114 protein-coding genes, 1 pseudogene and 1 riboswitch (1 of these 116 running past the window's edge) are annotated in these 115343 nt (G+C 39.6%); of the genes and pseudogenes, 92 read left to right on the top strand and 23 right to left on the bottom strand.

Going from position 1 to position 115343, the window contains the following annotated elements; genetic code table 11:
• From phnG to J2Y03_RS25770, 20 genes are all read left to right on the top strand, one after another.
• Positions 1–270 carry the 3' portion of a phosphonate C-P lyase system protein PhnG gene (gene phnG, locus J2Y03_RS25865; protein ID WP_310199827.1) on the top strand. The gene continues 156 nt to the left of window position 1, outside the view, so 270 of the gene's 426 nt are visible here — the last part of the coding sequence; its start codon lies beyond the left edge, outside the window; its stop codon occupies positions 268–270.
• A gap of 16 nt (positions 271–286) precedes the next feature.
• The gene (gene phnH / locus J2Y03_RS25860) at positions 287–892 is read left to right on the top strand and encodes a phosphonate C-P lyase system protein PhnH (protein ID WP_310199825.1); all 606 of its coding nucleotides are present in this window, start codon (positions 287–289) and stop codon (positions 890–892) included.
• A complete protein-coding gene (locus J2Y03_RS25855) occupies positions 892–2016 on the top strand; it encodes a carbon-phosphorus lyase complex subunit PhnI (protein ID WP_310199823.1) in 1125 nt (374 codons plus the stop codon). Before phnH ends, J2Y03_RS25855 begins: the two co-directional genes overlap by 1 nt.
• Positions 2016–2870 (top strand): alpha-D-ribose 1-methylphosphonate 5-phosphate C-P-lyase PhnJ, encoded by an 855-nt coding sequence (locus tag J2Y03_RS25850; protein ID WP_310199821.1) that lies wholly within the window; start codon positions 2016–2018, stop codon positions 2868–2870. The genes J2Y03_RS25855 and J2Y03_RS25850 overlap by 1 nt, the downstream gene beginning before the upstream one ends.
• Positions 2871–3710 (top strand): ATP-binding cassette domain-containing protein, encoded by an 840-nt coding sequence (locus tag J2Y03_RS25845; protein ID WP_310199819.1) that lies wholly within the window; start codon positions 2871–2873, stop codon positions 3708–3710.
• A 222-nt stretch (positions 3711–3932) separates the two neighbouring features.
• On the top strand, positions 3933–5108 hold the full coding sequence (gene phnM, locus J2Y03_RS25840) for a phosphonate metabolism protein PhnM (protein ID WP_132094985.1): 1176 nt from the start codon (positions 3933–3935) through the stop codon (positions 5106–5108).
• Between the two features lie 65 nt (positions 5109–5173).
• Positions 5174–5893 (top strand): phosphonate C-P lyase system protein PhnL, encoded by a 720-nt coding sequence (locus tag J2Y03_RS25835; RefSeq protein ID WP_310199817.1) that lies wholly within the window; start codon positions 5174–5176, stop codon positions 5891–5893.
• Positions 5894–5984: 91 nt separating this feature from the next.
• A complete protein-coding gene (gene phnD / locus J2Y03_RS25830; RefSeq protein ID WP_310199816.1) occupies positions 5985–7022 on the top strand; it encodes a phosphate/phosphite/phosphonate ABC transporter substrate-binding protein in 1038 nt (345 codons plus the stop codon).
• Between the two features lie 216 nt (positions 7023–7238).
• Complete coding sequence (gene phnC, locus J2Y03_RS25825; protein WP_310199814.1) at positions 7239–8027, top strand: phosphonate ABC transporter ATP-binding protein; 789 nt, start codon at positions 7239–7241, stop codon at positions 8025–8027.
• Positions 8017–8802: a PhnE/PtxC family ABC transporter permease gene (locus tag J2Y03_RS25820; protein WP_310199812.1), complete on the top strand. Its 786-nt coding sequence runs from the start codon at positions 8017–8019 to the stop codon at positions 8800–8802. Before phnC ends, J2Y03_RS25820 begins: the two co-directional genes overlap by 11 nt.
• Positions 8802–9662, top strand: coding sequence for a PhnE/PtxC family ABC transporter permease (locus J2Y03_RS25815; RefSeq protein ID WP_310199810.1), 861 nt, complete (start codon positions 8802–8804; stop codon positions 9660–9662). The genes J2Y03_RS25820 and J2Y03_RS25815 overlap by 1 nt, the downstream gene beginning before the upstream one ends.
• 205 nt (positions 9663–9867) lie before the next feature.
• Complete coding sequence (locus J2Y03_RS25810; RefSeq protein WP_034675444.1) at positions 9868–10170, top strand: urease subunit gamma; 303 nt, start codon at positions 9868–9870, stop codon at positions 10168–10170.
• A 22-nt stretch (positions 10171–10192) separates the two neighbouring features.
• On the top strand, positions 10193–10522 hold the full coding sequence (locus J2Y03_RS25805; protein ID WP_310199808.1) for an urease subunit beta: 330 nt from the start codon (positions 10193–10195) through the stop codon (positions 10520–10522).
• On the top strand, positions 10519–12231 hold the full coding sequence (gene ureC / locus J2Y03_RS25800; protein ID WP_310199806.1) for an urease subunit alpha: 1713 nt from the start codon (positions 10519–10521) through the stop codon (positions 12229–12231). Before J2Y03_RS25805 ends, ureC begins: the two co-directional genes overlap by 4 nt.
• An 11-nt stretch (positions 12232–12242) precedes the next feature.
• Positions 12243–12698, top strand: coding sequence for an urease accessory protein UreE (gene ureE, locus J2Y03_RS25795; RefSeq protein WP_132094999.1), 456 nt, complete (start codon positions 12243–12245; stop codon positions 12696–12698).
• Positions 12691–13377, top strand: a complete 687-nt coding sequence (locus tag J2Y03_RS25790; protein WP_310199804.1) for an urease accessory protein UreF — start codon at positions 12691–12693, stop codon at positions 13375–13377. The genes ureE and J2Y03_RS25790 overlap by 8 nt, the downstream gene beginning before the upstream one ends.
• 14 nt (positions 13378–13391) lie before the next feature.
• A complete protein-coding gene (gene ureG / locus J2Y03_RS25785) occupies positions 13392–14003 on the top strand; it encodes an urease accessory protein UreG (RefSeq protein WP_132095003.1) in 612 nt (203 codons plus the stop codon).
• A 3-nt stretch (positions 14004–14006) separates the two neighbouring features.
• Positions 14007–14831 carry an urease accessory protein UreD gene (locus tag J2Y03_RS25780; RefSeq protein ID WP_310199802.1) on the top strand — a complete coding sequence of 275 codons (825 nt, stop codon included), beginning with the start codon at positions 14007–14009 and terminating at the stop codon, positions 14829–14831.
• A 260-nt stretch (positions 14832–15091) separates the two neighbouring features.
• On the top strand, positions 15092–15769 hold the full coding sequence (locus J2Y03_RS25775) for an urease accessory protein UreH domain-containing protein (RefSeq protein ID WP_132095007.1): 678 nt from the start codon (positions 15092–15094) through the stop codon (positions 15767–15769).
• Positions 15770–15832: 63 nt separating this feature from the next.
• Positions 15833–16051 carry a hypothetical protein gene (locus tag J2Y03_RS25770; protein WP_310199800.1) on the top strand — a complete coding sequence of 73 codons (219 nt, stop codon included), beginning with the start codon at positions 15833–15835 and terminating at the stop codon, positions 16049–16051.
• Between the two features lie 39 nt (positions 16052–16090).
• Here J2Y03_RS25770 and J2Y03_RS25765 read toward each other — a convergent pair whose 3' ends face one another.
• Positions 16091–16984: an urea transporter gene (locus tag J2Y03_RS25765; protein WP_310199798.1), complete on the bottom strand. Its 894-nt coding sequence runs from the start codon at positions 16982–16984 to the stop codon at positions 16091–16093.
• A gap of 417 nt (positions 16985–17401) precedes the next feature.
• On the opposite strand from J2Y03_RS25765, the gene J2Y03_RS25760 reads away from it, so the two are divergent.
• On the top strand, positions 17402–18688 hold the full coding sequence (locus J2Y03_RS25760) for a glycosyltransferase family 2 protein (RefSeq protein ID WP_310199796.1): 1287 nt from the start codon (positions 17402–17404) through the stop codon (positions 18686–18688).
• An 84-nt stretch (positions 18689–18772) separates the two neighbouring features.
• Here J2Y03_RS25760 and J2Y03_RS25755 read toward each other — a convergent pair whose 3' ends face one another.
• Positions 18773–18895 carry a hypothetical protein gene (locus J2Y03_RS25755; RefSeq protein WP_310199795.1) on the bottom strand — a complete coding sequence of 41 codons (123 nt, stop codon included), beginning with the start codon at positions 18893–18895 and terminating at the stop codon, positions 18773–18775.
• A 580-nt stretch (positions 18896–19475) separates the two neighbouring features.
• Between J2Y03_RS25755 and J2Y03_RS25750 the strand changes: the two genes are divergently transcribed.
• The 5 genes from J2Y03_RS25750 (at position 19476) to J2Y03_RS25730 (ending at position 29419) form a co-directional block, all read left to right on the top strand.
• Positions 19476–24950 (top strand): metallophosphoesterase, encoded by a 5475-nt coding sequence (locus J2Y03_RS25750; RefSeq protein ID WP_310199793.1) that lies wholly within the window; start codon positions 19476–19478, stop codon positions 24948–24950.
• 173 nt (positions 24951–25123) lie between these two features.
• Complete coding sequence (locus tag J2Y03_RS25745) at positions 25124–25261, top strand: hypothetical protein (protein ID WP_310199791.1); 138 nt, start codon at positions 25124–25126, stop codon at positions 25259–25261.
• 112 nt (positions 25262–25373) lie between these two features.
• Positions 25374–25829, top strand: a complete 456-nt coding sequence (locus tag J2Y03_RS25740; protein WP_310199789.1) for a PadR family transcriptional regulator — start codon at positions 25374–25376, stop codon at positions 25827–25829.
• A 15-nt stretch (positions 25830–25844) separates the two neighbouring features.
• Positions 25845–27584, top strand: coding sequence for an ABC transporter ATP-binding protein (locus J2Y03_RS25735; protein ID WP_310199787.1), 1740 nt, complete (start codon positions 25845–25847; stop codon positions 27582–27584).
• A 23-nt stretch (positions 27585–27607) separates the two neighbouring features.
• Entirely contained in the window at positions 27608–29419 is a 1812-nt protein-coding gene (locus J2Y03_RS25730) for an ABC transporter ATP-binding protein (protein ID WP_310199834.1), read from the top strand.
• 26 nt (positions 29420–29445) lie between these two features.
• Here J2Y03_RS25730 and J2Y03_RS25725 read toward each other — a convergent pair whose 3' ends face one another.
• The 3 genes from J2Y03_RS25725 to J2Y03_RS25715 form a co-directional block, all read right to left on the bottom strand.
• Positions 29446–29616, bottom strand: coding sequence for a hypothetical protein (locus J2Y03_RS25725; protein WP_310199785.1), 171 nt, complete (start codon positions 29614–29616; stop codon positions 29446–29448).
• Positions 29617–30047: 431 nt separating this feature from the next.
• A complete protein-coding gene (locus J2Y03_RS25720; protein ID WP_310199783.1) occupies positions 30048–31304 on the bottom strand; it encodes an MFS transporter in 1257 nt (418 codons plus the stop codon).
• Positions 31305–31392: 88 nt separating this feature from the next.
• On the bottom strand, positions 31393–32130 hold the full coding sequence (locus tag J2Y03_RS25715) for an SDR family NAD(P)-dependent oxidoreductase (RefSeq protein WP_310199781.1): 738 nt from the start codon (positions 32128–32130) through the stop codon (positions 31393–31395).
• Between the two features lie 185 nt (positions 32131–32315).
• Here J2Y03_RS25715 and J2Y03_RS25710 point away from each other — a divergent pair, with 185 nt between their 5' ends.
• Positions 32316–33212, top strand: a complete 897-nt coding sequence (locus tag J2Y03_RS25710) for a LysR family transcriptional regulator (RefSeq protein ID WP_310199779.1) — start codon at positions 32316–32318, stop codon at positions 33210–33212.
• 167 nt (positions 33213–33379) lie between these two features.
• On the opposite strand, the gene J2Y03_RS25705 is transcribed toward J2Y03_RS25710, so the two are convergent.
• Together J2Y03_RS25705 and J2Y03_RS25700 are read right to left on the bottom strand one after the other, a co-directional pair.
• Positions 33380–34276: a LysR family transcriptional regulator gene (locus J2Y03_RS25705; RefSeq protein WP_310199777.1), complete on the bottom strand. Its 897-nt coding sequence runs from the start codon at positions 34274–34276 to the stop codon at positions 33380–33382.
• Positions 34277–34729: 453 nt separating this feature from the next.
• Positions 34730–36004 (bottom strand): MFS transporter, encoded by a 1275-nt coding sequence (locus tag J2Y03_RS25700; protein ID WP_310199775.1) that lies wholly within the window; start codon positions 36002–36004, stop codon positions 34730–34732.
• A 724-nt stretch (positions 36005–36728) separates the two neighbouring features.
• Between J2Y03_RS25700 and J2Y03_RS25695 the strand changes: the two genes are divergently transcribed.
• The 19 genes from J2Y03_RS25695 to J2Y03_RS25605 all read left to right on the top strand — a co-directional run bounded on the left by J2Y03_RS25695 (position 36729) and on the right by J2Y03_RS25605 (position 56259).
• A complete protein-coding gene (locus J2Y03_RS25695) occupies positions 36729–37868 on the top strand; it encodes an acyl-CoA dehydrogenase family protein (protein WP_310199773.1) in 1140 nt (379 codons plus the stop codon).
• Positions 37869–38087: 219 nt separating this feature from the next.
• Positions 38088–39140, top strand: coding sequence for an NADPH dehydrogenase NamA (gene namA / locus J2Y03_RS25690; protein WP_396954269.1), 1053 nt, complete (start codon positions 38088–38090; stop codon positions 39138–39140).
• A 56-nt stretch (positions 39141–39196) separates the two neighbouring features.
• Positions 39197–40774, top strand: coding sequence for an acyl-CoA carboxylase subunit beta (locus J2Y03_RS25685; protein WP_310199771.1), 1578 nt, complete (start codon positions 39197–39199; stop codon positions 40772–40774).
• Between the two features lie 28 nt (positions 40775–40802).
• Complete coding sequence (locus J2Y03_RS25680; RefSeq protein ID WP_310199769.1) at positions 40803–42536, top strand: class I adenylate-forming enzyme family protein; 1734 nt, start codon at positions 40803–40805, stop codon at positions 42534–42536.
• 23 nt (positions 42537–42559) lie between these two features.
• Entirely contained in the window at positions 42560–42769 is a 210-nt protein-coding gene (locus tag J2Y03_RS25675) for an acetyl-CoA carboxylase biotin carboxyl carrier protein subunit (RefSeq protein WP_310199767.1), read from the top strand.
• Positions 42770–42789: 20 nt separating this feature from the next.
• A complete protein-coding gene (locus J2Y03_RS25670; RefSeq protein WP_310199765.1) occupies positions 42790–44142 on the top strand; it encodes an acetyl-CoA carboxylase biotin carboxylase subunit in 1353 nt (450 codons plus the stop codon).
• 33 nt (positions 44143–44175) lie between these two features.
• The gene (locus J2Y03_RS25665) at positions 44176–44964 is read left to right on the top strand and encodes an enoyl-CoA hydratase/isomerase family protein (protein ID WP_310199763.1); all 789 of its coding nucleotides are present in this window, start codon (positions 44176–44178) and stop codon (positions 44962–44964) included.
• Positions 44965–45064: 100 nt separating this feature from the next.
• Entirely contained in the window at positions 45065–45937 is an 873-nt protein-coding gene (locus tag J2Y03_RS25660) for a fumarylacetoacetate hydrolase family protein (RefSeq protein ID WP_310199761.1), read from the top strand.
• A 73-nt stretch (positions 45938–46010) separates the two neighbouring features.
• Complete coding sequence (locus tag J2Y03_RS25655; protein WP_310199759.1) at positions 46011–46796, top strand: cupin domain-containing protein; 786 nt, start codon at positions 46011–46013, stop codon at positions 46794–46796.
• Between the two features lie 160 nt (positions 46797–46956).
• Positions 46957–47913, top strand: a complete 957-nt coding sequence (locus J2Y03_RS25650) for a hydroxymethylglutaryl-CoA lyase (protein ID WP_310199757.1) — start codon at positions 46957–46959, stop codon at positions 47911–47913.
• Positions 47914–47997: 84 nt separating this feature from the next.
• Complete coding sequence (locus tag J2Y03_RS25645; RefSeq protein ID WP_310199755.1) at positions 47998–48855, top strand: histidine kinase dimerization/phospho-acceptor domain-containing protein; 858 nt, start codon at positions 47998–48000, stop codon at positions 48853–48855.
• Positions 48830–49381, top strand: a complete 552-nt coding sequence (locus tag J2Y03_RS25640) for a HAMP domain-containing sensor histidine kinase (RefSeq protein WP_310199753.1) — start codon at positions 48830–48832, stop codon at positions 49379–49381. Before J2Y03_RS25645 ends, J2Y03_RS25640 begins: the two co-directional genes overlap by 26 nt.
• 51 nt (positions 49382–49432) lie before the next feature.
• The gene (locus J2Y03_RS25635; protein ID WP_310199751.1) at positions 49433–49762 is read left to right on the top strand and encodes a DUF3870 domain-containing protein; all 330 of its coding nucleotides are present in this window, start codon (positions 49433–49435) and stop codon (positions 49760–49762) included.
• A 135-nt stretch (positions 49763–49897) separates the two neighbouring features.
• The gene (locus tag J2Y03_RS25630; protein WP_310199749.1) at positions 49898–51085 is read left to right on the top strand and encodes an AMP-binding protein; all 1188 of its coding nucleotides are present in this window, start codon (positions 49898–49900) and stop codon (positions 51083–51085) included.
• 28 nt (positions 51086–51113) lie between these two features.
• Entirely contained in the window at positions 51114–51494 is a 381-nt protein-coding gene (locus tag J2Y03_RS25625) for a PaaI family thioesterase (protein ID WP_310199747.1), read from the top strand.
• 101 nt (positions 51495–51595) lie between these two features.
• The gene (locus J2Y03_RS25620) at positions 51596–52366 is read left to right on the top strand and encodes an electron transfer flavoprotein subunit beta/FixA family protein (RefSeq protein ID WP_310199745.1); all 771 of its coding nucleotides are present in this window, start codon (positions 51596–51598) and stop codon (positions 52364–52366) included.
• Between the two features lie 48 nt (positions 52367–52414).
• Positions 52415–53398, top strand: coding sequence for an electron transfer flavoprotein subunit alpha/FixB family protein (locus tag J2Y03_RS25615; protein WP_310199743.1), 984 nt, complete (start codon positions 52415–52417; stop codon positions 53396–53398).
• A gap of 57 nt (positions 53399–53455) precedes the next feature.
• Positions 53456–55534, top strand: a complete 2079-nt coding sequence (locus tag J2Y03_RS25610; RefSeq protein WP_310199741.1) for a (Fe-S)-binding protein — start codon at positions 53456–53458, stop codon at positions 55532–55534.
• A gap of 71 nt (positions 55535–55605) precedes the next feature.
• Positions 55606–56259, top strand: a complete 654-nt coding sequence (locus J2Y03_RS25605; protein ID WP_310199739.1) for an adenylate kinase — start codon at positions 55606–55608, stop codon at positions 56257–56259.
• 177 nt (positions 56260–56436) lie between these two features.
• On the opposite strand, the gene J2Y03_RS25600 is transcribed toward J2Y03_RS25605, so the two are convergent.
• The 8 genes from J2Y03_RS25600 to J2Y03_RS25565 all read right to left on the bottom strand — a co-directional run bounded on the left by J2Y03_RS25600 (position 56437) and on the right by J2Y03_RS25565 (position 64413).
• Entirely contained in the window at positions 56437–56601 is a 165-nt protein-coding gene (locus J2Y03_RS25600) for a hypothetical protein (RefSeq protein ID WP_310199737.1), read from the bottom strand.
• Positions 56602–56693: 92 nt separating this feature from the next.
• On the bottom strand, positions 56694–57107 hold the full coding sequence (locus tag J2Y03_RS25595; protein WP_310199735.1) for an MFS transporter: 414 nt from the start codon (positions 57105–57107) through the stop codon (positions 56694–56696).
• Between the two features lie 56 nt (positions 57108–57163).
• Positions 57164–57436 carry a hypothetical protein gene (locus J2Y03_RS25590; protein WP_310199733.1) on the bottom strand — a complete coding sequence of 91 codons (273 nt, stop codon included), beginning with the start codon at positions 57434–57436 and terminating at the stop codon, positions 57164–57166.
• A complete protein-coding gene (locus J2Y03_RS25585; protein ID WP_132095015.1) occupies positions 57437–58150 on the bottom strand; it encodes a pirin family protein in 714 nt (237 codons plus the stop codon).
• 173 nt (positions 58151–58323) lie between these two features.
• On the bottom strand, positions 58324–58692 hold the full coding sequence (locus J2Y03_RS25580; protein WP_310199731.1) for a VOC family protein: 369 nt from the start codon (positions 58690–58692) through the stop codon (positions 58324–58326).
• 524 nt (positions 58693–59216) lie between these two features.
• Positions 59217–60404: an amidohydrolase gene (locus tag J2Y03_RS25575; RefSeq protein ID WP_310199730.1), complete on the bottom strand. Its 1188-nt coding sequence runs from the start codon at positions 60402–60404 to the stop codon at positions 59217–59219.
• A 21-nt stretch (positions 60405–60425) separates the two neighbouring features.
• Positions 60426–61826 (bottom strand): MFS transporter, encoded by a 1401-nt coding sequence (locus J2Y03_RS25570; RefSeq protein ID WP_310199729.1) that lies wholly within the window; start codon positions 61824–61826, stop codon positions 60426–60428.
• 244 nt (positions 61827–62070) lie between these two features.
• Positions 62071–64413 carry a helix-turn-helix domain-containing protein gene (locus tag J2Y03_RS25565; protein WP_310199727.1) on the bottom strand — a complete coding sequence of 781 codons (2343 nt, stop codon included), beginning with the start codon at positions 64411–64413 and terminating at the stop codon, positions 62071–62073.
• 201 nt (positions 64414–64614) lie between these two features.
• Here J2Y03_RS25565 and J2Y03_RS25560 point away from each other — a divergent pair, with 201 nt between their 5' ends.
• Positions 64615–65121: a DoxX family protein gene (locus tag J2Y03_RS25560; protein ID WP_310199725.1), complete on the top strand. Its 507-nt coding sequence runs from the start codon at positions 64615–64617 to the stop codon at positions 65119–65121.
• Between the two features lie 88 nt (positions 65122–65209).
• Here J2Y03_RS25560 and J2Y03_RS25555 read toward each other — a convergent pair whose 3' ends face one another.
• From J2Y03_RS25555 to J2Y03_RS25545, 3 genes are all read right to left on the bottom strand, one after another.
• Positions 65210–66532: a (Fe-S)-binding protein gene (locus tag J2Y03_RS25555; RefSeq protein WP_310199723.1), complete on the bottom strand. Its 1323-nt coding sequence runs from the start codon at positions 66530–66532 to the stop codon at positions 65210–65212.
• Entirely contained in the window at positions 66529–67941 is a 1413-nt protein-coding gene (glcD, locus tag J2Y03_RS25550) for a glycolate oxidase subunit GlcD (RefSeq protein WP_310199721.1), read from the bottom strand. The genes J2Y03_RS25555 and glcD overlap by 4 nt, the downstream gene beginning before the upstream one ends.
• A gap of 115 nt (positions 67942–68056) precedes the next feature.
• The gene (locus tag J2Y03_RS25545; protein WP_310199719.1) at positions 68057–69145 is read right to left on the bottom strand and encodes a CdaR family transcriptional regulator; all 1089 of its coding nucleotides are present in this window, start codon (positions 69143–69145) and stop codon (positions 68057–68059) included.
• Positions 69146–69227: 82 nt separating this feature from the next.
• On the opposite strand from J2Y03_RS25545, the gene J2Y03_RS25540 reads away from it, so the two are divergent.
• The 7 genes from J2Y03_RS25540 (at position 69228) to J2Y03_RS25510 (ending at position 75405) form a co-directional block, all read left to right on the top strand.
• Positions 69228–70088 carry a Cof-type HAD-IIB family hydrolase gene (locus J2Y03_RS25540; RefSeq protein WP_310199718.1) on the top strand — a complete coding sequence of 287 codons (861 nt, stop codon included), beginning with the start codon at positions 69228–69230 and terminating at the stop codon, positions 70086–70088.
• 120 nt (positions 70089–70208) lie between these two features.
• On the top strand, positions 70209–71120 hold the full coding sequence (gene murQ / locus J2Y03_RS25535) for an N-acetylmuramic acid 6-phosphate etherase (RefSeq protein WP_310199716.1): 912 nt from the start codon (positions 70209–70211) through the stop codon (positions 71118–71120).
• A 15-nt stretch (positions 71121–71135) separates the two neighbouring features.
• Complete coding sequence (locus tag J2Y03_RS25530) at positions 71136–71990, top strand: MurR/RpiR family transcriptional regulator (RefSeq protein WP_310199714.1); 855 nt, start codon at positions 71136–71138, stop codon at positions 71988–71990.
• A gap of 87 nt (positions 71991–72077) precedes the next feature.
• Entirely contained in the window at positions 72078–73439 is a 1362-nt protein-coding gene (locus J2Y03_RS25525) for a PTS transporter subunit EIIC (RefSeq protein ID WP_310199712.1), read from the top strand.
• Complete coding sequence (locus J2Y03_RS25520; RefSeq protein ID WP_310199711.1) at positions 73436–74443, top strand: MupG family TIM beta-alpha barrel fold protein; 1008 nt, start codon at positions 73436–73438, stop codon at positions 74441–74443. Before J2Y03_RS25525 ends, J2Y03_RS25520 begins: the two co-directional genes overlap by 4 nt.
• Positions 74444–74567: 124 nt before the next feature.
• Positions 74568–74708 (top strand): hypothetical protein, encoded by a 141-nt coding sequence (locus J2Y03_RS25515; RefSeq protein ID WP_310199709.1) that lies wholly within the window; start codon positions 74568–74570, stop codon positions 74706–74708.
• Positions 74709–74952: 244 nt separating this feature from the next.
• Positions 74953–75405, top strand: a complete 453-nt coding sequence (locus J2Y03_RS25510; RefSeq protein WP_310199707.1) for a hypothetical protein — start codon at positions 74953–74955, stop codon at positions 75403–75405.
• Between the two features lie 211 nt (positions 75406–75616).
• On the opposite strand, the gene J2Y03_RS25505 is transcribed toward J2Y03_RS25510, so the two are convergent.
• Together J2Y03_RS25505 and J2Y03_RS25500 are read right to left on the bottom strand one after the other, a co-directional pair.
• Entirely contained in the window at positions 75617–76183 is a 567-nt protein-coding gene (locus tag J2Y03_RS25505) for a hypothetical protein (RefSeq protein WP_310199705.1), read from the bottom strand.
• A 200-nt stretch (positions 76184–76383) separates the two neighbouring features.
• Positions 76384–77301 (bottom strand): aldo/keto reductase, encoded by a 918-nt coding sequence (locus tag J2Y03_RS25500; RefSeq protein WP_310199703.1) that lies wholly within the window; start codon positions 77299–77301, stop codon positions 76384–76386.
• Between the two features lie 384 nt (positions 77302–77685).
• Here J2Y03_RS25500 and J2Y03_RS25495 point away from each other — a divergent pair, with 384 nt between their 5' ends.
• Complete coding sequence (locus J2Y03_RS25495) at positions 77686–78192, top strand: DoxX family protein (protein ID WP_310199701.1); 507 nt, start codon at positions 77686–77688, stop codon at positions 78190–78192.
• Between the two features lie 107 nt (positions 78193–78299).
• Here the strand turns inward: J2Y03_RS25495 and J2Y03_RS25490 are convergent, their stop codons facing one another.
• The 3 genes from J2Y03_RS25490 to motA all read right to left on the bottom strand — a co-directional run bounded on the left by J2Y03_RS25490 (position 78300) and on the right by motA (position 80577).
• Positions 78300–78929, bottom strand: a complete 630-nt coding sequence (locus J2Y03_RS25490; RefSeq protein ID WP_396954270.1) for a C39 family peptidase — start codon at positions 78927–78929, stop codon at positions 78300–78302.
• 116 nt (positions 78930–79045) lie between these two features.
• A complete protein-coding gene (locus tag J2Y03_RS25485; RefSeq protein WP_310199697.1) occupies positions 79046–79777 on the bottom strand; it encodes a flagellar motor protein MotB in 732 nt (243 codons plus the stop codon).
• Complete coding sequence (motA, locus tag J2Y03_RS25480) at positions 79774–80577, bottom strand: flagellar motor stator protein MotA (protein WP_310199695.1); 804 nt, start codon at positions 80575–80577, stop codon at positions 79774–79776. The genes J2Y03_RS25485 and motA overlap by 4 nt, the downstream gene beginning before the upstream one ends.
• Positions 80578–80701: 124 nt before the next feature.
• Here motA and J2Y03_RS25475 point away from each other — a divergent pair, with 124 nt between their 5' ends.
• The 37 genes and pseudogenes from J2Y03_RS25475 (at position 80702) to J2Y03_RS25295 (ending at position 114946) form a co-directional block, all read left to right on the top strand.
• The gene (locus J2Y03_RS25475; RefSeq protein WP_310199693.1) at positions 80702–81139 is read left to right on the top strand and encodes a YaaR family protein; all 438 of its coding nucleotides are present in this window, start codon (positions 80702–80704) and stop codon (positions 81137–81139) included.
• A 14-nt stretch (positions 81140–81153) separates the two neighbouring features.
• Entirely contained in the window at positions 81154–81996 is an 843-nt protein-coding gene (locus J2Y03_RS25470; RefSeq protein ID WP_132095153.1) for a flagellar hook-basal body protein, read from the top strand.
• A gap of 5 nt (positions 81997–82001) precedes the next feature.
• A complete protein-coding gene (locus tag J2Y03_RS25465) occupies positions 82002–82778 on the top strand; it encodes a flagellar hook-basal body protein (protein WP_310199691.1) in 777 nt (258 codons plus the stop codon).
• Positions 82779–82912: 134 nt separating this feature from the next.
• Positions 82913–83182 carry a flagellar biosynthesis anti-sigma factor FlgM gene (gene flgM, locus J2Y03_RS25460; RefSeq protein ID WP_165903197.1) on the top strand — a complete coding sequence of 90 codons (270 nt, stop codon included), beginning with the start codon at positions 82913–82915 and terminating at the stop codon, positions 83180–83182.
• Entirely contained in the window at positions 83175–83645 is a 471-nt protein-coding gene (locus J2Y03_RS25455; protein WP_310199688.1) for a flagellar protein FlgN, read from the top strand. Before flgM ends, J2Y03_RS25455 begins: the two co-directional genes overlap by 8 nt.
• A 12-nt stretch (positions 83646–83657) precedes the next feature.
• On the top strand, positions 83658–85121 hold the full coding sequence (gene flgK / locus J2Y03_RS25450) for a flagellar hook-associated protein FlgK (RefSeq protein WP_310199686.1): 1464 nt from the start codon (positions 83658–83660) through the stop codon (positions 85119–85121).
• A gap of 34 nt (positions 85122–85155) precedes the next feature.
• Positions 85156–86034: a flagellar hook-associated protein FlgL gene (gene flgL, locus J2Y03_RS25445; RefSeq protein ID WP_310199684.1), complete on the top strand. Its 879-nt coding sequence runs from the start codon at positions 85156–85158 to the stop codon at positions 86032–86034.
• Between the two features lie 55 nt (positions 86035–86089).
• On the top strand, positions 86090–86587 hold the full coding sequence (locus tag J2Y03_RS25440; protein ID WP_310199682.1) for a PilZ domain-containing protein: 498 nt from the start codon (positions 86090–86092) through the stop codon (positions 86585–86587).
• A 176-nt stretch (positions 86588–86763) separates the two neighbouring features.
• The gene (locus J2Y03_RS25435) at positions 86764–88029 is read left to right on the top strand and encodes a flagellin N-terminal helical domain-containing protein (protein WP_310199680.1); all 1266 of its coding nucleotides are present in this window, start codon (positions 86764–86766) and stop codon (positions 88027–88029) included.
• 73 nt (positions 88030–88102) lie between these two features.
• The gene (locus tag J2Y03_RS25430) at positions 88103–92728 is read left to right on the top strand and encodes a fibronectin type III domain-containing protein (protein ID WP_310199678.1); all 4626 of its coding nucleotides are present in this window, start codon (positions 88103–88105) and stop codon (positions 92726–92728) included.
• A 150-nt stretch (positions 92729–92878) separates the two neighbouring features.
• Positions 92879–94426: a flagellar filament capping protein FliD gene (gene fliD / locus J2Y03_RS25425; protein ID WP_310199676.1), complete on the top strand. Its 1548-nt coding sequence runs from the start codon at positions 92879–92881 to the stop codon at positions 94424–94426.
• 3 nt (positions 94427–94429) lie between these two features.
• Entirely contained in the window at positions 94430–95110 is a 681-nt protein-coding gene (locus J2Y03_RS25420) for a glucosaminidase domain-containing protein (RefSeq protein ID WP_310199674.1), read from the top strand.
• A gap of 49 nt (positions 95111–95159) precedes the next feature.
• Entirely contained in the window at positions 95160–96188 is a 1029-nt protein-coding gene (locus tag J2Y03_RS25415; RefSeq protein ID WP_310199672.1) for a flagellar hook-length control protein FliK, read from the top strand.
• 14 nt (positions 96189–96202) lie between these two features.
• Positions 96203–96616: a flagellar hook capping FlgD N-terminal domain-containing protein gene (locus J2Y03_RS25410; RefSeq protein ID WP_310199670.1), complete on the top strand. Its 414-nt coding sequence runs from the start codon at positions 96203–96205 to the stop codon at positions 96614–96616.
• 16 nt (positions 96617–96632) lie between these two features.
• Positions 96633–97475 carry a flagellar hook-basal body complex protein gene (locus J2Y03_RS25405; protein ID WP_310199668.1) on the top strand — a complete coding sequence of 281 codons (843 nt, stop codon included), beginning with the start codon at positions 96633–96635 and terminating at the stop codon, positions 97473–97475.
• Between the two features lie 199 nt (positions 97476–97674).
• Positions 97675–97761, top strand: a riboswitch (cyclic di-GMP riboswitch).
• A 120-nt stretch (positions 97762–97881) separates the two neighbouring features.
• Positions 97882–98820, top strand: a complete 939-nt coding sequence (gene fliM, locus J2Y03_RS25400; RefSeq protein WP_132095097.1) for a flagellar motor switch protein FliM — start codon at positions 97882–97884, stop codon at positions 98818–98820.
• A gap of 67 nt (positions 98821–98887) precedes the next feature.
• Positions 98888–99187 (top strand): annotated as a pseudogene (gene fliN / locus J2Y03_RS25395) (flagellar motor switch protein FliN); the annotation flags it as partial.
• Between the two features lie 22 nt (positions 99188–99209).
• Positions 99210–99569: a hypothetical protein gene (locus J2Y03_RS25390; protein WP_310199665.1), complete on the top strand. Its 360-nt coding sequence runs from the start codon at positions 99210–99212 to the stop codon at positions 99567–99569.
• A gap of 15 nt (positions 99570–99584) precedes the next feature.
• The gene (fliS, locus tag J2Y03_RS25385) at positions 99585–99947 is read left to right on the top strand and encodes a flagellar export chaperone FliS (protein ID WP_132095102.1); all 363 of its coding nucleotides are present in this window, start codon (positions 99585–99587) and stop codon (positions 99945–99947) included.
• Positions 99948–99978: 31 nt separating this feature from the next.
• Positions 99979–100362, top strand: coding sequence for a flagellar basal body rod protein FlgB (gene flgB / locus J2Y03_RS25380; RefSeq protein ID WP_310199663.1), 384 nt, complete (start codon positions 99979–99981; stop codon positions 100360–100362).
• A gap of 8 nt (positions 100363–100370) precedes the next feature.
• A complete protein-coding gene (gene flgC / locus J2Y03_RS25375; RefSeq protein WP_132095106.1) occupies positions 100371–100805 on the top strand; it encodes a flagellar basal body rod protein FlgC in 435 nt (144 codons plus the stop codon).
• A 14-nt stretch (positions 100806–100819) separates the two neighbouring features.
• Complete coding sequence (fliE, locus tag J2Y03_RS25370; RefSeq protein WP_310199660.1) at positions 100820–101116, top strand: flagellar hook-basal body complex protein FliE; 297 nt, start codon at positions 100820–100822, stop codon at positions 101114–101116.
• A 30-nt stretch (positions 101117–101146) separates the two neighbouring features.
• Positions 101147–102733, top strand: coding sequence for a flagellar basal-body MS-ring/collar protein FliF (gene fliF, locus J2Y03_RS25365; RefSeq protein ID WP_310199658.1), 1587 nt, complete (start codon positions 101147–101149; stop codon positions 102731–102733).
• Between the two features lie 17 nt (positions 102734–102750).
• Positions 102751–103752 (top strand): flagellar motor switch protein FliG, encoded by a 1002-nt coding sequence (fliG, locus tag J2Y03_RS25360; protein ID WP_132095113.1) that lies wholly within the window; start codon positions 102751–102753, stop codon positions 103750–103752.
• Positions 103742–104488, top strand: a complete 747-nt coding sequence (locus J2Y03_RS25355) for a FliH/SctL family protein (protein WP_310199656.1) — start codon at positions 103742–103744, stop codon at positions 104486–104488. The genes fliG and J2Y03_RS25355 overlap by 11 nt, the downstream gene beginning before the upstream one ends.
• 25 nt (positions 104489–104513) lie before the next feature.
• Entirely contained in the window at positions 104514–105809 is a 1296-nt protein-coding gene (gene fliI, locus J2Y03_RS25350) for a flagellar protein export ATPase FliI (protein ID WP_310199831.1), read from the top strand.
• Positions 105806–106252, top strand: a complete 447-nt coding sequence (fliJ, locus tag J2Y03_RS25345) for a flagellar export protein FliJ (RefSeq protein WP_310199654.1) — start codon at positions 105806–105808, stop codon at positions 106250–106252. Before fliI ends, fliJ begins: the two co-directional genes overlap by 4 nt.
• Positions 106253–106280: 28 nt before the next feature.
• Positions 106281–106628 (top strand): flagellar motor switch protein FliN, encoded by a 348-nt coding sequence (fliN, locus tag J2Y03_RS25340; protein ID WP_310199652.1) that lies wholly within the window; start codon positions 106281–106283, stop codon positions 106626–106628.
• A gap of 67 nt (positions 106629–106695) precedes the next feature.
• Positions 106696–107289 carry a flagellar biosynthetic protein FliO gene (locus tag J2Y03_RS25335; protein ID WP_310199651.1) on the top strand — a complete coding sequence of 198 codons (594 nt, stop codon included), beginning with the start codon at positions 106696–106698 and terminating at the stop codon, positions 107287–107289.
• Between the two features lie 98 nt (positions 107290–107387).
• On the top strand, positions 107388–108038 hold the full coding sequence (fliP, locus tag J2Y03_RS25330) for a flagellar type III secretion system pore protein FliP (protein ID WP_310199829.1): 651 nt from the start codon (positions 107388–107390) through the stop codon (positions 108036–108038).
• A gap of 11 nt (positions 108039–108049) precedes the next feature.
• Entirely contained in the window at positions 108050–108319 is a 270-nt protein-coding gene (fliQ, locus tag J2Y03_RS25325) for a flagellar biosynthesis protein FliQ (protein WP_045518430.1), read from the top strand.
• Between the two features lie 4 nt (positions 108320–108323).
• Positions 108324–109097, top strand: a complete 774-nt coding sequence (gene fliR / locus J2Y03_RS25320; protein WP_310199648.1) for a flagellar biosynthetic protein FliR — start codon at positions 108324–108326, stop codon at positions 109095–109097.
• Positions 109098–109100: 3 nt separating this feature from the next.
• A complete protein-coding gene (gene flhB / locus J2Y03_RS25315; protein ID WP_310199646.1) occupies positions 109101–110183 on the top strand; it encodes a flagellar biosynthesis protein FlhB in 1083 nt (360 codons plus the stop codon).
• 13 nt (positions 110184–110196) lie between these two features.
• Entirely contained in the window at positions 110197–112227 is a 2031-nt protein-coding gene (gene flhA, locus J2Y03_RS25310; RefSeq protein ID WP_132095129.1) for a flagellar biosynthesis protein FlhA, read from the top strand.
• Positions 112224–113357, top strand: coding sequence for a flagellar biosynthesis protein FlhF (gene flhF, locus J2Y03_RS25305; RefSeq protein WP_310199643.1), 1134 nt, complete (start codon positions 112224–112226; stop codon positions 113355–113357). The genes flhA and flhF overlap by 4 nt, the downstream gene beginning before the upstream one ends.
• Positions 113317–114186, top strand: a complete 870-nt coding sequence (locus J2Y03_RS25300) for a MinD/ParA family protein (RefSeq protein WP_310199641.1) — start codon at positions 113317–113319, stop codon at positions 114184–114186. The genes flhF and J2Y03_RS25300 overlap by 41 nt, the downstream gene beginning before the upstream one ends.
• Positions 114187–114238: 52 nt before the next feature.
• A complete protein-coding gene (locus J2Y03_RS25295) occupies positions 114239–114946 on the top strand; it encodes a sigma-70 family RNA polymerase sigma factor (protein ID WP_165903200.1) in 708 nt (235 codons plus the stop codon).
• The last annotated feature ends 397 nt before the right edge of the window (positions 114947–115343 follow it).

Genomic DNA, 115343 nt, shown 5'->3' with positions numbered 1-115343 from the left:
AGCCTGTTTTATCCTGGTGAAGTGTTGGTAACAGAATGTAAGGTTCAAATTCAAGGAAGCATTGGAATTGGCATTGTGACAGGAGATCAGCCAGAGTTTTCGTATAATCTTGCTGTGATTGACGCCGCGTTTGAAGCGATGATGCCTGAAACGATTAGGTGGATGGAGTTACTGCTTGAAAACGAGGAGAAAGTCATTCAGGAGCAGAGAGCTGCTGCCAGTCATTCTATTTTAAAAACAAAAGTAAACTTTGAAACAATGGATGTTTAATGAGGAGGAAAAGATTTTGACACTAGATATCGTTCACGATCTTCAATCTGTATATCGAAAATTGGTGGATTCTACTTCAAGACCAGGGCTCATTTCAGATTTGAGGAAGGAGGCAGCTTTAGTAGAAGAAGAGGATCAAAAAGGCTGCAGTGCTTCTGTTTTATTAATAGCCCTAACCTTATTTGATCAGGAAGTTTCTTTTAAGGTTTTTTCACCTCAAGCAGATAGTGTTTCGAAAACCATTAATCAATTAACCTATGCAAAGCCGACAGAAGCAAACAATGCTGATTTTCTTTTAATCCTTCGAGATGCTGAGAAAGGATGTTTTGAAGAGGCGATTATCAGTGCGAAGGCTGGGACGTTAAAAAATCCACATTCATCGGCCTTCATTATCGTTGAAGTGGAATCTGTGACAAGCGGGGAAGCCCTATTGTTAAAGGGTCCTGGAATTCACACCACAGAGCTTGTTCATTTGGATGTCAATGAAAACTGGGTAGAAGGCCGCCAGGAAAAAAACAAGGAATATCCGTTAGGGATTGATTTGATTTTTATCGATCAACATCATCAACTAATAGCATTGCCTAGAACCACACAAATTACCAGGAATCGGGTGATGGATTAATGGGGTATGTAGCCGTAAAAGGTGGAACGCGTGCAATTGAAGAGTCGATTAAACGTTTGAAATATGAAAGAGTTCAGCATGGACAAACAATTGAAGTAGAAAAAATTAAAGCCGGTATGCGCGGATTAGTTGATCAGGTGATGTCAGAAAGCAGTTTATACAATGAGACCTTGGCTGCCCTAGCAATCAAACAAGCAGAAGGAAACCCGGAAGAAGCTGTTTTTCTATTAAGAGCTTTTCGCTCGACCGTCCCTCGAAAGCATTATTCAAGAGTAATTGAATCACAACAAATGAATGTAGAGCGTCGGATCTCGGCAAGCTTTAAAGATATCCCGGGTGGTCAAATCCTTGGGGCAACAACTGATTATACCCATCGGCTGCTTGATTTTAACTTAATGGAAGAAAGTGACGAAGTTGTCCAGGAATGGCTTCATCATTATCTAAAGGAAGGCTTTCAAGGTGATGAGCAACAGCTGAATTTACCAAAAGTGCTCGATTATTTACGTAAAGAAGGCTTAATTCCCCCTTGTGAAGACAACGATATTGAACCGGATGATGTGACGAGAGAAAGTCTGGAGTTTCCATCAAGCAGAAGTCAAAGACTGCAAATTTTAACAAGAGGAGAAACAGGTGCTGTCACTTCCTTCGCCTATGCGGTTATTAGGGGTTATGGAGCCTTGCATCCGACTGTTGGCGAGCTTCGCGTTGGAACTTTGCCTGTTACGATTGATCATCCAACAGATGCTGGTGACGATGATGATGCATTTTATATTGGAGAAGTAAAGGTCACAGAAGTCGAAATGCTCATGCCGGTTACCGTTGAAAAAGAATACGGAAAAAAAGAATTGGAGTTTGAAATCGGCTACGGCTTTGTGTTTGGTCAAAATGAAACAAAGGCGATTGCAATGGGAATTCTAGATAATTGTCTAGAACATCCAAATCTTGACTTTCCAAGCCATAATGAAGAATTTGTTCTTTATCATATTGATTCAGTGGAATCGACGGGCTTTATCTCGCATTTGAAAATGCCTCATTACGTTACCTTCCAATCTAAGCTGGATAGTGTACGGAAAACGAAAAAGGAAGGGACGAAAAATGAGGAAGGACAAGAGGTGAAAAGGTGATGAATACAGCCTATAACTTTGCTTTTTTTGACGAAGGTTCAAAAAGAGAAATTAGAAGAGCTACTCTAAAGGCAATTGCCATTCCTGGCTACCAAGTTCCATTTGCCTCTAGAGAAATGCCGATTGGTAGAGGATGGGGAACAGGCGGTTTGCAGTTAACTCTATCGTTAATTGGCAAAAGTGATGTTCTAAAAGTCATTGATCAAGGATCGGATGAATCCGTTAATGCCGTCAATATTAAAAAGCTCGTTTCTGATACGACTGGGGTGGAAACAACTGATCATACGACGAAAGCAACCCTTATTCAATCGAGACATAGGATTCCTGAGGTTCCACTAAGACAGGATCAAATTCTCATCCTGCAGGTGCCGCTTCCTGAACCGCTCCGTTATTATGAGCCGAGCGAGAATGAAACGAAAAAACTTCACGGTGAGAAAGAATATAGTGGTGCTTGGTTGATGCTGTTTGAACAGATTATGAAATATGGAAGTATGACAACAGGGGCGGATCACCCAGTGATGGTTCATGATCGTTATGTGATGGCACCGAGTCCGATTCCGCGATTTGATAATCCGAAAATGCATGAAAGTGAAGCACTCATTCTGTTAGGGGCAGGTCGTGAAAAGAAAGTGTACGCAGTCCCGCCCTATACAAAGGTCGTATCGCTCGATTTTGAAGATTATCCGTTTGAGCCAGAGTCCTTTACAGACAAGCATTGCCGGTTATGTGGTTCAACTGGGGTCTTTTTAGATGAGCTTGTAGATGAAGTGACGAATGAAACGTTCCATCAATGTAATGATACAAGCTATTGTATTGAAACATTAAATGAAGTCGAACCATTTGGAGTGAAATAAATGGCTGAATTTGAAGTTCCGGTTTTATCAATTAAAAACTTAAATAAGCAGTTTGGTAAAGGATGTCTACATTGCCAAGACGGAGAATCTCTCGTTAAAAATTATTGTCCGATTTGTGGAACGGTCTATGCCTGTAGAGATGTATCCTTTGATGTTTTTCCAGGAGAGGTTCTTGGCATCGTCGGAGAGAGTGGGAGTGGAAAATCCACATTGATGCAATGCCTTTACTTTGACCAGGAAGTAACAGCTGGAGAGGCCTATCTAGCAGACTTCCATAATGGTGAGAAAAATCTCTTTCAAGAGTCTTCTCAGCAGCAGCGCTATATTCGTAACCACATCATGGGTAAAGTCTATCAAAATCCTTTATTGGGTTTAAGAATGAACTTTTCATCGATTGGTAATATTGCCGAGAAGCTTATAGCAGCTGGCAACCAACATGCTGGCATGATGGAAAACAGAGGAACAGAACTTCTAAATAAAGTAAACATCCCTGTGCATCGCCGAAAAGAGGCGCCGAAAAACTTTTCGGGGGGAATGCAGCAGCGGGTTCAAATTGCCAAGGCTCTTTCCAATCGACCTCCACTTCTTCTACTAGATGAAGTAACGACGGGATTAGATCTTTCGGTACAAGCGAGTGTCCTCGACTTAATTAAAAGTCTGCAGCGTGAATTAAATATTAGTATTGTTCTCGTTTCGCATGATTTAGGAGTCATCCGTATGCTGGCAGACCGAACACTCGTGATGTTGGAGGGAAAGGTCATTGAGCAAGGATTAACCGACCAAATCCTCGAGGACCCGCAGCATCCATATACACAGCAGCTTGTTCATTCACTCCTGTAGGCTGTTTTTGTAATGATTGTTGTTAAAATCCTAAAGCCGATTTTAACGCGGAATAAACTATTTTTGTGCTTGAAATTAAGAGTGCAGCTCTTTTCTTACAATAGAGGCTATTTTTGCAACAAATTATAGCTCATTCAAGCGCTTTTAATCTCCAAAAGCAACAAAGTTTAAGAAAAGAGCCTTGCTGTGAGATTTCCATACTGAAATTTAGGGGGAAGCAGTTTGTTTGTCATTACGAATGGAAGATTAATCACTGAAGAAGCAGTTTTGCATGGCTATGATCTATTGATTGAAGAGGACAGAATTACAAAAATTGCTCCTAAAGGTGAGATTAAATTTGAGGAACAGATAGAGGTAATTGATGCAGCAGGGGGATATATTTCTCCTGGTTTTATCGATATCCATTCGGACTACATCGAGCATATGGCTGCACCTAGACCGACCTCACTGATGAATTTTGATTTGGCTTTACGAGAAACAGAGAAACAGCTTATCGCACACGGTATTACGACGATGTTCCATTCTCTTTCTTTGTTCAAAGGGACTGATTATGAGTATAAGCCGATTCGTGAGCCTGAAAATGTTCGGAGATTTATTGATTTAATTGACCGGACCCATAGTATGAAGCACCTTGTCCGCCATCGATTCCATGCAAGATTTGAGATTGATAATGTTGATGAAATAGAAAATCTCAAAAGCTATATTACCGAGAATAAAGTCCATTTAGTTTCATTTATGGATCATACTCCTGGGCAGGGGCAGTATCGCCACTTAGAAATTTACCGAAACACAGTTAAAAGCTATAACAATATCAGTGATTCATCGATTGATGTTCTCATTCATAAACACCAGACAAAAGAGAAGCTGTCGATTGAAGACATAAAGGAAATCACTCAGCTTGCGCATGAGCAAGGTATTGCCGTTGCTTCCCATGATGACGATAGCCTTGAAAAGCTTGAACTCATTTCTAGCTTTGGGACGACAATTAGTGAATTTCCAATCACATTAGAGGTAGCACGCCGAGCGAAGGAGCTAGGCATGTATACGATTGCCGGTGCTCCAAATGTCCTTCTTGGAGGTTCTCATAGTGGAAACTTGGGGGCAGCCGAAGCGATTCAATACCAATCGATTGATATTTTGTGCAGTGATTACTATCCGGCAGCCATGCTGCATTCAATCTTTGAGTTGGTTGAAAACTATGGCATGGATTTAGTTGACATGATGAAGCTTGTCACGCTTAACCCAGCAAAAGCAGTAAAAATGGATGGAGAAATTGGCTCTATTCGCGAAGGAAAAAAAGCAGATTTGCTTATCATTGAAAAAATTAGTGATTTTCCAGTGATTACAGGAGTATTTGTGGACGGAAAGCTGATTCAAAAAACCAATTATCGAATCTAAGCTGAATCGATGTGTTCAGATTAAATGAGAATTGAAATTCTAATTTCGAAAAAGCAGGTGAATAGGTGGAAACTCTTCTAGAGATTAAGAACTTATCCAAATCGTTTGACCTTCATAATTTGGGCAAACATATCCGAGCTGTAAGCAATGTGGATATACAGATAAAAGAAGGAGAATTTGTCGGGATTACCGGGAAAAGCGGAAGCGGCAAGTCGACGATTTTAAAATGTATTTATGGAACATATCGGATCCAGCAAGGGAGTATTTGGTACCATTCAAAAAAATTTGGGCGAATTAATTTAGCAGAGGCAGCCGAACGAGAATTGCTTTATTTAAGGAAGCATGAAATCGGCTATGTGTCCCAATTTTTAAATGTCATGCCGCGAACGACAGCCAGACAGCTTGTGAAACATGCAATCCTTGAAATGGGGGACGATCATGACTTGGCGGAAAAAGAAACAGAGAAGATTCTCGCGCATTTTGAATTGGATGAAGAATTATGGGACAGCTACCCAACCACTTTTTCCGGTGGTGAAAAGCTGAGGCTTAACATTGCCCGAGCGATGGTGAAAAAACCGAGACTGTTGTTATTAGATGAACCGACAGCAAGTTTAGATCATGATTCTAAACTAAAGGTGAAACTTCTCATTGAACAGCTCATGAAAGAAGGCACAACGATGCTTGGAATCTTTCATGACCTTGAGTTTATGAATCATTTATGTAATCAAGAATACAACATGCAAAATGGAATTTTCTCTCATTCTACTAGTTTTACCAACTCTTAACAAATCTTTATATAAGCTTAATAGTAGCTTGACAATTAGCTGATATAGTATGGAAGTGTCCAAATTTTTAAAAAAAGTGAGGAGTTTGATGATGAAAAAGACGTTATTATTTTTACTTTCTTTAGTTATGTTAGTCGTATTTGCAGGTTGTTCAGCTTCAGCGGGAGGAGCAACTGAGGATAAAGATACTCTTACCATCGCTTGGCTTCCAAATGAATCAGGGGCAGATCTTACGGAAGCTCGTGATGAGATTGGAAAAGTAATCGAAGAGAAAACAGGTAAAAAGGTCAAGCATCAAACAACGACAGACTATATTGTTGCCATTGAAGCAGTGGCCAATGGAAACGCGGATATAGCTTTCCTAGGAGCACAAGGATACATTGAAGCACATAACAAAAATGAAAAAGTTCTTCCGTTGGTTGTCCCATCTGGTGCGTCTGGTACATTGGAGGATGCGGTTTATTATAGCTGGTTAGCCGTAAATAAAGAGAATGTAAAAGATTATCAAAGTGGCGATAAGTTTTCAATTGATAATATTCAAGGCAAGAAATTTTCATTTGTATCCAATAGTTCTACATCAGGATTTAAAGTTCCATCAACAGGAATCGTTGATTACTTCAGTAAACAAGCAGAGTTCAAAGGTTTAACGACAGAAGATTTGCTTGAAGGCGGCGAGGATAATTTCTTTAATGAAGTTTTATACGGAGGTTCACACCAAGGTTCGGCGGTCAATCTATTATCAGGAAAAGCGGACGTAGCGGCTTTCTGTGATACATGTGTGAGCAATTATGTAGAGCTTGCTGATGGGGAAGATAACCGACCTGGTGCCGTTTATCAAGTAAAAAAGGATGCAGCAGAACCATTTAACACCGTAGTTGGAAAAGAATTTTCACTCATTTCTGTTACTCCAGTCCTAAATGCACCATTTGCTATTAATTCAGAGACTGTGAATGAAGAGCTTCAAGCTCAACTTCTTGAAATCATGACATCGGATGAAATTACGAACAACGAAAAAATCTTCGTTCCAGAGGGTTCCGAGTTTTCAGGATTATTTAAGAAATCAAAAGACGAGCGTTTAGTAGAAGTAGAGGATGCTTGGTTCAACCCAATTCGTGAGCTTTCGAAATAAGTAAGGCAGTTTTCTAAAAGATTGTTGTTAAAATCTTAAAGCCGATTTTAACGTGGAAATATCTATTTTGCGCTTTAGAATTTAGTTTGCTGGCTCTTTTCTTATTAATTTTTGCTGATTTCTGCGGATTTAGCACAATCATTAAATTTTGTTTCAAAAAGCAACAAAGTTTAAGAAAAGAGCCATAAGTAACCAACTAGCAAGGAGAGTTAACCTATGACAGCCTTATTAGAAGTAAATCATGTGTCCAAACAATTTGGTAGTGATACGAAGGCGTTATCGGATGTTAACTTCTCCGTTAATGAAGGAGAGTTTGTTTCCATCATCGGTCCATCAGGAGCGGGGAAATCTACTCTCCTTCGTTGTATTAATCGGATGATTGAGGCAACGAGCGGAGAAATTATTTTTGATAACATGAACGTGTTGAATCTGAAGAAAAAGGACTTAAAAAAGGTCCGCACGAAAATAGGAATGATTTTTCAACACTATAATCTAGTCAATCGCTTAAGTGTGATCGAAAATACGCTTCATGGCAATTTAGGAAAAAAATCAACATTGGCTGGAGTTCTCGGTCTTTATAGTCAAGAAGAAAAGCAGCAGGCTGTAAACATTCTACATGTTCTTGGTTTAGACGAACATATTTATAAGCGAGCGGATCAATTGAGTGGCGGTCAAAAGCAGCGAGTTGGAATCGCTCGTGCTCTTATTCAAGATCCTCGGATGCTTTTGTGCGACGAGCCGATTGCTTCTCTTGATCCTAATTCAGCCAAGATCATTATGGATCACTTGAGAAACATTTCAACTAAATTAGGCATTACCGTTCTAGTAAATCTACATCAAGTGGATGTGGCATTGAAGTACTCGGATAAAATCATCGGGGTTAACCATGGTCAAGTCGTGTATAATGGCTCGCCTAAAGACATAACAAAAGAAGATATTCAGCGTATTTACGGATCCGAAGCTGAAGATCTTATTTTTGATGTAGGAGGCATCCATGCAAGCTGATTACTTTGAAAAAAAGAAACGGAATACGCTCTTGTTCCTCGCCATCTTAGGAGTTGTCACGGTACTAGCTATTATCATCACCGAGTACAATGTCGTCAAAGGCTTTTCTTCCCTTCCCAAAGCAGTTGAATGGGGCTTGGCAAACTTTTATCCAACACAAGAATCCTTAACGAAGCTTCCGGCTATTCTGGATAAGTTAATTGAAACGCTACTAGTTTCGATTGCAGCCACCACTACAGGTGCTGTCATTGCATTATTATTTGCGATTTTAGGATCGAATACGACGAGGGTCAATGCCTTTTTTGGAAGTATTAGTAGAGGAATCGCGACCATTTTTCGAAATATCGATGTGGCAGCCTGGGCAATGATTCTACTATTCTCATTTGGTCAAAGTTCATTAACAGGTTATTTTGCCTTGTTTTTTGGTTCGTTTGGCTTTTTAACAAGAGCTTTTGTTGAAACGATTGATGAGGTCAGTGGAGGCTCCGTTGAAGCGTTACAAGCGACTGGTGCGGGTTACTTTTCGATTATCTTTCAGTCGGTGATTCCAGCAAGCCTTCCACAAATGATCAGCTGGATCTTATTCATGATTGAAACAAATATAAGAAGTGCCACACTGATTGGGTTGCTTACTGGCTCAGGAATTGGGTTTACGTTTAACTTGTATTATAAAAATCTAAATTACGATGTCGCCTCTTTGGTTGTCGTCGTCATTATCGTAGCTATCTTATTCATTGAATCTGTATCTAATTATGTCAGAAGGGCGGTCCTGTAATGGAAGCAAATGAATCATTAACCTCAACCAAACAATTACTGGAGCCGCACCTGCAAAAAAAAATAAGAATTAAAACGTTGACTAAATCGACTGTGGTTATAAGAAGCACACTGATCATCTTAACACTTCTATCGGTTTACGCATTTTTTAGTTTCGACTACAAACAGCTTGATGTTGGAGAAGCGGTTTTATCTACTTTTGCGAATCTAAAAGCAATGTTTCTAGAGCCGCATCTTAAACATTTCACCTTTACACATGCGCTTTATCAGGTTTTTGTTACATTGGGTCTAGCCTTTTTAACCACTTTGTTTGGAGCAATAATCGCTGTATTTTTGGGATTACTGGCTGCTGAAAATCTGACGAATAAACGAGTTTCTTCCGTGATTAAGGGATCTGTTGCTTTTATAAGAGCGGTTCCGACCGTTTTGTGGGTGTTAATCTTTGCGGTGGCGGCAGGCCTCGGGAGTGTAGCGGCAGTCATTGGGATGACGTTCCATTCGGTAAGCTATTTAGTGAAGGCTTATTCTGAGTCCTTTGAAGAACTAGACAATGGAGTTATCGAAGCCCTTCAAGCGAGTGGAGCAAACTGGTGGCAGATTATCTTTCAAGCTGTTATTCCATCTTCCCTCACTTATTTGATTTCTTGGACGTTTCTTCGATTTGAAATTAACTTCGCGGTTGCCATCGCCATGGGAGCAGCAGCAGGTGCTGGTGGAATTGGATTTGACATGTTTATGGCTAGCAGTTTCTACTTAGACATTAGGGAAATCGGGGCCATTACCTATTTTGTCTTAGCCATTGCCATCCTTCTTGAAATGGTAGCGATCCGATTTAAAAAGAAACTCAAGGTCAACGGGTAAGGACTAGGGTGATTAGACTTTTGTAAGACCTATTCCATAATTAACTTTAACATACGAAAATATTAGAAGAGCTTTGATCATCGTGTAGATGATCAAAGTTCTTTTTTTTTGAAAAAGAAATATAGTTTGTTTAAATTTCCCTTGCTTGGCAATTATATGGAGGGTATAAATTTTATAATAAAAATTTAGTTAAGGAGGATGGATGATGTTACTAGTACCACGTGAGATAGACAAACTTATGATTGTTGTGGCAGCTGACCTCGCAAAAAGAAGATGGGATAGAGGATTGAAGCTAAATTACCCTGAGGCCGTCGCACTCATTACATACGAAGTATTAGAAGGTGCTAGAGATGGGAAAACCGTAGCAGAATTAATGGAATATGGAGCTACCATATTGACACGAGATGATGTAATGGAAGGAATTGCAGATATCATTGACGATATCCAGGTAGAAGCTACTTTTCCTGATGGAACAAAATTAGTAACTGTTCACGATCCAATACGTTAACTAGAGGCAGGAGGACACCCGAATGGAATGGGAACCAGGACAATTATTTTTAAAAGAGGAACCAATTATTTGCAATGAGGGAAGAGACCTTTTTCGAGTGAAGGTAACCAATACAGGTGACCGGCCAGTTCAGATAGGTTCACACTTTCACTTTTTTGAAGTGAATGAATCCTTACAATTTAATAGAGAAGATGGGTATGGGAAAAGGTTAAATATTCCGGCCGGTGCGGCAGTCCGTTTTGAGCCGGGTGATGAAAAGGAAGTTGAACTGGTTCCATATGGCGGAGAACGAAAGGTTTATGGCTTTAACAATAAAATTGATGGACCATTAGAAGGGGGCAATCGAAAATGAGTTTTGAAATGCCGAGAAAGCAATATGCCCAAATGTTCGGCCCCACTACTGGAGATTCTATTCGGCTAGCGGACACCGATTTAATCATTCAAATTGAAAAAGATTATACCACGTATGGCGAAGAAGTCGTTTTTGGCGGTGGTAAAGTCATTCGTGATGGAATGGGACAACATCCCCTAGTAACTCGTGGTGATGGGATCCCTGACGTGGTTATTACGAATGCCGTCATTTTAGATTACACAGGCATTTACAAGGCAGATATTGCCATTCGTGACGGAAAAATAGCTGGAATTGGTAAAGCGGGAAATCCATTAGTAATGGATGGAGTCAATATCGTTATCGGTGCTTCCACTGAAATTATCGCTGGTGAAGGTATGATTGTAACAGCAGGAGGAATTGACACCCATGTTCATTTTATCAATCCGGCACAAGTCGAGGTTGCACTAACTTCAGGCCTTACCACCTTAATTGGCGGCGGTACAGGACCTACTTCAGGTTCAAGAGCGACAACAGTTACTCCTGGAGAATGGAATATCCACCGAATGCTTGAAGCGGTGGAGGGTCTGCCCATAAATGTTGGATTAACCGGTAAAGGACAGGCTGCGGCAGAGGAGCCGCTGGCCGAACAGGTTAGGGCCGGCGTCATTGGTTTAAAAGTTCATGAGGACTGGGGTGCGACCCCTTCAGCGCTTGATTATACATTAAGGGTTGCAGATCAATTTGATGTACAGGTGGCACTTCATGCAGATACCCTAAATGAAGCAGGTTTTGTTGAAAATACAATGGCAGCTTTAAAAGACCGAGTGATTCATATGTACCATACAGAAGGTGCCGGCGGCGGTCATGCGCCAGATTTAATTAAATCAGCCAGCTTTATGAATGTTCTGCCATCTTCAACGAATCCTACATTGCCCTATACGATTAATACCGTCGATGAACATTTAGATATGCTTATGGTTTGTCACCATTTGAATCCATCCGTTCCTGAAGATATCGCATTTGCTGATTCACGAATTAGAAAGGAAACCATTGCTGCAGAAGATGTCCTGCAGGATATGGGCATATTTAGTATGACTAGTTCCGATGCGCAGGCTATGGGACGAATAGGTGAAGTGGTTCTAAGGACATGGCAGGTTGCTGATAAAATGAAAAAAGAAAGAGGATTCCTTAAAGGGGATAATAAACTTTCTAATAATAATCGGGTAAAGCGATATATTGCAAAATATACTATCAATCCTGCTATTACCCATGGAATTTCCGATTATGTCGGTTCCATTGAAGTAGGGAAAATTGCAGACTTAGTTATTTGGTCTCCAGCATTTTTTGGTGTAAAGCCTGAGTTGGTCATTAAAAGTGGAATGATTGTTCATGGAATGATGGGGGATGCAAACGCATCGATTCCTACTCCCCAGCCAATCATTAGCCGTCCTATGTATGCTGCTTATGGGAAGGCCTTACAAAAAAGCTCGATTACATTCATATCTCAAGCGGCCTATGAAGATAAAGTCCATGAAAAACTTGGGTTAGAAAAAATCATTCAACCTGTGCATGGAATAAGAAAGTTAACGAAAAAGGACATGAAACTTAACTCGGAGACCCCTGAGTTATCTGTTGACCCACAAACATATGAAGTCAGAGTCAATGGAGAACTTATTACAAGTACCCCGGCAAAAGAACTGCCGATGACGCAACGTTATTTTCTATTTTGAGGTGAAAAAGTGTGCTAATTGAAAGAATCGAAACAAATATTGAAAGAATGGAAAAGGAAGAAATTATAAGGCGTCATATCGAAAAGGTATACCTTGAAAGTGATCACTTGGTAAAACGAATTCAAAGAGTGACGACTGATCACGGACGGGAAATCGGTATTCGGTTAAAAGATCCACGTGATCTTGTTGCCGGAGATGTACTCTATATGGATGAAAAAAATATGATTGTTATTGACGTGGTGGCAGATGATTTATTAGTCATCATCCCCCGCAGTATCAATGAGATGGGGACAATCGCTCATCAGTTAGGAAATAGGCACCTCCCGGCCCAATTCGAAAATGATATGATGATGGTTCAATATGATTACCTTGTGGAGGAACTATTAAATGAACTGGAAATTCCCTACCAACGTGAAAAGCGAAAAGTAAAACAGGCTTTTCGACATATTGGACATAGCCATGGATGATAAAATTCTTGCACTGTTTCAGCTATGTGATTCCAATTTTCCTACAGGTGCCTTTAGTCATTCTTATGGACTTGAAAGTTATATCCAAGAGAATACGGTGAATAACGTAGAAACATTTTCACAATGGCTTCGGGTTTTTATCCAAGAGCAGCTGCTAAACTCAGATGGGCTGGCATGTCATCTTGTTTACCAAGCATTAGAGGATGAAGATTTCGAAAAAGTATGGAAATTGGACAGAATGTTGACTGTGCAAAATTTGCCTCGTGAAACGAGGGAGGGCAGCATGAGGATGGGGGAGAGGATGTTAGAACTTGTCCAATCCTTATATGAAATACCTGTCCTTTTGCCATATAGAAAACGAATTAGTAGAAAGCAATCCTTTGGTCACCCAGCCATTGTTTTTACAATGGTTGCTCACGATCTTGGCGTATCCAAATCCACAACGGTTTTATTTTATCTGTATTCTGTCGTTTCCAGTATTGTTCAAAATGCTGTAAGAGGCATTCCTTTGGGACAGACGGCTGGACAGAAAATGATCCGTGATATTCAACCTGTTTTAGTTGAGGCTGCTACGGCTATCGGGGAGTTGGATGAAGACGATTTTGGTATCGTTTCACCCGGTATCGAGTTATCACAAATGAGGCACGAACGTGTAAATATTCGAATTTTTAGTTCATGAAAGGAAGTGTTTTGATGGAACCAATTAAAATTGGAGTAGGCGGACCAGTCGGAGCAGGAAAAACCATGTTGGTTGAAAAACTTACCCGGCGTTTAAATGATGAAATAAGTATGGCTGTAGTTACTAACGATATCTATACAAAAGAAGATGCAAAATTTTTAATGCAAAACGGAGTCCTGCCCGCCGATCGTATTATTGGGGTGGAAACCGGTGGCTGCCCACATACTGCCATACGTGAAGATGCTTCGATGAATTTCGCGGCAATCAATGAACTAAAGGAAAAACATCCGGATGTACAATTAATTTTTGTCGAAAGCGGCGGGGACAATCTAGCCGCTACGTTCAGCCCGGAGCTGGTTGATTTTTCGATCTATATTATTGATGTTGCCCAAGGGGAAAAGATCCCGAGAAAAGGCGGGCAGGGAATGATTAAATCGGATTTATTTATCATTAATAAAACCGATTTGGCACCACATGTCGGTGCAAGTCTTGACGTCATGGCGTCCGACACAAAAAGTTTTCGCGGTGACAAGCCGTTTGCCTTCACCAATTTAAAAGATGAAGCAGGGCTCGATAATGTCCTCGATTGGTTGAAGCAAAATGCTTTATTAAAAGGATTGGCTTAAATCATGGAGGAATGGACAGGTGTTTTGCATTTAAATGCGGAAGACAGAAAAGGGAAGACTGTTGCGAAAAATGTATATTTTCAGGGTGCATTAAAAGTTATGCGCCCTATTTATCATGATGATTCCGGACGGTCTTGTTACTATTTATTAAATCCCGGAGGCGGATATCTAGATGGAGATCGCTATCAAATGAAGATTGAGGTTGGGGAAAATGCTAAATTAACCTTAACAACACAGGGAGCGACAAAGGTATATAAGACGCTAAAATCTTTTGCCTACCAAGAATCTGAGATTACTTTGCAAGCTGGAAGTTATCTAGAGTATTTCCCTGATGCGTTGATTGCCTATCAACATGCACATTACAAGCAAAAAAATGTGTTCCGAATGGATCCATCAGCCACTTTGCTTTATTCAGATATCATTACTCCGGGTTGGTCACCGCAAGGAGAGCGTTTTAGCTATAAAACCGTTCAGTTATTAAATGAAATCTATATGGATGGAGAGCTAGTTGTTTATGATCATTTACATTTGAAGCCTGCACTGCAAAATATCAGGGGACTTGGTTTCATGGAAGGATTTACTCATTTAGGTTCGATGATTGTCGTTTGTAACCAAATGAATAGTTCTTTTCTTGATCAGTTATATTCCATTCTTGATAAGAATACATTTGATTATAAAGTTGGACTGTCCTTACTGCCAGTATCCGGATTTACTGTTCGGGTATTCGCGAATTCGACACAAGTTATAGAAAGGATTTTTTCGGAAATTCACCGGCATATTAGTCAGGAATGGTTTCAATCAAAACAATATTCACTTAGAAAATATTAATCATGGCTGTTTTCGAAATGAATGTTGTTAAAATCTTAAAGCCGATTTTAACGTGGAAATAGTTATTTTGCACTTTTGAATTTAGTTTGCAGGCTCTTTTCTTATTAAAATTATTCTATTTTCTGAGGAAACTTAGCAAAATCATTAAATTTTGTTCCAAAAGCAACAAAGTTTAAGAAAAGAGCCTTAATGCAATAACCCGGCAATTACAGAAAATTGCCGGAGAACTAGTTAGAGATTGTTTTTGGGGAGGAAGAAAAATGGAAGTTACGTTATTTTCAGTTTTAGCCTTAGGATTTATTTTGGGTATTAGGCATGCCTTGGAACCTGACCATATGATTGCAGTTTCTACCATTGCAAGCCAAAGTAAGAAGTTATGGCAAGCGTCACTTGCAGGTGTCTTTTGGGGAATTGGGCATACAGCCACACTATTTATTATTGGTTTAATCTTCATTATGATGAAAAATGATATTCCGGAGAAATGGTCGCTTACCTTGGAATTTTTAGTAGGAATCATGCTTGTTTACTTAGGTATTGCAGCGATGTTTTCCATTCGTAAAAAACATGACCATTCTCATCATCATAAACATGAAAATTTGCCTCTTCTGACAAAGGTGAAAAAAGGTACATATAATAAATCCCTTTTCATCGGGTTTATTCATGGGATTGCCGGCAGCGGGGCCATGGTCCTTCTTACTATGAGCACGGTTCATTCTGTATGGCAGGGAGCTTTGTATATCATTGTGTTTGGATTAGGTACAGTGATTGGCATGTTAATCTTTACTACCATTATTGGAATTCCATTTATTTTGAGCATGAAACGAATGGTCGCCAGCAAAGCATTGATTTTAACTGCAGGTGCGATTAGTACTATTTTTGGATTTTATTATATGTACAATTTAGGTGTGAACGATGGTTTGTTTAGTCTTTGGATCTAGGCGATGCATAGTCGGTAATCAAGTGGGAAAAACTTCAAACATAAGAACAGAGGAGGGGAATACATGTTTGAAAACTTAGAAGTAAATCATTTGTTTGAGGGGACAGCTCATGAGCGTCCGCATTTTTCCTTAAATGTAGAAGGTAATGAATATAAAGGAATGATTGAGGATAACAAAATACATTGGTACAATCCACATCCCAAACAAACACTTGAGCAAGAACACGTTAGTGCCATTGAATCAAAGGTATTTACTATGTTAAGTGACCATTTAGAACAATGAAAAAATGGCTGTCTCAATCTATATTTGAGACAGCCATTTTTATATTTTTGGGAGAACTTTCCTGGCTCCTAAGAATATCCAAGTACAAAATACAAAAGGCATGGTTAGTGCCGGGAGTCCATATGGCAATAGCCAGGTTACAACACTAGCCGTAATCGGAACGGTTAAACAGGCTGCAATAATTCCTATTATTAATACATGCCGGGAGTCCCCCTTAAATACAATCGATACGGCAAGTATAGTTAAAATGGCATTATACCCATAAAGCCCCATAAAAATTAATGAGTGTTCTCCACCGAGGCTGTATGATGTTAACAAAGCAGCAATATTGCCAATAACCGCATATACACCTAATCTCCGCCCTGCCCAAAAAACGGCTATAAAAAGCAAAATTCCAGAAAGTGTATTGTCAAGGAAAAATATTTGCCCGATACCATTTACGGCTCCGTCAAGCCAATTGGTCTCTCCTTTAATATTCAACGTCCAACTGGATAACGATTGTGGTGTAAGATCTGGGCTGATCTTAAACGCAACGAGTCTGTATGTAGTGAGCAAAAAAAACCACGTTATGACAATAAAGGGGAATGTCAAAATCGGTATACCGGTTTGTCGAAAAACGTGCATCATTGCTGCTGTCAGTAAAGCTGCAATTGCTGACCCAACCAGAGCAATGAACCATCGTTCATCGCCTTGTAAAAATAAAAAAAGCGCCATGCCTGTAAGAACGGAGTTATACCCATATAACCCCTGATTAATCGTTTCCTTTTCTGCACCGCCTACCCTACCAATTAATGTTCCAATTACACTTGATAGAAGTGCGATAATTCCTAAAGAATACGAGGCAATGGTGATTGCCACCAAAATAATAAAGCCCGAGAATGCATTCTCAATAAAAATGACTTGAGAAATTCCCTTTAGGGAGGTTAAAAACAACGAACTCCATTTGTTCTTATATATGGATAACAACTCCTCTGCAGGTTCTAAATGTTGATGCTAACTTTTAGTGTTTCCGCTCTTTCCCTTTTTATTTGCTGACCTGTGAAACAATTGTATGAAACAAGAAAAACGAGCGGAGACTAGGAACAGCTATCTAGTTTCTTTACCAAAGCTTTACATAGCCTTAACAATTAGTTTGAATTTACATAATATACTTAATTTTTAAGGGGTACTAAAAAGTTGATCCCTTTTAGTGACAATACAAATTTGTCTAAACAGGAGGGTCAGTTATTATTTTTGATTCGTGGAAAGATTAGACATCACTGCATTCTGTAAAACCTCAGGTGAAGGAGGTTAATCGGGAAAGCAGTAGAAGAAAGAAAAAAATAAAAATGACTCCATGGGGGAATCGGTGTGGATTTGGAACTATCGACTTTTATTGAGTATGTTAATTTTTTCATGTTTTTATTATTTGCCTTGATGTATTCGTATCAAATGGTTTATATGTTTGTTGCCTTTCAATCTAAAAAGAAAGGGATGGCAGAGGTGCAGCATGGTCCACTGAACAGATTCGCAGTGATTATCGCAGCACGCAATGAAGAATTAGTCATTGGGCACCTCATTAGCAGTATAAAAAACCAGAACTATCCAAAGGAATTCCTTGATGTTTTTGTAGTGGCGGATAATTGTACCGATCAGACCGCTCAGATTGCGAGGGAAGCAGGGGCCATTGTCAGAGAGCGTTTTAATAAAGCCCAGGTTGGAAAGGGGTATGCCCTTGACTATATGTTGAAGATCATCGGGAGAGACTATTCATCTAGAAAGTATGACGGGTTTTTGGTGTTTGATGCTGACAATCTCCTCGATGAGAATTATATAGCAGAGATGAATAAAACGTTTAATCAAGGATACAAGGTGGTTACGAGTTATCGAAACTCTAAGAACTATGACCAGAACTGGATTTCGGCGGGCTATGCTCTTTGGTTTCTTCATGAAGCTGAATATCTCAATCTACCAAGAATGGTTCTTCAATCAAGTTGTGCCATTTCTGGAACGGGATTCCTCGTCAATAAGGATGTGATAAAAGAGAATGGAGGCTGGATTCATCATCTCCTTACCGAGGACATTGAGTTTTCCGTTTCTCAGATTATTAAAGGCGAAAAGATTGGATACTGCAAGAATGCTATATTTTATGACGAACAACCGGCTACCTTTAGTCAGTCTTGGAATCAAAGACTACGTTGGGCGAAGGGCTTTTATCAGGTTTTCGCAAAATATGGAAGGGATTTAGTCAGCGGTATTTTTCAAGGAAAACAAAATAGGTTTTCCTGCTTTGATATGACGATGACAATCATGCCCGCCATGCTCATTTCATGTATTAGTATTTTGATAAATGGTTTTTTCTTCACTGCGGGATTTTTTGATTTATTCGGCGGGAAGGAGATTATTGAGATTACATCTATTGCGATGTTAAAGTCCGTAGTGTGGTACTATGGGATCCTGTTTATCCTTGGTTTCATTACTACCGTAACGGAGTGGAAAAACATCCATTGTTCCAATTGGAAAAAAATCGCTTATGCCATCACGTTCCCATTATTTATGTTTACTTATATTCCTATTTCGGTCGTAGCCTTGTTTAGAAAGGTTGAATGGAAGCCAATCGCACATACAGTCGTGAAATCACTGGATGATGTGAGGTAAAGAACTGAAAAATGAGGTCTGTCCCCCACTGAAGAAATGTTGTACACCAGTGGGGGACAGACCCTGCCTTTAATCGATTTTTATTTAATATGTTTCTTCAGGATTGAATTGACCAATGCCCTTTATTTCATAGTCAAAAAATTTAACAATGAGTTCATTTTCAGTTTCAATAGAGTAATATTTGTCAATATCGAGGACAAAACCCATGAGGGCCCCCAAAGGATTAGTCCTCAAGAAGGGGGATTGAGGCCAAAACCCGAGGTAGCCTCCAGAGGATTAGTCCTCAAGAAGGGGGATTGAGGCCAAAACTCGAGGTAGCCCCTAGAGGATTAGTCCTCAAGAAGGGGGATTGAGGCCAAAACTCGAGGTAGCCCCTAGAGGATTAGTCCTCAAGAAGGGGGATTGAGGCCAAAACCCGAGGTAGCCCCCAGAGGATTAGTCCTCAAGAAGGGCTGTAATATTTTTCATTATCATATAACCGATTTTCTAATAGGAACTTCTGTTTTTTTGTGAACTCTTTGGGCAGCTATTGGCACGGTTTGTGAGGTTATAGAAAGAGGTCTCTCGATTTTTCAGAGAGGCCTCTTTTTCTGTACTAAGGAAATATAAAATTTGACTTTGAGGAATGTCAAACTTCTGGAACATTGTGTTTTACTAGTCAGGCTTTCTATCGAAAAACCAATATTTAGAATATTAACATATAATTTACATGAAAGTGCATCAAGTTTAACATTGCGCAGGGATACTAGAATAGTATGAATATATTAATAGAAAGGAATTACTAGAAATGAGAAGAAAAACATCAGCATCAAAACTATTTTCAGTCATTTTGGCAGTGCTTATAGCTGTTTCCGGACTTGTAACGCCTAAGACAGCATTAGCAGCTGCACCTGGGGGAATTCCGTCCCAAATTGCAATGAGTATAGGAGGAGGGGCAGAAGCAGGTAAAGCAGCGATGAGTTTTAATTGGGTAACAGATCCAACGGTGAACTCATCAGAAATTATTTACGATACTTCGCCTAACCTAGATAACGGTGTAATAAAAAGTGCCGTAAAGACTACTCCAGTTGCCACAGATATTTTTCCAGAGAATCGAAGGACTGACTTTAAAGCTATTCATTCCTTTAATGTTGTGATTCAAGATCTCACTCCTGAAACAAAATATTATTATAAAGTAGGTAATGCCAGCGACGGATATAGCGCAATCTCTAGTTTTACAGCACCTGCGGATCCTGCTGCAAACAAGCCGTTTTCTTTTGTTGTCAGCCCGGATACACAGGGAACTTCCGTTAGTTCGTTTGATAACACAAAAAAATTGTACGATTATATTAAGGAGAATGAACAGGATGCTGCATTTCTTCTTCATATGGGTGATGTGGTAGAAGATGGACATGTTTCAGATCAATGGCAGTTATTCTATGATGCAGCTCAAAATCTGTTAGATACGATGCCAATCATGGTTACCCCAGGCAATCATGACGGGGCATCCTATGACAGAGATTTTGTGCAGTATAAAGCAAGATTTAATCATAAATCTTTACATAAACCAGATGGTTTATCTCAAGCTGCCGAAGGGACGGTATATTCCTTTGAATATGGAGATGCGTTGTTTATTTCTCTTAATTCTTTTGCATCATCCACTGACAAGGAAATCCAATGGGACTTTTTGGCGAAAGAAAGTGCAAATACCTCCAAGGCATGGAAAATAGTATATTTCCATGTTCCGCCTTACGACCCAGGTGCAAGTCACTATAATATGGACAATGTGACAGGTAAAAAGCTGACAGACGCAGGTATCGATTTGGTCTTACATGGTCATGAACATGCCTATGCCAGAACAACATTAAAGACAACTTCAGCTTCGTCAGGTACAGGGAGCATTGAAAAAGCAAACTTCGGTGAAGCACCAACTTATGTTATAGGTGGATCCGTTTACAATTACGGTTACAGCCTAGACAATCGTGACACTTCTTGGAATGATTATTTTTATGACCTTCGCATCAACAAAACGGGTACAGGCGGCGGAGCCATCTATTCACCAGGTGTGTATAGCAAGGTAGATGTTTCTAGTAATGCGATAACCTATAAAGCGTACTATAAAGCTACAGGCTCTGAAAATCCTTTTCGTGTTATAGATACATTTACTATTTCAAAATCAGGGGATAAGATCACTCAGCCTAAAGGGGGCGGTGAAGAACCTACCTCTGTAACCTTTTTGTATGATTCATTTAATCAAGAAAAAGGCAAATATATCGCACGTTTCAATTGGGTAACTCCAGTAACAACAAAAACAACGCAGCTCTATTATGCGAAAAAATCAGAGTTTGAAAGAAATGGCGGAAAATTCACAAATGTTGTTGTCGGTACAAATAACACGGTGGACCTTTCAAAAGCAATAGCCGATGCGAACTATAATGGTGCAGGAACTGCGTACTCTGTTGTGCCGGTACAAAGCCATAAGGCTGAAACGGCCACACTTGAGCCTGGTACGGAATATGTATATTCCGTTGGGGATGGTGCAATGAATGTTACAAGCGTAACATCACCGGCTAGTTTTAAAACACCTGCCAGCAATCTTGATACATTCAACTTTAACTGGGTTACTGACGTACACGCAGCACCTAACTCTAGTCACAATGACAAAGCTCTCAAACACGCATTTACTGATTTCCCGGATGCTTCATTTATTCTGAGCTCGGGAGACCAGGTTTCCTATGCATTCGACACCAATCAATGGGATGCATTTTTTGAAGCAAATGCTGAGAAGTTTGCGCGTGTGCCATTGTATCTAGGAACTGGAAATCATGAGTACGACGGTGCAGGCAATAGCTGGGCCCCGAACAGCAGCTGGGATTCGGTAGACCCAACATTGCAAAACCTGTTTGGACGCTACAACCCGCCTAAAAACGGAGCACCATTTTATGGCGGTGGCGACGGTACTGAAAGAATGGTATCTGGCCTGGACAAAAAGCAGTTTGAGACAAGTAACTACTATTATATTTATGGTGACACCCTTTTCATGATGATGGATTACCAGGACCAAAGCAGTGCTTCTCAAATTAAAGCGCAGCAGGACTGGATGAAGTCCGTCGTTAAACAAAACCCTACAAAGTGGCGTGTTGCTGTTATGCACAAATCACTTTTCGGATATCGTATGGCTAATCCTGTGTCATCCTGGACAGCTGCTTTTGATGAAGCGGGAATTGATGTGGTGCTTTCGGGACACGACCATATCTATGTCCGTACAAAGATTTATGCAAATGGCGCCAATATTGAGCCTCAGACTTATGGTAACGGAACAACCTATATCACAAGCTATTCTGGAAATAACGACAGACGCGGACCTTATTTCGAAAGTAACAAAAGGGACCCCGAAAAGGTAGCTTATGTTGATGTTAGGCCAGTTGGTCAGGGGTTTTCAAATATTTCTATTTCACCGGCTGAAATCAGAATCACCAGTAAGGGTGTTGATTCTAATGGTACTCTGGTAACCGGGGACAATAATGTACTGATTACGAACACACCACGTACACCTAATTTGTCGACATTTAGTTACCCTACAGTCCCACAAGATGTCAACGAGTTGTCAATCACGAATGTTGTCGTTAACGGGATTGCAAAAGAAGGTCAAACTTTGAATGCAGCCGTTTCCCCATCAAGCGCTACCGCTTCTTTCAAATGGGAAAGCTCAACGGACGGCACAACATGGACAACCATTGCAGGGGAAACATCATCACGCTATACCATCAAAGCGGAGGATGTAGGTTCATATTTGCGCAGCGTTGCCACTGGAACAGGTTTTTATAATGGAGTAGCAACAAGCTCTGCTACAGCTAAAGTCACACCCCTTGCTGGCAGTGGCACAGCAACTGTAAAAATCGGAACAGCTAATGATTTGGCTGCATTATCTGAAGGGTTTGGCACGTCCACCTATCCGATTGACGGAAAATACGAGCTATCAGCAGATATTGATATGAAAGATGTGGCATTCACAGCAATGGGCGGAGGCTCTGCTCCAGCACCATTTTTAGGAACATTCAATGGGAATGGATATACAATTAGTAATTTGACAATATCGAGCAGCAACAATAATACAGGATTCTTCTCTTATCTAGGTACTGGCGGCAGAGTTGTAAATCTTAAGCTAGTGAATGTAGATATTACAGGAAAGAATAACACTGGAAGTATTGCTGGTGTTTCCATCGGCACGATTGAAAACAGTTATGTAGATGGGAAAATCACTGGTGGGGGCTATACAGGCGGTATTGTCGGTTTGCTCCACGCGGGTACATTGCAAAATTCGATACTAAATGCTGATGTGCATGGAACTACAGTTGGAGGCTTAATTGGAGGTACGAATTGGAATAGTTCAGGTTCGCCACTTACTGTAAGAGATACAACAACTGGAAAAGTCATTCTTAATAACTATGTAGCAGGCACTGTCACGGGGACTGCAGGAGGGCAATATTTAGGTGCCATTGTTGGAGATATGGGCGGCTCTTCAGGCAGTCTGCTCAAAACCTTCAATGGAAATGCTGTGTTTAATGCTGTAACAGATGCTGCACCAGGTAAAATAGGAGGTTATTGGTCTGGCAGCAGGCCGATCATTGATCAAAATCAAGTCAACTACTATGACAGTGACAAATTAAGCACAAGTGGACTTCCATCTGGAATCGTCGCTGCATTTGCTGGAAAAACGGCAACTGATTTCACACAAAAAGCAACATTCGAGGCCTTGGGATGGGACTTTACTAACCTATGGGATTGGGATGCAACGAACAATGTACCTGTTCCTAGAAAGTTAACGAGTGGCGGCGGTGAAGAGGATAACTACGTAACCATTATTGCATCTGCAGGTTCTGGAGGGACAATTTCTCCAAACGGATATGTTTTGGTCGAGCGTGGACAAAGTCAAAAGTTCACTTTCACACCAAACCAATATTTTGAAATTGCAAGCGTAAAAATTGACGGATTGGAAAATCCTGAGGCTGCTGCGGCAGGCGAATATATCTTTGATAATGTTACCGAGGTACACAAGATTGACGTTACGTTCAAGCTTTCCGATGCCACTTCTGGTATTGTCCCAAGCCTTGTTTCAACAAGTGCATTTTATAACAGATTTAATCCAGCACATATATGGGTAACGGTAGACTTTGGTGAAGGGGCACTAGGAATTCAACCAGCAAACTGGCGAAAAGCGGTAAAAAGCGTGAAGATTATGAAGGATAATGCCTTGGTTCTTGATGCTGCCGGCGGCTATTGGTTCCCAAGCACAGGCTATGGAGCACCTGAGAATCGACTTGAAATTGCTTATGATGATATACAAGGGTTTCCTGGCTATGAAAATTTAGTTGCAGGGACATATGACCTTGTTATAACCTTTGCAGACTTGAACTCCTCTGAATACACCATTCCATTGGTTGTGGACGACCTGGTTGTCTCTTCATTGGACGTTGATGGTGGAACGATTACGGTAGACGGAAATGAGGTAAATAGTCCAGCAGAGATAAAAGAGGGCTCACAAGTTACTGTTAAGGCGGCTGTTCCAAATGGAAAAAGGTTCGTAAAATGGACAGCGACAGGCCTTGAAAATGAAAGTTATACAGTAGATTCATTTTCATTTACGATGCCGGCAAGTAAGGTTACATTGAAGGCTGACTATGAAAACATCCCAAGCAATACAATAATCGTTACAGCCGAAATGAAACAAACGGATGCAGGCAACACAGCTTTTGCAACAGTTACTGAAAAAGCAGTTGCAGATGCAATTGCATTTGCAAAAGCAACAGTTGAAATCAAGGTAGAAACACCGGAAGATGTAAAGGCAGTTGAATTAACTGTTCCAAAAGATTCAATTGGAGCACTAGCTGAAGGCAAAGTGGAATCCCTTAAGATTGCAATGCCAGACGCAGCAATCACCTTTGACAAAAAGGCTCTAAAATCAATTGCAGGAACAGCAAAGGAAGATGTAAAAATTTCAGCAAGAATCGTAGATACGAATTCACTCTCAGAGCCTAAGGCTATAATAAAAAAGATTGCGGACAGACCTGTGTATAATTTTACTGTAACAAGCGGCAATGAAGTGATTTCAAAGTTCAATGGTGGTAAGGCAACAGTAGAAGTGCCATATACATTAAAAGCAGGAGAAAATCCAAATGCAATTTTAGTGTATTATGTGGACAATAAAGGGAATCTAAAAAATATGATGGGCAAATTTGATAATGCAACAGGGACAGTTAAGATGACACTGAACCAACTCTAAAGGTGTGTTATTTTAAGCTGTCTAGGTAAAAACACATTTGCACCAGTGGCAAATGAAGATAAGCAGTGTTGAAGAAAATAGTTAAAAACTAAGTAAATGATATGTGAGGTCTCCCTTTGGTTCATTCCAAAGGGGGACTTTTGTGTGCGCTTGGCAGCGCTTCGCTCTAATGGGTGAAAGTCCAAACAATAACGAAACTTCTTGAAAAAGAACTAGGGATGAAAATACATTCAGAAAAGACGAAAATCGTGGACAACCTTGAGGAACAGTTTGCGATGACCCGCATGTACGGATCTTTGAGAGGCGCATGAATTTCTTCATGCGCCTACTCTATTGTGTGATTTTTTAAACTATTTCGCTTTATTACGATTGATAACAACCGATATATCGATTATAATTATCGATATAATTAGGAGGGATAAAATGCGGAAACGGAGAGGGTTTGTTCAAGTTGCCATTTTGCACTTGTTGAAGGAAGAATCCATGCATGGTTATCAAATCATGAAGGAGTTGGAAGAACGATCAAATGGTGCTTATTCTGCAAGTGCCGGAACGGTTTATCCTGCTCTTCAAGAATTAGTGGATCAGAATTTAATCGAACTTGATACGGCTTCAGATAAAAAGGTTTATTCGCTCAATGAGAATGGCAGAAAACGGATAGACGAAAGTGTTCATCATGTGGAAGGCGATTTCTGGGTTGAATGGAAAGAGAGAATGACATGGAAGAATTCGGAGGAGTCGGTCCAGCTAAAGGCAGCAATGGATCGCTGGGAAAAGGAATTTCGTATAGCGCTCAAGCAAGCTCGTGGGAATCCAGGAAGAGTACATGAGTTAATCGCCTTTGTCGATGAAATGACCGGCCGGCTAAAAAAGCACTAAGCAAGGAGAGAGTTAATGAGGGCCATTAAAAAATTACTGCATTATATTAAGCCATACACCATTTTCGCCATCCTCGGACCGGTTTTTATGTGTATTGAAGTGGTGATGGATCTTTTACAGCCAACAATCATGCAGAAGATGATTGATACCGGTATAGCCAATCAAGATAATGCCTATGTCATCAAACTAGGACTTATGATGTTACTCTTTGCGGTTATTGGGCTGATTGGAGGAGCAGGGTGTACGGTTTATTCCGCAAAAACGGCTGTTCATGTTGCTGCGGATCTTCGCCGTGATGTGTTTAAGAAGACGGAACAATTTTCGAGTCAGAATATCGATTCCTTTGGTACTGGTAAATTAATCACCATTTTGACCAATGATATCGAGACACTCAAACAGGCTGTCATGATGACATTACGTGTTTTTGTAAGGGGGCCTTTGTTATTCATCGGATCTGTTGTGTTTGTTTGGTTTACTGCTCGAGAACTATTTCCGGTGTTACTAGTATCTATCCCTATTTTAATTGCTTTTATCTATTACTTTTCAGTAAAGTCCGGGAAACTTTTTTCGAAGGTACAAAAAGCCATGGATCAGGTGAATACAAAACTTCAAGAAATGTTAGCCGGTATTCGGGTCATCAAGGCATTCGATCGCCAGGATTATGAAAAGGTTCATTTTAAAAATGTTAATGACTTGCTAATCAAACGAAATATGTCGGCTGAACAGTTCATTTTAACTCTAATGCCGATTATGATGTTTGTTGTCAATCTGGGGATTATCGCAGGACTCTGGATGGGAGTCATAAAGATCAATGAAGGAACACTTCAGGTTGGAGTGATTTTAGCCTTTACTAATTACCTAAACATCATGATGAATGGATTAATGAGCAGCAGCCATGTATTAATGCAAATTGCGCGTTCATTTCCTTCAGCTGGTCGAGTTGTCCAGACACTCGAAACAGAAATTGAGATCGCTGAACCTGAACATCCATATTCTGGTGGAGGAATACAAGGTGAAGTGGAATTTAGACAAGTGAATTTCAGCTATAGTAAAAATGGAAATCATGTACTTAAAAACATTTCTTTTAAGGCCAAGGTTGGACAAACGATTGGGATTATTGGTTCAACGGGAAGTGGTAAATCAACCCTCACAAAACTAATTCCACGCCTTTATGACCCAGATTCAGGAGAAATTCTTGTAGATGGAGTTAATAGTAAGGAGTTTCCGCTTGAGAAACTTCGTACCGCAATTGGGTTTGTACCACAAAAAGCCACATTGTTTTCCGGAACGATCGAGGATAATCTACGCTTTGGGATAGAAGAAGCAACACTAAATGATATGGAGCAAGCGGCACAATCGGCGGCTGCTAGTGAATTTATTAATAGATACGATGGAAAATTTTCACATACGCTTATGCAAGGAGCGACAAATTTATCCGGTGGTCAAAAACAGCGGTTATCGATGGCGCGTGCTTTTATCCGTAAACCTAATATTTTAATCCTCGATGATTCGACGTCGGCTATTGATGCTTTCTCCGAAGCAGAGGTACAACTTGCATTAAGAAAGACCTACTCTCATACAACAGTGTTTATCGTCTCATTAAAGATTTCTTCGATTATGGATGCAGATCAAATTCTTGTGATGGAAGATGGGGAAATTGAAGCTAGTGGAACACATCAGGAATTATTGAAAAAGAGCAAGGTTTACCGTGATATTTATCATTCGCAAAGTGGAAGGGAGGTTGAACTTGCATGAGTAAATCCGCTTCGCAACCAAATATGATGAATCGAGTCCGTGGTCCGAGAGGGTTAAGCGGACCTGTTGTTAAGGCAAAGGACGCGAAAGGAACCATCAAAAGGATATGGTTGTTTATGGGACAACAAAAAGCAGCATTAATTGCTTCCATTATTTTTGTCATCCTTTCTACACTGCTGGGTCTGGCAGGGCCTTATATGATTGGGATGATTATTGATGAATACATTATTCCTAAGGATATTGCCGGCACACTCCGTTTTTTGGGTTTACTTGCGGTTGTTTATTTAGCTGCTGCTTTGTTCACTTGGCTGCAAACCTTTATGATGGTTCGGGTATCGTTACGAACCATTCGGAATTTGCGCCAGGATTTAGTGGATAAGCTGCAAACCTTATCCTTACGTTTTTTTGATAAACGTACACATGGCGACCTCATGAGCAGGGTAACCAATGATATCGACAGTTTGAATAATGCACTGAGCCAAAGCGTCATCCAAATCTTGTCCTCCATTCTCATGCTTCTAGGAGTGGCGATTGCGATGTTTTCACTTAATTGGTTGCTGGCAATTGTGACACTCCTTGTGGTTCCACTTATCATTTTTACCACTAAATATCTAATTACATACAGCAGCAGCGCATTTATAAAAAGACAACGAGATTTAGGAGAATTAAACGGATTTATCGAAGAGTCCATTTCAGGAAATGAAGTCATAAAGCTTTTTGGAAAAGAAGAAAAAATGAATGGGCAATTTTCGGAAGTCAATGAACGATTGCGCGGGTCAGCGATGGCTGCTGATACGGTTTCTGGATTTCTCGGACCCGTCAATAACTTTATTAACAATCTTGGTCTATGTTTCGTCATCGGGATTGGAGCGGTCATGACGGTAGAGGGGATGGCAACCGTTGGAATTATTGCCGCTTTTGTTACGTACTCACGACAATTCTTTCGCCCGATTAGCCAGCTTTCGAATTTGTTTAACCTGTTCCAGTCGGCGATCGCTGGTGCGGAGCGTGTATTTGAGATCATGGATGAGACACCCGATATAGTAGATAAAGAGAATGGGATTGCGGTAGATTCATTGCAAGGTGATGTTGAATTTTCCCATGTTCACTTTGGGTATGAGGAAGGTTCGCCCATTTTGAAAAATATTGATTTTTATGTCAAATCCGGTGAGAAAATTGCCCTTGTGGGTCCAACGGGTTCAGGGAAGACCACGATCATTAATTTGTTAATGAGGTTTTACGACGTGACTGCTGGTGAACTAAAAGTGGATGGCCGCGATATTCGTGATTATCAAGTAAGTGGCTTGCGAAAAAAAATCGGAGTAGTGCTTCAAGACACGTTCTTGTTTTCAGGTTCAATAATGGAAAATATTCGTTATGGACGGTTAGAGGCAACAAATGAGGAAGTCGTAGCGGCAGCCAAAATGGCTTCGGCACACCAATTCATTAAATATTTGCCTGAAAGCTATCATACTGTAATTACCTCTGGCGGGTCCAATTTAAGTCAGGGACAGCGCCAATTACTAGCCATTGCTAGGGCGATATTAGCTGATTCAGATATTTTGATTCTTGATGAAGCCACATCGAGCATTGATACAAATACGGAAATACAAATTCAAAAGGGAATCAATATGTTAACCGAAGGAAGGACCAGCTTTATCATTGCCCATCGCTTGAAAACCATTGAAAATGCCGATCGTATTTTCGTCGTGAATCAAGGGGAAATCATTGAGGCGGGCACCCATCAAGAACTTTTACTGAAGAAAGGGTTTTATTTCAGTATGTATGATAGTCAGTTCCATATTCAGGGGAAACAGCAAGCTCATAGCAATTGAGGTGCTTTAAAAAAAGAAGGCATGATTCAACGTTTGATTGAATCATGCCTCTTTTCTATTAAACCGTTATCGAGGATAAATGAGATTTCCCACCCGTTATCGACCGGTACAATTTGATATTCCGTTGGTTCACAGAGAAGTCTGCTGCCAATTGTATGACGAACATATAACCCAACAGACATTTTTTTAGGCTTCATTATCTTAACAGCAGGTTACAACGCAGGAAGATACGGTTTAGATCGATGGGTAGTACCATTTATCCGAAAAACAACTAAGACTCATACAGAAAAAAATAAAGTAGCAGCCTAATTAGTTGGACAAAAAGACGATTCGCTCTCACACTAAAGGGTTCGGTTTTGAAGCACAAGATGACAATTTTCGGTAAAATTGAAATAGATTAAGCACATGAATTAACAGGCTTATTAACGCCATTTTTGGTACAAAAAACGCTCAGAGCAAAAAAGCTTTGAGCGTTTTATAATATCGCCATATTCAACATAGACCCCTTTATATTAAAGAACATAACCATTTCCGAATTACGTTTTAATTAAACTTTTCTGGTTCTGTTGCGTAAAAATCTATAAATCCACAGCTTGTACATACATAAGGTTTAATATCACTCAGAGGATTAGTAATTTAATTTTTTCTTCCAATTTAAAGAGAATAAACTAGAAGAAATCGTAATAATAAAGATCACAATTACAATAATGAATACGATATAGTAAGAACCCGTCGAATCATACAGGTAACTGAATAATGTTGTACCGAATGCTACACCTAACGTAGAAGCTGACATAATGGTTGTATAAATTGATGCATAATCACGTCCACCGAATACTTCACGGATGACTACTGGAGGGAGTAAGGTAGACCCAGAGAACCCAATTCCAAATAGTAATGCACCAGCATAAAGCATAGCAATTCCGAATGCATCAGAAATAAGCAATGCAGCTACACCAACCATACCACATCCAATACCAACAAATAGAGCCGTTCTAATGCCGAATTTATCATTAATTGCCCCAAGTAAGAATTTACCACCTGTTTGACCAATTGTTACACAAGTTATTCCTGTAGCAGCCATTGTAGCTGTAAATCCTACTGACTGTACAAAGTTTGGTACGTGGAAGCTAACCGTCGAAGCCAAACCAAACAATCCTGTAAATAACATAACTAAATAAAATGCAGGAGATTTAATCGCTACTCTTTTTAATACACCTGTTTCAGGTGCGTTTTTCAAGCTAACACTAGAATCAGCAGTCGCAGCAACTTCATCCGCACCATAAGAAGTCATATTTAGTTGTTCTGGTTTTGAACGAATGACAAAAATAGAGAATGGTAAGATTAATATGGCTACAATAACACCCAATACGATATATGTTGAACGCCATCCAATGGATTCAATCAGGACACCTGTAATTTGAGCGAAAATGGCACCACCAACTCCCATAAATGCCATTGCGATCCCTAACGAAGTACCAGCTTTTGCTTTAAACCAGTTATTTATGATTAATGGAATAGAACCGTAAATTAAGAATGTACTACCAATCCCTAACGCAATTCCCGAAATGTAAAATGGGAAAACCGAATGATAAGTACCCATTAACCCAAATGCTAATGCGTTAATAATACCAGCCATTGTTAAAATATAACGTATATCAAATTTGTTCAATATTTTCCCTGCAAAAGGTAATAAAATAGTGATGGTTATATACATTAATGATGTATATAAACTAATTTCAGAAACACCAACATTAAAGTCTTCGGCTACTGCACGGTACAGTAAACCAGCACAGCTAACGATAATACCAACACTTGCGGCATAAATCGCAGAACTTGCCACCATAATCCACCAAGCATAATGAATTTTACCTTGCTTATTCATATTTCCACCTCATAAAAATGGAGAAGCAAGCACTGTTGCTTCTCCACTTTGTCATTTTTGATAAGTCTAGATGCTTTACATGATAAAGTTATTGAATTGTGAATCCGCCATCGATTGGTACAATGGCACCACTCATGAACTTAGCTTCATCTGATGCCAAAAATACAGCTAAATCAGCTACTTGATCTACTTGTCCAAAAGTGCGAGTTGGAACTAAATCTTTAGGGATACCAGCTAAAACATCCTTTACTAAAGGTGTTTCAATTGTTCCTGGGCAAATGGCGTTAATTTTAATACCATAGCGTGCATATTCAGAAGATAAATGTTTTGTATATCCAATTACACCGTGTTTTGTAGCTGTGTAAGCAGCTCCACCTTTACCAGCAACAAGACCTGCAATAGAAGCAATGTTTACGATTGAACCAGTACCGCGTTCGATCATGCTTGGTAATACAGCGTTTGAAAATTCAAATACACTGGTTAGGTTGATGTGTAAGAAGAAATTCCATTGGTCTAATGTCGTATCCAATGATTTAGCATATTTATCGAATACACCTGCATTATTTACTAATACATCAACTGGACCAAATGTCTCTTCTGTTACTTTTACGCAGTTTAGAATATCTTCGGTTTTCATCACGTTTACTGAAATAGCAATAGCTTCCCCACCAAAGGCTTTAATTTCATCAGCAACTGCCTGTGCACCTTCTACATTTAAATCAGCTACTACTACTTTTGCGCCTTCTCTCGCAAAACGGATAGCTTCACCTTGTCCCATACCTGATGCTGCTCCTGTAATAATTGCAACTTTATCTTTTAATCGCATATCCCATAACCTCCTATTATTTGCTAAGAATGTATACGCATTCATTTGTGCTTTACAATTCGTTAATATTTCACAAATTGTTCACAAAACGTTTACAATTCACATTTTATACACATTTCGATATAATGGAAAATACTTATTAATTATTTACTTATAACTATTAGTTATAAAAGGTGGGGGTTATGATGGACTTTTTAAAATTAAAATACTTTTGTATAACAGCAAAATGGGAAAATATGTCGCTTGCTGCTAAAGAACTATTGATTTCGCAACCAGCATTAAGTAAGGCGATTACAAACCTCGAGGCAGAGCTAGAAATGGATTTATTTTTCCGTAATGGCAAGCGTATTTCATTAAATGAAAATGGCCGTTTTTTATTTAAACGAGCAGAGCGTATTTTCTCAGAATTACATCATTTAGAACGTGGATTGGAGGAGAGACGAGGTGAAGGAAGTGGTAATTTATCGATCGTTACAACACTTCCCTACACATTTACAAATATCGTAGATTTATTTTTTAATGAATATCCACATGTGAAATATCTACAAGTTCCGTTATCGAAAGAAAACTTGCAACAGTTTATTGAAAATGGCAAATATGATGTGTGTATTACCACAGAGAAGATTGACCATCCGAATGTCGAGTGGGTACCATTATTTGAAGAAGAAATTTTTTTAACTGTGCCAAAATCATACAAAGAAGCGAAAACAGGCACAATTGACTTGATGGAATTAGATAACCTTCCCTTTATCGGCTTAACAAAGGGATACAGTTTTCGTCAATTTACAGATCAATTTTGTAAATCAGTAGGATATACACCGAATTATCGAGTAGAAGTAGAAGAAGCAACAACGATTTTACAGCTTGTAAAAAATGGACGTGGGGCAGCGTTTACACCCGAAACATCTGTTAATCTATATGAAGATAAAATAAAGCATTTAAAAATTAAAAATAGGAAGTTTACACGTACGATTGGCTTATTAAAGCATCGTTATTTATACCCGACAAAAATTTCAGAGGCTTTCGTTGCGCATTGTCATCGCTATTTTCAGGATGCAAAAAAGAAAAATAGCAGATTTTAGGAGTGAAGGTTGTGAAGTAAATAGGCAGCATCCATCATTTGGATGCTGCCTATTTTAAGGCTCAGGAGTTGTTAAAGCATGTGGAACGCGTTAAATTAATCGCACGCTATGTAACACCCGTGATTGGAGGTACCTGGCGCCTTTGGTAATAAAAATAGGGGGTATTGTTATAAATAATAATTTTTAACACTATGTTTAAAAAAATCAATTGAAAATTGACGGAATTCTATAGCAGCTTTTGATAAATAATGACTTTTATGCCAAGCAATACCTATCGTTCTTTTACAAACTGGATGATTAATCTTAATTCGCACAGTTTTAGGTGTTGAATCCCTAAGGATCGAAAGATTAGGAATAAAGGAAATTCCGTACCCTAATTCTACTAATTGTTGAATCACCCAGGATTCTTCAAGTTCAATAGCAGTATTAGGTGTAAATCCGGCCTCCTTACAAAATTTGTCTGTAACTTCCCTGAATCCATAATCTTGGGGTAATCCAATAAAAGTTTCATCTGAAACTTCATTAAGATTTATCATTTTACGGTCAGCTAATCGGTGGGTATGAGGAACAGATAAAAATATTTCTTCTTCTATTAAGGGAACCCACTCAATATTTTCTCCTTGTATTGGACTAGTAGAGATACATAAGTCAATTTGAGCATTCTCTAATAGATACTTCATTTCGGAAGAAGAAGCTTGTTTATGTTTTATTCTGACATGCGGATGATCTTTTAGAAAATCGCCAAAAAATTTGGTCATGATGTGAGGAAGAGTCATAGCTACTGATATGACTCCCTTCTCAGGACTATTCATGTCTTGTACTTGAAGGATGCCTTCATTTATTTCTAAAAATATACGATTCACCCGTTCTAGGAAGGCCTTGCCAAACTCATTTAAGTATATCTGTTTTCCTTGTCTATTAAATAAAGGTGCCCCTAGGTCATCTTCTAAACGCGCTATAGTCTTACTTAATGCTGGTTGGGAGATATTAAGCTCAGCAGCTGCTCTTGTCATATGCTCATATTTAGCTGCTACTTTAAAATATTTTAATTGTAAAAGTTCCATTGTGAACTCCTTTTATAAACTAAATAAATGAATATACAACCTATTATACATTAATTATTAAATTTTTTTATTATATATTCTTCTGAATAAAGCGCTTTGAAAACATCCATAGAATCTGGTCTGCTGAAACGACCATATTGAAAAGCAAACTAGCCAATTCGGATAATATGGGCGCAAGATTACTTGTTTGCATTCATATGCGCTAATGTCGTTCTCGTCTTGTTGAGATCTTTATAGATGTTATAAAAAAAGCTCTAGCTGAAAGACTAGAACTTTTTTCATAAATATTCTGCGAGAAGTCGTTTACCAAGATAAAAATTTTTATTCATTTTTTGATGAAGTATTTTTATCTTATGTAAATCAACTATCATAATTACTGAATCGTAAATCCACCTTCAATTGGATTCTCTCTTAATAACATACATATCGCCCTATTCATGATGTGAAAATCTATTAATTCTCATTAACAGCTAAATATGTGTTGTTATTAGCGGCCATAGCTTTTCTTCTTAGTGTCATGAAACTTAAAAGAATGGCGATAACTTGGATAGCTAATACGCCGAGGAATACAGCATAATAGGATCCAGTTATGTCATAAGCAAATCCAAAGATAGTTGTTCCAACGGCAATCGCTAAAGTAGACGATGCCATGATCATGGAATATATGGACGCATAATCTCGATTACCAAAAACGGCTTTGATCATGAATGGCGGTAACAGAGTGCTACAGGAATAACCAATACCAAAAGCAAGTCCTCCAATAAATAGAGAAATACCCCCTAAGCTTCCACTAAATAAAATGAGCAGGATTCCTGCCATACCTGAGCCGATTCCAACGAAATTGGTAATCTTTATCCCGACTTTATCGTTTAACCAGCCTAAAAGAAATTTCCCGGATGTTTGTCCAATCATGACACACGTAACGACAGATGCAGCAAATGAAGTAGAGAATCCTTCGGACATAAGATGATTTGGAATGTGAAAACTTACCGTTACCACTAGACCTAATAGACCTGTAAAAATAAATAAACCGTAGAAGGGAACTGATTTAATTGCCTGTTTGAGAGGAGTTCCTGATTCCTCAACAACCTTCTTGGAAGATTCCTCAGCAATTTCCGCCCCATATGCAGTCATGTTCTTTTCCTTTGGATCCTTTCGGATAACAAAAATGGTAAAAGGAAGTGTTAAGACAGCAACAAGCACTCCAAGTGTCATATAAGAGCTTCTCCATCCAATCGTTTCAATTAGATATCCGGCAATGGGAGCAAAGATAGCCCCGCCTATACCCATGAATGTCATGGACAGCCCCAGAACAGTGCCCATTTTAAGCTTAAACCAGTTGTTAATAATCAATGGTACGGCTGCATAAATTAAGAAGGAGTTGGCGATACCAAGGAATACACCAGAAACGTAAAATTGGTAAACAGATGTATATGTGCCCATTAATCCAAATGCAAGGGCATCCGTTAGTGCAGCCACTGTCAAAATTAGGCGTATATTAAATTTGGAAAAGATTTTTCCTGCAAAAGGAAGGGTGATGGTTATCACAAAATACATTAGTGTTGTATAAAAAACAATATCTGCTGTACCGACTCCCAATTCAGTACTCACAGATTTATAGAATAATCCGGCACAACTAACAATAACTCCAACACTCCCTGCGTAAATAAAACAGCAAGCTACCGCTATCCACCATGCATAGTGGAGTTTTTTACCCTTTTTAGACACTATAGCTCAACCCCTTTTTAATTCATTTTTGTTCGTTACTAGAGAATAAGATATTCAGTTAAAATTACATATTAAACAACTTTAGTGATAGAAAAATATAGAACTCAATTAAAAATCTCCTCCTTTAATTTAATACTTTTTAATATTGTGACATCCCTATATTGGGATGAGACAAACAAAAAAAGTCCAGCATAAAGTAAATAAATAACTTTATGCTGGACTTATTTACTAAGAGAGGTAAATTTTGGTTCACCCCGGTAAATAACAGCGCTTTCATGTTTATTAGAACTATTCAAAATATTATGGCAGATATGCGTAAATGTCAATATTAAAAATAAAACATAAATGAAATTTATCGATCTTTAACAGAAACGGATACCTATAAGAAGAAAAGCGGTGGTATTTTATAGATTTGTATAAAATTATTAAACTTTTTTATATTTTCCGAAAATTGATACTTGACTTTAAACAGGCTAATTTATAAAATAAGGTCAAGAATTAAATAAAAGCTGTTATTTATTAGGGTTGACTCTTCAAAAAAGCCAATCTTTATTCATAAATAAGCCCAGCAAAAAAAAGCGATATGCTATTTTTTGCTGGGCTTTTTATTTTGCTTAAGGTAATAGGAGGATTCTATTTAAAAGATTGTTAACCCTTAAATGGAGCATTAGTGAATGAATATGTTAGTTGACAAATATTGAAAAGGTAAAGGATGGGAATACAAATGAAATATGAAGTAATGGAGAATCATCAGGAATTAAGAAAAACTGTTCGCAAATTTGTACAAAAGGAAATTGTTCCAAATATTGAAGAATGGGAAAAGAATGGATTTCCTAATGGAATTTTTAGGAAAATGGGGCAAATGGGGTTATTCGGAGTACGCTATCCTGAGGAATATGGCGGCAGCAACTTAGATTACTTCGCAGCCATGACTGTAACAGAGGAAATTGCTTCATCAGGCTGTGCAGGCTTAGGAATGGCATTTAATGTACAGGCATTAATGGCAACTAATCCAATTTTAAAATTCGGTACAGAAGAACAGAAACAAAACTATCTTGCGCCTTCAATAGCTGGAGAAAAAATTGCTGCACTTGGCATTACCGAACCTTCTGCTGGTTCAGATGTGGCTGGAATACGGACGACTGCTAAGAAAACAGATGGTGGATGGATTATCAATGGATCCAAGGTTTTTATTACAAATGGGATAAGAGCTGATTATCAAATTTTAATAGCAAAGACGGGAGAAAAAAATGGCAGACCGTTATTTAGCATCTTTTTAGTGGACAGTAATTTAGAAGGGTATACTGTCGGACGTAAGTTGGAAAAAATCGGGATGCATGCATCAGATACTGCAGAAATCTTCCTGGAAAATGTCTTCGTCCCGGATAGTGCCTTGCTTGGTAAAGAAGGAGAAGGATTTAAGCAGCTTATGTGGCAATTAAATGGAGAGCGTTTAATTCAAGCTACTGCCTGTGTTGCGGGTGCCCAAAGATGTCTGGATTTAGCTGTGCAATATGCTAAAGAACGTGAACAATTTGGCCAATCACTGTCAAAGAACCAAGTCATAAGACATTACTTGGCTGAAATGCAAACCGAAGTTGAATCTGCCCGTGCTCTGTTATATTATACGGCTGCTCAATATGATCAAGGTGAAGTACTTGTTAAAGAAATATCTATGTCAAAGCTGTTGGCATCTAAAGTTTATTATGAAGTGGCAGATAAAGCGTTGCAAATTCACGGTGGTTATGGATATATGAATGAATATCCAATCTCCAGAGAATGGCGGGATGCTCGGTTAATGAGAATTGGCGGGGGTACTGACGAAGTTCAAAAAGAAATTATTGCCAAAGAGATGGACTTATAATCGTTTATTCTCATTATTATAACTGAAATGATTAATTAAGTTTTTTTGGAAGCGTTTCACTAAAGTAAGTGAATGATTAAATGCTGAATATCTATGGGGGAATAAAACTCATACTTTTATTTCTTAATTAGTGGATATAACTCAGCGGCAAGATTCAACGTTTTTTTGGATCTAGCTCTGGGTTTTTTGGATTGAGGAAAACTGCTAAGGAGGAAGATAATGACTAAATTATTTACACCATTTTCGATTAAAGATGTAGTGTTTAAAAATAGAATCGTCATGTCACCCATGTGTATGTTTTCTTCATTTAACAGAGATGGACATGTAAGCAAATTCCATCATATGCATTACGTTAGCAGGGCAATGGGGCAAGTTGGATTGATTATGCTTGAATCAACAGCCGTCCATCCGCAGGGGAGAATATCCATGAAAGACTTGGGGATTTGGTACGAACATCATATTGAAGGATTAAGTGAACTTGTCCAAGAAATTCATCGATATGGCAGTAAGGCAGGAATTCAGATTTCACATGCAGGAAGAAAGGCTGATATAGAAGGTGAAATCTACGCTCCATCGCCCTTGCCATATAAACAAGGTCAACGAGTACCAAATGAGTTATCCCTGTCTCAAATACAAGAAATCATACACCAATTTAAGGAAGCAGCCAGAAGAGCAAAAGTGGCAGAATTTGATGTCATTGAACTTCATGGAGCACATGGTTATTTAATTAATGAGTTTTTATCTCCATTATCAAACCATAGAAATGACCAGTATGGCGGGATAATCGAAAACCGCTACCGATTTCTGGAAGAGATAATTGATGTAATAAATGAAGTATGGGATGGGCCATTGTTAGTACGTTTATCCGTAAATGAATACCATCCTGAGGGAAATAGTCTTGATGACATTGTCTATTTTTCCAAAAGGTTAAAAGAACAGGGAGTAGATCTGATCGATTGTAGTTCTGGAGCCATTGTGCCTGCACGAATCGATGTCTTTCCCGGCTATCAGGTTCCTCTTGCTGAAAAAATTAGGCAGGATGCTGGAATTGCAACAGGAGCTGTTGGTTTAATTACAAACGCTCATCACGCAGAAGAAATCTTAAAAAATAATCGGGCAGATTTAATTTTTATTGCTAGAGAACTATTACGTAACCCTTATTGGCCGTTAAAAGCTGCTATTGAATTAGGGATAGAGCTGACTGGACCAGGTCAGTATTCAAAAGCATGGGAAGAGGCTTTTCCAGTAATAGAAAAATGGTATCCTAATTAACTGCAATATGAACATTAGTAACGAAAAAATCATGAACATTTTAGGAGGTAAATAATATGGAAGAAACTAAAAGTACTTTAACAAAAGAGAAGGGTATTGATCAAACAGTATATGAAAAAGCTCATGAAATAAAAACATCTACCAATCGTCCGTATTACGCCAAAATGAAGGATATTGGCAAGATGTTTGTTCGAGATAAAATTAAGTATTTGGTAGATGAAGATAGTTTTGAAGTTGAAGATGGCCTTTTCGCACGTTGTAAGGATGAAGACTTTCTTCCGGGTGATGCTGTTGTTACGTTAGTTGCAAAAATCAATGGCCAGCCAGTGGCAATCATCGCGAATGATTTGACGATTAAAGCAGGGACATGGGGAAAGAAAACGATTGAGAAAATCATTCGGATGCAAGAGCTGGCTGAAAAAAGAAAGATTCCGCTCATCTATATGATTGATTCAGCGGGCTCAAGGCTTAACGAACAATTTGAAACCTTTACTGACCGCCGTCATGCAGGGAAAATTTTCTATAATACGGCAAGAATGTCAGGTGTTATCCCGCAAATCGCTTTAGTATTTGGTCCATCTCCGGCTGGAAGTGCCTATTTACCTGCACTATGTGATTTTGTTGTGATGGTCAATAAAAATGCCAGCGTTTACTTAGGTTCTCCTAGAATGGCGGAAATGGCTACAGGGGAAAAGGTTTCAATGGAAGAAATGGGCGGCGCCCGTATGCATAATACAGTAAGTGGATTAGGTGATATGTTAGTAGAAAATGAGCATGAAGCACTTGATGCTGCTAAAAAATATTTAAGCTATCTTCCACAGAACTGGTTGGAAACTCCAGCCATAATCGATACAAGACTTCCGATTGAAGGCAAAAACATTGAAGAATTAGTACCAGAAAATCAACGTATTCCAATGGATATGTATCCTGTCATTGAAAGAATTGTTGATAAGGATTCCTTCTTCGAATTCAAAAAGCTGTACGCGAAAGAAATGATTACAGGCTTTTGCAGAATAGGCGGAAGATCGATTGGAATCGTAGCGAATCAATCAAAGGTTAAGGGAGGCGTTATTTTCCCAGAATCTGCCGAAAAAGCAGCCCATTTTATCTCGCTTTGCGATGCTTATAATGTTCCGTTACTGTTCCTAGTCGATTTACCGGGCTTTATGGTGGGAAGTAAGGTTGAAAAGGAAGCCATTATTAGAAGAGGGGCAAGAATGCTTTCAACTGTTGCAAATGCTACTGTTCCAAGAATTGCCGTCATTGTTAGGAAAGCTTATGGTGCGGGATATGTCGTCATGTCAGGTGCCTCCATGCAGCCGGATGCGTGTATCGCCCTGCCGCAGGCGCAGCCTGCTATTATGGGTCCTGAGGCTGCAGTCAATGCCATGTATTATAACAAGATTCAATCAATTGAGGACCCTGCTGAACGTCAAAAATTCATTCAAGAACAGCGTGACAAATACAATGATGATATTAATGTATGGAGTCCTGCATCAGAGCTTTATATTGATGATGTTGTACCGGGCGACCGCTTACGTAAGGATCTTATTCAAAGGTTTGGTCTATACAGCCAAAACAGGGATATTTTAGAGGGTATTGCACAAAAGAAAACAGTTGTTAGAAGAGGGTAATAACCGTCTATGAGGAGGAAAGTGAAAAATGGATGTATTAAATGAACGGAGACAATCATTTGCTCGAAAAAGTATGGATTGGACTCCAAAGCCTATTCATCAGTTCTTCTTTGAGATGGCAGATCGATATCAAAACAATGATTACATTATAACGGAAAGAAAAACGTGGAGTTATCAAGAGATTCAAGACGCAATACGTAAATTAGCCCTAAATTTATATGAACAAGGGATCCAAAAAGGAGATCATGTAGCTCTTATTCTTCCTAACTTCGCGGAATTCGTCATTGCAAAACTGGCAAGCACAACGATTGGTGCGGTTACGGTTCCAGTAAATTTTCGACTAAAGCATGAAGAGCTAAAATATCTAATCAATCAATCGAAAAGTTCCTATTTAATTGTCATTGATGAATGGAATTCCTTTCATTTCATTGAGGCTCTTCGAGAATTAAGTCCAGAGGTATTTGAAGGGAAACCTTCGGCTGTTTTTCCGCATTTAAAAAAATTGATTGTGTTTTCACCTGAAGGGAAAAAATATACAGGAACATTAGACTTACACGAATTAATCGCATCGAGTAACAAACAGGAAGCACTCACTGTTACTACTGCACTGCAGCAGGAAAGAAACATTGATGTACATGATTTGACTGAAATCATGTACACTTCAGGAACAACATCTATGCCCAAAGGTGTAATCGTCACTCATGATATGCTATGGAGAAGTGCCTATGGCAGCTGTCTTAATAGAGGATATCAAGAAGGAAGAAGGATTTTTGTACCTCTCCCATTTTATCACACCTTTGGCTTTGTTGAGGGAGTACTAGCTTCAATGTATACAGGGGGGTCTATTATTCCTCAGTTGGAATTTAATGGAGATCAAGCTGCATATCTCATTGAAAAGTTTAAAGCAGATGATATTGTCTGTGTCCCTACTATTGCTTTGAAATTAGTAGAAGCTCAGCGAAAAAATCCTCGTGATTTTTCAAGCCTAAGTGCTATGTACTGTGCAGGTGCAGAAGTATCCGTGACATTATGGCAGGAGCTAAAGGATGAATTGCAAATCAATGAGCTTATCACTGGTTTTGGTATGACGGAATTAGCAGCGGGTGTTTTGCAGACTGACCCGAATGATGATTTATCCTTTTTAACTAATTATGTTGGTAAAACCATTCCAGGTGGACATTTTGGCTTAAATGAATTAAATGGTAACAATATAGCATTTAAAATTAGAGATCCAGAAACAGGCGAAATTTTTAATGCAAATCGAGAAGGCGAGCTCATCTCAACAGGACCGCTGGTGACAAAGGGCTATTATGATAAACCAAAAGAAACGGCAGAAGCCTTTACAGAAGATGGCTGGTTTAGAACTGGAGATATAGGCTTTATTCATGATAATGGCTATATTTCATTAACCGGGCGTTTAAAAGAGATTTATAGAATGGGAGCTGAAAATGTATCGCCTAAAGAAATCGAAGATGTCATTACCAGTCATTCTAGTGTAAATCAGGCCTATGTTATTGGTGTTCCAGATCCTGTTATGGGTGAAGTTGGAATGGCTTGGATTGTCCTTGAACCAGACGCAGCTTTAACAAAAGAAGAGATTATGGACTATTTAACTTCTAGATTGGCACGCTTTAAAATTCCAAAATATATTAAGTTTGTTGAGCATAGTGAGTTACCGATGAATCAAACAGGCAAGATTCAAAAATTCCGATTAAAAGAAAGGTATGAAAGTGAAAAAATAAAGGTAGAATCATTAATTTAAAATTACTCATGAGGTGAATAAAAATGGAAGTATTAACAAATATGGCTGGTAACGTATGGAAAGTTGTTGTAAAACCAGGTGATCAAGTAAGTGAAGGACAGGATGTAGTGATTTTGGAATCAATGAAAATGGAAATACCAATCAGTTCAGAGGTAAGCGGTATTGTAGATGAAATTATCGTTAACGAAGGTGATTTTGTTAACGATGGCGATGTGGTCATTAAATTAAAATAACTTCATAGGAGGAGAAAACATTGTTTACTAAAATCTTAATTGCAAATAGAGGCGAAATTGCAGCCCGTATCATTAGAACATGTAAAGAAATGGGGATTAAAACAGTAGCGATATACTCTGAGGCTGATAAACATTCTCCCCATGTAGAACTGGCAGATGAAAGTTTTTTAATTGGACCTCCAAGGGTTAATGAAAGCTACTTAAATATGGAAAAAATTATCGAGGTTGCGGTAGAGGCAAATGTTGATGCCATTCACCCTGGATATGGTTTATTATCTGAAAATACGCAATTCGCTAAGAAATGCACTGAAAATAAAATCGTCTTTATTGGGCCATCTCCTGCAACTATATCACAAATGGGCAGCAAAATTGAGGCTAGAAAATTAATGAGCCAAGCTGGTGTTCCCATTGTTCCCGGAACAGATGCAGCTTTAGCAGATGTGGAAGAGGCGGTTTGTGAAGCGAAGAATATCGGATATCCGATCATGTTAAAAGCTTCTGCTGGAGGCGGGGGTATTGGAATGCAAAGGGTTGATGATGAAGAAGCGCTAAGAAAGGCTTTTCAAGGGAATCAAAAACGGGCAAAAGACTTTTTTGGGGATGGATCGATGTTCCTAGAAAAACTCATTTTAAACCCGCGCCATATAGAAATTCAATTATTGGCAGATAAAGAGGGTAACACCGTTTATTTAGGGGAAAGAGAATGTTCTATTCAAAGAAGAAATCAAAAAGTTTTGGAGGAAGCTCCATCACCATTTATTGATGAAATGACAAGAAAAGAAATGGGTGAAACAGCTGTCCGTGCTGCAAAAGCAATTGGATATGAGAATGCAGGAACAGTAGAATTTATTATGGACGAGTATAAAAATTTTTACTTCCTAGAAGTAAATACCCGTTTACAGGTTGAACACCCTATAACAGAAGAAATCACCGGTTTAGACTTAGTAGAGCAGCAGATTAGGATCGCAAATGGTGAAACGCTGTCAATCAGTCAAGAGGACGTTCAATTAAACGGACATGCGATTGAGGTAAGAATTTATGCGGAGGATCCAAATACGTTCTTCCCTTCCCCTGGAACAATCACAAGTTTAAGTATACCTAAAGGGGAAAATATTCGCCACGAGTTAGCAGTAAGACAAGGATCTGTTGTAACTCCATTTTATGATCCGATGATTGCAAAACTTATTATAAAGGGACTCACTCGTAATGAAGCGATAAAAAATATGAGTAAAGTATTGGATCATTATATTGTAGAAGGAATTAAAACAAATATTCCAACATTAAAGAGAATCGTAAATCATCCGGAATACATTTCTGGAAACACAACAACAAATTTCATTGAAAGCTACTTAAAAGCCGCTAAGGTGAATTAATACCTCATATTAAGGTAGGAAGAAGGTGTTTATGTGAGAGAGAATCATATTTTAGTTGATATTCAGGATCATGTCGCGACCATTACATTAAATAGGCCGAACAAACATAATGCATTAACTGGCGATATGATGGAGGACTTTGTTTCGATTCTTAATGAAATGAATTATAACTCCGATGTTCGTGTCTTGTTATTAACAGGAGCAGGAGAAAAATCCTTTTGTTCTGGAGCCGACCTTGGCGGCATGAGTGAAAATAATGAACAGCATATCTTAACCTATAAGCAGCATGTCTCAAAATACAAAAATTGTCTCCTTGCGATTCATCAATTGAAAAAGCCGATTATTGCCGCAGTAAATGGCTATGCCCTGGCAGGAGGACTAGGACTCGCTGCTGTATGTGACATAACCTTTGCAAGTGAAAGCGTTTTGTTTGGAGCACCGGAGATTAATGTAGGTCTCTGGGGGATGATGATAAGTGCACCATTAATTAAAACGATTGGCTCTAAAAAAACCTATGAATTATTTTATACAGGAAAAAAAGTCAATGCTATAGAAGCAAAAGAGATGGGGCTTGTTAACGCAGTTTATTCGGATAGTAAATTAATGGAGGAAGTAAGACAATTTGCCTGTCAGCTGGCAAAACGAAATCCGACTGCCTTAACGTTAGGCAGAGAGGCTATGCAAATGATTCAAGGAATGGATTATGAAAAATCATTGAATTACCTACGTGATCAAGTAGTTATTTTAGGTGAAACCGAAGATTCAAAGGAAGGTATGAATGCTTTTCTAGAAAAAAGAGAGCCAATATGGAGCGGACGATAAGCGACGAGTTTTTTTATTCCATATATAACCTGAAATGGTAGAAAATCAAAATATAGATAACTAATAGGTTATAAATGAACGAGAGGAGGAATGTTTCTTAATGAAGATAATTTCTTACCTTAATGAAAAAAATCAAATTAGCGTTGGGATAGTTCAAGATCAAACAGTGATTGATGTTAGCGATGAATTTCCCGATGTCTTATCAATAATTAAAGCAGGACGTAATGGGATTGATAAGATTAATAGGATCCTAAGTTCAAACGTTGAACGAAGACCTTTAAATAGGGAGCATTTATTACCACCAATACCTAAATTAGAACGAAACGTTATGTGTGTGGGGTGGAATTACTTAGAACATTTTAACGAACGTTTCCGTCAAGATATTGATCTACCGACTAAACCAACAGTCTTTACAAAAGCCACAGAGACTATAGCTGGCCCTTATGAGGGTATTCCTTTGCAGGAAAACTTTACAAAACAATTGGACTATGAAGCAGAGCTCGCTGTTGTCATTGGACATAAAGGAAAAAATATTTCTGAAGAAGAGGCATCTGATTATATTTTCGGGTATATGTGTGCGAACGATATTTCTGCAAGGGATGTACAGCAATCTCATGGTGGTCAATGGTTTATGGGGAAAAGTATGGATAAATCGTGTCCTGTGGGCCCGTGGATTGTAACAAAAGATGAAATAACTGATGTTCAAAACCTGGATATTTATTGTAAAGTCAACAGTCAAACTGTTCAGTCCAGCAATACAAGCCTTATGATTTTTCCAATAAACCGGATTATTGCCGAAATTTCAAAAGCGATGACTATAATACCTGGTGATATTATTTTGACGGGAACTCCATCAGGTATTGGTTTAAAACGTAATCCGCCAATGTTACTAAAAACAGAAGATGTCGTAGAGGTGCATATTTCTGAAATTGGAGGTATCAAAAACCGAATCATTGCGGATGATGTCCGATAATGAGAAGTAAACGAATATTCTGTTCTTTTACTTACCTATTCTGAACATTCCAAACTTTTAATGAGGTGAAAATATGATTAACAGTAAAGTAGATCACAGTCAATTAGGGGTAACAAAAAAGAATGAATTGAAAGTTGAGGAAACACAACATTTGAACATCTCGAGGAAAACGGGTGTGGTTGGAGAAAAAATATGGATGGGTCATATGATAGCTGAGACTAGTGCTGAATCTGTTCCGCAACATCATCAACAATCTGATACCGTTCACTATGTATTAAAGGGGAAAGCCGTATTTTTTTATGGAGAAGGTTATGAAAATTCTGTGGAACTTAATGAAGGCGATTTTATTTATATTCCGCCTTATCATCCGTATATCTATAAAAATGTAAGCAACATCGAATCACTTGATATTGTCACTACCATGGCTCCGTATTACCAAGTAGTATATGTGGCTCGAAATGAAAATATTGAAATCCCTAGAGATGTTAATAAGGGTGAAGAAGTTTCGATTGTAAGAGCATCAGACTTAAATGATTTAACCAATCAAACGAAATTCATGCCCCGAAAAACCGCAGTTCAAGCACCTAATCTTTGGATTGGACGCGTAACCGGAGAACCTTCAAAGGATTCAGGGGCGCATCACCATGGTGAGGCCGAGACAGCAGGATTCATTATTAGCGGTAAAACTCGAATCTTATATGGTGAAAGATATGAAGACTATGAAGAGTTTGAGCCTGGCGATTTTCTTCGAGTCCCCCCATTTTTGCCGCATATTGAACGTAATGTGAGCAACACCGATACAGTCGAATTTTTGACTGCACGGAACCCAAGAAACATTGTTGCCAACTTAGATAGCTAATCATTTATCAGGACGTTAACGGTAAACTCTATCACAATACTATTGGTTTCCTAAAATCGGTTTTATAGAGTGAGGGACGCTCCTTGCATCTCTTATTGTACTAAATTTCCGAAGAAAGTATGACGGAGGTCAATAACTAGATTATATTGGAGGGATAAGATTGGCATTTCCGAAGAAGGTAACAATACGTGAAGTAGGGCCTAGGGAAGGCATGCAAATTGAAAAGACACCTGTGTCGACTGAAGATAAGATCCGATTAGTTGATTTGCTTTCTGAATGCAATTTTCCTGTGATTGAAGTTACTTCATTTGTGAGTCCGAAATGGGTGCCGCAGATGGCAGATGCGGAATTGATTGCTGAAGGCTTTAAAAGGAATCCAGGTACAGAATACCAATGTATATACCTGAATTCGAAGGGGATTGAGAGAGCCAAAGCCACTGGGAAATTTGATTTGGAAGGCGTTCTTAGTATCATAGCGAGTGAAACATTCTCAAGAAAGAACACAAATCGGTCAATCGAAGAGACATTCGATGAAATGGATGAACGAATTGCTGTTCTACGTAATTTTGATATTCCAATCAGCACAATTGCTGTTATGACAGCTTTTGGTTGTAACTATGAAGGAAATGTTGATCCGCAGCATGTGGTTAGATTGATTTCTAGAACAATAGAAAAAGCAAACGCACATGGGATTGATCCAGATCGTATCCTCCTTGGTGATACTGTTGGATGGGCAAATCCGGTTTCCACCGAGTACCTCGTGGGTCAAGTGCAAGAGAGGTGGCCAGACAAAACCATAATCTTACATTTGCATGATACCCGAGGGATGGGAATGGCCAATGCCTATGTTGGATTAAAGATGGGAGTCACACATTTTGATTCCTCAGTTGGAGGGTTAGGAGGATGCCCATTCGGTGGATCCCAGGGTGCTGCCGGAAACATTGCAACGGAAGATCTTGTTCACATGTGCCACGAACTGGGTATCGAAACCGGAATTGACTTGGAAAAGCTTTTGGGGGTAACCCGTGAAGCAGAAAGAATTCTCGGGCGCGAACTCCCAAGCAAGGTGGGCAAAGCGAGAAGCTTAGCTTCTTATCGTCAGATACCTTCTCATTAATTTATTCAAATTGGAGTACGTGGTCCTATCCTTCCTTACAGGGAAATAGGAAGCGCTGCTCCAATTTTTATTTTGCTACTAACGGTGTTTCTCCATAAAGGACCTGCATTAACAGATAGTTTATTAGATGCACCCTGTGCTGGCATCAAATCTCTATTAAACAATTTTGCCCTGGGATGGTGTAATAAAGTGGAAGTCATCAAACATCTTTTGTTCAACTTATCATTATTATTAGTTTTATTATTTTTCTATTTGATCTGGTTAGAGAGAATAAGAGAAATGCCAAAATGGATCACTCTTGCCAGCTTCCTGCTCTCTATTATCTTATGTTTTCTTTTCTCTTATCAACCTATTCCCCATGTTTCATACGATTTAAGACTAATTCCCGTATTAATTGGCGGGATATATTTTGGGATTGGACCATTACTGCCAATAATCGTCATTATTATTAGAGCCTTTTATGGAATTGACATAGGATTTTTCACGAATTTAACCATATATGGTTCATTACCCCTCCTATTTTTAAAGTTCCATCCTTGGTTTATAAGTCAACATCCAAAAAAACGTATTACACTTTCTGTATTTTTTGCGATAAGCCTTAGTTTCATCACTGTTTTACTTTTGCCATTGGTCAATTGGGCTTCGCTCGATTTTGAAACCTTGTTTGCCTATTTATTCGTCCCATCATTAGGAGCTTTTATTTTTTCATATTCAGTAGAAATCTCTTTAAAAAATATTCGTTTATATAATAGAGTAATTGATACCGAAAGAACGATTGCGCTTGAAAAAATGGGTGCCGCAATCGCGCATGAAATAAGGAACCCGCTGACAACTGCAATGGGATTTGTCCAACTTCTTCAAGAAACAGAAGTTGATAAAACCAAAAGCAAGCAATACCTCTACGGTAAAGCAAGAATTGGATGCTGCAGAGTTAATTATTAAAGATTACCTGATTTATTCAAGACAATTTACAGTTCAAATAGAAGAAATTGATGTAAACCAAGAGTTAAATCATGTCATTAGAATATTACGGCCATTAGCCGAAGGAAATTCCGTTAATTTTTATACTAGTTTTTTACCAGTTAGAACGATAACAGGGAATACCAAAAAATTCCGGCAATGCTTATTAAATATCATTAAAAATGGGATTGAATCAATGCCCTCAGGCGGTAGTTTAATTGTTTGTACCGAGGTACATCATTCAAATGTAATCATTGAAATTAGAGATAAAGGAACTGGTATGAGTAAGGAGCAATTAGAACAGCTGGGAAAGCCATATTATATTACAAGCGGGTCTAAGGGAACAGGTTTGAGTATGATGGTTTCGTATGGCATAGTGCGGGCATTGAGAGGAACCATTAAAGTAAAAAGTGAATTAGGCAATGGGACAACATTTCTAATTTCAGTTCCTAGTAATTTTTCTACTCAAAAGAATATTTCGAAAATTGTAAAAAAACCGTTGAATTAATAACCTTAATAAGTGTAAAATGGTAATATGAATAACAAGGAGGTTATAAGTGTGACTGAAAATAATACTGTTTTAATCGCTGGTTTTGCACAGCTTCCAAGAGGAACTACGCAGTATGAGAAATATCAATCACTGGCAGTCGTTTTAGTTATTAATGTTGAAACAGAAGTTATTGAAGATGCTGAATTTACCTTTATTGCAGACTTAACAAACTATTATTTAACCTCTCTTGTAAGAGGATATGATTTAAAACAAGGAATTAATCCTTTAATTGATATCCTTCGAAGTCGTGTACTAATACCTTCGCAAGGCGCTGTCATTCAATCGATCAAATCGGCTTGTGATCGATACAAAGAGTCGAAGGCAGCAGTTTACGCTTAGAAATAAGAAATGCTGGTTATCTATGGGGAAAGTCCAAAAATCTTTCTTAACTAATAGATAGAGGCCCAGCAACATGAGCTAAGGCTTATTGTTGCTGGGCCTCTATCTATTAATTGAGAATAGGGAGGGGAATCTATGAATGATCTAGCTTATTTGATAGAAAGGTGTGCTAAATTAAATTCTGAAAAAACTGCCTTAATAAGTAATGGCCAACTGCTATCCTTTAAAGAAGTACATGAACTATCCAATGCGCTCGGATGGGGGTTAGAAGAGTTAGGAATAAAAAAATCTGACCGAGTAGCCTTGTGGGTGCCAATCTGTTCTGAATCTGTTATTTGCGAATTCGCACTCCTGAAAGGAGGGAGGGTAAAGGTACAAATCAATCTAGATTTATCAAAAGAGGAAATGATGGCTATTATCAATGACTCAAGTGCTAATGCCATTATTTATGATAGCTCGTTGAGAGATATAAAAGAAGAACTTAAGGAAATATTTCCTGACTTAATTTATATTCCTTTACATGCTGATAACGAAGAAATTAGTTTTGAAAGCTTGATTCAGCAGAACAGGAAAGAAAATTACTCCGTTCATGTTGATAATCAAGATTTATGTCAAATTTCATATTTTACAGATATGAAAGGTAATAGTAAAGGCACAATTTATAATGTATTTTCGAAAAAAGCTTCGTTAAATAATAATTTAGTCGATGAGTTAGATATTACTCCCGAAGATGCAATCCTGCACGTAGATTCATTCACAATTGAAAGCAACAATAAAATACTGCCGTATTTTATTAAAGGTGCAGCCAATATTTTTATGGATACATTTTCAGTGAATTTATTTTCTGAATATGTAGAAAGATTCAGGGTTACATCTACTCGGTTGACTCCTATGATGATTGAAGAGTTAGTTCAATCTGATTTAGTAGAAGCATGTGATTTCTCTAGTTTAAAAAATATTGAATATAACAGCATGGAGATGCCCGTTGAAACAATAAAAAAGGCTGTAGATGTTTTCGGGAATATTTTCATTAAGGTCATTAGCTTTCATGATCAGTTTTTTTCATATCTCATCTTAACCAAATATGATCACCTGGTCGGTTTATTTGAACTTCCAAACATTTTACGTTCAGCAGGCAGAGAATTTACCTTCATACGAACGAAAATTGTAAACCCTCATGGAAATGAAGTTCCAATCGATGTGAAAGGAGAATTACTTATCTCTTGTAACAATCTTATCAATTCAAACGCAGATGAATGGTTTTCTACAGGTGAAATGGCAAAAAAAGATGAGCGTGGCTATGTCTATATTAGTGATATGTAAATGACAAATCATTTTGGGGGTGTTAAAGATGCAAACTAAGTTTGTTGATTGTCCGTTCGATGCATTTTTAAAAGTTAAACACGAGAGGATAAGTGAAACAAATTTAAAGGTCACCATGCCGATAGAACCTCTCTATTTAAATAGTGTTGGGGCCGTACATGGAGGGATTATTTGTTCACTAGCAGATATTGCAATGGGCAATATATTTGGTGCAGATGAAAACAATAATCAGAAAATGGTTACAGCAGACATCAATACTACTTTTTTAAAACCAGCAAAAGGAAAGTTTCTCGTTGCAGATGCGGTTGTAATAAAAAAAGGGAGGACATTAAATCATATCGATTGTTTTATTTACAATGATCAAAATGAGGTTGTAGCAAAAGCAAAGTCGATTTTTGTAAATATTTAATCGTCTATAAAAAGTATACGAAAGTTGGATTACTGAGTTTTCTTTGATATGTAATCAGCGAGATTAATAGAATCATAAAGTAGGAAAAGGAGGAAAATAAAATGAATATTTATGTTGTTATGAAGCGCACGTTTGATACAGAAGAAAAAATTGTGATTCAAAATGGAAAAATCAGTGAGGATAGCGCAGAATTTATCATCAATCCTTATGATGAGTATGCAATTGAAGAAGCTCTGACATTACGAGATGAGCATGGCGGAGAAGTAACAGTTGTCACAATTGGTGAAGAGGAAGCGGAAAAAGAACTTCGAACAGCACTTGCTATGGGCGCGGATAAAGCAGTTCTGATTGATGAGGAAGAGGTTGAAGAGGGTGATGAATATTCTACCACTGCTATTTTAAGCGCTTATTTTAAGAATAAAGCTGCGGATATTATATTAGCAGGAAATGTAACGGTTGATGGCGGATCTGGGCAAGTGGGTTCGAGGCTGGCTGAGGAATTAGGAATATCGATTGTAACAACTATTACGAAGTTAACGATTGAGGGGAAAAAAGCAGTGATTGAGCGTGATGCTGAAGGAGATGTTGAAACCGTTGAAACAACACTTCCATTGCTTGTAACTTGTCAACAAGGGTTAAATGAACCTCGGTATCCTTCTCTGCCTGGTATTATGAAGGCAAAGAAAAAGCCGTTAGAAAAACTAGAGTTAGATGATTTAGATCTGGATGAAGACGATGTTGAAGCAAAAACAAAAGTGGTCGATCGTTTCTTACCGCCAGTTAAAGGGGAAGGGAAGATTCTTGAAGGTGAAATCTCGCAGCAGGTAAAAGAGCTTACATCGTTATTAGTAACAGAAGCAAAAATAATTTAATTGCCAGATAGTAGACCAATCGTTACATAAATAAGAGGAGGGACCTATATGTCAAAAAAAGTACTAGTGTTAGGTGAAATACGCCAGGGGGAGCTGCGTCAAGTTTCGTTTGAAGCGATTGCAGCAGCAAAACAAATTGCTGATGGAGGCGAAGTGGTAGGTTTATTACTAGGCAGTGAGGCTGCTACTCTTGCCGATACCATGATCCAATATGGGGCCGATCGTGTTTTAATTCCTGAACATCCTTATTTACAGAGCTATACATCCGATGGATACACTCAGGCTATTACGCAGGTGGTAGAAACGGAAAAACCTGAAGGCATTATTCTCGGACATACTTCGATTGGAAAAGAGATTTCTGCTCGAATTGCAGCAAAGTTGAAAGCTGGCCTCATTTCAGACGCTGTTGGTCTTGAGGTAAATGGAGATGAATTTGTCTTTACACGTCCGATTTATTCAGGGAAAGCTTTTGAGAAAAAAGTGATAAAGGAAGGACCGATTTTTGCTACAATCCGTCCGAATAATATTGCAGCACTTGAAAAGGGAGAATCACGTACAGGGGAAGTATCCTTAATAAATGTTGAAATCAAGGATTTACGCACGATTGTCCAAGATGTGATTCGTAAAACAGCAGGCGGGGTAGATCTTTCAGAAGCAAAAATCATCGTTTCTGGTGGCCGCGGAGTGAAGAGCCAAGAAGGATTTACCATATTACAGGAATTAGCAGATGTGTTAGGCGGTGCGGTAGGAGCTTCCCGTGGTGCCTGCGACGCTGGGTACAGTGATTATTCCTTACAAATAGGCCAAACCGGTAAAGTGGTAACACCTGATCTTTATATTGCTTGCGGAATATCTGGAGCCATTCAGCATGTAGCCGGTATGTCCAATTCCAAAATCATCGTAGCAATTAACAAAGATCCAGAAGCGCCGATTTTCAAGGTTGCAGATTACGGAATTGTTGGTGATTTGTTCACGGTTGTGCCTTTGTTAACGGAAGAATTCAAAAGAATCACTATTGGTACGGGTGTCTAATGTGATAGTGGGAGGAGTGAATTCCTCCCAGTTTTGTCATTGGGAGGATGAAAAAGGATGTTATCATTACTAAATTTACTTGCTTTCCTAGCAATGGCTGGATATGCTTTCTATTTGTTTGTCAATCTAGTATATACTCGGTATCTGTTTATAAAGCTTGGCAAAAAAGCTGAATTTAAACCAAACCTTAAAGAACGATTCAATCTGATATTAGTTAATGGCTTTGGTCAGTCAAAATTATTTAAAGACAAGAAAAGCGGCCTAATGCATTTAGTATTATTTTATACTTTTTTTATCATCCAAGTAGGACTCATAGAGCTCATAATAAAGGGATTTATTAAAGGATATGAATTTCCCTTCGGTGAGGCCCATAAATATTTCAGTCTACTGCAGGAGTGGGCTACGTTCCTGATGCTGTTGGCTGTCGTATATGGATTTTACCGCCGGTATGGTGAAAAGTTAAAACGCTTGCAATGGAAGCGTGATAGCAAAGCTGCTTTTGTCTATATCGCCTTATGTACTCTAACTTCATCAATCCTGCTTACATTGGGCTTCGAAGCAATTATGCTAAGTCATGAACCAAATCTTGTATATGCTCCATACTCTGGTGCCATTGCGTTGTTGTTCTCCGGCATAGGAACAACGACAGGAACATTGTTGTTCTATGTATTTTGGTGGGTTCATATGTTGACTGTGTTTTCATTTTTGGTATTTGTACCACAGTCAAAGCAATTTCATGAGTTATTTGCCATGGTCAATATCTTCTTTAAGAAAAGCGGCCCTGTAGGGAAATTGAGAAAGATTGATTTCGAGGATGAGACAGCTGAAGAATTCGGTGTCGGAAAAATTGAAGATTTTACTCAAGCTCAGTTGATTGATCTGTACGCCTGCGCAGAATGTGGACGATGCACAAATATGTGCCCAGCTTCAGGAACTGGAAAAACGTTATCTCCAATGGATCTGATTGTGAAGATGAGGGATCATCTTACAGAAAAAGGTGCAGCAATTACTTCTAGACAGCCATGGGTGCCTACCTTTGCCTTTAAAAACACATTAGGAAATCAAATAGCTTTAGCGGGTGCCGGAGCTCAAGAATCTGCTGCCGCTTTGGAAAGTGTGAGCTTAATTGGAGATGTCATTACTGAGGAAGAAATTTGGGCATGTACAACGTGTCGGAACTGTGAAGACCAATGTCCGGTAATGAATGAGCATGTGGATAAAATTATCGATTTACGTCGATATCTTGTCCTGACAGAAGGGAAAATGAATCCTGATGCTCAGCGTGCCATCACAAATATTGAGCGCCAGGGAAATCCATGGGGTCTTAATCGAAAAGAGCGTGAAAATTGGCGTGGGTGTCGAGAGGATATTTCTGTTTCAACTGTTAAAGAAAAGCAAAAGGCTGGGGAAGAATTTGAATATTTATTCTTTGTTGGTTCAATGGGTTCTTATGATAACCGCAGCCAAAAAATTGCTCAGTCCTTTGCTAGAGTGATGAATTTAGCAGGCATTTCCTTTGCGATTCTAGGTAATAATGAGAAAAATTCAGGAGATACACCGCGCAGAATGGGAAATGAGTTCTTATTCCAGGAATTGGCAAATGCCAATATTGCAAACTTCCAAAAGTATAATGTGAGTAAAATTGTAACGATTGATCCACATGCCTATAATTCTTTTAAAAATGAATATCCAGAATTTGGGCTGGAGGCAGAAGTATATCACCATACAGAATTGTTGGCTTTATGGATCAGAGAAGGAAGAATCAAATTTACAAAAGAACTAAATGAAGTGATTACTTATCATGATTCTTGTTATTTAGGTCGCTACAATACGGTTTATGATCCGCCTCGTGAAATTTTAAAAGCGATTCCGGGTGTAAAAGTTGTTGAAGCTGGCCGCAACCGTGAAAATGCCATGTGCTGCGGAGCTGGCGGCGGTATGATGTGGACAGAGGAGAATACTGGAACACGGATTAATATCGCAAGAACAGAGCAACTTCTTGAAACAAAACCAACAATGATTGGAAGCGGATGTCCGTATTGTTTAACGATGATCAGTGATGGTGTAAAGGCAAAAGAAGTTGAGGAGACAATAGAAAACTTTGACATCGTTGAAATTTTGGAAAAAGCATTGTGAATGATGCAGTAATAAACTTAATTAGCAAATCAGCTCTAGCAGAATAGATGGTTGAAAGTGGGGAAATACGAATGAATTTGGTATTAATGGGGCTCCCTGGTGCTGGAAAAGGTACACAAGCTGAGAAAATCGTAGGGAAATACGGCATCCCTCATATTTCCACTGGGGATATGTTCCGTGTAGCCATTAAAGAAGGAAATGAACTTGGTTTACAAGCTAAATCCTTTATGGATAAAGGTGATTTAGTACCAGATGAAGTGACGATTGGGATAGTACGAGAACGATTATGTAAAGAAGATTGTAATCAAGGCTTTTTGCTTGATGGATTTCCTAGAATGGTTGGTCAAGCTGAAGCGCTTGAAAACATTCTAGCTTCCTTAAGCAAAAAGATTGATTTTGTTATTAACATTGATGTAAATCAAGAGATTTTAATGGAACGCCTGACAGGAAGACGTATCTGTATATCTTGTGGATCTACGTATCATCTTATCTTCAATCCATCAGCCGTTGAAGGCGTATGTGATCGATGTGGCGGTGATTTATACCAACGTACGGATGACAATGCTGAAACTGTACAAAATCGCTTACAAGTCAATCAAAAGCAAACAAAGCCACTATTTGATTTCTATGAATCAAAAGGATACTTACGAAATGTTAATGGACAGCAAGATATCTGTAAAGTATTTGATGATCTCGACCAATTACTCGGGAGCTTGCATGAATGATCCTTACTGGAATTATTGGGATTATTTGAATCTAGTATGGCAAAGTGGTTTGAGTTATTAGGATTAATACTTGGTGTCAGTTTAGTGTGGTTGCCTTGAAGAGGTCTTTAAAGTAAGAACAAGAAACTTATAATAGAAAAAAGACGATCCGCCTACCCGCGAATCGTCTTTTTTCTATTATACATACCTATTTCGTCCGGACAGCATTCCAAATACCGTCACGATGACTGAAACGAAAATGAGCGTAATGATGGGAATGGTCCACAAATGCGCCGTATCATATAAATAGCCAATAAACAACGGGCCAATCGCTGCAAGGAGGTAACCTGTTGATTGAGTCATTCCCGATAACTTAGCTGCTTGATTGGCACTCCGTGCACGAAGACCGATATAGCTTAGCGCTAATGGAAAGGCTCCTCCTAATGCGAATCCGATTAAGGCAAAACGATTAAAATCGGATAGGATGACCCTAACAGTAATCCGCTATAACCAACAATGGAGCACATCCCTAGCATGAAGGCAATCCATATTTGTGATTGAGCACGTCCTGCGAGGACAGGAATAAAGAAACTAGCGGGTAATCCTACTAATTGGGTAAAGGAAAGCAGCCATCCCGCTGTTTCCATACTGATTCCATGACTATGTAAGATTTCAGGTAACCAAGAAATCGTTACATAATATAAAAAGGACTGAAACCCCAGAAAAATGGCGATTTGCCAGGCAAGCGGAGAACGCCATATTGTAGTAGTGGTAGAACTCCCCCTCTGGACGAGCCACAGGGACGGTTCTCCTGGCTCAAAAGTGCCAGGAGAACCGTCCCCATGGCACCCCCAAAAATAACAAGGCATGATTCAACGTTTGATTGAATCATGCCTTCTTTTATATTGGGAAAAGAGCCTTTGTATTAAACCGGATAGACTGTTTTATGGTCGGTTGAAATAATAAATTTACTATCGTCTTCCAAGAAATTTACCTTTCCCTCCGAGGAATAAAACCAGGTCTTTTGATTTTCTTCTACATGAAAGATATTAAGTTCATCCCGAAACTTTTCTAACAAAGCTGCTGTTTCATTATCGAGGATAAATGAGATTTCCCACCCGTTATCGACCGGTACAATTTGATATTCCGTTGGTTCACAAAGAAGTCTGCTGCCAACTGTATGACGAACATATAACATTTATGCCTCACCCCCGGGCAGATCAATTAAGAGGAAAAAGGAATCTTGTTTTGCGTGTAATGTTAAGTCGTGGAGGTCTGTAATACGTGCATCATCCCGTTTTTGTAAAGTGACGTCGCCGTTTAGTAAAACCTCTCCTTCAATGACAAATAGATAGATCTTTCGTCCTTCTTGCTGCTGAAAATGAACCTCTTTTTGGGAATCCAATTTAGATAAATATAGCGTTACATCCTGATGAATCATCGCAGTATTTTCGCCTGGATTATTTGATACGACTGATAGAAGCTGATTTCTTAATTTGTCCGTATCAAAAGAAATATCCTCGTAGGATGGAGCTAATTGTTTCTCATTGGGCAGGAACCATAATTGTAGAAGTTGAGTTTCCTCATCTGTCGTAGGATTAAACTCCGAATGCAGGACACCCGTACCAGCTGTCATCCTTTGAATATTGCCGTATTGGAGGATGCCGACATTTTTCAGACTGTCCTCATGCTTTAATTGTCCGTTTAGGACGATGGAAACAATCTCTGCTTCCCTATGTGGATGAATCCCAAACCCTTTGCCAGGTTGAATGATATCGTCATTTAATACTCGCAATGGACCGAATTGGATATTATCTGAATCATAATAGGGACCAAATGAAAAACTAAAGTTGCTTTCTAGCCAATCATTTTTTGATGAATACCGTTTGTTAGCAGGAGTAAGCTGAATCATTTTTTATCACCTTTTTGTATTATTTTAAGTTAAGTTATCTCGAATTAAGGATAATTATACATGAGAATAATGAATTTTACTATGTTAATGCATTCCTTGGATATTATTGGCTTATCATAACGAATGGCAAGAAAAAGGAGACCGTTCATTTACGATCTCCTACCTTATGTTATTTACGCTTGAATCTCACTCATTATCGCATGTGTATTGCCTTCACCATCTTTTAAAAATGCCATCCAGGTTTCGGTTTGTCCCATTTTTGCGATGAGATGGGGTTCGTCGATAAAGGTAACTTCCTTGGAGAGTAATTCCTCATAGCTTGCATGAATGTCTTCCACTTGAAAGTAGAGAATCGAGCTGGCGTGAGCAAATTCTTCACTTTCAGGAAGGCTTAGAAGAAGACGTGTTCCATTACTTTCAAAGAATGCCAAGGTCCCTGCAGTAAATAAAAGTGGAAGACCTAGTTTCTCCTTATAGAATTGAACTGCGCGATCTAAATCTTTCACGGGTACCCCGATTTGTCCAATTTTTTGAATTTCCATCGATAAATTCCCCCTTAAACAATCATTCTTCTATATCATAAACGATATTTTTCATTTTGAAGCAGAGAAATTCAACATAAGTGGTCTGGAGTGACCGAAGTGCATTCAGAAATTCGGTTTAGGTCAATGCAGGTGGTCTGGAGTGACCGAAGTGTATTCAGAAATGCGGTTTGGGTTAATGCAAGTGGTCTGGAGTGACCGAAGTGTATTCAGAAATGCGGTTTGGGTCATTGCGGGATATTAAATTTGATTTCAGAGGAATCTCGACATCTTTTTTCAGAAATATTCCAATGGAATCCAGTAGTTACATAGGTCTAACCAAATTTGTTTGTAAAAAAGTTAGAAAATCGTTCTTCTAAAAATACATATAAAAAACTGACTTAAAAGAGTCGTTATTCAACGACCTTTTGAGTCAGCCTCCTTTTTTTATTTTTAATGAGTTATTAGGAAGTCCTTTAATAGGTACTTCCATTTTAACGGTGCGAATAGGTGTTGAAAAATAAATGGTCTTTGCTACCCCAACCTTACTCCAAATTGTAATATCCACAAACGACTGTTCCGACTGCCTTTGCTGCGACTAAAAGAGCATCTTCATCAATATCAAATTTAGGATGGTGGTTGAAGTATGGTTTTTCGACCCCTTTTGGTGTACAGCAAATGTAGAAGAAGCATGCTGGGAATTTTTTTGCATAATGTGCAAAGTCCTCTGAAGGTGACATTGGAGGGAATTCTTGAACCTCCACAATGTCTTTATCGTTTGCCTTTTTCAAGTAAGAAGCTACCATTTCCGTTACTTCAGGATCATTGTAAAGTGGTGGATAGTCTGGTGTATAGGTTAACGCGCAAGTAACATTGAATTCTTCTTCAATTCCTTTTGCGATGCGGCGAATTTCTCGTTCAATCGTTACCCGCGTTTCGTCCGTCATTGCCCTTACGTCACCCTCGATTTCAATACTATCTTTAATGACATTAAAGGTGCCCTTTCCATCAAATGAACCAATTGTGACCACACCCATATCAAATGGATTTAACCGGCGACTCACCACTGTTTGAACCGCGGTGACAAAGTGTGCCCCCGCGACGATGGAGTCATTTGCCAAATGTGGTGAAGAACCATGTCCACCAACACCTTGTACTTTTAACTTAAAGTATGCACGGCCTGGGAATACGTACCCACTGTTATATCCAACTAAACCAGCTGGTCCAAGCGGTAATAAGTGAATACCGAATATATTGTCTAAATCGTCTAATAAGCCAGATTCGAGCATGCTGATTGCTCCACCCGGTGGAACTTCCTCTGCTGGTTGATGGACAATTTTGATGGTACCAGGGATTTCATTTTTTAATTGGATCAAACAATCTGCTAGAACGAGCAGGTAAGCTGTATGACCATCATGTCCGCAGGCATGCATGACACCAGGATTTTTAGATTTGAACGGTACATTTGTTTCTTCTAGGATTGGAAGTGCATCAAAATCTGCTCGGAGACCAATTGTTTTTCCAGGTTTTCCGCCTTTAATGGTGACAATAATTCCATGGCCTCCGCCTACCTTGGTATCAACCTGTACATCCTTGCCTTTATAAAAATCCTCAATATATTTGCTGGTTTTTTCTTCTTTGAACGAGAGCTCAGGATTTTCGTGAAGGTGACGGCGAATCTGAATGATTTCATCTTTACGTTCTTCAAGCATTTCCATTAATTTTTTTTTCATTGTCATTACCCCCATTCTAAATTACGCAGCTTGATCTCCAATTTCTTGATCTTCTTTTCCTGCATTTTTAGGAACCATAAACATAATGGAAAGAAGTGCTAATACACCAAAGATAACATTCGTAATTATACCCCAGGTTGCACCAACCTCTAGGCTATTTGCTGACATGATGCCATAAATAGTAGCTGAAATCGCCACCCCAAAAGCGCTGCCTAGTGAACTTGCCATTTTATAAATCCCAGCCGCTTCACCCACTTTATTTGATGGAGCGTTTGATACAGATGTATCAGTAGATGGTGTGGCATAAATTCCTAGTCCCAGACCGAATAAGGCGTAGCCAATAAATACAACAATTGTATAAGGTAAATCTGGTAGGAAAGTGAAGCCCATGATTGCGACACCAATGGTCGTAATAACGGTTCCCCATATCATCGGTTTTTTAGCACCAATTCTTTGTAAAATCTTCTCTCCGACACGAATCATCGCTAAAACAGCCACTAAGTAACCAAGTGATAACATCCCTGATTGGAAGGCACTAAACCCTCGACCTACTTGTACATACGTATTGGCAACAACCATTGTACCTGCAATGGCATTGAGCAAGAAGTTTGAGAATGTTGCACCAGCATATGGCTTATTTTTAAATAAAGAGAAATCGATCAGTACCACTTTTTTACTTTTTTCTACTTTCATGAAGATCATTGCCCCAACAACCGTCACGACAGCCAAAATAATGGAAGTTGGGCTTGTCCAACCTAAATCTGAGCCGTAGTTAATTAAAACGTTTAATGCCAGCATGACAACAATAAAGATACTTAATCCGGTAAAGTCGAATTTGAATTTCCCAGAAGTTTCTGCTTTGCTCTCTGGAGTATCTTTAATTAAAATCAAACCGAGAATGGCAAAAACAATCGAGAAAATGAAAATCCATCTCCAACCTAAGTAGGTAGCAATTAAACCACCAGCAAATGAACATACACCAGACCCACCCCAAGAACCGATTGACCAGTAACTAAGAGCACGTTGACGATCTGCACCTTCATAATACGTTTTTACTAAAGCTATCGTTGCAGGCATAATACATGCTGCTGAGAAACCCTGAATAATACGACCAATAATGAGAAGAGTTGCTCCATGGGCTAAAACTAAACATAGAGAACCAATGATACTTAAAATTAGCCCAATATTGGTAATCTTTTTTCGACCTATTTTGTCAGCTAAGCCACCCATTGCTACAATAAATATACCTGAGAATAATGCTGTTAAACTAATACCTATATTTAATGTCCCAAGGGAAATTCCCAAATCTTCTTGGACTGCAGGGACTACATTGACTAGAGATTGAGCAAACAGCCAAAATGTGATAACACCAAAGACAATCCCTGTGATTAATTTATTTGTTCCTTTATAACTGTTTTCCATGTTTCCTACCTCCTGAGTAGAACGTATCGGTTACTTTATAATTTCAAATAAGAGTAGATTTTAGACTTTGAAAAAGATTGGAAAACTACCGGTGTTTTTCTTTTCGTTCATTAGTATATAAAAAAGCCCCTTTTTGATGGAGGCTTTTTTTGTTGGATTTTGTCCATTTACGCATGATATTCTTATCGCTTGGTAATAGGGGATAAAAATTCACTGCATTTTTTTTACCTAAGTAGGGTTAGAATTAGAAAAATACTTTTCGTATTTCAAAAAAATGAATGGCATTTACAGTTAGGTAAGAATAAAATGACCATTCCCCGTCAATTGTTTCATCAAAGACTTCTAGTGATGGGTGACTTGATTGTGTAATATAGTCAATAATTTCTCGGTCGATCCCAAACTCACTGTTATTTTCCCACCAAAGCTTATATAATGCACCGTGATCTTTATCAAAAATAAATTTCCGAATTTGATAGGTCCCGCTAGGAATAAGGTTAATAGTGACTCTTATTTCTTTCATTAATTTTTGAAGAAACGTATCTTCAATTGATAAAAAAGGGTTGATAATCGTTGAGTTCATTAGTACAAGCTGATAACCTAATTCGTTTTCAGTCATAATAAACAATGGCCCGCTAGCTATTATATTCCCGCGTAATCTGTTGAAAAATGACATCGCGAAAAATACAGGCCGTTTGCCGTTAAAATAATGGAACATTTCCATTCCTTCTAATGGAATACTATTCATATCCAAACCCTTTTCATGGGTTTCCGTGTTAATCCAGAACCCAAGCGTTTCAATCGCATCTGAAATACTAATCGCATCGTTAAAAACTAAAGCCCCACGAAAGAAAGTACCATTTGTATATCGCGTATTACCCGAAACCGTATTCCAAGTAATTAAATGAAGTGGTTTCTCTATGGAATAATGTTTTAAATATCGTTTTACTTTCTCCGTCTTTTCTTTAATGAAAGATTTTGCTAAATCAAAATTCGTATCATTAAGTTCTTTATAATCAATAACTTCATGTATATTTGCTTGAAATGCAATAAAATCAATATATTCACTTTGCTGTAGTATCCAATTATCATTACTGTTTATTGCAACTTTTTTAAATGAGAAGGGTAAATGAACTCCAATTTTTAGGTTAGGGATCATTGATTTTAGTAATCCGTGTATTTTTAAATAAAAAATTTCTAGTTCCTCTTTATTTTGATATGTATCTAAAGCGTCAGTAATCATCACGCACCAAGATTCTACATACCTGTAACCGAACACTGTTATACAGTGTTTAAAGAATCTCTGAAGTTTTTCCAAATATACCTCTTGCTCTGAAGCAATCCGATTGTATCTAACATGAACATATAAAGATAAATGATTGGATTTTAAAAATTCAATTGCTTCATCAGAATTATAATAAGGTGACGTAGTTGGAATTAATTCATCCGTTTCTACATCAGGAGCAATTGTTCTCCCAGTCAGCAGTTTATGGATCCCAATATATTTTATTTGCAAACCATCTTTAGCTAATAATACTTGATTTCGAACACTTTCTTTCTGCAGTTCTCTAAGCTCACCAATCATTAATAAATTGTCTGGGTGATGTAATTTCCGTTTATTAGGAGATTGGATATCGATCGTTATCGACTCAAAATTTGTTTCTATATCACTAATCGTTTTTGTATCTTCCCCTTTTGCTATTAAAAGTCTTAGTTTTATTAAGATTTCAGGGGAACTTAGAAGGGCTTCTTTATCGTCAAAATCATAATTTTGGACTAAATTAACATGCTCTTTCGCATTTTTTTCACGATAGGAAAAAGGTGTTTCTCCATAAACCTCTTTAAATAAATTTGTAAATGCTTTTGCGTTAGGGAACCCATGTTTCAATGCGATATGAGTAATGGAATCTTTTGTATATAATAGATCCTTTAAGCTGTGTTTTAAGCGAATATTCATCATATATCGGGTAAACCCAATACCTAATTGCTTTTTAAAATAACGCGAAAAGTAACTAAATGATAAATAAAACTTATTTGCTACTTCTTCTAATGTAAGCGGCTCATCATAATGCTGTTCAATGAATGTAATAATTGCTTTTAATCGATCATCTTCCACATTTACTTCAACATCCATTGTTTTATCAGTTTTAAATCGCCTAATTAAGATAAGCAAGATTTTAGAAATCCTTTCACCCATCTCTAGTTTATACCCTTCTTCTTGACGAAAATGGATGACCATAACTTCAGCTAGCAGCATTCGTAGTTCTGTAATCGTATTTTCTTTCCCTCTGTCAATTTCAGGAGAAAATAAATTGAATGTATGGAACCGATATTCAGGATAAAAGTGGGAAAGAAAAGAATCTGGAATCCCCATTTTAAGTACTGTGTTTTTTTGGATACCGCTAATTTCATAAGGTTGGTTACGATTAATGACAAATAAATGATCTTCACTTAGCTGGTGCATGGATTTATCTGTTTCAACAGCTAGTTCACCATCTAATACAAGGAGAATTTCAATGCCAGAGTAAATTGTAGGGGATGAATACTTAATATTCTGTATGTGTAGCTGAATATCACTAATCGATGACATGTTTTTCCCTCCTAAACATAGTTTAGCTATCTAAACATCAACTATGTGAGAAATCGAAAAGAGTAGAATAAGTCGTTCAACATTCCGTCATATCATTTCAAACAAATTGTGAACTTAACACTATGCTTATATTATAAACACTCAGAATCAAATATAGTGTAAGTATAGAGAACAAGTTAAATTTGAAAGGCGGAATGACTTATGTTTAATACATTTTTAAGAGAGAACAATATCTCTGCAGCTATTTTAACTATTATTCGTTTATATCTTGGCTACGCATGGTTCACAGCAGGACTAGGAAAATTACAGAGCGGTGCTTTCGACGCTTCTGGCTTCTTAAAAGGAGCAATCGCTAATCCAGTAAAAGGTCCAGATGGCAACATGGTTTACGGCTGGTATGTAAACTTCTTAGAAAGCTTTGCATTACCAAACATTGATATCTTTAACTTCATTGTTCCTTGGGGTGAAACATTGATTGGCTTAGGGCTTATGCTTGGATGTTTAACAACAGCCGCCATGTTCTTTGGTCTAGTGATGAACTTCAGCTTCTTCTTAGCAGGAACTGTATCTCATAACCCAACTGATATATTCTTAGGTTTCATCATCTTGACTGCAGGTTACAACGCAGGCCGCATTGGATTAGATCGCTGGGTGGTTCCATTCATCAACAAAACAGTTGGTAAAAGTAAGGCTAAAGCAAGTGCATAACAAGTTGTAAAGTGATTCGTCCCCCTGGAATCGCAGATAATATCGTACAAAAAGACGATTCGTTCCTCCGAATCGTCTTTTTTCACTATTATTTCACCGCTTCTGCCAACAAATCTACGATATGAACCCCACGTATTTTACCAGATAAGCCCTCGCGCTCAATCCCAAGCTGCATTTGCAGCAGACATCCAGGGTTGGCTGTTACAATGGTGGTCGCATGGGTTGCTTTGGCCTGGACCATTTTATAGTCGAGCATGACCATGGACATTTCTGACTCGACGATATTGTAGATTCCGGCTGAACCGCAGCAGCGATCGGCTTCTTTCATTTCCACATACTTCACGCCTTGTATCGATTGCAACAGCGTTCTTGGCGCAGATGCCGTTTTCATCACATTCCGTAAATGGCAGGAATCCTGATACGTAATAACTTGAGGCGGGAGCTCTAATTTCACTTTTTTATGGAAAGAGACCGCCACTAGGATTTCCGAAATATCCTTAATTTTCTCCTTAAACGCCACTGCTCGTTCGCACCATACCGGGTCATCCTTCAGCAAATGATCGTAATCCACCAGGAATGCTCCGCAGCCGCCGGCATTGGTAATAATAAAGTCGACATCTAAGTCTTCGAATGCCGTAATATTTCTCTTGGCGAGATCTTTCGCTGCATCCTTTTCACCGCTGTGTCCGTGCAAGGCCCCGCAGCAGGTTTGCTGTTTAGGGATGGCGATTTCACAGCCCGCTAATTGCAATAATTTCATCGTTGCGTCGTTTGTTTTCATGAACATTGTATCCATTAAACAGCCGCTGAAAAATGCTACGCGATGAACTTTTTCCGCTAATGCTGGAAGATGTTCAGGCCTATTTTTCATTTCTTTCATCGTTGGAACTTTAGGAAGCACTTTTTCCATTGTGGCTAAATTATTTGGTAAAAGACCTAAATATCCCACTTTTTGTGCAAGAGTTTGGATTCCAGAACGCTGATAGAACCCAAGCAGGCCAACCATGGTGCGCATACGATTTTGGTGTGGGAATAACCCTTCAAAAACGGTTCTTCTAACTGCCCGTACAGGCAGTGAGTGTTTTTTGTTTTGATTGATAATATCTCGTGCTTCTTCTAATAAGTGACCATAATTGACGCCGGAAGGGCAGACCGGTTCACATGCCCGGCAGCCGAGACAGAGATCAAGTGAACGTTCAAAATCCTCATCTGGTTCTACGATTCCGTCAACGACCGCTTTCATCATGGCAATTCTGCCGCGAGGTGAATGGGATTCTTTATAGCCTGATTCAATATAGGTTGGGCAGGTTGGCAGACAAAAGCCGCAGCGCATACAGTTTAACAGCTCATCCTCGTTCATCCGCTCTTTAAATTGTTCTTGAATCTTTTCTTGTTCGAGTAGGGTAGTCATCTTGTAATCACCACGCGTTTCTTGCTGTCTTTTGCAAAGACTTTCCCTGGATTCATGATGTTATTAGGATCGAATGCCTGTTTAATACCCATCATGGCAGCGATCCCTTCTTTTTTAAGCTTCCATTCGAGATAGGGTGCCTTCATGGCCCCGACTCCGTGTTCCCCAGTTATCGTTCCACCTAATTCAATCGCCTTTTCAAAAATTTCCGCAAAGGCTTTTTCAACACGTTCCATTTCTTCGTGGTCTCGTGCGTCGGTCGCGCAAGTTGGGTGCAGATTGCCGTCACCCGCATGACCAAAGGTACAGATCGTTAACTGATATTTTTCGGTAATTTCATTGATGGCTTTTACCATATTGGCAATTTCTGAACGTGGAACGGTTGCATCCTCAAGGATGGTTGTCGGCTTTAACCGTGCTACTGCTGAAAGTGCTGCACGCCTTGCTGTTCGAAGCGCCATTGCTTCTTCTTCGGTTGCGGCGATTTGAATCGAAACCGCATTTTCCAACCTACATACTTCGGCAATTTTTTGAATATCGCGGTCAACGACTTCAGGCGGACCATCCTGTTCAATTAAAAGAACCGCTTGAACATCTGTTGGCAGTCCTATTTGAGCATAATCTTCAACCACCTTTAATGTAGCCTGGTCCAGGATCTCAAGAGTGGTCGGAATGATTTTATTGGCAATAATCTTGGAAACGGAACGAGCGGCAGCGGAAAGATCCTGATAAAGAGCGAGCATCGTTTTCCTAGTTTCCGGCATTGGAATCAGCTTTAACGTAGCTTCGGTAATGACAACAAGCGTTCCTTCAGAGCCAACAAACAGACGGGTTAAATCATATCCGGCCACATCCTTTGCCAGCTTTCCACCGGTTCGAATGATATCGCCATTAGGCAATACCGCTTCAAGTCCGATTACATAATCCCTCGTTACGCCATATTTAAGACCACGCAAGCCGCCGGAATTTTCATTGATATTGCCGCCGATTGTCGAGATTGTCATCGAACTTGGATCTGGTGGATAGAATAGACCTTTTTCCTCAATGGCATGAATCATATCAAGCGTGATCACACCTGGCTGAACGGTAATGGTTAGGTTTTCTTCATCAATCTCTAGAATTTTGTTCATATGTTTAAAAAGAAGGACAACCCCGCCCTCGGTTGGGCAAGTTCCAGCACAGAGGTTGGTGCCAGAGCCGCGCGGAACAATCGGAACCTTATATTGATTGCAGATTTTCAAAATTTGCGAAACCTCTTCTGCATTGCGCGGGCTGACAATGGCATCCGGCATCGACTGGAAGTTAGGAGTGGCATCGTAGGAATAGACTAAACGTTCGATTTTAGAATCATCGAAGTTATTTTTAGTGACAATGGCGATCAATTTTTCTTTTACTTCATTCGAAAGCATGCTATTTCCCCCATTTTCATACTATTTTCATGTTAATTAAAGTATAAAAAAAGCAGGCTAACGCCCGCTATGGATAAACATCTAAAAAATTGGTCTATTTTTTAAAAATATTTGGTTATTCATCCAAAAAGAGCGTAGCCAGATACAGACAGAACAAATCATGAATGTTAGTTGGGTTTAACTGGGATAGCTCCTCAATTTTTTTCAATCGGTAATGAAGGGTATTAATATGGATGTGCAGGGACTGTGCAGTATTTTTTAACGAATGATTTTGTCTAAATAATTCAGCTAGCGTTTCCAATAGGTCCTTTTCCTTTAAAATCGGTCCAATGGTCCGCTGGATGTATTCAGTTTTTGTTTCTGCCGTAAGTTCCCCCGTCACCATTTCAAGCGTTAATTCTTCATCGAACATGATACCTCGATTTCTTCTAGCCAGTTTCAATGCCCGTTCAGCCTGTGCATAGGAATCATGAAGCTTAGAGGGTATCGTACATTGGCCGACACCGGCATAAGCACAAATCCCAAAGCTTGACTGAATAAAATTTAAAAAGCTCTCCAGACGATTTTTAATTGTAACGGAATTAGAACAATCGATTAAGATGATGATTCGTTCATTTCCTGACCGGGTCAGCACATCATTTTTATTTTGCGAAAAGGAGTTCAAAATGGAAGACCACACAACTCTTGATAAAGGACTTTGTTCAAACTCGATGATGACGGCTGTTCGATCCAGCGCAAGATCAATTGCCAGCGCTCTTGCTCGCTCAAGCAAGTCAGGGCTTGGCTCCTTCGCCTGCAGCCACTCGAGGACAAAGGTTTCCATCGCGCGGGAATGATACTCAAACTGCTCGCCATAATAATTTTCACTAATTAACAGCTCGGTCATTTTGCGAATGATTTCACCAAAGGGGGTGACAGTTTCAGGATCACCGGTAATCCCAATCACCCCAATGACTTCTTGTTGAAAAAATATCGGGAGATTGATTCCAGCTTTAACCCCTGCTAATTTAAGGGTTTCTTTTTCAGTGATAATCAGCTTTTTCTTCTGCTGTGATGTGATTAGGGCTCCTTCATGGAAGGTACCTATTCTTCCCTGGTTGGTGCTAGCCATAATGATACCATTCGTGTTCACGACAATAATTTCTTCTGATATTAATTTTTGAACTTCCGTGACTATTTTTTCTGCGAGTTCAGGTTGAAGCATGCTCAGCACCTTCCTCTGTTGAAATTTTATTTTATCCGTTACTATAATCATAGTGAAATAATCGTGCAAAGGGGAGAGTATAATGAAATATAAATTATTAGCGACTGATTTGGATGGAACATTATTAAATGAGCAAAAAGAAATTGATGTGGAAAATATAGAAGCGATTCAGGAATTCCGCCAAAAAGGTGGGAGGGTGGTCATTTGCAGCGGCCGTTCGCCCAGTTCCACTCGCTGGATTGCCGATACGATTGGTCTAAAAGGGGAGCCGACCATTGCTTATAATGGCGCATTTACGCTTGATGAAAATGGTGAAATCATTGAACAATCTGTTTTTTTGCATGACCATTTGTTGAGTTTCTGGGAATTGTGTCAAGGGGAAAAGATTTATGCCCATTTTTACGAAGGAGAAACGCTCCTCGTTCCAGACGTAACCAAATGGAATGAAAGATGGATTGAGAATAATATTCCAACCCTTGAAAAAACAGGTGGAAGAGTAGAAGACCTAATGAGAGTTCGGGGCAAATGCCAGATAAAAACGGTAGATGATTTACATCGGTATTTCAAGACCGCACAGCCGAAGATTACGAAAATCGCAGTGTTTGATGAAGAGGATAGGCTTTTTGATTTTTCAAAGGTGATCGCTAAACAAGTGGGGGGAATGGAAGTTAGCAGCAGTCTTAATTTTCTTAATCTAGAAATTTCACCTGCTGGTGTTAGCAAGGCTTCCTCGTTGGTGAAATTAACCAAACAGCTAGAGATTCCGATATCACAGGTCGCAGCGATTGGGGATAATTACAATGATTCCTTGATGCTTGCTGCAGCTGGGCTTGGAATTGCGATGGAAAATGCTCCTAAAGAAGTGAAGGAAATAGCAGATGTGGTGACGGGTAGTAATGATGAAGCAGGGGTTGCTCAAGCAATCCGCCGTTATTTACTTTAATAGATATTGAAATATAATTTTACTTTTTTAATAAAAATGTTGAATTATAATTTCAATAGCGTTATACTGTGGATACAGTAATCGCTTACAACTAGAAAAACTAACAGGAGGAGAAGGAATATGATCGAAGAAAATCTCGAACTACTAACCACCGAATCCCGAAATAAAGATTCCATGCAAATTGATACGGCCGAGGCCGTCGATATATTACGAATCATGAATGAACAAGATCAATTGGTAGCACTTGCGGTTAAGGAGGTAATACCAGAAATAGAGGCAGCGGTTCAGTTCGTATTTGAATCCTTTAAAAAGGGCGGACGCCTAATTTATTTAGGAGCCGGTACGAGTGGCAGATTAGGAGTACTGGATGCTGTTGAATGTCCGCCAACTTTCAGCACCGACCCTGAAATGGTCCAAGGACTTATGGCAGGTGGAGAAGGCGCCTTTTTGAAAGCAGTGGAAGGAGCCGAGGATAACCCAGAACTTGGTGTAAACGATTTAAAGAATCTAGAACTTACAGAGAACGATACGGTGATTGGGATTGCTGCCAGCGGCCGGACACCTTATGTGATTGGCGCCCTTCGCTATGCACGAAGTATTGGGGCAAAAACCGTCGCACTTTCTTGTAATAGGAATGCAGCGATTAGTAAGGAGGCAGACCAAGCGATTGAGGTCATTGTCGGTCCAGAGGTGCTGACGGGTTCTACCCGCTTGAAATCAGGTACGGCTCATAAAATGATTTTGAACATGATTTCAACCTCATCGATGATTCTTATCGGAAAAGCGTATGAGAATTTAATGGTGGATGTGAAAGTAAGTAATCTAAAATTGAAAGAACGTGCAATTGGCATTATCCGTAAAATCACTGGTGTTTCCTATGAAGTTGCGCTAGAGACTCTAGAGGCATCGGACCTGCAAGTGAAAACAGCAATTGTCATGATTAAAGTAGATACAACCAAAGAGCAAGCAGAAAAATTATTAGCAGAAGCCAACGGTTATGTGAAAATGGCAATCCAAAATGTTGAAAAATAAAAGGTGGAATTCGGTGTGTCAGCAGGCGGGTTAAAAATGCTCCAAAACATGCTTGAACAGCTTCCGGCTTCCGAGCGGAAAATTGCCCAATTTATTCTGGAAAATCCACGCAGTATTTTAGACAGTACCGTCAATGAGATCGGCGTTCAAGCGAAGACAAGCGGGGCCGCCGTTATCCGATTGTGTAAGTCGCTTGGTTTAAATGGTTTTCAGGATTTAAAGGTACGAATTGCGGGTGATTTAGTGAAGCCTGTGGAACAAGGATATCGGGACATCGCGCCTGGTGAATCCTATTTTTCCATCGCTCAGAAGACAGCCAGCAATAGTATTCAGAGCATCCGTGATACGGAGGAAATCATCAATTATGAGGAATTGGAACGAGCGGTCCAGACGTTGCTGCCTGCTCAGAATGTTCATTTCTTCGGAATTGGTGCCTCCAATATTATTGCAAAGGATGCCCAACAGAAGTTTCTTCGAATTCAAAAAAATGCAACCGCTTTTACCGATACTCATCTTGTCGCTACCATCATTGCGAATGCAAGTAAAGAAGATGTCGTGTTTTGTATCTCTCATTCTGGGGAAACGGCAGAGGTTATTAAGGTGTTGTCACTAGCAAAAGAGCGCGGTGTCAAAACGATTAGTTTAACAAAATACGGTCAATCCTCTGTTGCTTCGTTAGCAGACATAAAACTTTTTACCTCTTATTCAGGGGAAGCGGCTTTCCGTAGCGGGGCGACGTCATCACGTTTAGCTCAGTTATATATGATTGATATTTTGTTTTTATCGATGGCGACCGTTCAATATGAGCACACGATTCAAGCGATAGATCAAACAAGAGAAGCGATTCGCTTTATAAAAGATGGAAATTAGACTTGCAGGGGGTGATGTGAACACTGTTTGCATCGTGCTTGACTGGGGAAAGCATTAAAAAATACAACAGAGAGCAGGGGAAATGAAATGGCTGGAGAAAATAAAGTTTTAGCGGAAAAAATTCTTGAACAATTAGGCGGCTCAACGAATATTGGCAACTACACACATTGTATGACCAGGCTTCGTGTTACACCATATGATGAGTCCGTTGTCAATAAGGCTGCCCTTAAGAAAATAGATGGGGTTCTTGGAGTAGTAGAAGAAGAAACACTTCAAATCATTCTCGGACCTGGAAAAGTAAATAAAGTAACAGAAGAGTTTGGTAAGTTGATTGACGCTTCAGGCGGAATCAATTTAAAAGAAAAAGCAGCGAGCACGAAAGCCGAAATTAATAAAAAGAATGCAACACCATTTAAGTTGTTTTTACGAAAAATTTCGGGAATTTTCATTCCATTAATTCCGGCACTTATTGCGTCAGGATTAATTACAGGGATCACAAAAGCCATTGTTCAAGCAGGCTGGTTAGCAGGTGATTCACAGCTTGCAACTATTCTTTCTGTTATCGGCGGTGGATTATTCGGTTATCTTGGAATTTTAGTTGGTACGAATGCAGCGAAGGAATTCGGCGGTTCACCGGCACTTGGTGCGATTGCGGGTATCTTAATTATTAACCCGGCTGTTGCAGGTATTCATTTGTTTGGCACCGATTTACTTCCTGGTCGCGGTGGTTTAATTGGGGTTCTATTTGCAGCTATCTTTATAGCTTTAGTCGAAAGACGGGTGCGCAAGTTTGTTCCAACTAGTCTAGATCTTTTCGTTACACCAACTGTGGCTTTATTGGTTACTGGTATTGTTACGTATCTTGTCTTTATGCCAATTGGTGGTTTTGTTTCAGATATCATCACAAAAGGTTTAACTTCATTACTTGATATGGGCGGTGCAGTTGCTGGCTTTGTTCTTGGTGCAACCTTCCTTCCGCTTGTCGTAACTGGTTTACATCAAGGTCTAACACCTATCCATCTTGAATTAATTAATACGATTGGTGATGACCCGCTTCTTCCAATCTTAGCAATGGGTGGGGCAGGGCAAGTAGGTGCAGCATTTGCAATCTATGTAAAAACAAAGAAAAAACGCTTAAAGCAAGCAATTGGCGGTGGTCTGCCAGCAGGTATTCTTGGAATTGGTGAGCCATTAATCTTCGGTGTTACGCTTCCATTAGGTCGTCCGTTCTTAACAGCATGTTTAGGTGCCGGTGTCGGCGGTGCGTTCCAAGCAGCATTTGGAATCGCAACAATTGCTATCGGGGTATCTGGTTTACCACTTGCGTTCATAGTTGTAACAGGTCAAGTTCTTCTTTATCTGGTAGGGGTATTAATTGCCTATGCAGCAGGATTCTTATTCACGTATCTATTCGGTTTCAAAGATGAGATGGCTGGTGAATTTGATTGATCGGTATTTCCTTCTATTTAAATGATTCTTTAGCAGAAGAGCGGATTGAACTTGCTGGAAAAATGGGTGTGAAGCGGGCATTTACCTCGCTTCATATTCCCGAAGAATCCGGAGATTTAGCTAATCGTGCGGTGGCGCTGCTTCAGTGTGCGAAGGATGCCGGGATAGAAGTTTATGCGGATGTTTCATTAAAAACACCTGGTCACTTGGGATTAGATAGTTTGTTTGCGTTAAAATCACTTGGGGTCAGCGGTCTACGACTCGATGACTTCTTTGAAAACGAGTTGATTTTGAAGCTGGCGAAGGAGTTCAAGCTTGCGCTAAATGCCAGCATTTTGTTTGAGGGTGAAGTTCGGTCACTTTTGGATGGCGGGTTAAAGGCTGAACAGCTGCTCGCTTGGCATAATTTTTATCCAAGACGAGACACCGGTTTATCTGATTCGTTTTTTCAAAAGCAAAATGAACTTTTTAAAAAGCTGGATATCCCAGTTTGTGCGTATATTCCTGGTGACGGAGAAAAGCGCGGTCCATTGTTTGAAGGGCTGCCAACCCTGGAAGAGCATCGTGATTTGGATTCATTTATGTCGGCATTGGAATTGTTCCATTTTGGGGTTGAAGACGTTTATATAGGCGACCCAGAGGTTAGCGAGGATCTACTTAGAAAATTAATCGACTTTGATCGTGACCGTAGTATCGAGATTCGAATTGAAGGGTTTCATGAAGGAGAGTTCAGGCTCCGACCTGATTTTTCCCGTGATGTTCTTAGGTTCATGGACACGAGAAGTGTAGAGCCTGTTATCCCAGAGAATACAAAGGATCGATTGACTGGCTCGATTACCATCGATAATGACCGCTATGGAAGATACCGGGGAGAGGTCCAAATCACCCTTTGTGATTTGCCAGCCGACGAGCGTGTGAATGTAGTCGGAAGTGTTATAGAAGACGATTGGCTGCTTCTTTCCTACCTCAAGCCTGGTCAAAAAGTAAAATTGGTATATGTTTAAACCGGAACTGCCTCTATTGGGGCAGTTTTTTTTGCATATTGACATATTTTTTTATTTTCGTATAATAAAAAAGTTGATTTTTAAGTTTAATACAATGTTAGAGAAGATAAAGGGAGCAGTAATAATGGCAAAAAGTATGTGGATGACACCAGAAGAATCATTGCGTAAGAAAAAAATAAAAAAATACATGCTTTATATAAATATTACAATTGGCACGATTTTGCTTAGTGCAATAGTAACAATTCTAGCAAATAAAATATCATGATACGAATCCTAATCCTTTATTCGATTAGGATTTTTTTGTTCAGTCTAATTGTAGGAATGGATATGAACTTAGAGCTTGGATTCTTCCCGAAAACTTCAGTGAATATAAAATTCGGTCACAATAAAGGTGCAATTCTACCCGAAAACCTGAGGTGAAGTAAAATAAGGTAACAATAGGCTTATGGGATAATCCAAGTGTCGGAAATTTCCTTTTTTGGGCAACTATATAGGTAGGGGTGATTTTTGTGGAAGAGTTGAAATATCTAAACCCGACCGAGCTGCTGGAGAAGATCTATGATACGCTATGCTCCGAGTATGAGGATGAAGCCCATTACGACAAAGAACAGGATAAACAAGATATAGAGGTTACGAAAAAACGGTTAACCAAAAAGGTGTTTAACGAATTTGTTGTTGAGGATGAGTATTTTCTAACAATGGATTCGAAAACATTTAAAGAACGGTATCATTTATTTGAAAAAGACTTTTTTAAACTAATTACCGAATGCAGCAAAAATGGTGTTCCCTATGAAAAATTCATTGAAATCATTGACAATCTTCTAGCTTGTGCCCACTATCGATTAAATGCATTTGAGCAATTAAATGAAGAAATCACTAGGATAAAAGCAGAGAAGGAACAGGAAGAAGAAGAGCCAACAGAAGCGATAGAGGAAGAAGTTGTGGAAGAAGATGACACGTAATGAATATACAGTGATGTATAAATGGTGCCTGTCACCGCTCGTGGACACTGTCCACGGGCGGTGACAGGCACCGTTTTTAAACCTTTTTTTCCTATTTCTTTGCTCTTCGATACAAGTCCATTGTTTTGTAGCCCTCCGCTAGGACTGTTTCCATTTCGAGCAGGTGTTTTTCTTGGGTTTCTTTTCTTTTTGCACTGTATACATAGCGTGCTCAGTCTTTTTGGTAACCTGGTGTTAGTTCGTCGTATATTTTTAATAAGGAGTCATTTTTTTGCAGGTATTGTTTGATATCTTTTACATTATCAATATAGTCATCCACACATTGGCTATTTTTGGTGCTCTTAAGGGTAGTTTTCTTTTTCACCGGAATTGCCTTCAGACCGATTACGGTAAAGACCTCATTGAAACTAACCATTCTGGAAAACTTCAAGTTACTTCCGCGATAATAGCCTTCCTCATCATAATGTTGTTCTGTATAAATACTGTCGCGCTCTATGTATTCCTTATACTTTGGATTATTTTTCTTCGGGTATGCAAAATAGATATATCCGTTATCCTTCACTAACTGTTTTTCAACGACTTTCTGAAGATTGATAACGAAATCCTCTAATTTAAAAATAAAGATAAAGATGAGATCATAGTGTTCCTTTTTAATAGAAGTGTCAAACTCTATGGATTTAAATTCCTCAATGTCTTCAGGGGTATTAAGAATAAGGCGTGTTGGATATTTACTGAAATTTAATTTTTCAATCACACTTTTAGTTAAATTCGCTTCCATCTTTCAATTCCTCCCATTTGTCCTAATTTTCATTTTATCCCCAGAATACATGCTTATCAACTGCAGCGGTAATGGTGACTGTTTCTACGATTGCGTTCCTGTTTATTGTCCCAATTTGGATGCTTATTGTTCAATTGATTGATATGTAAAAAACGCCCAGAGTGAATCACATCTCTGAGCGTTTATTTGGTGTGGTCAAACTACGGCAGGATATTCCCCGCAGCACGATAGATGCTATACCATTCTTCACGAGTCAAAAGAACTTTGCTAGCCTTGATGCAGTCCTTCAACCGGTTCACATTCATGGTCCCAATGACCGGCTGCATTTTTGCTGGGTGACGAAGCAGCCATGCGATTGCAATGGTGGTATTACTCACCTCATAGTTGACTGCAATTTCATCAATGGCTTGATTCAATTCCGGGAACTTTTCGTTTCCAAGAAAAACTCCTTCAAAGAATCCATACTGAAAAGGTGACCAAGGCTGGATGGTAATATCGTTTAGTCTGCAAAAATCGAGCACACTGCCATCGCGATCAATCGCTGATTCATTCTCCATATTTACATTGATGCCATTAGAAATCATGTTGGAGTTTGTGATACTCAATTGCAGTTGATTAGCTACAATTGGCTGCTTTACGAATTTTTGCAGCAGCTGGATTTGCATCGGTTTTTGGTTCGATACCCCAAAATGTCGTACTTTTCCGGTACTTTCAAGAATATCAAATGCCTCTGCCACTTCCTCCGGCTCAACCAATGCGTCAGGGCGGTGCAGAAGTAAAGTGTCAAGGTAGTCGGTTTTTAACCGCTTTAAAATTCCATCTACAGAATTCAAAATGTGTTCTTTAGAAAAATCAAACATGCCCTTACGAATACCGCATTTTGATTGCAGGATGATATGCTCCCGGACAGTCGAATTCATATGTATCGCATCTGAGAAAATTTCCTCACTTGCACCATCGCCATAAATGTCGGCATGGTCGAAGAAGTTTGCCCCTTCCTCTAAAGCTGTTTGAACAAAGGTTTCTGCTTCTTTCTTTTCGAGCGATTTCATGCGCATGCAGCCGACCGCAACCACTGGTACCTCTAATGCACTTCTACCTAGTTTCATTGTTCTCATTATCTTGACCTCCAATTCGGGTAATATTTCAATAAAAGAAATTATGTCTCATTAAACTATTTTGACACATAAGCAGGACAGTATCAAAAATTTATGAATGGCTGCGATTAATTGCCTCTTATTGATACCAATACGATAATTTTCAGCGATCTCAGTAAAAGGACATCAATCGTCTTTTTTATCTGCTTCCATATTTTCTTATGTCTGACCATGGCATAACTAACCTTATTGAGTGGAAAATAGTGAATAAATAAGCTGTTCAAAAATCCGTCAAATCATTTCAAACAAACTGTGAACATAACACTATCTCCGTGTTATTAATGTTTGAAATCAACTATAGTGGAGATATAAAGAGTAAGCAATTTTCGAAAGGCGGAATGACATATGTTTAATAAATTTTTAAGAGAAAGTAATGTCGCAGCTGCGATTTTAACAGTCTTACGTATATATCTAGGATATGCTTGGTTCAGTGCAGGTCTAGGAAAATTACAGAGCGGTGCATTCGATGCTTCTGGATTCTTAAAAGGTGCAATCACTAATCCAGTAAAAGGTCCAGATGGCAACATGGTTTACGGCTGGTATGTTAACTTCTTAGAAAGCTTTGCGTTACCAAACATTGATGTCTTCAACTTCATCGTTCCTTGGGGCGAAACATTAATCGGTTTAGGGCTTATGCTCGGATGTTTAACAACAGCTGCGATGTTCTTTGGTTTAGTCATGAACTTTGCTTTCTTCTTAGCAGGAACTGTATCACATAACCCAACTGACATTTTCTTAGGATTCATTATCTTAACAGCAGGTTACAACGCAGGCAGATACGGCTTAGATCGCTGGGTGGTACCGTTCATCCGCAAAACAGTGGGTAAAGATAAGGCTAAAGCAACTGCATAACTGGTAAAAACAAAAAGACGATTAGTCCCCCCGCGAATCGTCTTTTGTTTATTTTCATTCCTATAATTCTTTTGACATGGAAAGTTCCATATATTGATTGTAGTTCTTTATTTGGGTTCAATGACGATTGCTTGAGAACCCATTTGCTCCCAGGCAGCAATGAAATTTTCTTTGTTTGCTTTTTTGTTCTTTGTTCCATAGGGATCATTGAAATAGATGTATTCCTGATCATAACCGGTAATAACGACGCTGTGCATTTTATACGTAACCTCTACAGATCCTTGTGGAGTAGACCAAGTATTGATACCGGGAATAGGTGAAAAACTTGTTGTGGTAATCACCCAAACGGGCAGACCCTGGCCTACTTTTTCTAGGACGGAGGAAAAAGGATAGTTTGATAGATTTTGAACATGCAGCAGGTCATTGACATTGGAATTAGCCAAATAAAAAATAGGACCATGATAGACTCCTAAGCCAGGTCCATCTTCCATATTGCCGACAAATCCCATATTAGGATTTCCACTTTTTCCATCTGCATATTGGAGAGGGACTCGTGGGATTTGTGCTGCGAGTTCATTTTTTGTTACATCAATACCCCAATATTGAAGTAACATTGCCAAACTCGTTACTTCGCAGCCATTGTATAATCGGGGTGTATCCATCTGATTGAGTAAGGGTACATCCAATTGAATTTCCTCTGCCAAAACCACTTTTGCATGGGGAGTAACAACTGCCATTTCCTCATTAGAATCTGAACCCACATCTACTAAGATAGCCAAACACAAAACAACTAAACTAAAAATATATTTAACAACCTTTTTCACAGCTGCACCCTCCAATCACTGAAAAAATTTTAGCTGTTTCGTAAAATCACAATGGTTACACGCCGATTTGACTGCCGGTTTTCATCAGAATCATTTGGATAAAGCGGCTGATATTCGCCATATCCCGAAAATTGCATGCGATTCGCCGCAATCTGTTGTGACTCAAAGTAGTGGAGAACGCTGGCGGCACGAGCAGCAGACAGTTCCCAATTGGACCTATAGATTGTATTGTGGGCAGGAACATTATCGGTATGACCCTCAATGCTAATTTGATTGGGAACGGTATTGATCAAGCCGATGAGCCCATTTAAGGTTTGATAGGAGCGCTCCTTTAAATCTGCCCTTCCCGAATCAAATAAGATTACGTCTTTTAAGGATACTTCAATTCCCTTTTCCGTTTCTTCGAGAGAGACCATATCCTGCAAACTATTGTCATTAATGTAACTTTCGAGCTGTTGTCGCAATACATTCAGTTCTTCTTTATTTGTGTCTGTTACTTCGTCCTTCAATCCCACCTCCGGCTGTGTAGAAGGCAGGGTCGGAGAGAGGCCAGCTTTTTCACTTTCGATTTTCGTTCCTGTCAGTTCCGATTGGAAACTTTCCATGATGGCTTGATATTTTTCGTTATCAACGGTACTAGCGGCATATAAAACGATAAATAATGCTAGTAACAACGTTAAAAGGTCAGCATAAGGAATTAGCCAAGATTCATCTACATGTTCATCGTGGTCAGAGTTAAAGGCTCGTTTCCGTTTTCTCATGCCGATTTCTCCTCATAATCATCTTCTTGTTCAGGTTGATTTTCTGCTTTCTTGCGTTCAGACGGAGGAATATGGACCGTCAGCTTTTTCTCCAAGGCACTTGGTAAAACTCCCTGATAAATAGAGAGCAGCCCTTCAATGACAATCAGCTTTAATTCTTGCTCTTGTTTGGAAAGTCGCTTTAATTTGTTCGCTAATGGATGCCAAAGTACATACCCGGAAAAAATCCCCAGTAAGGTGGCGATGAAAGCGGCAGAAATCGAATGGCCGATTTTTTCAATTTCCGATAACGACCCAAGTGCAGCAATTAGACCTACTACAGCCCCAAGTACACCAAGCGTCGGAGCATATGTCCCTGCTTGGGTAAAAATAAGTGCGCCTATTTTATGACGTTGTTCGATCGCCTCGACTTCATCGAATAACACTTCCTCAATGAAATCCACATCATAGCCGTCGATGATCATTTCGAGCCCCTTTTTAAAAAAAGGATCTTCAGTCGATTCAGCGATTTCCTCTAAGGCAAGAAAACCTTCTTTTTTGGCCATTTCCGCACATTCAATTAATCTAGCAATCTGTACTGCTTTCGAAGGGAGCTTGGGTTCAAACAGAGCAATTTTTAATAGTTTCGGAAATTTTTTAATTTCTCGAAACGGAAATGCAATAAGCACCGCAGCAGCTGTCCCTCCAAAAATAATCAGGTATGCCGCTGGATTGTTCAAAGATGCGAGGGGTGCTCCCTTTAAAATCATCCCTGCACCTATCATGAGGAGTGCCAATAAAATTCCAAAAATACTAGACATAATTTTCTCCTTTGGTTTATCTTTAATTTAGTTTTAATAATTTGCATTGTACGTGAATCGAAAAAATTCAACCATTTTCTTTTTTGAAAAAATGATGTTAACCATTCATGAAAGGGGTATCCGCTTGAAGATCCAACAAAGCCAAGCTATCAGTCAGGATCGCTTTATTCCAGTGCGGGAGAAAGGGAAAGAATCCCCTTCTTTTCAACAAATTTTTCAGGAAACACAATTTGATTTAACGCAGGATCGTTTGCAAACTCTTCTCAAAGATTTGGATCAAAACGGTATTCGTTTAAGTACTTCTCAATCTGTAAAAGATTTACTGGCGTATAAACAAAGCATTCAAGAGTTTTTAAAAGAAGTGGTTCAAAATGGTTACTCCATAGAAGAGTATCGGTCATTTCACTCCAATGGTAGAGATAAAAGGCTAAAATTAATTAAACAAATTGACCAACAGTTGATCAAACTTTCAGAACAGGTGATGGAAAAACAAACTGTTTCAGTTGACCTGTTGAAGACGATTGGTGAGATCAAAGGATTATTAGTAAACTTATACATGTAGAGAGGAGCACGACTATGCTTCGAGGAATTGATACCGCTGCATCCGGGATGATCGCGTTGCAAAGAAGACAAAATGCGCTTACGAATAATTTGGCTAATGTCGAAACCCCAGGTTTTAAACAGGATTCAAGCCCGCTGCGTTCCTTCCCGGAAATGTTACTAGAACGCATTCGTCAATCAGAAATTTCGGGAGATGCGCCAAAAATCGGTACATTGTCCATGGGGGTGTATAATCAAGAAACCTTACCGCTCTTTTCTCAGGGGAGTCTGGTGAACAGCAACATGCCTTTTGATGTCGCGATTAACGACCAAGCGCTGCCTCCCATCTTAGAAAACGAAGAATACATAAAACCAGCTGCCTTTTTTGCCGTGCAAACCGCTGATGGCAGTTTCCAATTTACTCGAAACGGAAGGTTTTCAGTCAATGAAATCGGACAGCTGATGACCTCATCCGGAGATTTGGTATTAGGAAAAAATGGCCGACCGATATCGGACCAAGAATTGACTTCTGGAAATGTGTCAATTCAAAATAATGGGGATATTATTGTAAACCCTGATGACCCAGCACGTGCACGAACCGTTGCCTCACTTGGAATCATGGTGGTCAATAACCCGAATCAATTAGTTAAAAAAGATAATGGTTTGTATGAGTTAGAGGGGGCAGCTCCAGCTATGCTTGCACAGACTCTTCCTGCAGGTATGCAGCTGCATCATAAAATGATTGAGCAATCGAACGTTGATACGTCACAAACCATTACCGAGATGATGACAAATATTCGCTTGTATGAGGCGAATCAAAAAGTACTTCAAGCCTACGATAAAACACTAGAACAATTAAACACGATTGGAAGGGTATAAAAGCTATGAATACATCTTTATTTATTGCTTCGTCTGGTGTTCGCGCCTACCAAGGGAAGTTAGATACCATCGCCAATAATATTTCAAATGTAGAATCGACGGGCTTTAAACGCAGAGAAGCCGCTTTTTCTGAGAACCTTACCATCTCGATTCAAAACCAAACCGAACAGCAAAGGGAGATTGGCCGATTATCTCCTCCTGGTATTCGAACCACTTTTGGTTCTCGAATCGCCGGAACATCATTGGATCTGACCCAAGGTACACCTAAGCAAACGGATCAACCATTTGACTTCATGATCGAAGGGAACGGTTATTTTCAAGTACAAAGAACAACAGGAACAACAACGGAAATTTTATACACGAGAGGCGGAGTTTTTCAGCAATCTCCTATTGGCGGCGGTCGATTTCAATTAGTAAATGCCCACGGAGACATGCTGCTTGATCAAAATCGAAATCCAATTGAATGGAACACGGACAATGAATTTGTAGTGGCTAGCGACGGGGCGATTAGTGGGACAAACCAGCAAATCGGTTTGGTCGATTTCACTAATCCACAACTGTTGAAGGATGATGGCGGTGTATACCGGTTAACCGGAGGAGTGGTTACTCCAGTGAATTCAACTTACCAAATCAGACAAGGGTTTCTAGAATCGTCTAACGTGGATTTGAATCAGGAAATGACTGATATGATCAAGGCGCAAAGAGGCTATCAAGCGAATGCCCGCGCGCTCAGCTATGCGGATCAGATGATGGGAATCGCAAATGGGATCATGAGGTCATAGCAGAATGTTTACCAATTAAGCGGCGACGGTCAATGCTGCCGTTTCTTTTTTTGGAAAAAATGAGAAAAACCCTAAACATTAAACGATAAACTGCCGATACAAAAAGTATGGATAGAGTTAAAAGGAGCGGACCTATGAAAATTAATCCCTTAAATCGAATCGATACTGTATATCAAGCTTACCAAAAACAACAACAACCGAACCGAGCTGAAGCAACGAAACAGACTCAAACGGAAAAGGTAGAGCTATCGAGCGAAGCTCAACTGCAAATTCAAAAAGAAAAAGATGCAAAAATTGAGCAATTAAAAAACCAAATTGCCAATGGCACATACAAAGTAGACAGTGAAAAGTTAGCGGATAAATTACTCTCAGCTTGGAAGTCAGGTGCAAAAATCGATGAATAGCCTCACAGATGTTTTGCAGATGTTAACCGACCTGCATATCACATTATTAGAAACCGCAAAGAAAAAGCAGGATATCTTAATTTCTGCAGAAATCAATCCGCTGCTTGCTATCATGGCGGATGAATCCAAGCTCATCAAAAAAATCAAAGAAGCAGATGAGATGAGAATGGAAGTATTAGAGCACGACAAATCTTATCTTCCACTTTCGAAGTTAATTGAACAACAACCGGACGGGATAACAAAAGTTGAGTGGACGTCGAAATTGAAATTACTTCAGCGTTTATTTGAAGAAATTGATAAAGTAAACAAACTTAATCAGCAACTGATCCAGCAGTCTTTAACCTATACACAGTTCATGATTGAGCAAATGCTGCCGCAATCAAAGGATTCAGGTCTATATAGTTCAGAAGCTGCAGCCCAAGATTCAAGGGAATATGCTCGTTTGTTTGATTTAAAAGCATAGGGGAGAAAAAAGATGTACTCAACCTTTCATGGATTAGAAATCGGAAAAAGAGCGATTTTATCCCAACAAACCGCACTAAGCACAACGGGGCATAACATTGCCAATGCAAACACCAAGGGGTACACGCGGCAAGAAGCTGTACTGCAGGCGACTCTTCCACTAGCTTCTCCGAATCCTAATAACGGGACGATTCCGATGCAAATGGGCACAGGCGTTGAGGTATCGGAGTTTCGGAGGATTCGCGAATCTTATTTAGATCGTCAATTTCAGAACGAGCAGAAAGAGGCTGGATATTGGGAAGCAAAGGCAAGTGCACTTTCCAATATCGAAAATGTCTTCAACGAACTAGGAGATTCAGGTCTAACCAGTTCGCTTAACACTTTCTGGCAAGGCTTGCAGGAGCTTTCCAAACAGCCGGAAAATCTATCGGCCCGTGTGGTTGTGGTCGCGAATGGTAAAGAATTGGCCGGTCAACTCAATGAAATCTATACCGGTCTTGAGCAAAACGAAACCTTCCTGGCCGATCAACTTACAGGGAAAACCAATGAAATCAATACCATCGCCAATGAGGTGGCAGGGCTAAATTTAAAGATTGCCCAAAACATTGGAGGCGGCAAACAGCCGAATGATTTGATGGATCGTCGAGATGTACTGCTGGATCAACTTTCAAAGCTAGTCGATATCCAAGTTACACCAGCACAAAATGGCCGTGTCGATGTTTCAATCGGCGGTGAAAAGCTGGTGGAGGGGAACAATGCCAGCACATTTACATTTGATCTGCAAACCGGCGGGGCAAAAATCGCAGGAACGGATATTGAATTAGCAGGCGGGGAAATCAAGGGATTGCTAGAAACCCGTGGGTTTACGGTCAATGGGACTACCGTTGGAAGCATCCCTGATTTACGAGCGAAAATCGACCTATTGGCGGTTACCATTGCTGACAGTATGAATGCCATACATGCAGGAGCTGAGGCGAGGAATTTAGATGATATCCAAGCGAGAAGTGCCGATCCGAATGCGCCTTTAGAAAAACTTCTGTTTTTTGTGGATAAAGATGATCCAACCCAACCGCCAAAAAATGCGGGAAGTATGATGATTAACCCGGTGCTGGTGGATTTCCCTTCAAAGGTAGCGGCAGCTTCCTCGGATACGATTGGGGATGGCTCGAATGCAAAAGCGATGGGTGAGGCTCTTTTTCAAAAAATGAATATTGGTGGCACGAATGCAACGATCGGTGATTTTTACAAAGGAATCATCGGTCAATTAGGAACCGAAGTTCAAACTGCCCAGCAGTCCTCTGAAAATGCTACCAAGATAGTACAGCAGTTGGACAATCGCCGACAATCGGTATCTGGAGTATCGATTGATGAAGAATTAACGAACATGGTCCGCTATCAGCAGGCTTACAATGCCGCAGCTCGCTATGTTTCGGCAGTGAATGACTTGTTAAATACATTGATTAACGGAATGAAGTAACCATAATGATTCACGGCATGAAAGGGGGAGAACGATGCGCGTTACTCAACAGATGATCAGTCAGCAATTTATCCAAAATCTCCATCGCGGCAACAAATCAATGGAGACGCTTCATGGACAAATTTCATCAGGAAAGAAGTTCGAAAGGATCTCGGATCAGCCTGGTGAAGTCTTGAAGGGATTATCTTATCGTTCCTCATTGTCGCAAATTGAGCAATATCAAAAAAATGTGGAAGATGGTATTAGTTGGAGTTCAGCGATGGACGGTGAGTTGGGGAATGTCACGAATGTACTGCACCGCGTTCGTGAGCTCACGCTTCAAGCAAGCAATGACTCGAATAATCCGAGCGATAGGAAAAATATCGCTGTGGAAGTGCGCTCGCTCATTGATCAAGTGGGGAATATTGCGAATACAGCATATGGAAGTGGCTATCTTTTTTCGGGGACCGACTTAAATACGCAGCCCTATCAAAATGGTGCTTTGCAGCCGAGCAATCCTATCGTGAAAGAGTGGAATGTCGGTCAAGGACTCAGTGTAGAAGGGAATGTCCATGCAACCTCTGTGTTTGGATTTTCAGTAGACGGTAAAAACTTGTTCGAAACCATTGAAGTGGTGGCGCAGACATTAGAGAACGGGGAAAATCCAGGCTCGCTATTGAATTCGATTGATCAACAATTGGATCATGTGATTACCCAGCGAACAGTGGTTGGAATCAATCAAAATATGCTCGAGCTGGCGTCGAATAAATTGGAGCAATCCGAGTTGCTAAATAAAAAAATGCTGTCAATGGTTGAAGATACGGATGTCACAAAAGCCTTTACGGAGCTGTCCAGCCAAGAAACATTGCTTCAAGCATCACTATCTGCAGGGGGAAAAATTCTTCAGCAGAGCCTAGTTGACTTTTTAAGATAATTATTGTTTCCCCATCTTAGAATTAAGGTGGGGATGTTTTGAATGAGGGGATCATATGGAGGAAATACAGGTAATTAAATTAGCAGCAGTCGTGTTCATTATCCTAGTTTCTTCTATTATATATTTCACACAAACTAATAGTAAAAAGAGACAAAGGACTACTACAAAAGAAGTGAAGCCTCCCAACAGGAGAGATAACTTTCGATTTCGAATCAACATCAAAAATACGGTCATGGAAGTTTTGAAAATTGGAAGCTTGAATGTAAATGAGTACATAGATTGTGAAATTGTCGATGTGAGTGTTGGTGGAGTGGGGATTCTGAGTGACTACGACTTTCCGTTAAGGGAAAAAGTGTATGTCAGGGTTCATTTCTATTTGGATCATGAGGAATTCCTGTTAAATGGAAGGATCGTACGAAAAGTCGAAAACATCAAAAAACGTGCCGTAATATACGGTATTCAATTCATCGATCTCTCAGCAATTGATGAAAATCGTTTGATGAAAACAATCTTTGCCATGGAAAACGAACGAAGGAAAATCGCTATTAAATAGGATTCGAGAAATAGTCAGGCATGCGCCTGGCTATTTTGCTTTTTAAAAACGAACCTCATGTTAAAAGGAGAATTTTATTAAAAGTTTTCGGTTTCCCCCTCTACAGCATCCAAAATCCTGTCGATACATAAAAGCAGAGAGGGAAAATATTCCTCAAAAATAGGAGGGTACATAAAATGAGAATTAACACAAACGTAGCAGCGCTTAACACACATCGTCAATTAAATGCTGGCTCTAGCGCGGCAGCGAAAAACATGGAAAGATTGTCTTCAGGTCTTCGTATTAACCGTGCAAGTGACGATGCAGCAGGTCTAGCAATCTCTGAAAAAATGCGTGGACAAATCCGTGGATTAGAAGTAGCACAAAAGAACGCACAAAACGGCGTTTCTTTACTTCAAACGGCTGAAGGTGCATTGAACGAAACACATTCTATTTTACAACGTATGCGTGAACTTGCGGTTCAATCTGCCAACGATACTAATACATCATCTGACCGTGTCAAACTTCAAGCTGAGATCGACACCCTTGCTGAAGAAGTTGGTCGTATCGGTTCTTCTGCAGAATTTAATGGTAAAAAACTATTAAATGGTTCTTTTGACGGCACGTTCCAAATTGGTGCGAACCAAGATCAAAACATGAGCATTAAGATTGGCGATGCTCAATCCTTTAGCTTAGGTGTTGCGGGCAGTGTAGGAATCGAACAATCTAGCACGGTTACTGCTGGTCCTACGACAGGAGATACATTAAAGTCTGGAACATACAGTGTTGCTCAAAATGGTGCAACTTTTGAAGTTAAAGACGAAAATGGTAAAGTGGTAGCATCCAGTGCGGATGGATTAACTTATACCACTAAAGCATTCGACGGAACTGGTGGAGATGATACATTTACATTTAGCCAAGCGGTTAAATCTGGTACGTTAAGCTACGATGGAACAAATGTGAAAGCAACTGCCCAATTCGCTAATAGCGGCCTTGAAGCTGGTTCTTATAAATTCGATTCAACAGATAATGTTCTTTTAGATACACACGGGGAAGTAGTAGCACGTACCATTGACGGAATTGCATTCAAGGGAGCTGACGGTTCTACAGTATTTTCAGCAACTGTAGCATTAACTGGTGGAAATGAACTTAAAGTAGGTGGTGCAGATGTTTCAACACAAGCTGCAGCTAATACCTCCATTACAGCGATAAACACAGCAATTGAAACAGTGGCTGCTGAGCGTTCTAAAATGGGTGCGGTGCAAAACCGACTTGAATTTACAAACAACAGCTTAAGTACAACGGCTGAAAACTTAACATCTGCAGAATCTCGTATTCGTGATGTTGATATGGCAAAAGAAATGATGACATTCACAAAGAATAATATTCTTTCTCAAGCAGCTCAAGCAATGCTTGCTCAAGCAAATCAACAGCCACAAGCAGTACTTCAATTACTTCGTTAATATCTAAAAAAGAGATTTAAGGGAACTTAAATCTCTTTTTTAAAACTATTTTATAAAAAAGGAGGGAGTTTTTTTGAGGAAAATTAAAACACTCCCAATCATTGTTAGTTTCATACTGATCGTTCAGCTATTCTTTCCTATTATCGGTGTGTTGGCTGCAGAGGTACAGGCACCTGCTAATCTAAAAATCTATGAACGTTATCCAGGCAGTGCTGTGATCGAATGGGATGCTGTGCCTTACAGCTCCGGATATAAAGTCTATAGAATGGACGGTGATACGAAAACGCTGACGTCACAACCAACTACTAACAAAGCGTTTATCACCTTAAAAGAGGGAACCTACTCATTCGCTGTATCGTCCATTGTAAATGGATCGGAGTCACCCCTCTCGCAACCAGTTTCTATTGAAATCATTTATCCAGAGATGCAAGCACCAGGTAATATTCAATCAAAGGTAGAAAGATTTTATGATGTAACATTGAGCTGGGACACAGCAAGCTATGTTCATTATTATAAAATTTATCGCGTGGTGGATGGAGTCAGGAACTTAGTCACTACCACAGAGAAGACCACTCACGCTTTTACTACCTTACCTGAAGGACACTATGTATACGAGGTAACTACGTATAATAGTATTTTTGGAGAATCCGAACAAGCCTCCCGAGTTGAAGTGGATGTCGTATATCCAGATATGGCGGCCCCTGCTAAATTGAGTTATACCGTAGCGAACGGGAATGATGTTACTTTAAGCTGGGATCGTTCTAACTACGCAAATAAATATAATATTTATAAAGTTGAAGATAACAAGAGAACACTCGTTACTTCCACCACGAATTTAAATGTGACACTTACGAATGTTCCAGAAGGAAAACATCTTTATGAAGTAACATCCTATAGTTATACCTTTAAGGAATCAGAAAATTCCACTGGGATTGAGGTTAACCTAGTTCATCCAGATGTAAAGGCTCCTGGGAATTTGAATTTATCGATCACAAATGGAAATGATGGAGCCCTAAGCTGGAGTAAAGTAGATTATGCGACGAATTACAAGGTTTATCAGATCATAGATGGATCAAGGGTATTACTTAAACAGACAACGTATCCGCAGCTGAGTTTACCCAATATGGAAGAAGGAAACTATATTTACGAAGTAACTGCATATAGCGACCGTTTTGGTGAATCATTGGGAGCTAGGTTGGAACAACAAGTGACCCATCCAGATATGCAAAAGCCTGAAGGATTTACAGGCACTGTCTTAAATGTAGATACTCTTTATTTAAAATGGAACAAAGCAGAATATGCAACAAGCTATAAGCTCTACCAGGTAATAAATGGTGAGCGAAAATTTGTTTCAGACATTAACAATACCTATACAGCGATTAACAATTTACCAGAAGGTGACTATGTGTATGAAATCACCTCTTACAGTGATCGCTTCGGTGAATCAGCACAGGCTTCTTTAGTAGAAGCTGCTATTGTATACCCTGAAATATTGGCACCTTACGTACAAGCTTACGTGAATCAGGAAGCCAAGTCTATTGCTCTATGGTGGGATGATGTAGACTTTGCAACTTCTTACGATATATACCAAGTAGTGAATGGAGTACGTACGCTAGTCCAACCTACACCGAATACTCGTATCGTTTTTAACAATATGCCTTATGGAACTTATTCCTATGAGGTAATTGCACATAGTAAGTATGGAGATTCACCTTTTTCGAACCAAGTGACTGCAAATGTTGAACCAGTATTAGATGCTCCAACGACTCCAAAGGGAACAGTAAATGGTGACGATGTGGTTCTTAGCTGGGATCCTGTTAAGGACGCTGATTCCTACAATGTGTATGAAGAAGTAGATGGGGAGCGGGTTCTTGTTGGAAATACGACTGACCCTGAATTAGCAGTAAAGGGTGTGGAACCAGGGGAACATACGTATGTCATCGTTCCAGTTTCTCCAACAGGAAAAGAATCCAGCGAATCCACCACGGTGACAGTCGATGCCGACCAATCAGATACAACTGCACCGGTTACTGAATCCAATGTGGTTGATAAGTGGAATCGAGAGCCTGTTTCTGTAGAACTAACCGCGAAAGATGATGTGAGTGGTGTTGCCAAGACATTCTATTCGGTAAATGGTTCCAATTTTGTCGAAGGTACAAGTTTTGTTGTTAGTGATGCGGGAGTTTCTACTGTTTCATTCTACAGTGTGGATAACGCTGGCAATGTAGAAGAAGTGAAAGCAGTGGAAGTGAAAATCGATATTGCTCCGCCAGTTACAACTTCGAACGTAACAGGTGAGTGGCTAAAGGAATCCTTCCTAGTAAAACTAACAGCAACAGATGATTTTAGCGGGATTGAAAAAACTTACTACTCCGTTAATGGTTCTGAATATGTTAAAGGGGCGACAGTTTTTGTAAGTGATCCAGGAGTGAATACAGTTACCTTCTTCAGCGTGGACAACGCAGGTAATATAGAACAAGTAAAAACTGTTGAAGTGAAAATTGATAAAACTGCTCCAGTAACGGCTTCAAATATTATTGACCAGTGGAATCAAGGGAAAGTAGCAGTAGAATTAACGGTGACCGACGATCTAAGTGGTGTAGCGAAAACCTTCTATTCTATTAACGGCTCAGAATTCGTAGAAGGAACAACGTTTACTGTTAATGAGGTAGTAAGTGAAGTATCATTCTACAGTGAGGACAACGCAGGTAATGTAGAAGAGGTGCAAACAGTAAAAGCTAAGATTGATACAGTAGCTCCAGAGACGGTATCAAATGTTACTGACCAGTGGAATAAAGGGGAAGTACCTGTCCAACTAACTGCAACTGATGACCTAAGCGGAGTAGCGAAAACCTTCTATTCTATTAACGGCACAGAATTCGTGGAAGGAACAATGTTTACAGTTAGTGAAGAAGGCGTAAATAAAGTATCATTCTACAGTGTTGATAATGCCGGAAATATTGAAGAAACAAAAACTGTCGAAGTGAAGATTGATAAAACGGCTCCAGTAACGGTCTCGAATGTTTCAGATAAGTGGAATCAAGAAGAAGTATCAGTTGAATTAACGGCAACCGACGATTTAAGTGGTGTAGCACAAACCTTCTATTCTATTAATGGCTCAGAATTCGTAGAAGGAACTGCATTTACTGTTACCGAGGAAGGCTTAAATGAAGTATCTTTCTATAGTGTTGATAACGCTGGAAACGTAGAAGAAACCAAAACTGTTGAAGTGAAGATTGATAAAACGGCTCCAGTAACGGAATCAAATGTTTCAGATAAGTGGAATCAAGGAGAAGTAGCAGTAAAATTAACGGCTAACGACGATCTAAGCGGAGTAGCGAAAACTTTCTATTCTATTAATGGCTCAGAATTCATAGAAGGAACAGCATTTACGGTCTCCGAAGAAGGCGTAAATAAAGTATCGTTCTATAGTGTTGATAATGCCAAAAATATTGAAGAAACAAAAACTGTTGAAGTGAAGATTGATACTGCAGCTCCAGAAACAACATCAAATGTTACTGACCTATGGAACCAAGGAGAAGTATCAGTCCAACTAACTGCAACTGATGACCTAAGCGGAGTAGCGAAAACCTTCTATTCTCTTAACGGCTCAGAATTCGTGGAAGGAACAGCGTTTACAGTTTCCGAAGAAGGCGTAAATGAAGTGTCATTCTACAGTGTGGACAACGCAGGCAACGTAGAAGATGTGAAAACAGTAGAAGTGAAGATTGATCGTGCAGCTCCAGAGACCACCTCAAATGTAACCAATCAGTGGTATAAAGGAGAAGTAGCGGTTGAATTAACGTCAACTGATGACATAAGCGGTGTAGCCCAAACCTTCTATTCTATTAACGGTTCAGAATTCGTAGAAGGAACAGCGTTCACTGTTACGGATGAAGGCATAAATAAAGTATCGTTCTACAGTGTAGATCACGCTGGAAACATTGAGGATGTCAATACAGTAGAAGTAAAAGTGGATAAGACAGCCCCTATTGTTACATGGAATGGGAATGACCACTATGCACTAGGAAGTCAGATGAAAATTGGTTATTCAGCTTCAGATTCCTTATCTGGTGTGGCTACTGAAACAGTAACCTTAAATGGCAAAACCTATAAGAATGGTGACGTTGTAACACTAAAGGATCCAGGCAGCTACAAAGCAAACGTAACGGTGACGGATCAAGCAGGATGGACAACAACACTAGAGAAAACGTTTATGGGTTATATTCCTGCTACCATTCGTGTGTATCCTGGCGGGGAAAAAGATGATGATGACCACAAATGCAATAAGAATGAATATAACTATAAAAAATATGATGATGATGACAAAGAAAGCAATGGTGTTTTTAAAGTTGAAGTAACTTTACCAAAAGGAATGAAAGCTAATTTTGACCTTTCGACAGTCACTTTAAATGGGATTAAACCGATTTCTAAGAATAAAGGGCTTGCTAAACAGGCAGAAAAGGGAACGTTTTTCTTCGAACGGAATGACTTCAACTGGAAATCTATGGGTGGAGGAAATTCTGGAAAAGGCAGCAGTAAGTATGAAGAAGTACAAGTAGAATTCAGAGGTATGTCCAACAATCAACTCGTAATTGGCTATACAACTGTCAGCGTTAAGAAAGAAAATCAAAATCAAAATCACGATTACGGTAACATAGGATCTTGGTTTATTAATCTAATCAAATTTTTTAAATAGTTTATCAAGAAGGCCTTAGGATTCCTAAGGCCTTTTTTTACTTGCATAAAATTGGCTAAAAAAATGAATAATTTACACTTTTAGCTCTCTACTTTTTATATAACATGCCGATACTACAAAAGAGATTATATTTATGTGAGGTGACTAGCAGTGAATTCTTCCTCTACCACTAGGTTAACAGGGTTTGCTTCAGGAATGGATACAGACTCGATTGTTAAAAAGCTGATGAATGCCGAGAGTATATCGCTAAATAAACTGAAACAAAACCAACAAAAGCAAACATGGTTAAGCGATACATATCGGCAATGGAATGCGGATTTGTTAGCGTTTCGGTCGAATACGATTTTAAATATGAGTCTATCAAAAACCTATAATACGTTTGATGTCACTTCAAGCCAAGAGAATTCGGTTTCGGCATCTGCTTCTGGCAGTTCCCTAGCTGGTACCTATTCAGTAGAAGTGAAACAATTGGCAGGTTCAGCCACTTTTATTGGAGATAAAGTAAGCTTAGATCCAACAAAGACACTTGGAAATTCTGTTCAAGGGACAGGCCAACTAACAACGGATACTTTGATTGCAATAAATGTATATAATGACCCGAAAAATCCAGCGGCCCTTCAATCGGTCACCATCGATGTTAAAACGACAGATACGATCAATGATGTAGTGGCTAAGATAAATGGTGCCAAGGACAGTACGGGGAAAAGCTTAGGACTGCAAGCTTTTTATGATCCAACCTTACAACAATTTACGTTAAAAACAAAGGAAACTGGAGCTGGCACCAAAATTGACTTAAGTATGAATACAAGTGCTGAGAGTCAGGCATTCTTGAAAAATACACTTGGTCTAAACACAACAAACTTAGTTGCAACAGGTCAAAATGCCAATGTCATTTTTAATGGAAATGAAATTACGACCTTAACATCAAATCAAGCGACCATCATGGGAATTAATTTTTCCTTTAAAAGTCCAACCATCGGAGCAAGCATGGTTACTGTTTCGCAAAACACCGATGGAGTCATTAAAAATGTTAAAGAATTTGTTGATCAATATAATGGATTACTAGAAAAAATAAATAAGGCGGTAAGTGACCCTGTTTATAGGGATTACCTGCCTCTTTTAGAAGACCAGAAAAGTGAGATGAGTGAGAAACAAATTGAAATGTGGGAGGAAAAAGCGAAAAGTGGTCTTCTTCGCAGTGACAGAATTCTATCTGGGTTGGTTACGAAAATGCGCAGTGCGATGACTTCTATTGTCGATAATGGCAGTTCCTACAATTCACTTTCGTCAATCGGGATATCATCTAAAAGCTATCAGGACAAAGGTAAACTTTATGTGGATGAAACAAAATTAAGAGAGGCCATTCAAGCGGATCCTGATGCAGTTGAAAAACTGTTTTCACAACTTGGAGATGCAAGTAAAGGGACAAGTGGGGTTATCAATCAAATTTCCGAGACTTTACAGGACGGGATTAAAGAGTTGACCAATAAAGCGGGTTATACAGGGAATAACCAATATGACCAAAGTATTATTGGAAAGTTATTATCGAACACGCAAATGGATATTACTCGGCAAACCGAGAAGTTGTATCGTAAAGAAGGACAATACTATCGCCAATTTGCAGCAATGGAGCAGGCAATGGCTCGGTTTAATTCACAAAGTTCGTGGTTATCCCAGCAAATGGGCGGGGGTATGTAGGCTATGAATATTGGATCATTGTCTAGTAATTGGCTACTTCAAAAAACCATTATGGATACTTCGCGCCTCGGGCAAAGTAATCTTTCGAATCTATCAGGTCTAACAAAGAATTCCTTTGAGCAATTGCTTGAACAAGTTTTGCTGCAAACCGAAATGAATCAGAAATCGACTAGTAATCTAGATATTTCATCTCTGCTCCTTAGTAGTTTGAACTCGTTTGTTTCTAAGCCAGAAGTGGGGACTTTGCAAACTACTTCCCTTACTCCTACAAAAACTGGTGGGGACGATCTTAATTCTCATCTCAAGGGAGTTTTGCAGAATACAGGTCACTTTTTTGCCGAGGCTGGTAAAAAGTATGACATCGATCCTGCTCTTCTGGCAGCCATCTCAATCCATGAAACGGGTAACGGAACGTCTAACGCGGCTCGCTTTAAATTTAATGTGGCAGGGATGATGGGGAAAAACGGTTTAAAAACCTATTCATCCATTGAAGAGAGCATTTTTGATATGGCCCGTAACCTCCGTCAAAACTATTTAGATAAAGGAAAATTAACCATTGCTCAAATTGGGGCAAAGTATGCACCAATCGGCGCGGCTAATGACCCAACTCAACTTAATAATCACTGGGTAACAGGTGTTCAGCGCTACTTTGATACCCTAACGACAGGGAGTAATCTCGCTTAATGGGTGCCATTTATATAAAGGAAAGATTAGGAATTGTAGGTGGCAGAACATGATTCAGCTTTCAGGAATACAAATGAACGGTATTAGTCAAACAGGCAAAATGGCAGTGAAAGAGGGAGAACAGGCTACTGGTTTTGATGCATTGTTGAAACTTATTGGACAAACGGAAGAAGAGGATGCAGAGTCATTGGGGTTGGTTAACCTGCCTCTTATTCTACAGCAGAATCCTTTAATGGAACCTGTTCTCAAGCATATGTCATTAGAAATTCCCTCCTTTGCACAGGCGCAAGGCGCACCAATATTAGCGAAACAAGTAGTAAATTCCCCCGTGCCTGAATCGTTCGTAAAAGAGCCGATGACATCAGCTGAAAAAACAGGAGAAATAAAGCTGGACGCTGCAACATTTCTCCATGTAAAAGAAGGAACTGGAACAGCTACAGAACAAGTGGTTAAAGATTTAGAAGGATTAATACAAAATAGTGAGGATTCAGGGCAAAATGAATCGCAGAGAGAATCGCAAACAAGCAAAAACTCTCCGGCGGATTTTTTTACCATGGTCAATTCATCGCCGACAAATCAGCCGATTATTTCAAGTGAGAAGGTAAAACCTACTACTCAAACCGTACATGCTAACCAATTTGATCAAGAAGTAGCGAGGTTTTTGATATCGTCGATAAATGTAACAGGAATGGAAGATGGAATGGAGGCTGCATTTACTCTTGCACCTGAGCATTTAGGAAAGGTCGATGTTAAGGTAACGATTCAGGATGGACAGCTGACAGCTGAATTTCTTACCAGTACTCCTTTAGGAAAGGAATTGCTTGAATCGCATGTCCAAGCGTTACGCTCAGCACTAGAAACACAAGGTTTGCAAGTCGGAAAGATTGATATTACACAGCAAACCTCCACAAATTTAAACTTTATGGGAGCTTTCTCTCAAAAGGGAGATTCGAATGGAAGACCCGGTCAGCAGGATTCACGAAAGCGTAGTGAACCAGTTCAACTGCCAACACAAGAGGAGTATCGCGATTACATAATAGACATTGGATGGGTTTCACAAATTAATACAACCGTGTAAGGGAGGAAAAAACGATGACATTCATCAATACGATTAATTCCTACTCAGCACCAACAACGAGCACCCAGCCAAAGCAGGAACTGGGAAAAGAAGCATTTTTAAAAATATTAGTTACGCAGCTTCAGCAACAAGATCCGACACAACCGCAGAAAGACGGGGAATTCGTGGCACAAATGGCCCAGTTAAGCGTATTAGAGCAGCTTTCAAACTTGAATAACTCACTGACAGCCTACTTGGATTCAAGCAATAACCTAAGTCAATATTCTTATGTTCTTGGGAATAAAGTTACCTGGACAAACCCAGAAACCAAAATGCAAGAGAGCGGCACGGTTACAGGGATTAATTATAAGAATAATCAAGTTTACTATAAAATCGGTGACCAAGAAATTCTATCAAGTTCAATTCATTCGATGGAAATGAATCAATAAGAGGAGGAACAAACACATGCTTCGTTCATTAAATTCAGGGGTATCCGGACTGAAAGGTTTTCAAACAAAATTAGATGTCATTGGTAACAATATCGCGAACGTTAATACAGTAGGTTTTAAAAAAGGCCGGGTCGTATTTGAAGATATATTCAGTCAGACAGTTAAAGGGGCAACAGGCCCAACGCAAACAGCAGGTGCAACGCCGCTATCAGGTGGGATAAACCCAATTCAGGTGGGCTTAGGAACAAGAGTTGGCAGTATTGATACTCTTCACACACCGGGAAGTCCGACCACAACGAATATCGGCACAGATCTTTATCTTGATGGGGACGCATTTTTTGTTGTTGAGGATTCCGCACAAAACCCTTTTTTAACAAGAGCCGGGAATTTTTCATTAGACAGCGACAACAATTTGGTCAATCAGAACGGGATGTTTGTCTTGGATCAAGGTGGAAATACAATTAACATCCCACTTGGAACTACCTACATCGATTTTTCCATTGATGCGAATGGTTACATTATTGGAGTCAAATCGGATGGGACTAGCGAAAAATCCTTGAACACAATTGCAACTGTAACGGTCGACAATCCGAAGGGTCTATTAAAAGAAGGCGGATCCTTATATTCATTAACACCTAATGCAGTTGCGGATGTAACTCCGGGTGCAGATCCCATTGCAGCGCTTCTCACTAAAGGAAGCAATGCACAAATTATCTCAGGGGCACTCGAAATGTCCAATGTTGATTTATCCGAAGAACTAACCGAGATGATTACCGCCCAGCGTGGATTCCAAGCGAATGCCAAAATTATCACAGTTTCAGATCAAATATTGGAAGAATTAGTGAATTTAAAAAGATAATAGATAATGTGAGAATATCAATCGCGATATTCTCTCTTTTTTTACATATTTTGATATATTTCGATAAATTTAGTCAGCACAAATGTTAAATGTTTGTAAACGTTCGATATAATTCGCCATTTTGTGGGGGTATTCTACAAAATATATTTGAAAATTAATAATTGTAATGTTATGCTTTTTTTTGTAATTAATCTTAAAAAAACGAAAAAGGCAAATCTGAGGAAACTCAGGGACGCAAAGCTATAGGGGCTAAATTGTGAAAACAGTATGCCAGCCAGTTACCGAAAATATAGATTGTCCTAATCTATTAGTTTATTTAGCTATGGACGAGACTATTCTTCGGAGTAGTCTCGTCTTTTTTTTGTTGCTTTTTTACAATTAGTTCGGAAGGGAGAGGTGTGATTGAATGGACTATCGTGTTTCAAATTCGCAAATTGGCGATATTTCTACCAATTTGAAAGTATATGATTTTAAAAAAGCATTGCGGTTATCGATGGAGCAGGTGCGGGTGCTGACGAGAATCCATGAGAATTTTGCTTATCAGCTTGCATCCTTCATTTCATCTGAGTTACGTTCGTTTGTCCAAGTAGAGGTCACTACGGTTGAACAAATGCTGTATGAGGAATTTATTAACCAGCTGCCGGACACCACGATATTAAGTGTATTTGAATCGGGTGAACAGGGGATCCGAATGGCGATGGATTTAAATCCTGAAATGGCCTTTGTCATGATTGATCGACTTTTAGGCGGCAACGGAACGGTAGAGGAATGGGGACGGTCTGCCTTAACTCCAATCGAATCGAATGTATTAAAGCGTTTGTTAGAGGGGGTTGCTCAAAACCTGCAGAAGGCCTGGAGTGATATTACGGTGCTCCCGCTTAGGTATTTGAACATGGAAACGAATCCCCAGTTTTTACAATTGGGAATCCCGACGGAGACGGTTATCGTCATTGCTTTCCAACTAACCATTGGAAAAGTGGAAGAAACTATGCATCTTTGTATTCCATACATATTGTTAGAGCCGTTTATTCCAAAGTTATCCTCCCATAATTGGTACGGTCATGGAAAATGGGTGAAAAACAAGGAAGAAAGTGAATTTTTACAAGAACGGATTGAGCATTTAATTGTTCCTGTTATAACGGAGCTAGGGCGGGCGACGATTACAATGGAAGAAATCCTTGGCTTAAATGTAAATGATGTCATTCAATTAAACCAATTGGTAGATGAGCCGCTGCAAGTAAGGGTAAATGAAGAAATGAAGTTCTTAGCCCATCCGGGAACTAAGAAGTCAAGAGTTGCCGTTAAGATTGAGCACTTGATAGAAGGAGAAGGCAAAAATGATTGAACAGGGGAAACTCACACAAGATGAAATGGATGCACTTCTTGGGAACAGCAAACAGAGTGAAATCAATGAACCGTTTCAGTTTACTGAGCTTGCTTCAGACAACTTTGGGCAAAGCCTAAATGAAAAAATGAATTTGGACCTCCTATTAGATATTCCCTTAGAGATTGTCGTGGAGTTGGGAAGAACAAAAAAGAAAATTAGCGAAGTTCTTGAATTAACCAGTGGGTCGATTGTCGAGTTAGACAAGATGGCAGGCGAACCAGTTGATGTGTATGTGAATAACAAGTTGATTGCAAAAGGTGAAGTGGTTGTCATTGAAGAGCACTTCGGAGTAAGAATAAAGGAAATTTGCCAATCTCCTTTATGACAGGCATTAGGATGAGGAAAAAATGATAGAGGAAAAAGAAACACAGCTAAAGCATTACTTTGAACTATCGAAAGCGATATTGAACGCTTTGAATCAAGGGGAAGAAGATAAGGTTCTAGGTTTGATTGAACAGAGAGAAGTCTGTATTTCTACTATTAATAAGCTCGATGCTAAAGCAGGAATGGTCCTCATGAATGAGAGGATTCAGTTGCAGCTCGCAGAACTTGCTTCCCTTGAAAAGGAAATCCAAATTCAGATGGAACAAACAATGAAAAAATTGTCCAAGCGTGTTCGTTACGCACAAAATGAACAATACCTTAAAAGTCAGTATGAAGATCGGGTCACGGTTTCAAAGGGAGTTTTTTATGACAGTAAGAAGTAAAGGAGACTCGGAAAGATGATCAATCCAAATGAAATCTACCAAAGAAATCAAATCATGATGGCAAGACCAGAAGAGCTGACACTCATGCTCTATAACGGCGGCGTGAAGTTTCTGAATCAGGCAAAGCTGGCGATTGAGAAAAAGGATCCAGCTAAGGCACATTCTTTGATTATGAAAACACAAGAAATTATTACGGAGCTCATGGTGACGTTAAACATGGAGATAGAAGCATCAAACTCACTTTTTTCTCTCTATGATTATATGAAACAAAGATTGATTGAAGCGAATATCACGAAAGACATCGAAATTCTTAAGGAAATTGAAGGAATGTTTCAGGAGTTAAAAACAACTTGGGCACAGGCGATGAAATCATTGTAGTTTAGAAGATTTTATAAAAGTGGGTGAAAAAATGAATCAGATGATCGGGATTATGTCGAGAGCTTTAGATGCCTCCTCATTACGTCAAAAGTCCATTTCAAATAATATCGCCAATGTAAATACCCCTTATTTTAAACCTACCAAGGTATCCTTTGAAGAATTACTGCAGCAAGAAGTAAAGAGCCAGTTTATTGGGAACCGTACCAATGCCAAGCATGTCCTGATTGGAGAAACATCGCGTCTTCCTACTCCTAGGCTGGAACAGGACACTACCGTTTTTCAAACCAGCGGTAATGGCGTGGATTTGGATTATGAAATGACGAAGCTAAGTGAAAATACCATTTGGTATCAATCGTTAACATACGGATTGAATGAAGAGTTTAACTTATTAAAAACATCGATAAGGGCTAGGTGATCAGAAAAATGTCGATATTTCAATCTCTTTCAATTAGCGGATCAGCCTTAACGGCCAATCGTTTAAAGTTAGATGTTGTTTCCTCTAATATTGCCAATGCGAACACGACAAGAGGGCAATTTGTTAACGGAGAATGGGTCCCCTATCGCAGGAAAATGGTAGAAGTATCTGCAAATCAAACCACATCATTTGCCAATCATCTGCAGAAAGAACTTTCAGGAGTGCAGGTAAATAAGATCGTAGAAGATACAAACCCCTTTCAGGCAGTGTATGATCCCTCGAATCCTGACAGCAATGAGCAAGGCTATGTCATGATGCCGAATGTAGATGTAACAAAGGAAATGGTCGATTTAATGGCTACAACACGTGCCTACGAAGCCAATGTAACAGCGTTTAACGCAGGCAAGTCAATGCTGGTGAAAGCCCTTGAGATTGGAAGATAAGGTGGGAATAGATAATGAATATTTCAGGTATTCAAGCGTTTACGAATAGTTTACCAACGATAAATAAGCCTCAAAATACGACGGATTCCTCTACCTCGTTTGGGTCGCTGCTGAATCAGTATATCCAGGACGCAAATGGTGCGGTGAAAGACTTTGAATCGAAGTCTCTATCGCTAGCAAAAGGAGAAGCCATTAATTTACACGATGTCACTATTGCCGCACAAAAAGCAAGTATTGCCGTGTCACTAACGACACAAGTACGAGACAAAGCGGTAGAAGCCTATCAAGAAATGATGAGAATGCAAATCTAGTAAAATCTACAGAGAAATAGTGGAGTGAGCATGAATCAACAAATACGTGATTTTAAAGAAAAATACATATATTTTTGGAATTCGGTCAGTAAAAAAAGGAAGTTTCTATATATTGGTATTTTTATCGCTATCATAGTGGCTTTGTCTCTCTCTATCTTTTTTCTATCAAGATCTACTTATGTCCCATTATTCACAACTGAGATGAGTCAAAAGGAAATTGGCGATATCAAAGCAGGATTGGATCAAGAAGGCTTTACGGATTATAAACTGGATCGTAACGGGACAACGATTCTTGTGCCACAGGAAGATGTTGATAATTTATTAGTTTCATTGGCTTCAAAAGGTCTCCCGGAAACTGGTACCATTAGTTTTTTTGACATGACTAAGGATTTGCAGTTTGGGGCAACGGACCGACAGCTGGATGCGATGGAAAAAGAGGCGCTTCAGGGAGAAGTTGCCGATCTGCTGCGGCATGTCGAAGGGGTTAAAAATGCTGCTGTTGTGATCACGACTCCCCAGGAAAGCTTGTTTGTCCAACCGGATGAGAAGGAACAAGCCTCCGCATCCGTAGTCATTGAACTGGAGCCAGGATATGAATTAGAACCAAAGGAAATTCAAGTTTTATACCATTTAGTTTCAAAAAGTGTTCCGAACCTTCCTAAAGAAAATATTGTCATGACGGACCAAGGCGGCCAAGGATTGTACCTGCCGGAGCAATTGGCGGGTGCTTTAGATAACTATGATCAGCAACGGAAGATTCAGAAAGATATTGAAGCAGATATTCAAAAAGAGCTGCAACAGATGCTCGGAACGATTATGGGCCAAGACAAAGTACTCGTTCAAGCTTTTGTACGTCTGAATTTTGATCAAGTGAAGACGCGTGAGGATTTAGTAGAGCCAGTAACTGAAAATGAAGGTATTGCCGTCAGTGTCGAAGAGATTTCGAAAAAATACAGTGGGAAAGATACAGCTGCCGGTGTGGATGGAACCGGAGAAACGGATATTCCCGGATATGCAGGTACGAACCCATCTCAGGAAAATACATCTGAAGAATTAGAAAAACGTGTGAACTATGAAGTGAATCGAATTACAAATGAGATTGTTCAAAGTCCCTATAAAATTGAGGATTTGACCATCAATGTTGGTGTGGAACCGCCGGACCCAGATAATCCTGCATCCTTAACAAATGCAACAAAGGAAAATATACAACAACTTCTATCCAATGTGGTTCGAACAGCATTAAGTTCAAATCCAGCTTTAACCGATCAAGATCTACAATCAAAAATTACCGTGTTCTCTCAGAAATTTAATGGGAAAGCAGAAATGCCGCAGATAGAGGAGGAATCCAGTATCCTCCCAGCATGGGCTTGGTGGAAGTATGCCCTTATTGGTGCTGTCGGATTGGTTTTATTAATTGTCCTATTCACTTTATTGCGCTGGAGAAAGTCAAGGGATGAAGAGGATGATCCATTTCCAATTTTTCAAGAAGCACCCGTTGTGCCTGTTGAGTTAAAGGAAGATGAAAAAGTGGCGATTAAAAAGCAAGTGGAGCAAATGGCAATGCAACAGCCGGAAGAATTTGTAGGACTGCTGCGAAATTGGCTTTCAAGGGATTAGCGTTAAGGAGCGATCAGATGGAACAGTATACAAACACACAAAAGGCAGCTATATTATTGCTTTCCGTCGGACCGGATGTTTCTGCGGGGATCATGAAGCATTTAGAAGAAAAAGAAATTGAGAGTATCACAAAGGAAATTACCGAATTGCGCAGGGTTACCTCCGATGTAAAAGAGAAAATCATAAGGGAATTCCATCAACTGGCCGTCGACTCCAATATTGTATCTTATGGAGGGATTGATACGGCAACAGAATTATTAAAACGCACCTTTGGTCCGGATAAAGCAGCAGGTTTTCTTAAACGGATGGGCAATCGAACCAATAACAGACCTTTTCAGTTTATCCAGCAGGTCGAGCAAACACAAATTTTTCATTTACTTCAATATGAAAATGCTCAAACCGTGGCCTTGGTTTTATCCTACTTAGATGCAGAAAAGGCAGCGGCGACGCTTTCCACCTTTCCACCTGAGAGACAAATTGAAATTGCCAAGCGGATTGCGATGATGGACACAGCCTCACCGGAAGTTATTCATCAAGTAGAGCAGGTTTTACAAGAAAAGTTAACAATGACAAGCTCTCAAAAGCACGAAGCACAAAAAGGAATTGATTCGATTGTCAGTATTTTAAGTAGTGTAGACCGTGGAACGGAAAAAAATATTCTGGAAACATTGGAGAGCCAGGACCCTGAATTAGCCAATGAAATTAAACAGAGGATGTTTGTGTTCGATGATATTGCGTATCTGGATCATCGCTCGATTCAGAGAGTGTTAATGGATGTTCAAAATCAGGATCTATATTTGGCGCTAAGAATGACGACCCAAGGAGTAAAAGATGCCATTTACCGAAACATTTCAAAACGCCGTGAAGAGGGTCTTGAAGAATTGCTGAACTCGAATGAGCAAGTTCGTGTGAAAGATGTGGAAGATGCGCAAGGCAGAATTGTAACGGTCATTCGTAAATTAGAGGAAGACGGTGTCATCATCATTTCTCGAAATGGGGAAGAGAATCGTGTCATCTAGACTCGTAAAAGCATTTAACGTTGTAGCAAAAAATGGTCAAAAAGTTGTCGGTGTACCAAGTCGGGGGCAAATAATGGCGGAGGATATGCCGCCGCAACCATTTGTTAATCTTCAAAAAGAAGAATTACTGTTGGAGTTAGAGCAGCAAAAGGAACGCGCACAACAAGAATTAAACGAGTGGCGAACAAGGGAAGAGGAAAGTTTTTGTTTACAGTTGGAGGAAGAAAAACGGCGGGGATATGAAGAAGGCTATCAGCTTGGGATTGAGGATGGCAATCAACTGGCGAAGGAACAGAATCAAATCCAATTGCAAAAAGCAGCTGATATATTGGAGCAAGCCTATCAAGAAAAAGCGGCTATTATTCAAGAAGCTGACCCGTTTGTGATTGAATTGACGATGGAAATTGCCAAAAAGGTGATACAACAAGAATTGAAAACTCATCCAGACGCTTTACTCCATATTATTAAACAGACGCTGTCATCTGTTTATGAGACTGACTCTATTTCAATTGGTGTGGCTCCTGAAGATTTCTCATTTGTTCAAAAGCAAAGAGAACAACTACTAGCCATGAACAACGGGCAGGTGGAGATAAAGGTTTTTCCTGATTATTCAATCGAGCAGGGCGGATGCATTATTCGAACCTCATCCGGCAGTGTCGATGCGAGAATTGATGTACAACTAAGTGAAATCAAAAAAGTACTGCTTGCTTATCAACAGGAGGATTCACGTGAGTAAATGGAATATTAAATCCTACCTCGACATGCTAGAAACCATTAATCCCATCAAAATGAACGGAAAAGTAACACAGGTGATTGGTTTAACCATTGAGTCTCAAGGTCCTGATGTGAAACTGGGAGATATCTGTCATATCTTCTCCCCGCAACAGCAGAAGCCAATCAAAGCTGAAGTGGTAGGATTTCGTAATCATAAAGTTTTATTGATGCCACTTGGAGAGCTTCAATCGATTGCACCGGGTTGTGATGTTGTATCAACTGGTAAACCGTTAACAGTTAAGGTAGGAATGGACCTTTTAGGTAAAGTGTTAGACGGACTTGGCAATCCGATGGATGGAAGCACTCTTCCTGCTGGACTCCTGGAGGCTGGAACGGATAATCTCCCTCCGAACCCCTTAACTAGACCGAGGATCACAGAACCATTGAGTGTAGGCGTTCGAACGATTGATGGGCTATTAACCGTTGGAAAAGGACAAAGGGTAGGGGTTTTTGCAGGCAGCGGTGTAGGAAAAAGTACCCTTCTTGGCATGATTGCCAGGAACACAGAAGCAGATGTCAATGTCATCGGATTAATAGGTGAACGTGGCCGGGAAGTATTGGATTTCATTGAACGGGACTTAGGTGAGGAAGGGTTGAAAAAATCAGTAGTTGTCGCAGCGACTTCCGATCAGCCCGCGCTCATCCGAATTAAGGGAGCCATGATTGCCACGGCTATAGCTGAGTTTTTCCGTGACCAAGGGATGAATGTCAATTTAATGCTTGATTCTGTCACGCGTTATGCGATGGCACAAAGGGAAATCGGTTTAGCAATTGGTGAGCCCCCAGCAACAAAAGGATATACTCCCTCCGTGTTTGCATTGCTGCCACGGTTATTGGAGAGGGCAGGAACGAATGCAAATGGTAGTATTACTGCTTTCTATACGGTACTGGTGGATGGCGACGATATGAATGAACCCATTGCCGATAGTGTTCGCGGAATTTTGGACGGACATATCGTTTTAGATCGGAACCTTGCGCGAAAAGGGGTTTATCCAGCCATTGATGTGTTATCAAGTGTAAGCCGTGTGATGAGTGAGATTGTAACTCGTGAACATTTACAAGCAGCGGAGATACTAAAACAGCATAAAAGTGTCTATCAAAATGCAGAGGATTTAATTCAAATTGGGGCTTACAAGAAGGGAACGGACAGGGATATTGACCGGGCTGTGGATGTAAAGGAATGGATAGATCAATTTGTGAAGCAAGGGACAAATGAATCCCCATCGATAGAAACGACCATTGATCAACTACTAACTAAATTTGGGGAGGATGGACGATTGTGACCTTTCAATTTCCATATATTCATATTTTAAACCTTAAAGAAAAGGAAAAAGAGCAAGCTTTAGTAGAGTTGGGACAGATAGGGAGGAAAAAGGAAGTTATCAAGGAAGAACATCGATTCCTGGAACAGAAAAGAAACCTATTTTTACAACAGATGGAAACAGGAAAAGGGATTGCCTCCATTGCTGATATCCAACAACGAAATGAGTATCTTGCGTATTTAAACGAAAAAATGTCTAGGTTAGAAGAACAGATCAATCTGATTGATAAAGAAATTGCAGTTAAAAAACTAGATTTATTAGACAAGCAAAAAGATGAAAAAACATGGAATCATTTGCGTGACAAAGCCTTTGAGAAATATGTCCAGAAACAGAAAAAAATCGAGCAGGATCTGATGGATGAAATGGCTGCGATTCGCCATTTTCATCAACGTCTATCCATGTGAAACTCGCTTTTGAAAGGAGTGGACAAACGTGAAGGAACAGAAGACCGGAGTCTTTGGAGCAGTTCAATCGGTGCAGTTTTCACCACTTTCAGACCAGGCGCCCACAGCTGCAGGAAAAAAACAAATACAGCTATTAACGGATGTGTCTCTTCAAGTTTCTTTTGAACTGGGAAGAACCAAAAAAACGGTTCGCGAAATTCTTCAGCTGCAAACAGGTTCGGTTATTGGCTTAAATAAACTAGCAGGAGAATACGTGGATGTGCTGGTTAATAAACATTCGATTGCTGTCGGCGAGGTAGTTGTCATGGATGACAAATTTGCAATCCGGATTACAGATGTGATCTCCGATCAGGAAAGAGAGAAAAAAATCAAGTAAGGCTATTTTCGTAATGATTGTTAAACAAAGTTTAAGAAAAGAGCCTTAAGTAAAGAGGGACAGTCTTGTGTGTACATGGAAAAAATGGATTAGAATTCTAACGATTTGTCTGCTCGTTTCCCTTTTACCACTATCGGTCGCTAAAGCAAAAGAGGGAAGCGTGTATGAACAGTTCGAAAGAGAATCACCGGCAGATCAATCTGAAACAAAAGCAAATCCCGAACCAAGAAAGGCTTCAGTGGTCCCTTATGCGTTAAAATTTATCGGTTCTTTCCTATTAATCTTGTTGCTTCTTTTTGTAGTATTAAAATACCTATCTAAGAAAACGAAGATGTACGCTGGAGGGGGTCCGTTTCATGCTTTAGGCGGGCATTCACTCGGTAACAATCGATCCTTACAAATGGTAATGGTGGGAGATACCTTATACCTATTAGGTGTGGGGGAAGATGTGAATCTCATTCGAATCATCCCTCCGGGTGAAGAACAAAGAAGGCTTCTAGAATCCGTTGCGGAAAAACCAATTGATACGGTAACAAAATGGGGTTCCGGGCTTAAGAAGACCTCACAGGAAAAGTGGGATGAACTTCTCTTAAAGCAATTAAAAGAAGTGAAATCCGAGAAATCCGACCCTGACCAACAAAAAAGGGGGGAGAATGGATGAAAAAACTAATCCTTCTTACACCTTTGCTCTTATTTTTAGGACAAGATCCTGTATTTGCTGAAATAGATACAACTTCCATTCCAGGGATTCATTTTGATATGGGAGACTCGGAAGATTTAGAAGGAACAGCTTTATCGATAAAGTTAATCCTCCTCCTTACGATCCTATCGGTTGCGCCTAGTATTCTACTTTTAATGACTTCATTTACGAGGATTGCGATTGTTCTATCCTTTGTCCGAACCGCACTCGGCACGCAACAAATGCCGCCGACCCAAGTCATCATGGGTCTTAGTATCATTTTAACCTTCTTTGTTATGGGACCCACATTTCAAGATGTGAACAGTCAGGCTCTGCAGCCGTTTCTAGAAGGAAAGATAAGTCAAGAAGATGCTTTAGATCAAGCGGTTGCTCCTATGAAGGAGTTTATGGCAAAACAAACCCGTGAAAGTGATTTACAGCTCTTTTTAGAATACAGAAACACAAAGAATATCGAATCCATTGAAGATATTCCGCTAACCGCATTGGTTCCGGCCTTTGCAATCAGTGAACTCAAAACTGCTTTCCAAATGGGCTTTTTAATTTTTATCCCGTTTATTATTATCGACATGATTGTCGCAAGTGTTTTGATGGCAATGGGAATGATGATGGTTCCGCCGTCGCTTATTTCACTGCCATTTAAAATTCTCTTATTTATTTTAGTAGATGGGTGGAACTTGGTCGTGCAATCTTTGTTCGTAAGCTTTAAATAAGGAGTAACGTTATGACACCAGACAGCATTATGGGGCTTGCGCAAAGCTCAATCTATTTAACCATACTCGTTTTGGCCCCTGTTTTAGGCGTTGCCTTGGCGGTCGGATTAATTATTAGTATTTTCCAAGCCATTACACAGATTCAAGAACAAACACTGGCGTTTGCTCCAAAAATCATTGCTGTTTTTGTAAGTTTGTTGTTTTTTGGTCCTTGGATGCTTACTCATCTTGTTGATTACACAAGGAATATCCTGTCAAATCTTACACGTTTTATAGGGTAATGGAATGAGTATCCTTAACCTTTTGCCGTTATTTTTGTTAGTGTTTGTTCGCTTGACTTGTTTTTTTGTTACCGCACCGTTATGGATGGAGCGGAAAATTCCCGCATCATTCAAATGGGGAGGTGCTTTTTTTATCAGTTTGCTAGTGGTTGGCTTGATTCAGCCTGAACAGAAGATTGAGATGGATTCTGTTTTTATTCTGCTTGTTTTAAAAGAAGTCCTTGTAGGTCTGTGCTTAGGATTTTTTACAAATCTTTTGTTGTATGCCGTTCAGTTGGCTGGAAGCTTTATTGACTTGCAGAGTGGTTTTGCGATGGCAACGATGTTTAATCCGCAAACTGGAATTCAGGAGAATCTCACAGGAAGGTTCTTCTACATAGTAGCGATGTTATTTTTTTTGTCTATAGACGGGCATCATATCCTGATTAAAGGGGTGTTGGCCAGTTACAATTGGATTCCAATCGATGCCTGGCTGCCTTTGGGCGTTTCGGAAAACTTCGTTCAATTATCGCTGATGATTGTGAGGGACATGTTCTGGATCGCTATTTTAATTGCTTCACCGATAGTCGGAACTCTTTTTTTGGTGGATATTGCGTTAGGAATACTAGCCAAGACGGTTCCGCAAATGAATCTTTTTGTTGTCGGAATTCCAATCAAAATGGTTGCTCATTTTATTGTGTTATTTATATTCATGCCAGTCTTTTTGACGGTAATGGAAAAGCTGGTTCAGACGATGATTCACTCCTTTGAACAAATGTTGCAAATACTAGGGGCTTAAACGATGTACCTAAGATTAGATTTACAATTATTTGCAGAAAAAACAGAGAAAGCGACTCCACAAAAGAAACAGGAGGCAAGGAAAAAAGGACAGGTAGCCAAAAGTACCGATTTATCGAATGCCATTGTCCTGTTATGTTCCTTTTCTTTCTTGTCCTTTTATGGGGAGCAGATGGCCGAACGATTCTTACATATGTATCGGCAAGGATTCACGGATTGGTTAGTGATGGATTTAACGGAACAATCGATATCATTATTATTTATTACACTTTTAAAGGATAGTGTGATCATTGCTGGCCCGGTTATCTTGGCAGCCTGGCTGGGTGGCTTTGTCTCAACGTTAGCGCAGGTTGGATTTCTATTTTCCGCTGAGGCTGTCAAAATGGACCTGAAAAAAATCAATCCGGTTGAAGGGGCGAAACGGCTCTTTTCGGCACGAACCATGGTAGAGTTCATTAAATCGATTTTAAAACTAGCGATCATTTTAACGGTAACAGCGATGTTTCTTTGGCAGCAAAAGACGGTGCTCCTCCAATTGCCGCAAATGGAGCCGCTAAAGATGATTGGGTTTCTTGGCTCCCTTACTGTGAAGCTAGGAATGGTTATTTCTGCTGTTTATCTGGTCCTTGGGGCAGCGGATCTGTTTTATCAACGATTTGATCATGCTAAAAATTTGCGCATGAGTAAACAAGACATTAAAGACGAACATAAGAAGTCTGAAGGGGACCCGTTAATTAAACATAAAATTAAGGAAAAACAACGACAAATCTCAAGTGCACGAATGATGCAGGAAATTCCGAAAGCCCAGGTAGTGGTCACCAATCCAACGCATTTTGCTGTTGCGATTGCTTATGAGGCGGGAAAAACGAAGGTGCCGGTCGTCGTAGCGAAGGGTGCTGATTATATAGCACTTAAAATGAGGGAAGTGGCGAAGGAGCATCGGGTGGTCATCATGGAGAACAAACCTTTAGCGAGAACATTATATGCAAGTGTTGAGATTGGAGAAGAAATTCCAGAAGAGCTTTTTAAAGCCGTAGCGGAAGTGCTGGCTTACGTTTATAAAGTAAAAGGGACTTTAAGCAAGTAGAGGAGGTGGTGTTGTGAGCATAAAAAATCTCGGAGTATTACTCGCCGTCATCATGATCGTGGCGATGATGGTCATCCCATTACCGACCATACTTTTAGATATATTACTAATTATTAATCTTTCAATCTCGATTATGATTCTATTAATTACAATGAACACAAAAGAACCGCTTGATTTCTCCATCTTTCCTGCCCTTCTTTTGCTGACAACTCTCTTTCGTCTTGCCTTGAATGTATCAAGCACCAGGACGATACTTTCAACAGCTAAAGCTGGAGCGGTTATTGAAACATTTGGTAACTTTGTCATTGGCGGGAATATGGTTGTTGGATTTATTGTCTTTTTAATCTTGGTCATTGTTCAATTCATCGTGATTACAAAAGGTTCGGAACGGGTAGCAGAGGTTGCAGCGCGCTTTACATTAGATGCTATGCCTGGCAAACAAATGAGTATTGATGCAGATTTAAATACCGGAATGATCAATGATCAGGAAGCACGTCTAAGAAGAAGCAAAGTTGAACGAGAAGCGGACTTTTACGGTTCGATGGATGGTGCGAGTAAATTTGTAAAAGGCGATGCGATAGCCGGGATTATTATCCTGATTATTAATATCATTGGTGGATTTATCATTGGAATGACGATGCACGGGATGGATTTTTCGCAAGCTATCAATACATTTACGCTATTATCTGTTGGCGATGGTCTGGTAAGTCAGATCCCCGCTCTGTTAATTTCTACTGCAACAGGGATTATGGTAACGAGAGCAGCTTCTGAAGGTAATCTTGGTGATGATTTAACGAAGCAAATGTCTGCGTATCCGAGCCTGTTGTATATTGTAGCCGGTTGTATTGCATTGCTGGGAGTAGTCACACCAATTGGCATTTTCCTTACCTGGGGGATAGCCGGATTGCTCGCTTTTGCGGCATATAACATTCAAAATAAACGCACGAAACAAGAAGAAGCGATAGAGAGTACACAAACAGAGCAAGAGTTAGACGAAGTCCGCAAGCCGGAAAATGTATTTGCGTTATTAAGAGAGGATCCGATTGAATTCGAATTTGGGATTGGTTTGATCATGCTCGCAGATGTCAATCAAGGCGGGGATTTATTGGATCGGGTAGTTGCAATTCGCCGGCAAATTGCGTTGGATTTGGGATTAGTCGTTCCGGTCATTCGCATTCGAGATAATATCCAGCTTCACCATAATCAATACGTTATAAAAATTAAAGGGAATGAAGTGGCCAAGGGTGAGATTCTTTTGGACCATTTCCTAATGCTAAATCCAAGTGATGAGGAACATGGCATAGAGGGAATGGAAACGGTGGAGCCTACGTTTGGACTGCCTGCTTTATGGATTACGGAAGAAAAGAAGGATGAGGCAGAAGTTTTTGGCTATACCGTCATCGACCCTTCTTCGATTGTTAGCACGCATCTTTCAGAAACCATTCGCAAATTTGCTCATGAAATTTTAGGACGCGAAGAAACGACACAATTAATTAATCATGTGAAAGAGAGCCAGCCGTCTTTAGTAGAGGAGTTAATTCCGAATATCCTTTCTGTTGGTGATGTTCAAAAGGTGTTACAAAAGCTGTTGAAGGAGAATGTTTCGATTAGAAGCCTAACCTCGATATTTGAGGCACTTGCTGATTATTCGGTCTATACAAAAAATCCTGACATCCTAACGGAATATGTGAGACAGGCCTTGGCCCGTCAGTTAACGTCTCAGTATGTACGGAACGGCGTTGTTCACGCGATTCAGGTTGGAGCAGGAATTGAAAAGAAACTTGCAGATTCGATTTCTAGGACAGAGCAAGGAGATATCCTCACGATTGACCCAGAATCGAGCAATCAAATGATACATTCTTTTACGCAAAAGATTGAGCAAATGTCACAACTGGGAATCAGGCCGATTATCTTAACATCAGCTGGAATTCGGATGTATGTTCGTCAAATGATGGAACGAGCTTTAGCGGATACCCCGATTCTTTCTTATAACGAGCTGGAACCAAATGTCGAAGTGCAGAGTGTTGGAGTGGTAAATCTATGATAATAAAAACCTACATCGTCAACAGTGAAACAGAAGCATATCCAATGATTTTTCATGATTTAGGGGCAGAAGCGTTCATCCTAAATACGAAACAGATTAAAACTGGAGGATTTTTCGGGTTATTTCGGAAAAAGCAAGTTGAAGTGGTAGCTGCAGCTGATCATTTTGCCGAAAAGTCGACCCAAGTAGAATTGGCTGTCGAAGTCGAAAAACCTTCGAAAGACACTCAGAATGAAGTGCTGAAAGAGCTGTCCGAGATGAAGGGATTAATTAGTACAATCGTAAGAGATGAAAAGAAAGCCATACCAACGGCAGTTGAAAAATGGGTGCGGCGCCTTAGGGAACAAGAAGTTGACGAAGAAGTGATCGAGTATATTATAAAAAAGATAAATAAGATACATGTGAGCCTTCAAAACCTGTCCGCTCCAGAAATTGAGCAAGTCTTCTTGGAGATAATAGAGCAGCTTTTCGAGGAAGGAAAAGCAATTGAAACAGGTTCGAGTTCGTCTCTCATTACCTTATTAGGTCCGACTGGTGTGGGGAAAACAACAACGATTGCCAAATTAGCGGCAGCCCGCGTTTTTCAGCAAAGGCAGAAGGTTGGATTGTTAACGACAGATACGTACCGGATTGCTGCTGTGGAGCAGTTAAAAACCTACGCGGGGATTTTGAATATCCCGTTAGAAGTAGTTGCAAATCCTGACGATTTGCAAAAGTCTATGGAAGCATTGAAAGGCTGTCAAATGGTTTTTATGGATAGTGCCGGCCGAAATTATTTAGAGGATGAATATATTGAAGAAATCAATACATATTTACACAATGATGCCCCACAGGAAAATTATTTAGTTCTCAGTATGACGACTCGGTGGAGAGATATGCGAAAAATCGTTGATCAAATGAAATCCGTCCCCATCGACAAGCTTATTTTAACAAAATGGGATGAAACGAGCTGCTACGGTGTAGCTCTTAATATGGTCTATCACTATCCGTATCCTTTATCCTATTTGAGCTTTGGACAAGGAGTTCCACAGGATATCATGCTGGCAGACCCCCTTTTTATGGCAAAAAAGATTCTAGGAGTAGATGAGAATGAATCAGGATCAAGCATACCAATTAAGACAATTATCTAACTCACTAGTTAGTCATGAGCGGACTTCCCGAGTAGTCACGATATGCTCCGGTAAGGGCGGCGTAGGGAAATCGAACTTCACTTTAAGCTTTGCGCTTAGTTTAATGGAGCTGCGAAAAAAAGTGGTTGTGATCGATCTCGATATTGGCATGGCAAATTTAGATATTCTTATGGGGACGACCCCAAAGCACCACTTGTGGGATATGATTCGAGAACGGAAAAGTATATGGAGTGTATTAGAAAAAGGACCAAGCGGGTTGGAATATATTGCTGGGGGTTCTGGATTTCAGCAACTTCTCCACTTACAGGATGAGGAGAGACAGTATTTTTTTCAGGAGTTAGAAAAACTCCATGGGTATGCTGATATTATTCTGATTGATACGGGTGCAGGATTAACCGTTGAATCCCAACAATGCCATTTGTCAGCTGACGATATTATCCTCCTTACAACGCCTGAACCGACTGCAATTGCAGACGCTTATTCTGTAATAAAAATATTACATAGCCAAAATCCTGCGCTTTCGTTTCACTTAGTGGTAAATCGGGTTTCACGCCAAAAAGAAGGAATTGAGGTTGCGAGTAAATTCAAGTTGGCTGTTCAATCCTTTTTAAATAAAGAAATAAAGATTTTTGGAGCGATTCCAGACGACTCTGCTGTGATGCAAGCAGTATTGAAACAAGTTCCTTTTTATTCCGCTTTTCCACGCTCTGCCGCTTCATTGGCGCTAAAGAATTTAGCTGATAGATTTGTGGCAGGTACCCAAGTTCAACAAGAAAACAAAGGCATAAAAGGGTTCATTCGTAATTTTTCTAGATTGCTAAGGTCTTAATGTTTTGTGTTGTATTCGAACAAGAGGATGCAATGGGAAAGGGGAATATATAGTGAATTGGAATGTGGAAGAGGCAGTGGATCAATATATTCCATTGGTTCATAAGGTTGTTAGGCATATGAAAAGGAGCCTATCTGATGCGGCGGATGAAAACGATCTAATTTCATTTGGAATGACCGGTTTGTGGGATGCAGGCAGGAAATTTGATCCTACCCAAGGAATCAAATTTGAAACCTATGCCGCTCAGCGGATTCGCGGCGAAATTCTGGATGGAATACGGCAAAATGACCATGTTTCCCGTACATTAAGAAAAAAAGAGAAAACTTACCGGCATGCCTTAGAGACATTAGAGCAGTCTTACATGCGACGCCCCACGCCGCAAGAAGTTAGTGAACATATGGGTATAAGCATGAAGGAATATGAACAAACACAATTACAGCTTTCCTTTATATATCAAGACTCGTTAGATGAACCGAAAAGCTTGGAAGAAAACGCGGCGGTTCAACAAATTGAGGACAACAAATCTATTAAGCAGGATGAATGGCTAGAGGCAAAGGAACGAAAAAAAATATTAGCTGAGCTCATTGATACATTGCCAGAAAGAGAGAAACTGATTTTGGCATTAGTCTACTTTGAGAACTTAAGCTTTACGGACGTAAGTAAAGTCTTTGGATTACACAAATCCCGCATCTCTCAACTTCATAACCAAGCCCTTAAAAGATTACGAAAAGCCCTCGAGACAAAGGGTGTAGAATGGTAATTCGTCTCTTTTTTTATTAATACGCCTCAAGCCGGGGGATTGAGGACAAATCCAACAGGAGACCTCAGAAGATTAGTCCTCAAGCGGTGGTATTGAGGACAAATCCAGCAGGAGACCTCAGAAGATTAGTCCTCAAGCCGGGGTATTGAGGACTAATCCAGAGGAGACCTCAGAAGATTAGTCCTCAAGCCGGGGTATTGAGGACAAATCCAACAGGAGACCTCAGAAGATTAGTCCTCAAGAGGTGGTATTGAGGACAAATCCAACAGGAGACATCGGAAGATTAGTCTTCAAGCCGGGGGATTGAGGACAAATCCAACAGGAGACCTCAGAAGATTAGTCCTCAAGCGGTGGTATTGAGGACAAATCCAACAGGAGACCTCAGAAGATTAGTCCT

Origin of the sequence: Neobacillus niacini, from assembly GCF_031457145.1 — a bacterium.
GTDB classification, from domain to species: domain Bacteria; phylum Bacillota; class Bacilli; order Bacillales; family Cytobacillaceae; genus Neobacillus; species Neobacillus niacini_J.
Note: the sequence above shows the minus strand (reverse complement) of the source record. Positions and strands in the feature narration are given on the sequence as shown.

Bases quoted from the DNA above. Each gene is read 5' to 3' on its own strand.
- J2Y03_RS25855 (WP_310199823.1), top strand. From the start codon at position 892: ATGGGGTATGTAGCCGTAAAAGGTGGAACGCGTGCAATTGAAGAGTCG.
- J2Y03_RS25850 (WP_310199821.1), top strand. From the start codon at position 2,016: ATGAATACAGCCTATAACTTTGCTTTTTTTGACGAAGGTTCAAAAAGA.
- J2Y03_RS25845 (WP_310199819.1), top strand. From the start codon at position 2,871: ATGGCTGAATTTGAAGTTCCGGTTTTATCAATTAAAAACTTAAATAAG.
- phnD (WP_310199816.1), top strand. From the start codon at position 5,985: ATGAAAAAGACGTTATTATTTTTACTTTCTTTAGTTATGTTAGTCGTA.
- phnC (WP_310199814.1), top strand. From the start codon at position 7,239: ATGACAGCCTTATTAGAAGTAAATCATGTGTCCAAACAATTTGGTAGT.
- J2Y03_RS25820 (WP_310199812.1), top strand. From the start codon at position 8,017: ATGCAAGCTGATTACTTTGAAAAAAAGAAACGGAATACGCTCTTGTTC.
- J2Y03_RS25815 (WP_310199810.1), top strand. From the start codon at position 8,802: ATGGAAGCAAATGAATCATTAACCTCAACCAAACAATTACTGGAGCCG.
- J2Y03_RS25810 (WP_034675444.1), top strand. From the start codon at position 9,868: ATGTTACTAGTACCACGTGAGATAGACAAACTTATGATTGTTGTGGCA.
- J2Y03_RS25805 (WP_310199808.1), top strand. From the start codon at position 10,193: ATGGAATGGGAACCAGGACAATTATTTTTAAAAGAGGAACCAATTATT.
- ureC (WP_310199806.1), top strand. From the start codon at position 10,519: ATGAGTTTTGAAATGCCGAGAAAGCAATATGCCCAAATGTTCGGCCCC.
- J2Y03_RS25790 (WP_310199804.1), top strand. From the start codon at position 12,691: ATGGATGATAAAATTCTTGCACTGTTTCAGCTATGTGATTCCAATTTT.
- ureG (WP_132095003.1), top strand. From the start codon at position 13,392: ATGGAACCAATTAAAATTGGAGTAGGCGGACCAGTCGGAGCAGGAAAA.
- J2Y03_RS25780 (WP_310199802.1), top strand. From the start codon at position 14,007: ATGGAGGAATGGACAGGTGTTTTGCATTTAAATGCGGAAGACAGAAAA.
- J2Y03_RS25775 (WP_132095007.1), top strand. From the start codon at position 15,092: ATGGAAGTTACGTTATTTTCAGTTTTAGCCTTAGGATTTATTTTGGGT.
- J2Y03_RS25770 (WP_310199800.1), top strand. From the start codon at position 15,833: ATGTTTGAAAACTTAGAAGTAAATCATTTGTTTGAGGGGACAGCTCAT.
- J2Y03_RS25755 (WP_310199795.1), bottom strand. From the start codon at position 18,895: ATGGGTTTTGTCCTCGATATTGACAAATATTACTCTATTGAAACTGAA.
- J2Y03_RS25750 (WP_310199793.1), top strand. From the start codon at position 19,476: ATGAGAAGAAAAACATCAGCATCAAAACTATTTTCAGTCATTTTGGCA.
- J2Y03_RS25740 (WP_310199789.1), top strand. From the start codon at position 25,374: ATGCGGAAACGGAGAGGGTTTGTTCAAGTTGCCATTTTGCACTTGTTG.
- J2Y03_RS25735 (WP_310199787.1), top strand. From the start codon at position 25,845: ATGAGGGCCATTAAAAAATTACTGCATTATATTAAGCCATACACCATT.
- J2Y03_RS25730 (WP_310199834.1), top strand. From the start codon at position 27,608: ATGATGAATCGAGTCCGTGGTCCGAGAGGGTTAAGCGGACCTGTTGTT.
- J2Y03_RS25725 (WP_310199785.1), bottom strand. From the start codon at position 29,616: ATGAAGCCTAAAAAAATGTCTGTTGGGTTATATGTTCGTCATACAATT.
- J2Y03_RS25720 (WP_310199783.1), bottom strand. From the start codon at position 31,304: ATGAATAAGCAAGGTAAAATTCATTATGCTTGGTGGATTATGGTGGCA.
- J2Y03_RS25715 (WP_310199781.1), bottom strand. From the start codon at position 32,130: ATGCGATTAAAAGATAAAGTTGCAATTATTACAGGAGCAGCATCAGGT.
- J2Y03_RS25710 (WP_310199779.1), top strand. From the start codon at position 32,316: ATGGACTTTTTAAAATTAAAATACTTTTGTATAACAGCAAAATGGGAA.
- J2Y03_RS25705 (WP_310199777.1), bottom strand. From the start codon at position 34,276: ATGGAACTTTTACAATTAAAATATTTTAAAGTAGCAGCTAAATATGAG.
- J2Y03_RS25695 (WP_310199773.1), top strand. From the start codon at position 36,729: ATGAAATATGAAGTAATGGAGAATCATCAGGAATTAAGAAAAACTGTT.
- namA (WP_396954269.1), top strand. From the start codon at position 38,088: ATGACTAAATTATTTACACCATTTTCGATTAAAGATGTAGTGTTTAAA.
- J2Y03_RS25685 (WP_310199771.1), top strand. From the start codon at position 39,197: ATGGAAGAAACTAAAAGTACTTTAACAAAAGAGAAGGGTATTGATCAA.
- J2Y03_RS25680 (WP_310199769.1), top strand. From the start codon at position 40,803: ATGGATGTATTAAATGAACGGAGACAATCATTTGCTCGAAAAAGTATG.
- J2Y03_RS25675 (WP_310199767.1), top strand. From the start codon at position 42,560: ATGGAAGTATTAACAAATATGGCTGGTAACGTATGGAAAGTTGTTGTA.
- J2Y03_RS25660 (WP_310199761.1), top strand. From the start codon at position 45,065: ATGAAGATAATTTCTTACCTTAATGAAAAAAATCAAATTAGCGTTGGG.
- J2Y03_RS25655 (WP_310199759.1), top strand. From the start codon at position 46,011: ATGATTAACAGTAAAGTAGATCACAGTCAATTAGGGGTAACAAAAAAG.
- J2Y03_RS25630 (WP_310199749.1), top strand. From the start codon at position 49,898: ATGAATGATCTAGCTTATTTGATAGAAAGGTGTGCTAAATTAAATTCT.
- J2Y03_RS25625 (WP_310199747.1), top strand. From the start codon at position 51,114: ATGCAAACTAAGTTTGTTGATTGTCCGTTCGATGCATTTTTAAAAGTT.
- J2Y03_RS25620 (WP_310199745.1), top strand. From the start codon at position 51,596: ATGAATATTTATGTTGTTATGAAGCGCACGTTTGATACAGAAGAAAAA.
- J2Y03_RS25615 (WP_310199743.1), top strand. From the start codon at position 52,415: ATGTCAAAAAAAGTACTAGTGTTAGGTGAAATACGCCAGGGGGAGCTG.
- J2Y03_RS25610 (WP_310199741.1), top strand. From the start codon at position 53,456: ATGTTATCATTACTAAATTTACTTGCTTTCCTAGCAATGGCTGGATAT.
- J2Y03_RS25605 (WP_310199739.1), top strand. From the start codon at position 55,606: ATGAATTTGGTATTAATGGGGCTCCCTGGTGCTGGAAAAGGTACACAA.
- J2Y03_RS25600 (WP_310199737.1), bottom strand. From the start codon at position 56,601: ATGACTCAATCAACAGGTTACCTCCTTGCAGCGATTGGCCCGTTGTTT.
- J2Y03_RS25595 (WP_310199735.1), bottom strand. From the start codon at position 57,107: ATGCCTTGTTATTTTTGGGGGTGCCATGGGGACGGTTCTCCTGGCACT.
- J2Y03_RS25590 (WP_310199733.1), bottom strand. From the start codon at position 57,436: ATGTTATATGTTCGTCATACAGTTGGCAGCAGACTTCTTTGTGAACCA.
- J2Y03_RS25585 (WP_132095015.1), bottom strand. From the start codon at position 58,150: ATGATTCAGCTTACTCCTGCTAACAAACGGTATTCATCAAAAAATGAT.
- J2Y03_RS25580 (WP_310199731.1), bottom strand. From the start codon at position 58,692: ATGGAAATTCAAAAAATTGGACAAATCGGGGTACCCGTGAAAGATTTA.
- J2Y03_RS25575 (WP_310199730.1), bottom strand. From the start codon at position 60,404: ATGAAAAAAAAATTAATGGAAATGCTTGAAGAACGTAAAGATGAAATC.
- J2Y03_RS25570 (WP_310199729.1), bottom strand. From the start codon at position 61,826: ATGGAAAACAGTTATAAAGGAACAAATAAATTAATCACAGGGATTGTC.
- J2Y03_RS25565 (WP_310199727.1), bottom strand. From the start codon at position 64,413: ATGTCATCGATTAGTGATATTCAGCTACACATACAGAATATTAAGTAT.
- J2Y03_RS25560 (WP_310199725.1), top strand. From the start codon at position 64,615: ATGTTTAATACATTTTTAAGAGAGAACAATATCTCTGCAGCTATTTTA.
- J2Y03_RS25555 (WP_310199723.1), bottom strand. From the start codon at position 66,532: ATGACTACCCTACTCGAACAAGAAAAGATTCAAGAACAATTTAAAGAG.
- glcD (WP_310199721.1), bottom strand. From the start codon at position 67,941: ATGCTTTCGAATGAAGTAAAAGAAAAATTGATCGCCATTGTCACTAAA.
- J2Y03_RS25545 (WP_310199719.1), bottom strand. From the start codon at position 69,145: ATGCTTCAACCTGAACTCGCAGAAAAAATAGTCACGGAAGTTCAAAAA.
- J2Y03_RS25540 (WP_310199718.1), top strand. From the start codon at position 69,228: ATGAAATATAAATTATTAGCGACTGATTTGGATGGAACATTATTAAAT.
- murQ (WP_310199716.1), top strand. From the start codon at position 70,209: ATGATCGAAGAAAATCTCGAACTACTAACCACCGAATCCCGAAATAAA.
- J2Y03_RS25525 (WP_310199712.1), top strand. From the start codon at position 72,078: ATGGCTGGAGAAAATAAAGTTTTAGCGGAAAAAATTCTTGAACAATTA.
- J2Y03_RS25515 (WP_310199709.1), top strand. From the start codon at position 74,568: ATGGCAAAAAGTATGTGGATGACACCAGAAGAATCATTGCGTAAGAAA.
- J2Y03_RS25505 (WP_310199705.1), bottom strand. From the start codon at position 76,183: ATGGAAGCGAATTTAACTAAAAGTGTGATTGAAAAATTAAATTTCAGT.
- J2Y03_RS25500 (WP_310199703.1), bottom strand. From the start codon at position 77,301: ATGAGAACAATGAAACTAGGTAGAAGTGCATTAGAGGTACCAGTGGTT.
- J2Y03_RS25495 (WP_310199701.1), top strand. From the start codon at position 77,686: ATGTTTAATAAATTTTTAAGAGAAAGTAATGTCGCAGCTGCGATTTTA.
- J2Y03_RS25490 (WP_396954270.1), bottom strand. From the start codon at position 78,929: ATGGCAGTTGTTACTCCCCATGCAAAAGTGGTTTTGGCAGAGGAAATT.
- J2Y03_RS25485 (WP_310199697.1), bottom strand. From the start codon at position 79,777: ATGAGAAAACGGAAACGAGCCTTTAACTCTGACCACGATGAACATGTA.
- motA (WP_310199695.1), bottom strand. From the start codon at position 80,577: ATGTCTAGTATTTTTGGAATTTTATTGGCACTCCTCATGATAGGTGCA.
- J2Y03_RS25470 (WP_132095153.1), top strand. From the start codon at position 81,154: ATGCTTCGAGGAATTGATACCGCTGCATCCGGGATGATCGCGTTGCAA.
- J2Y03_RS25465 (WP_310199691.1), top strand. From the start codon at position 82,002: ATGAATACATCTTTATTTATTGCTTCGTCTGGTGTTCGCGCCTACCAA.
- flgM (WP_165903197.1), top strand. From the start codon at position 82,913: ATGAAAATTAATCCCTTAAATCGAATCGATACTGTATATCAAGCTTAC.
- J2Y03_RS25455 (WP_310199688.1), top strand. From the start codon at position 83,175: ATGAATAGCCTCACAGATGTTTTGCAGATGTTAACCGACCTGCATATC.
- flgK (WP_310199686.1), top strand. From the start codon at position 83,658: ATGTACTCAACCTTTCATGGATTAGAAATCGGAAAAAGAGCGATTTTA.
- flgL (WP_310199684.1), top strand. From the start codon at position 85,156: ATGCGCGTTACTCAACAGATGATCAGTCAGCAATTTATCCAAAATCTC.
- J2Y03_RS25440 (WP_310199682.1), top strand. From the start codon at position 86,090: ATGGAGGAAATACAGGTAATTAAATTAGCAGCAGTCGTGTTCATTATC.
- J2Y03_RS25435 (WP_310199680.1), top strand. From the start codon at position 86,764: ATGAGAATTAACACAAACGTAGCAGCGCTTAACACACATCGTCAATTA.
- J2Y03_RS25420 (WP_310199674.1), top strand. From the start codon at position 94,430: ATGAATATTGGATCATTGTCTAGTAATTGGCTACTTCAAAAAACCATT.
- J2Y03_RS25415 (WP_310199672.1), top strand. From the start codon at position 95,160: ATGATTCAGCTTTCAGGAATACAAATGAACGGTATTAGTCAAACAGGC.
- J2Y03_RS25410 (WP_310199670.1), top strand. From the start codon at position 96,203: ATGACATTCATCAATACGATTAATTCCTACTCAGCACCAACAACGAGC.
- J2Y03_RS25405 (WP_310199668.1), top strand. From the start codon at position 96,633: ATGCTTCGTTCATTAAATTCAGGGGTATCCGGACTGAAAGGTTTTCAA.
- fliM (WP_132095097.1), top strand. From the start codon at position 97,882: ATGGACTATCGTGTTTCAAATTCGCAAATTGGCGATATTTCTACCAAT.
- J2Y03_RS25390 (WP_310199665.1), top strand. From the start codon at position 99,210: ATGATAGAGGAAAAAGAAACACAGCTAAAGCATTACTTTGAACTATCG.
- fliS (WP_132095102.1), top strand. From the start codon at position 99,585: ATGATCAATCCAAATGAAATCTACCAAAGAAATCAAATCATGATGGCA.
- flgB (WP_310199663.1), top strand. From the start codon at position 99,979: ATGAATCAGATGATCGGGATTATGTCGAGAGCTTTAGATGCCTCCTCA.
- flgC (WP_132095106.1), top strand. From the start codon at position 100,371: ATGTCGATATTTCAATCTCTTTCAATTAGCGGATCAGCCTTAACGGCC.
- fliE (WP_310199660.1), top strand. From the start codon at position 100,820: ATGAATATTTCAGGTATTCAAGCGTTTACGAATAGTTTACCAACGATA.
- fliF (WP_310199658.1), top strand. From the start codon at position 101,147: ATGAATCAACAAATACGTGATTTTAAAGAAAAATACATATATTTTTGG.
- fliG (WP_132095113.1), top strand. From the start codon at position 102,751: ATGGAACAGTATACAAACACACAAAAGGCAGCTATATTATTGCTTTCC.
- fliI (WP_310199831.1), top strand. From the start codon at position 104,514: ATGCTAGAAACCATTAATCCCATCAAAATGAACGGAAAAGTAACACAG.
- fliP (WP_310199829.1), top strand. From the start codon at position 107,388: ATGGGAGACTCGGAAGATTTAGAAGGAACAGCTTTATCGATAAAGTTA.
- fliQ (WP_045518430.1), top strand. From the start codon at position 108,050: ATGACACCAGACAGCATTATGGGGCTTGCGCAAAGCTCAATCTATTTA.
- fliR (WP_310199648.1), top strand. From the start codon at position 108,324: ATGAGTATCCTTAACCTTTTGCCGTTATTTTTGTTAGTGTTTGTTCGC.
- flhB (WP_310199646.1), top strand. From the start codon at position 109,101: ATGTACCTAAGATTAGATTTACAATTATTTGCAGAAAAAACAGAGAAA.
- flhF (WP_310199643.1), top strand. From the start codon at position 112,224: ATGATAATAAAAACCTACATCGTCAACAGTGAAACAGAAGCATATCCA.
- J2Y03_RS25300 (WP_310199641.1), top strand. From the start codon at position 113,317: ATGAATCAGGATCAAGCATACCAATTAAGACAATTATCTAACTCACTA.